The 113,914-nt window shown below is 63.0% G+C and carries 105 protein-coding genes, 1 tRNA gene, 1 other RNA gene, 1 pseudogene and 1 riboswitch (1 of these 109 cut by a window edge); of the genes and pseudogenes, 74 read left to right on the forward strand and 34 right to left on the reverse strand.

The genetic code is table 11. From position 1 onward, the window contains the following. Positions 1 to 221: 221 nt before the first annotated feature. Positions 222 to 2,003 carry an acyl-CoA dehydrogenase gene (locus tag PCO31110_RS22980; RefSeq protein ID WP_150691496.1) on the forward strand — a complete coding sequence of 594 codons (1,782 nt, stop codon included), beginning with the start codon at positions 222 to 224 and terminating at the stop codon, positions 2,001 to 2,003. A 504-nt stretch (positions 2,004 to 2,507) separates the two neighbouring features. Here PCO31110_RS22980 and ssrS read toward each other — a convergent pair. From ssrS to PCO31110_RS22995, 3 genes are all read right to left on the reverse strand, one after another. Continuing rightward, positions 2,508 to 2,689: non-coding RNA, 6S RNA (ssrS, locus tag PCO31110_RS22985), on the reverse strand. Positions 2,690 to 2,724: 35 nt separating this feature from the next. Next, positions 2,725 to 3,036: a cell division protein ZapA gene (locus PCO31110_RS22990; RefSeq protein ID WP_010805491.1), complete on the reverse strand. Its 312-nt coding sequence runs from the start codon at positions 3,034 to 3,036 to the stop codon at positions 2,725 to 2,727. Further along, the gene (locus tag PCO31110_RS22995; RefSeq protein WP_010805490.1) at positions 3,033 to 3,344 is read right to left on the reverse strand and encodes a hypothetical protein; all 312 of its coding nucleotides are present in this window, start codon (positions 3,342 to 3,344) and stop codon (positions 3,033 to 3,035) included. The genes PCO31110_RS22990 and PCO31110_RS22995 overlap by 4 nt, the downstream gene beginning before the upstream one ends. 89 nt (positions 3,345 to 3,433) lie before the next feature. After that, positions 3,434 to 3,685: riboswitch (cobalamin riboswitch) on the forward strand. 154 nt (positions 3,686 to 3,839) lie between these two features. Between PCO31110_RS22995 and PCO31110_RS23000 the strand changes: the two genes are divergently transcribed. The 7 genes from PCO31110_RS23000 to cobC all read left to right on the forward strand — a co-directional run bounded on the left by PCO31110_RS23000 (position 3,840) and on the right by cobC (position 11,002). Beyond that, positions 3,840 to 5,822, forward strand: a complete 1,983-nt coding sequence (locus PCO31110_RS23000) for a TonB-dependent receptor plug domain-containing protein (protein ID WP_150691497.1) — start codon at positions 3,840 to 3,842, stop codon at positions 5,820 to 5,822. 45 nt (positions 5,823 to 5,867) lie between these two features. Then, positions 5,868 to 6,863, forward strand: coding sequence for a FecCD family ABC transporter permease (locus PCO31110_RS23005; protein ID WP_150691498.1), 996 nt, complete (start codon positions 5,868 to 5,870; stop codon positions 6,861 to 6,863). Next, complete coding sequence (locus tag PCO31110_RS23010) at positions 6,860 to 7,684, forward strand: ABC transporter ATP-binding protein (RefSeq protein ID WP_150585200.1); 825 nt, start codon at positions 6,860 to 6,862, stop codon at positions 7,682 to 7,684. Before PCO31110_RS23005 ends, PCO31110_RS23010 begins: the two co-directional genes overlap by 4 nt. Before the next feature lie 79 nt (positions 7,685 to 7,763). After that, entirely contained in the window at positions 7,764 to 8,423 is a 660-nt protein-coding gene (gene cobO / locus PCO31110_RS23015) for a cob(I)yrinic acid a,c-diamide adenosyltransferase (RefSeq protein WP_150691499.1), read from the forward strand. 31 nt (positions 8,424 to 8,454) lie between these two features. Then, the gene (gene cobT, locus PCO31110_RS23020) at positions 8,455 to 9,537 is read left to right on the forward strand and encodes a nicotinate-nucleotide--dimethylbenzimidazole phosphoribosyltransferase (protein ID WP_010805485.1); all 1,083 of its coding nucleotides are present in this window, start codon (positions 8,455 to 8,457) and stop codon (positions 9,535 to 9,537) included. Next, positions 9,534 to 10,403, forward strand: a complete 870-nt coding sequence (locus tag PCO31110_RS23025; protein ID WP_010805484.1) for an adenosylcobinamide-GDP ribazoletransferase — start codon at positions 9,534 to 9,536, stop codon at positions 10,401 to 10,403. The genes cobT and PCO31110_RS23025 overlap by 4 nt, the downstream gene beginning before the upstream one ends. Further along, complete coding sequence (gene cobC / locus PCO31110_RS23030) at positions 10,394 to 11,002, forward strand: alpha-ribazole phosphatase family protein (RefSeq protein WP_150691500.1); 609 nt, start codon at positions 10,394 to 10,396, stop codon at positions 11,000 to 11,002. Before PCO31110_RS23025 ends, cobC begins: the two co-directional genes overlap by 10 nt. 75 nt (positions 11,003 to 11,077) lie before the next feature. On the opposite strand, the gene PCO31110_RS23035 is transcribed toward cobC, so the two are convergent. Beyond that, positions 11,078 to 12,013, reverse strand: coding sequence for a cobalamin-binding protein (locus PCO31110_RS23035; RefSeq protein WP_150691501.1), 936 nt, complete (start codon positions 12,011 to 12,013; stop codon positions 11,078 to 11,080). A 296-nt stretch (positions 12,014 to 12,309) separates the two neighbouring features. Between PCO31110_RS23035 and PCO31110_RS23040 the strand changes: the two genes are divergently transcribed. The 3 genes from PCO31110_RS23040 (at position 12,310) to PCO31110_RS25810 (ending at position 14,321) form a co-directional block, all read left to right on the forward strand. Continuing rightward, positions 12,310 to 13,509, forward strand: coding sequence for an MFS transporter (locus PCO31110_RS23040; RefSeq protein WP_036661928.1), 1,200 nt, complete (start codon positions 12,310 to 12,312; stop codon positions 13,507 to 13,509). Positions 13,510 to 13,536: 27 nt separating this feature from the next. Next, positions 13,537 to 14,046: a DUF2127 domain-containing protein gene (locus tag PCO31110_RS23045; protein WP_010805480.1), complete on the forward strand. Its 510-nt coding sequence runs from the start codon at positions 13,537 to 13,539 to the stop codon at positions 14,044 to 14,046. Between the two features lie 110 nt (positions 14,047 to 14,156). Then, a complete protein-coding gene (locus PCO31110_RS25810; protein WP_174979729.1) occupies positions 14,157 to 14,321 on the forward strand; it encodes a hypothetical protein in 165 nt (54 codons plus the stop codon). 207 nt (positions 14,322 to 14,528) lie between these two features. On the opposite strand, the gene PCO31110_RS23050 is transcribed toward PCO31110_RS25810, so the two are convergent. The 4 genes from PCO31110_RS23050 to cobU all read right to left on the reverse strand — a co-directional run bounded on the left by PCO31110_RS23050 (position 14,529) and on the right by cobU (position 17,569). Next, positions 14,529 to 14,726, reverse strand: coding sequence for a hypothetical protein (locus PCO31110_RS23050; protein ID WP_010805479.1), 198 nt, complete (start codon positions 14,724 to 14,726; stop codon positions 14,529 to 14,531). Between the two features lie 224 nt (positions 14,727 to 14,950). Next, a complete protein-coding gene (gene cobD, locus PCO31110_RS23055; protein WP_150691502.1) occupies positions 14,951 to 16,003 on the reverse strand; it encodes a threonine-phosphate decarboxylase CobD in 1,053 nt (350 codons plus the stop codon). Between the two features lie 27 nt (positions 16,004 to 16,030). Beyond that, complete coding sequence (gene cbiB, locus PCO31110_RS23060) at positions 16,031 to 17,011, reverse strand: adenosylcobinamide-phosphate synthase CbiB (protein ID WP_150691503.1); 981 nt, start codon at positions 17,009 to 17,011, stop codon at positions 16,031 to 16,033. A 6-nt stretch (positions 17,012 to 17,017) separates the two neighbouring features. Then, positions 17,018 to 17,569: a bifunctional adenosylcobinamide kinase/adenosylcobinamide-phosphate guanylyltransferase gene (gene cobU, locus PCO31110_RS23065; protein WP_150691504.1), complete on the reverse strand. Its 552-nt coding sequence runs from the start codon at positions 17,567 to 17,569 to the stop codon at positions 17,018 to 17,020. Between the two features lie 40 nt (positions 17,570 to 17,609). Here cobU and PCO31110_RS23070 point away from each other — a divergent pair, with 40 nt between their 5' ends. Both PCO31110_RS23070 and PCO31110_RS23075 read left to right on the forward strand, forming a co-directional pair. Beyond that, complete coding sequence (locus PCO31110_RS23070) at positions 17,610 to 19,118, forward strand: cobyric acid synthase (protein ID WP_246189955.1); 1,509 nt, start codon at positions 17,610 to 17,612, stop codon at positions 19,116 to 19,118. A 93-nt stretch (positions 19,119 to 19,211) separates the two neighbouring features. Beyond that, on the forward strand, positions 19,212 to 19,835 hold the full coding sequence (locus tag PCO31110_RS23075) for a nucleotide-binding protein (RefSeq protein ID WP_150691506.1): 624 nt from the start codon (positions 19,212 to 19,214) through the stop codon (positions 19,833 to 19,835). Between the two features lie 103 nt (positions 19,836 to 19,938). Here PCO31110_RS23075 and panD read toward each other — a convergent pair whose 3' ends face one another. The 4 genes from panD to PCO31110_RS23095 form a co-directional block, all read right to left on the reverse strand. Next, on the reverse strand, positions 19,939 to 20,361 hold the full coding sequence (gene panD, locus PCO31110_RS23080) for an aspartate 1-decarboxylase (RefSeq protein ID WP_010805473.1): 423 nt from the start codon (positions 20,359 to 20,361) through the stop codon (positions 19,939 to 19,941). Between the two features lie 127 nt (positions 20,362 to 20,488). Further along, a complete protein-coding gene (gene panC, locus PCO31110_RS23085; RefSeq protein ID WP_010805472.1) occupies positions 20,489 to 21,325 on the reverse strand; it encodes a pantoate--beta-alanine ligase in 837 nt (278 codons plus the stop codon). A gap of 171 nt (positions 21,326 to 21,496) precedes the next feature. Then, positions 21,497 to 22,393 (reverse strand): segregation and condensation protein A, encoded by an 897-nt coding sequence (locus PCO31110_RS23090; RefSeq protein WP_036662006.1) that lies wholly within the window; start codon positions 22,391 to 22,393, stop codon positions 21,497 to 21,499. A gap of 231 nt (positions 22,394 to 22,624) precedes the next feature. Then, the gene (locus tag PCO31110_RS23095) at positions 22,625 to 22,807 is read right to left on the reverse strand and encodes a DUF3460 family protein (RefSeq protein WP_010805470.1); all 183 of its coding nucleotides are present in this window, start codon (positions 22,805 to 22,807) and stop codon (positions 22,625 to 22,627) included. A 315-nt stretch (positions 22,808 to 23,122) separates the two neighbouring features. Between PCO31110_RS23095 and PCO31110_RS23100 the strand changes: the two genes are divergently transcribed. The 3 genes from PCO31110_RS23100 (at position 23,123) to bamE (ending at position 29,686) form a co-directional block, all read left to right on the forward strand. Continuing rightward, positions 23,123 to 24,880, forward strand: coding sequence for an autotransporter assembly complex protein TamA (locus PCO31110_RS23100; RefSeq protein WP_370855852.1), 1,758 nt, complete (start codon positions 23,123 to 23,125; stop codon positions 24,878 to 24,880). Further along, complete coding sequence (locus PCO31110_RS23105) at positions 24,880 to 29,016, forward strand: translocation/assembly module TamB domain-containing protein (RefSeq protein WP_150691507.1); 4,137 nt, start codon at positions 24,880 to 24,882, stop codon at positions 29,014 to 29,016. The genes PCO31110_RS23100 and PCO31110_RS23105 overlap by 1 nt, the downstream gene beginning before the upstream one ends. 133 nt (positions 29,017 to 29,149) lie before the next feature. Next, entirely contained in the window at positions 29,150 to 29,686 is a 537-nt protein-coding gene (bamE, locus tag PCO31110_RS23110; RefSeq protein ID WP_010805467.1) for an outer membrane protein assembly factor BamE domain-containing protein, read from the forward strand. A gap of 112 nt (positions 29,687 to 29,798) precedes the next feature. Here bamE and PCO31110_RS23115 read toward each other — a convergent pair whose 3' ends face one another. After that, positions 29,799 to 30,038 (reverse strand): DUF6356 family protein, encoded by a 240-nt coding sequence (locus tag PCO31110_RS23115; RefSeq protein ID WP_010805466.1) that lies wholly within the window; start codon positions 30,036 to 30,038, stop codon positions 29,799 to 29,801. Positions 30,039 to 30,155: 117 nt separating this feature from the next. Here PCO31110_RS23115 and PCO31110_RS23120 point away from each other — a divergent pair, with 117 nt between their 5' ends. Then, positions 30,156 to 30,617 carry an Lrp/AsnC family transcriptional regulator gene (locus tag PCO31110_RS23120; RefSeq protein WP_036662003.1) on the forward strand — a complete coding sequence of 154 codons (462 nt, stop codon included), beginning with the start codon at positions 30,156 to 30,158 and terminating at the stop codon, positions 30,615 to 30,617. Positions 30,618 to 30,861: 244 nt separating this feature from the next. Here PCO31110_RS23120 and metG read toward each other — a convergent pair whose 3' ends face one another. Next, entirely contained in the window at positions 30,862 to 32,970 is a 2,109-nt protein-coding gene (gene metG, locus PCO31110_RS23125) for a methionine--tRNA ligase (protein ID WP_150691508.1), read from the reverse strand. Positions 32,971 to 33,356: 386 nt separating this feature from the next. Continuing rightward, positions 33,357 to 34,001, reverse strand: a complete 645-nt coding sequence (locus PCO31110_RS23130) for a YiaD family glycine zipper/OmpA-like lipoprotein (protein ID WP_010805463.1) — start codon at positions 33,999 to 34,001, stop codon at positions 33,357 to 33,359. A gap of 274 nt (positions 34,002 to 34,275) precedes the next feature. On the opposite strand from PCO31110_RS23130, the gene apbC reads away from it, so the two are divergent. The 4 genes from apbC to gltS all read left to right on the forward strand — a co-directional run bounded on the left by apbC (position 34,276) and on the right by gltS (position 39,987). Beyond that, the gene (gene apbC / locus PCO31110_RS23135; protein ID WP_150691509.1) at positions 34,276 to 35,358 is read left to right on the forward strand and encodes an iron-sulfur cluster carrier protein ApbC; all 1,083 of its coding nucleotides are present in this window, start codon (positions 34,276 to 34,278) and stop codon (positions 35,356 to 35,358) included. A 122-nt stretch (positions 35,359 to 35,480) separates the two neighbouring features. Then, a complete protein-coding gene (gene dcd, locus PCO31110_RS23140) occupies positions 35,481 to 36,050 on the forward strand; it encodes a dCTP deaminase (RefSeq protein WP_010805461.1) in 570 nt (189 codons plus the stop codon). Between the two features lie 104 nt (positions 36,051 to 36,154). Continuing rightward, positions 36,155 to 38,440, forward strand: coding sequence for an arginine/lysine/ornithine decarboxylase (locus PCO31110_RS23145; protein WP_010805460.1), 2,286 nt, complete (start codon positions 36,155 to 36,157; stop codon positions 38,438 to 38,440). Between the two features lie 332 nt (positions 38,441 to 38,772). Next, a complete protein-coding gene (gene gltS / locus PCO31110_RS23150) occupies positions 38,773 to 39,987 on the forward strand; it encodes a sodium/glutamate symporter (protein WP_150691510.1) in 1,215 nt (404 codons plus the stop codon). Positions 39,988 to 40,109: 122 nt separating this feature from the next. Here the strand turns inward: gltS and argH are convergent, their stop codons facing one another. The 3 genes from argH to ppc form a co-directional block, all read right to left on the reverse strand. Continuing rightward, the gene (gene argH / locus PCO31110_RS23155) at positions 40,110 to 41,507 is read right to left on the reverse strand and encodes an argininosuccinate lyase (RefSeq protein WP_010805458.1); all 1,398 of its coding nucleotides are present in this window, start codon (positions 41,505 to 41,507) and stop codon (positions 40,110 to 40,112) included. Positions 41,508 to 41,638: 131 nt separating this feature from the next. Further along, the gene (gene aroQ, locus PCO31110_RS23160) at positions 41,639 to 42,448 is read right to left on the reverse strand and encodes a gamma subclass chorismate mutase AroQ (RefSeq protein ID WP_150691511.1); all 810 of its coding nucleotides are present in this window, start codon (positions 42,446 to 42,448) and stop codon (positions 41,639 to 41,641) included. 188 nt (positions 42,449 to 42,636) lie between these two features. Next, positions 42,637 to 45,591, reverse strand: coding sequence for a phosphoenolpyruvate carboxylase (ppc, locus tag PCO31110_RS23165; RefSeq protein ID WP_010805456.1), 2,955 nt, complete (start codon positions 45,589 to 45,591; stop codon positions 42,637 to 42,639). 79 nt (positions 45,592 to 45,670) lie between these two features. Here ppc and hemC point away from each other — a divergent pair, with 79 nt between their 5' ends. From hemC to PCO31110_RS23185, 4 genes are read left to right on the forward strand one after another with little or no spacing between them, the layout of a single operon-like run. Then, positions 45,671 to 46,639 (forward strand): hydroxymethylbilane synthase, encoded by a 969-nt coding sequence (gene hemC, locus PCO31110_RS23170; RefSeq protein ID WP_150691512.1) that lies wholly within the window; start codon positions 45,671 to 45,673, stop codon positions 46,637 to 46,639. Beyond that, positions 46,636 to 47,643, forward strand: a complete 1,008-nt coding sequence (locus tag PCO31110_RS23175) for a uroporphyrinogen-III synthase (protein WP_174979731.1) — start codon at positions 46,636 to 46,638, stop codon at positions 47,641 to 47,643. Before hemC ends, PCO31110_RS23175 begins: the two co-directional genes overlap by 4 nt. Continuing rightward, positions 47,630 to 48,784, forward strand: a complete 1,155-nt coding sequence (locus PCO31110_RS23180; protein ID WP_010805453.1) for a uroporphyrinogen-III C-methyltransferase — start codon at positions 47,630 to 47,632, stop codon at positions 48,782 to 48,784. Before PCO31110_RS23175 ends, PCO31110_RS23180 begins: the two co-directional genes overlap by 14 nt. Before the next feature lie 10 nt (positions 48,785 to 48,794). Next, on the forward strand, positions 48,795 to 49,967 hold the full coding sequence (locus PCO31110_RS23185) for a heme biosynthesis protein HemY (RefSeq protein WP_010805452.1): 1,173 nt from the start codon (positions 48,795 to 48,797) through the stop codon (positions 49,965 to 49,967). 125 nt (positions 49,968 to 50,092) lie between these two features. Here the strand turns inward: PCO31110_RS23185 and PCO31110_RS23190 are convergent, their stop codons facing one another. From PCO31110_RS23190 to PCO31110_RS23210, 5 genes are all read right to left on the reverse strand, one after another. Further along, the gene (locus PCO31110_RS23190) at positions 50,093 to 51,529 is read right to left on the reverse strand and encodes a cupin domain-containing protein (RefSeq protein ID WP_150691515.1); all 1,437 of its coding nucleotides are present in this window, start codon (positions 51,527 to 51,529) and stop codon (positions 50,093 to 50,095) included. Positions 51,530 to 51,650: 121 nt separating this feature from the next. Then, positions 51,651 to 53,162 (reverse strand): MDR family MFS transporter, encoded by a 1,512-nt coding sequence (locus PCO31110_RS23195; protein ID WP_150691516.1) that lies wholly within the window; start codon positions 53,160 to 53,162, stop codon positions 51,651 to 51,653. Between the two features lie 149 nt (positions 53,163 to 53,311). Next, positions 53,312 to 54,628: an MFS transporter gene (locus PCO31110_RS23200; protein ID WP_150691517.1), complete on the reverse strand. Its 1,317-nt coding sequence runs from the start codon at positions 54,626 to 54,628 to the stop codon at positions 53,312 to 53,314. 95 nt (positions 54,629 to 54,723) lie between these two features. Next, complete coding sequence (locus PCO31110_RS23205) at positions 54,724 to 55,482, reverse strand: SDR family oxidoreductase (RefSeq protein ID WP_010805448.1); 759 nt, start codon at positions 55,480 to 55,482, stop codon at positions 54,724 to 54,726. 113 nt (positions 55,483 to 55,595) lie between these two features. Beyond that, entirely contained in the window at positions 55,596 to 57,062 is a 1,467-nt protein-coding gene (locus PCO31110_RS23210) for an aldehyde dehydrogenase family protein (RefSeq protein WP_010805447.1), read from the reverse strand. A gap of 262 nt (positions 57,063 to 57,324) precedes the next feature. Between PCO31110_RS23210 and PCO31110_RS23215 the strand changes: the two genes are divergently transcribed. The 5 genes from PCO31110_RS23215 (at position 57,325) to PCO31110_RS23235 (ending at position 63,941) form a co-directional block, all read left to right on the forward strand. Then, positions 57,325 to 58,761 (forward strand): FAD-binding oxidoreductase, encoded by a 1,437-nt coding sequence (locus tag PCO31110_RS23215; RefSeq protein WP_150691518.1) that lies wholly within the window; start codon positions 57,325 to 57,327, stop codon positions 58,759 to 58,761. A gap of 111 nt (positions 58,762 to 58,872) precedes the next feature. After that, positions 58,873 to 60,000, forward strand: coding sequence for an ABC transporter substrate-binding protein (locus PCO31110_RS23220; protein WP_010805445.1), 1,128 nt, complete (start codon positions 58,873 to 58,875; stop codon positions 59,998 to 60,000). 45 nt (positions 60,001 to 60,045) lie between these two features. Then, positions 60,046 to 61,176, forward strand: a complete 1,131-nt coding sequence (locus tag PCO31110_RS23225; protein WP_010805444.1) for an ABC transporter ATP-binding protein — start codon at positions 60,046 to 60,048, stop codon at positions 61,174 to 61,176. Between the two features lie 99 nt (positions 61,177 to 61,275). Continuing rightward, on the forward strand, positions 61,276 to 62,982 hold the full coding sequence (locus PCO31110_RS23230) for an ABC transporter permease subunit (protein ID WP_144265741.1): 1,707 nt from the start codon (positions 61,276 to 61,278) through the stop codon (positions 62,980 to 62,982). 47 nt (positions 62,983 to 63,029) lie between these two features. Further along, the gene (locus PCO31110_RS23235) at positions 63,030 to 63,941 is read left to right on the forward strand and encodes a dihydrodipicolinate synthase family protein (protein WP_150691519.1); all 912 of its coding nucleotides are present in this window, start codon (positions 63,030 to 63,032) and stop codon (positions 63,939 to 63,941) included. A 43-nt stretch (positions 63,942 to 63,984) separates the two neighbouring features. On the opposite strand, the gene PCO31110_RS23240 is transcribed toward PCO31110_RS23235, so the two are convergent. Then, on the reverse strand, positions 63,985 to 64,860 hold the full coding sequence (locus PCO31110_RS23240) for an IclR family transcriptional regulator (protein ID WP_036661922.1): 876 nt from the start codon (positions 64,858 to 64,860) through the stop codon (positions 63,985 to 63,987). A gap of 152 nt (positions 64,861 to 65,012) precedes the next feature. On the opposite strand from PCO31110_RS23240, the gene PCO31110_RS23245 reads away from it, so the two are divergent. Together PCO31110_RS23245 and ppa are read left to right on the forward strand one after the other, a co-directional pair. Further along, a complete protein-coding gene (locus PCO31110_RS23245) occupies positions 65,013 to 66,197 on the forward strand; it encodes an alpha-hydroxy acid oxidase (protein WP_150691520.1) in 1,185 nt (394 codons plus the stop codon). A 103-nt stretch (positions 66,198 to 66,300) separates the two neighbouring features. Continuing rightward, positions 66,301 to 66,828: an inorganic diphosphatase gene (gene ppa / locus PCO31110_RS23250; RefSeq protein ID WP_010805439.1), complete on the forward strand. Its 528-nt coding sequence runs from the start codon at positions 66,301 to 66,303 to the stop codon at positions 66,826 to 66,828. Between the two features lie 179 nt (positions 66,829 to 67,007). Here ppa and pdxR read toward each other — a convergent pair whose 3' ends face one another. Beyond that, positions 67,008 to 68,498: a MocR-like pyridoxine biosynthesis transcription factor PdxR gene (gene pdxR, locus PCO31110_RS23255; protein WP_150691521.1), complete on the reverse strand. Its 1,491-nt coding sequence runs from the start codon at positions 68,496 to 68,498 to the stop codon at positions 67,008 to 67,010. Positions 68,499 to 68,605: 107 nt separating this feature from the next. Between pdxR and PCO31110_RS23260 the strand changes: the two genes are divergently transcribed. Next, on the forward strand, positions 68,606 to 69,829 hold the full coding sequence (locus PCO31110_RS23260) for a benzoate/H(+) symporter BenE family transporter (RefSeq protein ID WP_150691522.1): 1,224 nt from the start codon (positions 68,606 to 68,608) through the stop codon (positions 69,827 to 69,829). Beyond that, positions 69,829 to 70,644 carry a YggS family pyridoxal phosphate-dependent enzyme gene (locus PCO31110_RS23265; protein ID WP_150691523.1) on the forward strand — a complete coding sequence of 272 codons (816 nt, stop codon included), beginning with the start codon at positions 69,829 to 69,831 and terminating at the stop codon, positions 70,642 to 70,644. The genes PCO31110_RS23260 and PCO31110_RS23265 overlap by 1 nt, the downstream gene beginning before the upstream one ends. A 107-nt stretch (positions 70,645 to 70,751) precedes the next feature. Here the strand turns inward: PCO31110_RS23265 and PCO31110_RS23270 are convergent, their stop codons facing one another. Continuing rightward, positions 70,752 to 71,354: a TetR/AcrR family transcriptional regulator gene (locus PCO31110_RS23270; RefSeq protein WP_150691524.1), complete on the reverse strand. Its 603-nt coding sequence runs from the start codon at positions 71,352 to 71,354 to the stop codon at positions 70,752 to 70,754. Positions 71,355 to 71,373: 19 nt separating this feature from the next. Further along, positions 71,374 to 71,988: an NAD(P)H-dependent oxidoreductase gene (locus tag PCO31110_RS23275; RefSeq protein WP_150691525.1), complete on the reverse strand. Its 615-nt coding sequence runs from the start codon at positions 71,986 to 71,988 to the stop codon at positions 71,374 to 71,376. A gap of 176 nt (positions 71,989 to 72,164) precedes the next feature. Here PCO31110_RS23275 and PCO31110_RS23280 point away from each other — a divergent pair, with 176 nt between their 5' ends. From PCO31110_RS23280 to PCO31110_RS23290, 3 genes are all read left to right on the forward strand, one after another. Then, on the forward strand, positions 72,165 to 73,301 hold the full coding sequence (locus tag PCO31110_RS23280) for a GNAT family N-acetyltransferase (RefSeq protein WP_150691526.1): 1,137 nt from the start codon (positions 72,165 to 72,167) through the stop codon (positions 73,299 to 73,301). Positions 73,302 to 73,465: 164 nt separating this feature from the next. Further along, entirely contained in the window at positions 73,466 to 75,565 is a 2,100-nt protein-coding gene (locus tag PCO31110_RS23285) for an NAD(+) synthase (protein ID WP_150691527.1), read from the forward strand. Between the two features lie 112 nt (positions 75,566 to 75,677). Beyond that, positions 75,678 to 76,016 (forward strand): P-II family nitrogen regulator, encoded by a 339-nt coding sequence (locus PCO31110_RS23290; RefSeq protein ID WP_010805431.1) that lies wholly within the window; start codon positions 75,678 to 75,680, stop codon positions 76,014 to 76,016. 105 nt (positions 76,017 to 76,121) lie between these two features. Here the strand turns inward: PCO31110_RS23290 and PCO31110_RS23295 are convergent, their stop codons facing one another. The 3 genes from PCO31110_RS23295 to trxB form a co-directional block, all read right to left on the reverse strand. Continuing rightward, on the reverse strand, positions 76,122 to 76,742 hold the full coding sequence (locus tag PCO31110_RS23295; RefSeq protein ID WP_036661994.1) for a trimeric intracellular cation channel family protein: 621 nt from the start codon (positions 76,740 to 76,742) through the stop codon (positions 76,122 to 76,124). A gap of 111 nt (positions 76,743 to 76,853) precedes the next feature. Next, positions 76,854 to 77,531 (reverse strand): Smr/MutS family protein, encoded by a 678-nt coding sequence (locus PCO31110_RS23300; protein WP_010805429.1) that lies wholly within the window; start codon positions 77,529 to 77,531, stop codon positions 76,854 to 76,856. 98 nt (positions 77,532 to 77,629) lie between these two features. After that, entirely contained in the window at positions 77,630 to 78,586 is a 957-nt protein-coding gene (gene trxB, locus PCO31110_RS23305; RefSeq protein WP_150691528.1) for a thioredoxin-disulfide reductase, read from the reverse strand. 395 nt (positions 78,587 to 78,981) lie between these two features. Between trxB and PCO31110_RS23310 the strand changes: the two genes are divergently transcribed. The 5 genes from PCO31110_RS23310 (at position 78,982) to PCO31110_RS23330 (ending at position 85,151) form a co-directional block, all read left to right on the forward strand. Next, a complete protein-coding gene (locus PCO31110_RS23310; RefSeq protein WP_036661918.1) occupies positions 78,982 to 81,303 on the forward strand; it encodes a DNA translocase FtsK in 2,322 nt (773 codons plus the stop codon). A 5-nt stretch (positions 81,304 to 81,308) separates the two neighbouring features. Next, positions 81,309 to 81,959: an outer membrane lipoprotein chaperone LolA gene (gene lolA / locus PCO31110_RS23315; RefSeq protein ID WP_010805426.1), complete on the forward strand. Its 651-nt coding sequence runs from the start codon at positions 81,309 to 81,311 to the stop codon at positions 81,957 to 81,959. Positions 81,960 to 82,082: 123 nt separating this feature from the next. After that, entirely contained in the window at positions 82,083 to 83,489 is a 1,407-nt protein-coding gene (locus PCO31110_RS23320) for a replication-associated recombination protein A (protein WP_150691608.1), read from the forward strand. Between the two features lie 164 nt (positions 83,490 to 83,653). Beyond that, positions 83,654 to 84,958: a serine--tRNA ligase gene (gene serS / locus PCO31110_RS23325; RefSeq protein WP_150691529.1), complete on the forward strand. Its 1,305-nt coding sequence runs from the start codon at positions 83,654 to 83,656 to the stop codon at positions 84,956 to 84,958. 102 nt (positions 84,959 to 85,060) lie between these two features. Next, a tRNA-Ser gene (locus tag PCO31110_RS23330) sits at positions 85,061 to 85,151 on the forward strand. A gap of 116 nt (positions 85,152 to 85,267) precedes the next feature. Here PCO31110_RS23330 and PCO31110_RS23335 read toward each other — a convergent pair. Next, complete coding sequence (locus PCO31110_RS23335; protein WP_150691530.1) at positions 85,268 to 85,579, reverse strand: helix-turn-helix domain-containing protein; 312 nt, start codon at positions 85,577 to 85,579, stop codon at positions 85,268 to 85,270. Between the two features lie 116 nt (positions 85,580 to 85,695). On the opposite strand from PCO31110_RS23335, the gene PCO31110_RS23340 reads away from it, so the two are divergent. The 4 genes from PCO31110_RS23340 to PCO31110_RS23355 all read left to right on the forward strand — a co-directional run bounded on the left by PCO31110_RS23340 (position 85,696) and on the right by PCO31110_RS23355 (position 87,890). After that, a complete protein-coding gene (locus PCO31110_RS23340; protein WP_150691531.1) occupies positions 85,696 to 86,085 on the forward strand; it encodes a hypothetical protein in 390 nt (129 codons plus the stop codon). Next, the gene (locus PCO31110_RS23345; protein WP_150691532.1) at positions 86,082 to 86,648 is read left to right on the forward strand and encodes a lysozyme inhibitor LprI family protein; all 567 of its coding nucleotides are present in this window, start codon (positions 86,082 to 86,084) and stop codon (positions 86,646 to 86,648) included. Before PCO31110_RS23340 ends, PCO31110_RS23345 begins: the two co-directional genes overlap by 4 nt. 161 nt (positions 86,649 to 86,809) lie before the next feature. Then, the gene (locus PCO31110_RS23350) at positions 86,810 to 87,283 is read left to right on the forward strand and encodes a hypothetical protein (protein ID WP_150691533.1); all 474 of its coding nucleotides are present in this window, start codon (positions 86,810 to 86,812) and stop codon (positions 87,281 to 87,283) included. 43 nt (positions 87,284 to 87,326) lie between these two features. Then, a complete protein-coding gene (locus PCO31110_RS23355; RefSeq protein ID WP_150691534.1) occupies positions 87,327 to 87,890 on the forward strand; it encodes an HD domain-containing protein in 564 nt (187 codons plus the stop codon). Between the two features lie 115 nt (positions 87,891 to 88,005). Here PCO31110_RS23355 and PCO31110_RS23360 read toward each other — a convergent pair. After that, positions 88,006 to 88,222 (reverse strand): annotated as a pseudogene (locus PCO31110_RS23360) (transposase); the annotation flags it as partial. A 222-nt stretch (positions 88,223 to 88,444) separates the two neighbouring features. Between PCO31110_RS23360 and PCO31110_RS23365 the strand changes: the two are divergent. From PCO31110_RS23365 to PCO31110_RS23500, 28 genes are all read left to right on the forward strand, one after another. Then, complete coding sequence (locus PCO31110_RS23365) at positions 88,445 to 90,682, forward strand: YcaO-like family protein (protein ID WP_150691536.1); 2,238 nt, start codon at positions 88,445 to 88,447, stop codon at positions 90,680 to 90,682. A gap of 55 nt (positions 90,683 to 90,737) precedes the next feature. Next, the gene (locus tag PCO31110_RS23370) at positions 90,738 to 91,724 is read left to right on the forward strand and encodes a hypothetical protein (RefSeq protein WP_150691537.1); all 987 of its coding nucleotides are present in this window, start codon (positions 90,738 to 90,740) and stop codon (positions 91,722 to 91,724) included. A gap of 212 nt (positions 91,725 to 91,936) precedes the next feature. Beyond that, complete coding sequence (locus PCO31110_RS23375; RefSeq protein ID WP_150691538.1) at positions 91,937 to 92,203, forward strand: flagellar biosynthetic protein FliQ; 267 nt, start codon at positions 91,937 to 91,939, stop codon at positions 92,201 to 92,203. 12 nt (positions 92,204 to 92,215) lie between these two features. After that, positions 92,216 to 92,995, forward strand: coding sequence for a flagellar biosynthetic protein FliR (locus PCO31110_RS23380; protein WP_150691539.1), 780 nt, complete (start codon positions 92,216 to 92,218; stop codon positions 92,993 to 92,995). After that, positions 92,988 to 94,100, forward strand: coding sequence for an EscU/YscU/HrcU family type III secretion system export apparatus switch protein (locus PCO31110_RS23385; RefSeq protein ID WP_150691540.1), 1,113 nt, complete (start codon positions 92,988 to 92,990; stop codon positions 94,098 to 94,100). Before PCO31110_RS23380 ends, PCO31110_RS23385 begins: the two co-directional genes overlap by 8 nt. After that, positions 94,097 to 96,169: a flagellar biosynthesis protein FlhA gene (locus PCO31110_RS23390; protein ID WP_150691541.1), complete on the forward strand. Its 2,073-nt coding sequence runs from the start codon at positions 94,097 to 94,099 to the stop codon at positions 96,167 to 96,169. The genes PCO31110_RS23385 and PCO31110_RS23390 overlap by 4 nt, the downstream gene beginning before the upstream one ends. A gap of 16 nt (positions 96,170 to 96,185) precedes the next feature. Beyond that, entirely contained in the window at positions 96,186 to 96,917 is a 732-nt protein-coding gene (locus tag PCO31110_RS23395; protein ID WP_150691542.1) for a flagellar hook-basal body protein, read from the forward strand. A gap of 60 nt (positions 96,918 to 96,977) precedes the next feature. Beyond that, complete coding sequence (flgG, locus tag PCO31110_RS23400; RefSeq protein WP_150691543.1) at positions 96,978 to 97,772, forward strand: flagellar basal-body rod protein FlgG; 795 nt, start codon at positions 96,978 to 96,980, stop codon at positions 97,770 to 97,772. Between the two features lie 116 nt (positions 97,773 to 97,888). Beyond that, complete coding sequence (gene flgA, locus PCO31110_RS23405) at positions 97,889 to 98,779, forward strand: flagellar basal body P-ring formation chaperone FlgA (protein ID WP_174979734.1); 891 nt, start codon at positions 97,889 to 97,891, stop codon at positions 98,777 to 98,779. Continuing rightward, the gene (locus PCO31110_RS23410) at positions 98,776 to 99,357 is read left to right on the forward strand and encodes a flagellar basal body L-ring protein FlgH (RefSeq protein ID WP_150691545.1); all 582 of its coding nucleotides are present in this window, start codon (positions 98,776 to 98,778) and stop codon (positions 99,355 to 99,357) included. Before flgA ends, PCO31110_RS23410 begins: the two co-directional genes overlap by 4 nt. An 8-nt stretch (positions 99,358 to 99,365) precedes the next feature. Next, positions 99,366 to 100,529 carry a flagellar basal body P-ring protein FlgI gene (locus tag PCO31110_RS23415; RefSeq protein WP_246189956.1) on the forward strand — a complete coding sequence of 388 codons (1,164 nt, stop codon included), beginning with the start codon at positions 99,366 to 99,368 and terminating at the stop codon, positions 100,527 to 100,529. An 11-nt stretch (positions 100,530 to 100,540) separates the two neighbouring features. Next, positions 100,541 to 100,915 (forward strand): flagellar basal body rod protein FlgB, encoded by a 375-nt coding sequence (locus PCO31110_RS23420; protein ID WP_150691546.1) that lies wholly within the window; start codon positions 100,541 to 100,543, stop codon positions 100,913 to 100,915. Between the two features lie 30 nt (positions 100,916 to 100,945). After that, a complete protein-coding gene (gene flgC / locus PCO31110_RS23425; protein WP_150691547.1) occupies positions 100,946 to 101,374 on the forward strand; it encodes a flagellar basal body rod protein FlgC in 429 nt (142 codons plus the stop codon). Beyond that, positions 101,371 to 101,682: a flagellar hook-basal body complex protein FliE gene (gene fliE / locus PCO31110_RS23430; protein ID WP_150691548.1), complete on the forward strand. Its 312-nt coding sequence runs from the start codon at positions 101,371 to 101,373 to the stop codon at positions 101,680 to 101,682. Before flgC ends, fliE begins: the two co-directional genes overlap by 4 nt. 34 nt (positions 101,683 to 101,716) lie before the next feature. After that, complete coding sequence (gene fliF, locus PCO31110_RS23435; RefSeq protein ID WP_246189957.1) at positions 101,717 to 103,162, forward strand: flagellar basal-body MS-ring/collar protein FliF; 1,446 nt, start codon at positions 101,717 to 101,719, stop codon at positions 103,160 to 103,162. Further along, entirely contained in the window at positions 103,159 to 103,734 is a 576-nt protein-coding gene (locus tag PCO31110_RS23440) for a hypothetical protein (RefSeq protein ID WP_150691550.1), read from the forward strand. The genes fliF and PCO31110_RS23440 overlap by 4 nt, the downstream gene beginning before the upstream one ends. Next, the gene (locus PCO31110_RS23445) at positions 103,731 to 104,597 is read left to right on the forward strand and encodes a FliH/SctL family protein (protein WP_150691551.1); all 867 of its coding nucleotides are present in this window, start codon (positions 103,731 to 103,733) and stop codon (positions 104,595 to 104,597) included. Before PCO31110_RS23440 ends, PCO31110_RS23445 begins: the two co-directional genes overlap by 4 nt. Further along, the gene (locus PCO31110_RS23450) at positions 104,590 to 105,897 is read left to right on the forward strand and encodes a FliI/YscN family ATPase (protein WP_150691552.1); all 1,308 of its coding nucleotides are present in this window, start codon (positions 104,590 to 104,592) and stop codon (positions 105,895 to 105,897) included. The genes PCO31110_RS23445 and PCO31110_RS23450 overlap by 8 nt, the downstream gene beginning before the upstream one ends. Then, on the forward strand, positions 105,894 to 106,379 hold the full coding sequence (locus tag PCO31110_RS23455) for a hypothetical protein (protein ID WP_150691553.1): 486 nt from the start codon (positions 105,894 to 105,896) through the stop codon (positions 106,377 to 106,379). Before PCO31110_RS23450 ends, PCO31110_RS23455 begins: the two co-directional genes overlap by 4 nt. Before the next feature lie 10 nt (positions 106,380 to 106,389). Then, positions 106,390 to 107,160, forward strand: a complete 771-nt coding sequence (locus PCO31110_RS23460) for a hypothetical protein (protein ID WP_150691554.1) — start codon at positions 106,390 to 106,392, stop codon at positions 107,158 to 107,160. Positions 107,161 to 107,186: 26 nt separating this feature from the next. Further along, positions 107,187 to 107,588 (forward strand): flagellar hook capping FlgD N-terminal domain-containing protein, encoded by a 402-nt coding sequence (locus PCO31110_RS23465; protein WP_150691555.1) that lies wholly within the window; start codon positions 107,187 to 107,189, stop codon positions 107,586 to 107,588. Between the two features lie 13 nt (positions 107,589 to 107,601). Further along, complete coding sequence (locus PCO31110_RS23470) at positions 107,602 to 108,780, forward strand: flagellar hook protein FlgE (protein ID WP_150691556.1); 1,179 nt, start codon at positions 107,602 to 107,604, stop codon at positions 108,778 to 108,780. Then, on the forward strand, positions 108,777 to 109,622 hold the full coding sequence (locus PCO31110_RS23475) for a FliM/FliN family flagellar motor switch protein (RefSeq protein ID WP_150691557.1): 846 nt from the start codon (positions 108,777 to 108,779) through the stop codon (positions 109,620 to 109,622). Before PCO31110_RS23470 ends, PCO31110_RS23475 begins: the two co-directional genes overlap by 4 nt. Beyond that, positions 109,619 to 110,020 carry a FliM/FliN family flagellar motor switch protein gene (locus PCO31110_RS23480; RefSeq protein WP_150691558.1) on the forward strand — a complete coding sequence of 134 codons (402 nt, stop codon included), beginning with the start codon at positions 109,619 to 109,621 and terminating at the stop codon, positions 110,018 to 110,020. Before PCO31110_RS23475 ends, PCO31110_RS23480 begins: the two co-directional genes overlap by 4 nt. Positions 110,021 to 110,025: 5 nt before the next feature. After that, positions 110,026 to 110,496, forward strand: a complete 471-nt coding sequence (locus PCO31110_RS23485) for a flagellar biosynthetic protein FliO (protein ID WP_150691559.1) — start codon at positions 110,026 to 110,028, stop codon at positions 110,494 to 110,496. Then, a complete protein-coding gene (fliP, locus tag PCO31110_RS23490) occupies positions 110,493 to 111,419 on the forward strand; it encodes a flagellar type III secretion system pore protein FliP (protein ID WP_246189958.1) in 927 nt (308 codons plus the stop codon). Before PCO31110_RS23485 ends, fliP begins: the two co-directional genes overlap by 4 nt. A gap of 11 nt (positions 111,420 to 111,430) precedes the next feature. After that, positions 111,431 to 112,228, forward strand: a complete 798-nt coding sequence (locus PCO31110_RS23495; RefSeq protein ID WP_150691560.1) for a sigma-70 family RNA polymerase sigma factor — start codon at positions 111,431 to 111,433, stop codon at positions 112,226 to 112,228. Between the two features lie 27 nt (positions 112,229 to 112,255). Then, positions 112,256 to 113,410 (forward strand): tetratricopeptide repeat protein, encoded by a 1,155-nt coding sequence (locus tag PCO31110_RS23500; RefSeq protein WP_150691561.1) that lies wholly within the window; start codon positions 112,256 to 112,258, stop codon positions 113,408 to 113,410. Here the strand turns inward: PCO31110_RS23500 and PCO31110_RS23505 are convergent. Further along, positions 113,381 to 113,782 (reverse strand): hypothetical protein, encoded by a 402-nt coding sequence (locus tag PCO31110_RS23505; RefSeq protein WP_150691562.1) that lies wholly within the window; start codon positions 113,780 to 113,782, stop codon positions 113,381 to 113,383. The genes PCO31110_RS23500 and PCO31110_RS23505 overlap by 30 nt on opposite strands. 24 nt (positions 113,783 to 113,806) lie before the next feature. Further along, positions 113,807 to 113,914, reverse strand: partial view of a tetratricopeptide repeat protein gene (locus PCO31110_RS23510; RefSeq protein WP_150691563.1) — the 3' portion only. Its footprint extends 504 nt past the window's final position; 108 of the gene's 612 nt are visible here — the last part of the coding sequence; the start codon falls outside the window, past its right edge — the gene reads right to left on this strand; its stop codon occupies positions 113,807 to 113,809.

A 113,914-nucleotide genomic window follows, 5' to 3' on the forward strand; every position in this document is an offset into this window, starting at 1 on the left:
GATCTGTTCACGGTCGTGCCGGAGCTGACGGGCGCGCTGTAAGCGCGTCACGAGTCAGGTGAGGTTGCAGGGCGTGCGTGTGAACGCGTCCCGCAGCCGATCCGCATGAGGAAACTGGCCGGCGACGGTGGGGGGCTTCATGCGAATCGGTCAAACAGAATAATAAGAACCCAGGCATTCGCCACCATCAACAGGCAATCGGAATCCCTTGGAGGAATGACATGAGTTATCAGGCCCCGATCAAGGACATGCAGTTCGTGATGAACGAACTGGCGGACCTGACGAGCATTGCGGCGCTGCCGGGCTATGAGGATGCCTCGCCCGAACTTGCGCAGGCCGTGCTCGAGGAAGCCGCACGTTTCAATCAGGAAGTGCTGGCGCCGCTGAACGTCATTGGCGATCAGCAGCCGAGTACGTGGAAGGACGGTGTCGTCACCACGACGCCGGGTTTCAAGGAGGCATTCCGGAAGTTCTCTGAAGCCGGCTGGCAGGGGGTGCTGCATCCGCAAGCGTATGGCGGACAAGGGCTGCCAAAGCTCGTTGCCACGCCCTGCACGGAAATGCTCAACGCCGCGAATCTGTCGTTCGCGCTGTGCCCGCTGCTGACCGATGGCGCTGTCGAGGCACTGCTCACGGCAGGCACCGATGCGCAACGCGCGCTCTACGTTCCGAAGCTGCTCTCGGGCGAGTGGACCGGCACGATGAACCTGACCGAGCCGCAGGCCGGGTCCGATCTCGCACTGGTGCGCACGCGTGCAGAACGCGAAGCCGACGGCACCTATCGCCTCTTCGGTACGAAGATTTTCATCACGTTCGGTGAGCACGATATGGCCGGGAACATCGTGCACCTCGTGCTGGCGCGCACCCCCGATGCGCCGCCGGGCGTGAAGGGTATTTCGCTGTTCATCGTGCCGAAGTTCAACGTCGACGCCGAGGGCAATCTCGGGGCGCGTAACGACGTGCACTGTGTGTCTATCGAGCACAAGCTGGGTATCAAGGCGAGCCCGACGGCGGTATTGCAATTCGGCGACAACGGCGGGGCGACGGGGTATCTCGTCGGCGAGGAGAATCGCGGCCTCGAATACATGTTCATCATGATGAACGCTGCGCGCTTCGCTGTCGGCATGCAAGGCGTGGCCGTGGCCGATCGTGCCTATCAGCATGCCGTGGCTTACGCACGGGAGCGTTTGCAAAGCCGCCCGGTGGATGGCTCGTCGCGCGACGCCGTGTCCATCATCCATCATCCCGACGTCAAGCGCATGCTCATGACGATGCGTGCGCTGACCGAAGGCGCACGTGCGCTCGCCTACGTGGCCGCGGCGCAGGCCGATATCGGACATCACGCCGCCGACGCTGCCGAGCGCAAGCGCGCGCAAGCCGTCTACGAGTTCCTCGTGCCGATCGTGAAGGGCTGGAGCACCGAAATGTCGCTGGAGGTGACGAGCCTTGGCGTGCAGGTGCATGGCGGCATGGGCTTTATCGAAGAGACGGGCGCTGCGCAGTACTATCGCGACGCCCGCATTCTTCCCATCTACGAAGGTACGACCGCGATTCAGGCGAACGACCTCATCGGCCGCAAGACGTTGCGTGACGGCGGTGCCGTGGCGCACGCCCTGTGCGAGCAGATCATTGCTACGGAGAACGAACTGCGGGCGTTGGGTGGTGTGGGGCAGCCGGTGGCGGAACGTCTCGCGAAGGGACGCGAAGCGCTGTCGATCGTGGTCGACTATGTGGTCGCCAACACGCAGGACAATGCGAACGCCGTGTTTGCGGGAAGCGTGCCGTATCTGAAGCTTGCCGGTATCGTGTTGGGTGGGTGGCAGATGGGGCGCGCCTTGCTGGCGGCGCAGAAACTGCGCAATCAGGACCCGTCGTTTTACGACGCCAAGATCGGTACCGCCCGCTTCTTTGCGGATCACATCCTTACGCAGGCACCGGGTCTCGCACAGGCGATTACCGAGGGCGCAGACTCTGTGCTGTCGCTGAGCGAGGCGCAGTTCTGATCGTCTGTCCGCCGCGCATCAGCGCGGCGCGACGAAGCGGCCCGCAGGTCCAATGCCGTTCGGTTACGCGGTTTTCTTGAGAAGCCGAACGGTGTGTTGGAAAGGTCTGGCTTTGACGGCCCGGGGGGCAGCCCCCGGGCCGTTTTGTATCGTGGATTCGAGCAGACAAGGTGGCCGCTGCGCTACCTCATGGCCGGCATTCCGCTTGACGGTGTGTCTGTTCAATCTGCCTTACGCTGGATTTTCCCGGCTGAGGGGGCCGATCACGTTCAGTTTCCCGAACACCCCCTCACCCGAACTGGGATTCAGCAAGGGGTATGCCAAAGCGTACGCGACGGGTACGGTCAGGATGAGTTTCCCAATGAACAGAAGCATCGATCAATTCTCGTGGATAGACTGACGCCGAGATTCCGGGAGGGGCTTTGTGCTTACCCGGCACCGAGGGGGCGGGCTGCGAAGTGAGCAGGCGAAAAAAAACGGCACTGCTTGCGCAGTGCCGTGCATTGGGTCCCCGCCTCAGCCGCTAAGCCGGCATCCTGAACCGTGAGGCTCAAGGTGGTCGCGGTTAGTAGCGCTTTGGGTTCATCAGACAGAGTGACGCTCACGCCAGCACTACAAACTTCCGCAACCTGCAACAGATCATTGGTTCAAGGAATCTATGACTTTCGCGAACCAGGCAGGGAAAACTAACCTTTTGAATCGGACGGCAGCGAGTGAGTTTTCAACTCTGATACTGATCGATCACAGCGCTTAATCGTTCGTTCATGCGTTGCATTCTACTCTGAATTTCTTCGGCGGGGAATGCTTGTCCAGCGGCAATACTTTTTTCAAGCGCAAGCAATTCGGATGCCAGGCTCAACGCTGCCATGACGGCAATGCGATCGGTGCCGCGCACGCTGCTCTGCGCGCGAACCTTGCTCATTTCGGCATCGACGCGGGACACGGCAGACAGCAGGTCAGCCTCATGTTCCGGCGGGCACGCTAGCCGGTAGGACTGTTCGAGAATATTGACTTCGAGCTGCTTGATCGTCATGCGTTTTCTCCACCGGGAGTGCCGAGCAGATCCATCTGACCCTCAGCGGGGTTTTGCGTAGGGAGTTTTTCCAGAATAGCGTTCAAGCGAACCTGTGCCTCGTCGATCTTGGCCGCGAGCTGATCGCGCTGCAAACGCAGGGCGTCGCGCTCGGTGCGCAATTGCTCGATGGCGATGCGAGTTTCGTCGCATTCGGCGCGCGCGCGATCGAGTTCGGCGAGCAGCGCTTGATTGTGTTGATGAAAACGTTGGCTTATCACAACCAACTGTTCAATTTTGTCGGTGAGATTGTCGAGATCGGTGAGCATCGGGCTGCGTCCTCATAATTGCCCTACATTCTAACGGAATCGGCGGCCAATGCCCGACGATCGAGCATTGACGCTCGTTCGAATGGCCCCTACACTTGCGGCACTTCGGTGCTCGCGCAAGCCCCTCCGGCATGCGCAGTTAAACGGGAAACAGGGAGCCGCGTCCCCACACGGGCTGGCCAACCTGTGCTGCCCCCGCAACGGTAAGTCATTCTTTCGGCCCGAAAGGTTTCCGAAAACGCGCTTCGCCTTTATCGCCACTGTGAGCTATCCGCTCGCGGGAAGGCCGGTCAGGCGCGATGATGACCAGCCCGGATACCGGCCTGAGTGAGTGGGGAAAGCCATGCCGCCCGGCGACGCCGTGAGTGGCATGCCGTCGTTTTCATGTGTCGATGCTTCGCATCCGTGACGTGTCACCGGCGCTCCCCGTGCGCCGGCGGCCCGCGGGGGAACGGGTCTAGGCAATAAGAAAACTACGGAAGTCTCACGAGAATCATGCGCACCCACGTTCGCGCGATGGCGCTGCACGCGCCTGCCTTTGCACGCCTGTCCTCGGCATCAGCCACCTTTGTTCCTACGCCGCATCGTCTCGCTGTCGCCGCCACCCTGCTGGCCGCCAGCGTTGGCGCGCACGCACAGTCGGCTCAGCCGGCCGATACCGCACCCGCTGCCCCGGTTGTCCTTGCCGCGAAGACGGCGGACAACCCTACCGCCGCACAGCTCAAAACGACCGTCGTGACGGCCTCGCGCACCGAGCAGAAGCTGGCCGACACGCTGGCTGCAACCTCGGTGATTACGCGCGAAGACATCGAACAAAGCCAGGCACAGGACTTGCCGACACTGCTGCGCGGTCAGGCCGGCGTGGAAATCGTGCAGAACGGCGGCTTCGGCACGTCGGCCAGCATCTTCATGCGCGGTGCGGCGTCGAACGCCTCGCTCGTGCTCATCGACGGTGTGCCGGTCAACTCGGCCACGTCGGGTACGACCAACATCGCACAGATTCCGGTGTCGCAGATCGATCACATCGAAATCGTGCGCGGCAACGTCTCGGCGCTTTACGGCTCGCAAGCCGTGGGCGGCGTGATTCAGATCTTCACGCGCAAGGGTGACGGCGGCCCGCCGCGTGCCTATGCCGAGGTGGGTTACGGCACCAACAACACCACGCAGGCCAATGCCGGTATCGCCGGGTCGTTCGAAGACGGCAAGACTCGCTTCTCGCTGGACGTCTCGCGCTTTCACACCAACGGCATCTCCGCACAAGACCCGCGCTTTGCGCCGAAGGTCAACCCGAACCGCAATGGCGACGACAACACCAGCGTGAGCGCATCCCTCTCGCGTAAGTTCGGCGATACGTGGGAAGCCGGCGTGCGCCTGTTCCAGAGCGACGGCAGCAGCAGCTACGACAACGCCTTCGGCAAGCCGACCGATCTGAACGACACCGATGCCCGCGTGCGCCAGATTTCGGGCTACGTGAAAGGCAACATCACGGACAAGTGGAATACGCGCTTCACCGTCACGCAGGGCGACGATTACAGCTACAACTACCTGAATGGCAAGGGCAACGGCAACTTCCACACGTCGAGCAATCAGATCGACTGGGCCAACGAATACGCCTTTATGGCGGGGCAGAAGCTGATCGCCGGCTACACGCGTCTGGAACAGACGGTCGAGAGCAACACCAATTTCGGCCACAACAACCGCCATCTCGATTCGCCCTATCTGGGCTATGAAGGCACGTTCGGCAAGCATCAGGTGCAAGCCAACGTGCGCCGCGACATGTACTCGGACTTCGGCGGCGCTAACAGCTACTGGCTCGGCTACGGCTACAACCTGACGAATCAGTGGAAGTTCATGGCCAATGCGTCCGACGGCTTCCGCGCACCGACCTTCAACGAGCTGTTCTACCCGGGCTACGGCAATCCGAACCTGCAACCGGAACGCTCGATCTCCAAGGAACTGGCGGTTCAGTTCAACGGCGGCGAGCGTCTCGGCCTGATCAAGTTGACGGGCTTCCAGACCAACTACACGAACCTGATCCAGTCGCTGACGGTGTTCCCGTACACGGCCGCCAACGTGGCCAAGGCACGTGTCGAGGGGCTTGAGTTGACCTACACGGGACGTCCGCTCTTCGGCGTGGATGTGCGTGGGTCGTTCACGCGTCAGAACCCGACCGATCTGGATGCCGGCAAGCAACTCGCACGTCGTGCCAGGCAGTTCGGTTCGGTCGGCCTGTCGAAGACGTTCGACAAGTTCACCGTCGGCGGCGATGTGTTCTACAGCGGCGAGCGTTACGATACGGGTGGCCAGCATCTCGGTGCTTATACGCTCGTGAACCTGCAGGCCCGCTACGATATCGACAAATCCTGGTACGTCTCGGCGCATCTGGACAATGTCTTCAACAAGAACTACCAGACGGTCTATGGCTACAACACTCTCGGGCGAGCGATTTACGTCTCGCTCGGCTGGAAGCAGTTCTAACGACGTCCCGGCAGGGCGTAACGCGCATAACGTGCGTAATACCGCATGACGCTGCGTCGCGCACTTGCCATATGGGCGGGACTGGCCGGCGTTGCGCTGGCCGTTCTGCTCGCGTCGCTCATGCTGGGGAGCGTGCCGGTCTCGCTGAGCGAGATCGGCACGTTGCTGACGGGGCACGACGCCGGTCTCGCGGGCGACGTGGTCCGGCGTCTGCGTCTGCCGCGCGCACTTGCTGCATTCGCGTGCGGCGGCCTGCTTGCGGTTGCCGGCACTCTCATGCAGACGTTGCTTCGCAATCCGCTCGCCGACCCCTACGTGCTGGGCATTTCCGGCGGTGCAGGGGTTGCCGCGCTCGCCTCGCTGGCGCTTATGCTGCCTTTCTTCTGGGTGCAGACGAGCGCCTTCGCCGGTGCGCTCGCGGCCATCGCTATCGTGATGGCGCTCTCGCACCGCAGCTTCCTGCGTCCCGGCGATCAGGACAGCAGTACCAAACTGCTGCTCACTGGCGTGATGATGGCTGCAGGCTTCGGCGCACTCGCCACCCTCATTCTTACCCTCGCGCCCGATGCCAGTCTGCGCGGCATGCTGTTCTGGCTCACCGGCGATCTGAACGGCGTCGACCGCGCCGCATTGCCGTTGATCGCGCTTGCCGCGACGCTGCTCATCGTGTGCCCCGTCGCGCATCGCCTGAACGTACTGTTGCGCGGAGAAGCGGTGGCGCAAGCCGTTGGCGTGGCGGTTGGTCCGCTGCGTGCGCGTGTTTATCTGGCGGCGTCGCTTGCCACCGCGATTGCCGTGACCACCGCAGGCAGCATCGGCTTCATCGGTCTCGTCGTGCCACACATTCTGCGTCTGCGCTTCGGCAACGATCAGCGCATGCTGTTGCCCGCCGCCGCGCTCGCAGGCGGTGCGCTTCTGATGTTCGCGGATCTGGTGGCGCGCACGATCATTGCGCCGACGCAACTGCCGGTGGGTGTCATCACCGCGATGATCGGCGTGCCGGTCTTCCTGTGGCTCCTTTCCCGACGGGCCATCCGATGAGTACACCGCTGCTGCAAACCCATGCCCTGACCTTGCGCGCCGGTAAGCGTGTACTCGTCGACTGGCTCGACCTTGCCGTCGCTGCGGGCGAATGCTGGTGTCTGGCCGGGCCGAACGGCGCGGGCAAGACAACACTGCTCAACACCCTCGCCGGGTTGCGTCCGATTGACGACAAACCGCAGCGCGACGCGACGATTGCAGGCAGTGGCCGTGTCGACATTGCCGGCAAACCGTTGGCGCAGTGGCGCCCTGCGCCGCTTGCCAGGATGCGGGCGCTGATGCCGCAACAGACGCGCGACGCATTCGGCGCCACGGCCCTCGAAGTTGTACTGGCAGGACGTCATCCCTATCTTGCGCAAGGCCGCTGGGGCGCATGGGAGTCCGACGACGATATCGCCAGCGCCATGGCCGCACTCGCGCAGGTGGGGCTGGAAGACTTCGCGGCGCGCGACGTCACCACGCTCTCGGGCGGCGAGCGTCAGCGCGTGTCGCTCGCCGCCGTTCTGGCGCAGGCTACGCCTCTGCTGCTGCTCGACGAACCGGTCTCGCATCTCGATCTGCATCATCAGATCGACGCCCTCGAACAGCTCGCGCAGCATGCGCAACGCGCCGACGCTGCTGCCATCTTCTCGTGCCACGATCTGAATCTCGCGCGACGCTTCGCCACGCATGCGTTGCTGCTCGACGGTCGTGGCGGCTGGCGCGCCGGCCCGGTGCACGACGTGCTGTCGGCCGAGCATTGCAGCAACGCTTTCGGTTATCCACTGCGCCTCATTCGCGATGGCGGCGACGAGGCGCTTGTGCCGGTGCGCCGTGCATGACGCCGAAACTCACAGGCGTACACTCTCATCCGCGTGCGGCCGCCCTGTGCCGCACGCCCGTTTCTGACAGGTGCTGTTCATGACGCAAGAATCACCGCAACCCCAACCCGGCACCACAGCCTCAGCCGACAGCGACGGCGACGGCCGCAACGAGCGTCACCGCTCGCGCATGGTGCGCAAGAAGGCGGTCATCGACGACAAGATCGCGCAAGCGCAGCGCGACTGCGGCGTGATCGTCATCACGACCGGCAACGGCAAGGGCAAGTCGAGTTCCGGCTTCGGCATGGTAGTGCGCGCGATGGGCCACGGCATGAAGACGGGGGTCGTGCAATTCATCAAGGGCGCGATTCCGACCGGCGAGGAGAAATTCCTGCGGCGCTTTCCCGAGGCGTGCGAGTTTCACGTGATGGGCGAAGGCTACACGTGGGAGACGCAAGACCGCACGCGCGACATTGCCAAGGCGGAAGCGGCGTGGGAGCAGGCGCGCCGGATGTTGCGCGATCCGGCGTTCGGTCTCGTGCTGTTCGACGAACTCAACATCGCGCTCAAGCTGGGCTATCTCGACGTGAGCACCGTGATCGCCGATTTACAGGCGCGCCCCGAGATGCAGCACGTGGTGATCACCGGCCGCGGCGCCCCGCAGGCACTCGTGGACGCCGCCGACACCGTGACCGATATGACGCCCGTCAAGCACGCGTTTGCCCAGGGCATTCGTGCGCAGGCCGGCGTGGAAATGTAATCTTCGCTTCATCGTTTCAGGACGTTTCCGTATGACCGCTTTCAGCCCGTTGCTCACCGAACTGTTCGATATCCCGGCGCCATCCACCGCGATGGATACCGCACTTCAGCATGCCATCGACATCAAGACGAAGCCGCCCGGCAGCCTTGGCGCGCTCGAGCGCGTTGCCCATCAGATCGGCCGGATTCAGCGCAGCGCAACCCCCGATCTCGCGCGCCCGACCATGCTGGTGTTCGCGGGCGATCACGGCGTCGTGGCGGCCGGCGTGAGTCCCTATCCGCAGACCGTAACCGCCCAGATGGTGCTCAACTTCCTGCGGGGCGGCGCGGCCATTAACGTCTTCTGCCGCACGCACGGCATCGAGCTTGAAGTGGTGAACGCGGGCGTGGCCGCCGATTTCCCGTCGCACGCATCGCTCGTCGACATTCCCGTGGCGCGCGGCACGCAGAATTTCCTCGAAGCCCCCGCCATGACGCGCGACCAACTCGAAACGGCGCTGGCTGCCGGGGCGGCGCGTGTCGTCGCGCACGCCTCGCGGGGCGCGCGCATGATCGGCTTCGGCGAGATGGGGATCGGTAACACGTCGTCGGCCGCGTGTCTCATGCAGCGTCTGACCGGCTTGCCGCTCGCCGCGTGTGTCGGCCGTGGCACGGGGGTCGACGACGACGGGCTGGCGCGCAAGACGGCCATACTCGAACGTGCGCTCGCCGCGCATCCGGTGACCGGCGATCAACCCGATCCGCTGGAAACGCTCGCAACCTTCGGCGGCTTCGAGATCGCCATGATGACGGGCGCCTATCTCGCTGCCGCCAAGCTGGGGCTCGTGATCGTCGTGGACGGCTTCATCAGCACATCGGCACTGCTCGTGGCCGCACGGGTATCGCCGGCGGTGCTCGACTACTGCGTTTTCGCGCACGCCTCGGATGAAACCGGCCATCGTGCGATGCTCGAAACGCTTGGCGCAAAGCCGCTGCTGCAATTGGGGCTGCGTCTGGGCGAAGGCACGGGCGCCGCGCTCGCGATGCCGCTGATTCAGGCCGCTGCCGCGTTCTTGCGCGAGATGGCGACGTTCGAAGGCGCCGGCGTGAGCGAGCGCGAGGCGGCCGGACAATGACGGCGTCGTCCCCCGATCCCTCGCATGGCGCTGTCGAATCGCCGCGCGATCTGGTGACGCAGGATCACCCGGCGCAAGCTCGGGAGGCTGCGGCGTCGTTCGGGGGCATCAAGGGGCAGTTGCGGCTTTTCCTGAGCGCGCTCGGCTTCTTCACGCGTGTGCCGATTCCGCAGTGGGTCGGCTACTCCCCCGAACAGTTGAACGCGGCAACGCGCTATTTCCCGCTTGTCGGTGTGTGGGTCGGCGCGCTCGTCGCCTTGCTGACCATGGCGATGGGGCTGTTGTGGTCGCCGCATCTCGCCATCGCGTTGGGGATGGGGGTGAGCGTGCTGCTCACGGGGGCGTTTCACGAGGATGGCCTGGCCGATTCGGTGGATGCGTTCGGCGGCGCATTCACACGTGAGCGCGTGCTGGACATCATGCACGACTCGCGCATCGGCACCTATGGCTCGGTCGCCCTGTGGCTGGCGCTTGCCGTGAAGTGGCAGGCACTCGTCGATATTCAGGCGGCGGTGGGGTGGGGCGGTTTTGCCGTCGTGCTCATCGGCGCACATGCGGCGAGCCGAAGCATGGCGATCAGTCTGCTGCGCACGCTAGATTACGTTCGTTCCGAAGGGAAGGCCAAACCCGTCGCTCAGCGTTTGAGCATGGGGGGACTGTTGTTCGGCGTCGCATGCAGCGTGCCGTGGTGGCTATGGCCGGACTGGCGCGCGGGGGTGACGGGGGCCGTGGTGCTGATGGCGGTGCGTGCGGGCTTCATCCGCTATTTGCGCCGGCGTCTCGGCGGCTACACCGGCGATACGCTGGGTTTCGCCCAGCAAATCGGCGAACTTGCGCTGTACCTCACGGTGTGCGCATGGATCTGATCCTGATGCGGCATCCGCCGCCGGACATCGCGTCGGGTCTTTGTTATGGCCGTACCGATTTGCCCGTCGATGCGTTGCGCTTCGATGCGGCGGTCGCTGCGATGCATGCCCGGCTTGCGACGTTGCTCGATGGCCGTACACCGGCGGCGATCCACAGCAGCCCCCTGCAACGCGCGCGTCGCACTGCCGAGGTGTTGGCGACGTCTTTGGGGCTGCGAGTGAAGGAAGATGCGCGCCTCGCCGAGATGGATTTTGGCGCGTGGGAAATGCAGCCCTGGGACGCCATCGATAGAAACGATCTCGATGCCTGGGCACACAATGTGTCCGAATTTGCGCCGCCCGGCGGCGAGTCTGCCCGCGACATCGTGTCGCGCATGGACGCCTGGGTGAGGGGCTTGCGCGACGCGGCGAGCGCAATGCATGGCGTACATGTGGCCGTTGCTCACGCCGGGCCGATTCGTTTGCACACGGCAAGCGCACTGCGTCTGCCGATTACGGCATGTCTGTCGTGGTCGCTCGACTTCGGTGGCATTTGCCACCTTCGCTTCGCCGATGACGCCGATGACAGTCCCGCACGCTTGATTCGCTGGAACGCCTAGGCCCGCGTCAATCGCCGGTCGCTATCTCCGCACCTCCGCACCTCCGCATCTGCGCAGCGCGCTGTCAATCGCACATCACTGCGCGGCTGACGTGCGACGCGAGCGAGCGACGTCGAGGTCTTCGCACATGGTGCGTGCGCCGTCGAGTATGCGCGGGCCAGGCCGGTTGATGAGGTCGCCGTCGATGCCGAAGAGATTGTTATGCGCAACGGCGGGCAACTGCGGCCACTTGCGCCAACTGTCGAGTGTGGCGAGCGGCTTATCGGACTTCGTTGCGCCTGGCGTGGCGGTGAACATCGCTTCCGGCCGCTTGGCGAGTACCGCTTCAACGGATACGCGCGGCACGAGCGGTGCTTCATCGGCGAAGACGTTGACGCCGCCGCACAGCCGGATCACATCGCTGACCATATGCGTGCCGTTCAGGGTCATGAGTGGCTGCATCCACACCTGATAGAAGACAGACACCGGTGCGCGCGACGAATATTGCTTGCGCAGCGCTTCGTAGCGTGCCCGGAACGCCTCGGCCGAGGCTTGTGCTTTGGCCGGTGTCCCGGTCAGCGTACCCAGCGTTTCGATGGCTGCGGGCAGGTCGGTCAAATGTTTCGGCTCGGAGTAGAACACCGGCAGTTTCAACTGACGCAGCGCTTCGACCTGACGCTGCGAGTTGCCATGCATCCAGACCACGAGCAGGTCGGGTTTGAGCGAGAGAATGCGTTCGAGATCGAGCGCACTGTTGTCGCCGACGCGTGGCAGTTTGCGCGCCGCCTCGGGAAAATCGGAGTAGGCCACGACGCCCACGACCTTATCGCCCGCGCCTGCCGCAAACAGTAACTCGGTCGCGTGCGGTGAGAGGCTCACCACGCGCTGTGCCGGGGCCGGGAGCGTGACCATGGCGCCGGAGTCGTCCTTGACGGTGACGGCCGCTTGGGCGCTGAGCGCTGCGAAACAGGCGCTCGCCAGTGCAATCAGGTGACGGCGGGGGCGGCGCTTGGCGGGAGAATTGAGCGACATCGAAGCAGGTGGCTTAGGTGTGGGAGGGCATGGATGGGGATGGGCGGAGCGGCACTGCGGCCATCTGCCTTGTCAACCGACCCAACATTCTCGGCGCGTTGCCGTGCCGCGACAAGGGGTACACGATCGTGTCGGAGAGAAATTCGTGACCTTTCGCTGCAGGTGTCGAGAAATAGAATAGTTAGCGCTATTCTGACGTTTCGATGTGACTGTCCTGACATCAGGACAGGGTATGGCGCAATCGGACAATCGACAATGTGCCATGCGCGACCGATCGGCACCAGATGGGGGCAGCGATGACAACACCCACAAAAAGTACCTTGCGGCAAATACCGGCAGGCATATGGGTACTCGGTATTGTCAGCATGCTGATGGACATTTCCTCGGAGATGATCCATAGCCTGCTGCCGATGTTCATGATCTCGACCTTGGGCGCGAGTGCGCTGGCGGTCGGTCTGGTGGAAGGCATGGCGGAATCCACAGCGCTGATCGTCAAGATATTCTCGGGTGCCTTGAGCGACTATCTGGGAAAGCGCAAGGGCTTGGCGGTATTCGGCTACGCGATGAGCGCGCTGACCAAGCCGCTCTTTGCCGTGGCACCCACGGTCGGCATTGTGCTGACGGCTCGCTTGCTGGATCGGGTTGGCAAAGGCGTGCGCGACGCACCACGCGATGCCCTGGTTGCGGATATTGCGCCACGGCATTTGCGCGGCGCAGCGTTTGGCCTGCGCCAGTCCATCGACACCGTCGGGGCCTTCCTCGGGCCGTCGATGGCGGTCGGTTTGATGCTGCTGTGGGCCAACGACTTTCGAGCCGTATTCTGGGTGGCCGCGATTCCGGGCCTGATGGCGGTCGCGCTGCTGTTCTTCGGCCTGCGCGAGCCACAACGCCATTCAACGACAGCGCGCACCAATCCGATCCGGCGGGAGAACCTGGATCGCCTCGGAGGGCCATACTGGTGGGTGGTGGGTATCGGTGCGGTATTCACGCTGGCCCGCTTCAGCGAAGCGTTTCTTGTTCTGCGCGCGCAGCAGAGTGGTGTGCCGGTTGCTCTGGTGCCGCTCGTGATGGTGGCGATGAATCTGGTCTATGCCCTGTCGGCCTACCCGTTCGGCAAGCTCTCCGACCGCATGAGCCACAAGACGCTGTTGGCACTTGGTTTGATCGTCCTGATCGCGGCCGACCTGGTGTTGGCAATTAACGGTCACTGGGGCGTTGTGCTGGCCGGTGTCGCCCTTTGGGGTATTCACATGGGTATCACGCAGGGCTTGTTGGCGACGATGGTTGCCGATACCGCACCCGCCGACTTGCGCGGCACCGCGTATGGATTTTTCAATCTGGTCAGTGGTGTCGCGATGCTACTCGCCAGCGTGCTGGCCGGACTGTTGTGGGATCGCCTCGGCGCATCGTTTACCTTCTATGCAGGTGCGATTTTTTGCGTCGTTGCACTGGTGGGGTTGGCTTGGCAGCCAATCATGCGAATGGTGAGAGCTTAATGTGCTTTACGTCATGCATTGCAGAAAATGGCCAGCATAAAGAAACGGTTTGACGAGACGAACGTACACGCCGCCTTTGAGATCAGTCTTATGCTCAAAGGTGTGTTTGCACTGGCGGAAATCGCCGCAGGCGTGTTCGCCTACTTCGTTACCAGACAACTCCTGCTTGACCTGGCGCAGTCCGTCACCCGGCTGGAATTGACGGAAGACCCTCGCGACTTCGTTGCCAATTATCTGCTCCATGCTGCGCAAGGCCTGTCCGTGAGCAGCCAACACTTCACGGCCTTCTATTTGCTTAGCCACGGCGCCATCAAACTCTGGCTCATCATTGGTCTCTGGCGGAAGAAGCGTAGGTACTATCCGGCCGCCATCGCGGTTTTTGGTTTGTTCATTCTCTACCAAATGTATCGATACAGCTTTACGCACTCCCCGTTGTTGCTGTTCATCACAGCACTGGATGTCATCGTCATCGGACTGACGTGGTTTGAATACCGGCATCTGAGACGTCCTCCCGGATGTGCGCCCGCAGCGAACTGATGTCACGCGAGGGCTGTCGAAAAGAGCGTGACGTCATAACTTGGTATGCGTCAGGTCATCGACAGGAAATACGCCCGGCCAGTCAGTGGTGGGCTTCGAGGAGCGAAGGCGTGAAACGAAATATCGGACAGATGAGCGTGCTGGCGCTCGCCCTGGTGACGTTGCTTGGTGCTTGCGCCGCCCCCGGCGGCAGTGCGGGCGCCCCCGCCGGCAGCGGGACAGGCAAGGTACAAGCTTACGGTGTGATCGACGGCGGGGTGACGGTGGTGAAGTAATGCCGGAAGCGTCTCGCAACTCACCCGCCGAGCGAGACAAAAACGATCGCGCCCCCTGACGCCGAAACGTTCAGGGGGCGCGGTCGTTAATACCTTAGCGCGTTGTCAGGCCGTTACTGGAGCGTGACTGCAATACCGGGGTGGGCATGATGACACCGTACGATGGTACGAAGCCCGCGACAGTGTCTGGCCAACCGGTCTGCTGTGCTAGTTGGAGGCCGGAGCCGGGGCAGCAGCGCCTGCGTCCGAGGCCGGAGCGCTCATGGCGGCGCCAGCATCGCTGGCCGGTGCCGATGCCGACGTATCGGCGGCCGGCGCGGCCGTTTGATCTTCCTTCTTCGTACAACCCACCGTCACGACGGCGGCGGTCAGGAGCGTGGCAAGCAACAGCGGCAGTTTTTTCATTTGGTCGTCCTTTATATCTGGGGAAAGCCCTTGCGGAAGAACCTTCAGTCTAGCGGCGCCCTCTGGCGGTGACTGTATGCATTTGTTGCAGAAATGCTTCAATTTGTAACGAAAAGGGCGCCAAACACACGACTTTTAATATGACGTAAGCGTGAGCTGTATGCCCGATCGGAAGCATAACGGGGAAATTGGATGGCTGTGGGCTCCGGCAGTTCCCGGAAACTTCACTCGGAACGTAATTCGGCTAGCGCGGATTGCAGCCGTTGCCACGTAGATTCGGTGGATGGCAGGCCCAGACGCAGGCTGGGTAACGCGCGCGATTCCCCATCGGCCAGCGTCATGGGGCGCGTATCGAAGCGGCGCGTCCAAATGCCCTGAGCCGCCAGCCGTTCGTGCCATTGCGGCGCGAGCGCGTGCGGCGTCCACGCGAAAAGCGGTGTGCCGGCGGCCGGCCAGCCGTGCGAGCGCAACAATACGAGAAGCCGTTCGCCGTCGTGCAACAAACGTTCGCGGGTTGCCGCCTGCCACGCCGTGTCGCGCAGGGCGGTTCGGACAGCGAACCGCGCCGGTCCGCTGACGGTCCACGCCCCCAGACGCTCGGCAAGACGTGTTGCCAACGCTTGCGGGCACAACGCAAAGCCTGCGCGAATGCCCGCAAGCCCGAAGAATTTACCCACGGAGCGCAGCACCACAAGACTGTCCTCGCCGACATGGGGCGTCATCGATTCCCGCGGCGAAACGTCTGCAAATGCCTCGTCGACGATTAGCATCCCGCCACGTTCCGCCAGCAAGCCTTGCCATTGCGTCAGCGTCTCACGGGAGACGCATCGCGCCGTGGGATTGTCCGGATTCACCCAAACGAGATAGTCGACGTCAGGCAAGCCGGCTTCGGGACCGAGCCACGGCACCAGCGTATGGCCTGCATCGGCAAAGGCCGGGGCGTACTCGCTATAGGTGAGTGAGGCGACGGCAACGCGTCCCGGACGCAGCAGCGTGGGCAGCGAACGAATGACCGCCTGCGAACCGGCGCATGGCACGACGGTGTGTGCAGGCACGCCGTAGTATGCCGCGGCGACGTCGCGTAGATCGTCGAAGGCGTCGGGCAAGTCGCGCCAGACGCTCGCAGGGGGCATCGGCACGGGGTAGCCGTTCGGATTGATGCCGGTGGACAGGTCGAGCCAATCTTCGCGGGGACGTCGATAGCGCAGGATGGCTTCACCGAGGTTTCCGCCATGGCGGGGCACTGGCGGCGATGACGAGACGGCAGAGGATGACATTGGGGGAAGCGGGGCCTGCGATTGCGATCAGAGCACGTCAACAGGCATGGCATCGGCCTGCGACGCGGCGAAGAGCGCCAGTGCACCGCTGACGATCAGCCACATCCACATCGAACGCGAGATGAGCCGCCACGCGGCCTTGATGTGTTGTGCCGAGGGCTCCGTGCCGCAACCCAGCGCCGGACGCGTTTCCCACTCGCCGTGATAGCGCGCCGGCCCACCCAACTGAACGCCGAGACTGCCTGCCCCGGCGGCCATCACCGGCCCGGCATTCGGGCTGGACCACGTGCTGGCCTGTGTGCGCCAGCAGCCGATGGCGCGCGCCACATCGCCGAAGACGGCGTAGCTCGCCGCCGTGAGGCGTGCGGGAATCCAGTTGAGCACATCGTCGATGCGCGCGGCGGGGCGGCCAAAATACAGGAACTGGTCGGTGCGATAGCCCCACATCGCGTCGAGCGTGTTCGCCAGCCGGAACAGCACAACGCCCGGCGCGCCCGCGATGGCGAACCAGAAGAGCGCGCCGAAGATGGCATCGTTGCCGTTCTCCAGCGTCGACTCCACCGCCGCACGCGCGAGATCGGACGCGCTCGCGTCCTCGGTATCGCGCGAGACGATGCGAGCCGTCAGTGCGCGTGCCTGCGTCAGATCGCCATCGCGCAAGGCATCGGCGATGGGCATCACGTGCTCGCGCAGACTGCGCGCACCGAGCGCCGCGTACAACGCAAGCGCCTGCCAGAGAATGCCGCTCCAGCCGGGCAGGAACGTCAGGGCCCACGCGACGAGTACCGGCAACACCAGCATGATCGTCCATGCCCATGTGCCGCGCGTCATGGCGCTTATGGGCTTGTCTCGCGTTGCGGGATCGTTGAGCCACGCCTCGACGCCGTTCGCGATGTAGCCGAATCCGACCAGCGGATGCCATCGGCGCGGCTCGCCAAGCCAGGCGTCGAGCAACACGCCGATCAGCGCAGCGAGCCAGAGCGATTCGGGAGCGAGTCCGGTGAGCATCGGCGATTATCCTTTGACGGCCATCGGCAGGCCGGCGACGACAAAGCGCACGTGCGGCGCCAGCGCGGCGACCCGCTGATTCAGACGGCCGAGTTCATCGACATAACGGCGCGTCAGCGAGCCCATCGGGATCACGCCGAGACCGATTTCGTTGCTGACGATGACGATCTTGCCGTGCAGCGACACCAGCGTCTGCGCCAGCGAATCGACGACGTCATGCCATTGTGCATCGCTGGCGGGGCCGTCGGGATGATCGTCGGGGGGGCATAGCCAGCCGGCCAGCCACAGGGGCAGGCAATCGACCAGCACGCAATGGCCATCACGGGCGGCTTCGCGTAACGCGCCTGCGAGGTTCCGCCCGACTTCCACGGTTTGCCAGTGCGCAGGACGGCTGGTGCGATGATGGGCAATGCGAGCGCGCATCTCGGGCTCATCGCTCACCGCAGCGGTGGCGAGGTAGGTGACTGGCAGGCCGCTTTGTCCGGCAAGACGTTCGGCGAACGCACTTTTGCCGGAGCGCGCGCCACCCAGCACGAAAGTCAGGTCGAGAGCACTCATGGGCGATATTGTACGAGCGCCCGATGCGATAATTCGCGCCATGAGTGAAATCCCTGCCAATTTCGACGCGTACACGCGCCCTCGCCGCGGCACCCTGATGATTCAGGGAACGTCCTCGGATGCGGGCAAGAGTACGGTGGTCGCCGGGTTGTGCCGCCTGCTGTATCGCGAGGGGGTGCGCGTGGCGCCGTTCAAACCGCAGAACATGGCGCTCAACAGCGCCGTGACCACCGACGGCGGCGAGATCGGGCGCGCACAGGCCTTGCAGGCACAGGCCGCCGGTGTGGCGCCGCACACAGACTTCAACCCGGTGTTGCTCAAGCCGAGCAGCGACCGTGGTGCGCAGGTCATCATCGGCGGCAAGGTCATGGCCGATCTCGACGCGCGCGCCTATCACGAGTACAAACCGCGCGCGATGGCGGCCGTGCTGGCCGCTTACGACCGGTTGCGCACAGGCTACGACGCGGTGCTCGTCGAAGGCGCGGGCAGCCCGGCCGAAGTGAATCTGCGCTCGCGCGATATTGCGAACATGGGATTTGCCGAGGCGGTCGACGCCCCGGTGTTGCTCGTCGCCGATATCGACCGGGGAGGGGTGTTCGCACAATTGCTCGGCACGCTCGCGTGTCTGTCGGACAGCGAGCGCGCACGCATCAAGGGTTTCATCATCAATCGGTTTCGCGGCGATCCGTCGTTGCTCACCAGCGGTCTCGAGTGGCTCGAGGCGCGCACGGGGATTCCGGTGTTGGGCGTGCTGCCGTATCTTCACGGCCTGCATCTGGACGGCGAAGACATGCTGCCCGGCGAGCGCCATAAGGCGGCCAGTGGCGAGACGCGTCTGCGCGTTGCCGTGCCTGCGTTGCCTCGCATCAGCAATCACACCGATTTCGACGCCCTGCGGGCGCACCCGCAAGTCGATTTCCGCTATGTGGGCGCTGGCGAATCGTGGCCGGCGAGCGACCTCGTGATCCTTCCCGGCAGCAAGCATGTGCGTGCCGATCTGGCATGGCTACGTGCGCAGGGCTGGGAGCCGGCCATCACGCGGCATCTGCGCTATGGCGGCAAGGTGCTCGGTATCTGCGGTGGCTTGCAGATGCTCGGCACGGCGATTCACGATCCGCAGGGGCTGGAGGGCGACGCCGGGACGACCGGCGGCCTCGGTTGGCTGGCGATCGAGACCACGATGGAGGCGCAAAAACAGCTCCGTGTCGTGGCGGGACGTTTGAGCACAGGCGATGCACCCGTGAGCGGCTATGAGATTCACATGGGCGTGACACGCGGGGCGGCGCTCGAGCGCCCGGCCATCTGGCTGGACGACGAAGGCACCGAACGCGCCGATGGCGCCCGCTCGACCGACGATCAGGTCATGGGGACGTATTTGCATGGGTTGTTCGATACCCCGCAGGCTTTGCAGGGGTTGCTCACGTGGGCCGGTGCCCGCGATCTCGAGACGCTGGACTACAACGCATTGCGCGAAGCGTCGCTCGACAGGCTGGCGGATTCGTTCGCCGCACATCTGGACCTCCCACGCGTGTGGGCGTGCCTGCGCTAACGCCGAGGGGCAGGGCCGGCAGGGCAGCGCGAGCATGAAGCCGCCATCCAACCGTTGTAAGATGGGCGGAAAATCGACCTCGGGGAGTCTGCAATGCCGGTGATCGTGGTGGCGAATCCAAAGGGTGGCGTGGGCAAGAGCACGCTGGCAACGAATCTGGCCGGGTATCTGGCCGCGCAGGGCCACGCTGTGATGCTCGGCGACACCGACCGGCAGCAGTCGTCGCGAGCCTGGCTGGGCCTGCGCCCGCCGGCGCTGCGTTCGATAGGCACCTGGGAAGTCGATCACAACGATGTCGCCCGTCCGCCCAAGGGCACCACCCACGCGGTGCTCGATACCCCCGCCGGCCTGCACGGCAAACGCCTCGAATCGATCCTCAGACTTGCCGACCATGTGCTGGTGCCGTTGCAGCCGTCGATCTTCGATATTCTCGCCACGCGCGATTTTCTGCAGAAGCTCGGTGAGGAGAAGGCGGTGAGGCAGGGGGATGTGCGTATCGGCGTGGTCGGCATGCGGGTCGACGCCCGCACCCGTGCGGCGGATCAGCTCTCGCGGTACTGCGAAGAGGCGGGCCTGCCGGTGCTGGGGATGCTGCGCAACACGCAGAACTATGTGCAACTCGCCGCGCACGGCCTCACGCTGTGGGACGTGGCGCCGGGACGCGTCGAACGCGATCTGCCGCAGTGGGCGGGCATCACCGCGTTTGTGGCGAGGTGATCGCCAGCGCTCATAACCGGCGCTTACAACCGGCGCATCAATGACGAAGGGGCCCTCGGGCCCCTTCGTCGTTAGCGCCGAAGCGCTGTCGGTCTTTGATGCCTTATTTCGTTGCCTGAGCGGCTTCGAAGGCGCGGGTCTCTTCCCATGCTTGCAGCGGCACGTGATCGCGTTCGCCCTTCTGCACGTTCTTGTCGTCGACGAACACCAGCTTCGGCTTGAAGCCGGCCAGCACTTCCTTCTCTTCGACCTGCGCGTACGACACGATGATGACGATGTCGCCCAACTGTGCGCGGCGTGCCGCTGCGCCGTTGAGCGAGATCATGCCGCTGCCGCGCTCGCCGCGAATGGCATACGTGGTGAAGCGCTCACCGTTGTTGACGTTGAAGATGTCGATTTGCTCATTTTCGACAAGGCCCGAGGCTTCGAGCAGGTTTTCGTCGATCGCACACGAGCCTTCGTAATGCAATTCGCAATGCGTCACGGTGGCGCGGTGGATCTTCGACTTGAGCATGGTGCGGTACATGGCTTGCCTCTAGTGTTGCGGTGTCGCGCAAGCGGCGCGACGAAAGATGCGCGTGCCACCGGCACGCGCGGCTTGCGTCGGGAGCACGCGGCACCGGTCGTCCGGCCGTGCGCCGCGTGCCCGGCGCTCAGATTTCGAGATTGTCGATCAGACGCGTGGCCCCGAGCTTGGCTGCCGCGAGCACCACAAGGCTCTCGGCGGGGGCGGCGCCCGGTGCCGGCACGCGCAGGTTGGCGCGCTGGCGAATCGCCACATAATCCGGCTTCCAGCCACGCTCGGTCAGTGCCTGCATGGCCGCCGCTTCGAGCGCGGCGTAGTCCGTCTTGCCGCTGTTCGCGTCGTCGCGAATCTGACCCAGCAAACGATAGAGCTGGGGTGCCTCGGCGCGCTCGGCGTCCGACAGATAGCGGTTACGCGACGAGAGCGCGAGGCCGTCGTCGGCACGCACCGTCTCAGCGGCGATGATCTCGATGGGCAGCGCGAACTGACGGCACATGCTGCGCACAATCATCAGTTGCTGGTAATCCTTCTTGCCGAACACGGCCACGCGCGGCTGTACGCACGAGAACAGCTTGGTGACGACCGTGCAAACGCCCTTGAAGAAGCCCGGGCGGAACTCGCCCTCGAGAATGTCGCCCAGATCGTGCGGCGGCTCGACACGGTATTCCTGCGGCTCGGGGTACATCTCCTTCTCGTCGGGAGAGAACAGCACGTAGACGTTCTCGCGCGTGAGCTTCTCGATGTCATCGGCCATCGTGCGCGGGTACTTGTCGAAGTCTTCGTTCGGCCCGAATTGCAGGCGATTCACGAAGATGCTGGCGACGACCGGGTCGCCGTGCTGGCGCGCCAGTCGCATGAGCGACAGATGCCCTTCATGCAGGTTGCCCATGGTGGGCACGAAGGCGACGCGATTCTGGCCGCGCAGTTGATCGCGCAGTTCGTGAATCGAGGGGATGACTTTCATTGAGGTTCCGTGCGTGGCGTACGTTGATGACGTCCAGGAGTGGCGCACGCCTTATCTGGCAAGGGCGTGGCCGCCAAAATGTCCGGGGGGATTGTAGAGGAAATCTCAATGCGCGTGCGCAAAAAACGCACTGTTCAACGGACTCCCCGGCCGCGAGGATTCACCGGGCGCTCAGTTGGGGGAATAGGTCAGGCGGACATAGATCGGCGCAAATGGCTCGGCCTGAGTGATCTCCAGCAACGATTCGCGCGAGAGTTCGAGCATGGCGATGAAGTTGACCACGACGACGGGCACGCCGCGCGTGACATCGAAGAGTTCGGTGAACTCCATGAAGCGGGCGCCCTGCAAACGCCGCAGGATCTGACTCATGTGCTCGCGCACGGACAGCTCTTCGCGCGAGATCTTGTGATGCTGCACGAGCTTGGCGCGGCGCAGCACTTCGGCCCAAGCCGCGCGCAGATCTTCGGCATCGACATCGGGAAAGCGCGGCTGGAGGCTCTGCTCGATATATACCTGCGAGCGCAGGAAATCGCGGCCAAGCACCGGCAGGGTGTCGAGTTTCTGGGCGGCGAGCTTCATCTGCTCGTACTCCAGCAGGCGGCGCACGAGTTCCGCGCGCGGATCTTCGGCCTCTTCGCCCGTATCGGCCTTCTTGACCGGCAAGAGCATGCGCGACTTGATCTCGATGAGCATCGCCGCCATGAGCAGATACTCGGACGCGAGTTCGAGATTGGTCCGGCGGATCTGTTCGACGTAGAGCAGGTACTGCTTCGTGACCTGCGCCATCGGAATGTCGAGCACGTTGAAGTTCTGCTTGCGGATCAGATACAGCAACAAGTCGAGCGGGCCTTCGAAGGCTTCGAGGAAGATCTCGAGCGCGTCCGGCGGGATGTAGAGATCGTTCGGCAGTGCGAAGAGCGGCTCGCCATACAGGCGCGCACGCGCGACGCCGTCGACCGTGTCGGGCGTGGTGTCCTGCCCGTTCTGCGGTGCGGGCAATTCCGTCGTCGCAACCACAGCGGGATGAGGCTTGATCGCCTGCGCTTCCGATGCTTCCAACGGCGTCATCCCCGCGGGGGCGTCCGCTTCGCTCGATTCGTCTGCTTCGTCCGATTTGCCACCGCTGCCGGACTCTCCTGCTGCGGCAGACGTTTCGATCGACGCATCGCTGTGCCCGTCATCCGGCACCGCATCGACGTGCGCAGACACCGGCGCGATCTTGGGGATCGGCTCTGGCGTGTGCGACGGATCGTCGGGCGAACTCGGATTCAATGCGGAACTCGGCCGGAAGGCGGTAACTTATTCGCTTTGGTAGACGTACGCCTGCTGGGCCACACGCGACTGCTGGGCGCGGCGGCGCTCTTCCATGTCGATCGGCTGCTTGTCCCACAGCAGCGAGCGGCCTTGGCGTTGCTCGGCTTCCAGCGCGGGCTTCTCGGACTTCAGTTGCTTGATGAATTGGGTGATGTCGGATTCGTACATGGTCGAATGCTTGAAAAATAGGCAGAAGCGGCGTCATCGCGATGGCGCCAATCGACGCAGATTCTACCGCAAACGCGTCCCGGTTCCCCTTTTTGGCTGATTTGAGAGACACGGGTGAATACGCCGTGGGGATATGGTCAAATATGCCCCATCTACGCATCGCACGTTACGTCGTTGTGCGATGCTTGCCAACATTGTCCGATTGAGCCCCCTGAACCGCACGCGGGACAACCCGCGGCGGTATTTAAGATTTCAAGGAAGGTTTTGACCGTCTCGCAGATCAAACCCGGTTTCGACGTTTCTCGTCGCCTCGGTGTGCGCCCTTTGCGCACCCTGCCTGCCGCGCTTCTGACGCTTGCCACATTGACCTGTGGCCTATTGGTGCCCGGCGTGGCACAGGCCGATTATCGTGTTCGTGTCGACGCACCAAACGGCCTGGCCAAGCTCCTCAGGGACAATCTCGACCTCGTGCGTTATGCCGAGCGCGACGACATTGGAGAGGCGCAGTTCGAGCACCTGATTGCGACCGTCGGTGAGCAGATTCAGGAACTCACGTCGACGGAGGGCTATTTCTCCCCCGTCACGCACGTGGACGTGGCCACCATCAACGGCCGCCACGACGTTCACGTCACGGTCGACTCGGGACCGCGCACGTATATCAAGAACCTCGACCTGAAGTTCGAAGGCCCGGTGATCGAGCAGAACCCGCAGCGCGTCGAGCAATTGCGTCGCGCCTGGGAGCTGCCGGTGGACGCCCCGTTCCGTCAGGCCGACTGGGACAAGGCGAAGAACGACACGCTGTTTCAACTCGGACAGAAGCGGTATCACGCGGCGAAGATGTCGTTCTCGCGCGCAACGGTCGATGCCGACAGCGACACGGCGTCGCTTGCGGCCACCTACGAGAGTGGCCCGCCGTTCACGCTGGGCCCGCTCATCATCTCCGGCACCCGGCGCTATCCCGAGCAGATCATCCGCAACGTCAACCCGCTGTCCGAGGGCGAGCCGTTCGACGCCGATCGCTTGCAGGAACTGCAACGCCAGATTCAGGCGACGCCGTATTTCTCGAACGTCATCATTTCGGTGACGGAAGATCCCGAGAAGGCCGCGAACGCGCCGATCGAGGTGAACGTGCGCGAGTTCCCGGAACACCGTGTGCAGAGCGGGGTGGGTTATACGACGGATACGGGGGCGAGCGTCAATGGCCGGTATTCCTACTACAACCTGTTCGGCCGCGCGTGGACATTCGACTCTCAGGCGCGTCTGGAGCAATACCGGCAGGGCGGTTATGCCGAGATCGGCATGCCGCCCGACACCACCGGGTACACCAATAGCCTGCGCGGATCGTTCGAGCGCACCTATCTGAACGGCCTCGATCAGCGCTCGAGCCAGATCGGCGTGAAGCGCGCACGCTCGCGCGAGCGCTACGACTGGGCCTACACGCTCGACCTCTACCGCGCCGACGAACGTCCGGACGGCGGTCAGCGATTTCTCAACAAGGCGCTCGTACCTGCGTTTGCCTGGAACCGTCGTGACGTGGACGACCTGATCTTTCCCCGCAAGGGCAACATCATCAACACGCAGATCGGCCTGGCCGCGAAGCCGCTGCTGACCGATCAGAGTTTTGCGCGTCTCTATGGCCGTATCCGCCAGTACTTTCCCGTCGGACAACGCGATCTCGTGATCGCTCGTCTGGAGCTTGGCGCCGTGCTTACGAACGGCAACACCAACCGCATCCCGTCGCCGCTGCTGTTCTTCGCGGGCGGTACGTCGTCGATTCGTGGGTACACCTATCAGAGCATCGGCCGTCAGCAGAACGGCACCACATTCCCGACGAAGTACCTCGGTACGGCGAGCCTCGAATACCAGCGCTGGGTGACGCGCGACTGGGGCGGGGCGGTGTTCTGGGACGTCGGTACGGCGACCGATGACTATCGCCATCCCACGCCGCTATATCACGGCGTGGGTTTCGGCGTGCGTTGGCGCAGTCCCGTCGGCCCCGTGAATCTCGACCTTGGCTACGGCGTGCGCGACCGGCGCTTGCGTCCGGCTATTTCGCTGGGGGTGGCGTTCTGATGAGTACGATGCCCCTCGACAGGACGCCCGGCGACACGCCTGCGCCGCCGCCTCCCCCCGCGGCGCCTGTGTCACCCCCTCCACCCCCTCCACCTCCGCGCCGTTGGCGATGGGGCCGCGCACTGGCGGGCATCGTCCTGACGCTGCTGCTGATCGTCGTGCTGGCGATCGGCGCGCTGCTCTGGGCCGTCTCGAGCGAGCGGGGCAGCCGCTGGCTGTGGCAGACGGCCGTGTCGACGCTCGGCGGCAAACTCTCGGGCGAATGGCACAGCGGCAGCGTTGCCCATGGCTTCACCGTGCGCGACGTGCGCTATCTCGACGGCGCAACGCGCATTACCGTGAGCCGTCTCGAAAGCCGCTGGGAACTGCAATGGCGTCCGCTGCATTTCACCGTCGACAAGCTGCACGCGGGCGATGTAGAGATGGCGTTCGCGCCGTCGCCGCCATCGAACACGCCAACGACGATGCCATCGAGCCTGCGGCTGCCGCTCGGCCTGACGCTGAACGACGTTCGCGTCGCCAAGCTCACGCTGGATTCTCCCGCGCTGGTGCTTGACGACATTCGTGTCTCGGCGCGCAGCGACGGTACGCAACACACGATTCAGGTCGAGCACCTCGGCACCCCCTACGGCGAGGCGCAGGCGAATCTGCAATTGAACGGACGGCATCCGTTCGCGCTCGGCGGCAATGTCGGCTTGCAAGCCAAGGCGGGCGAGATTCCGGTGGCGTTGCAGGCCACGCTGTCCGGCTCGCTCGACGCGCTCGTCGTCGACCTGAGCGCGAGCGGCGAGAAGTTGAACGGGACGGCGCATATCGCCGCCTCGCCGTTCGGCCCGGTGCCGCTCTCGCGCGCACAGATTTCGCTCGATCACCTGAATCCGCGAGATTTCGCTGCCAGTGCACCGCAAGCGGATCTTGCGGTGCAGGCCGACTTGCGGCCCGAGCCCGGCGCCAGGGAGTTCCGTGTGCTGGGGCCGGTGTCCGTCACCAATGCCAAGCCGGGGGCCATCGATGCGGGGTGGCTACCCGTCGAGAGTTTGCGCACCCAGGTGCTGCTCGACGCAACGCGTCAGGCGTTGACAGACATCGAGTTGAAGCTTGCGGGGCGCGCGGTGCTCACCGGTAGCGGTGAGTTGCGCCGCGAGACGATTGCCGCGACGGCCGCTGCTGCGCCCGTGGCGTCGGGGGCAAGCGGCGCGAGCGTTGCCACTGGGGCGACACCGGGTGCCGAAGCCACCGTCGGCGGCTTTGCCCTCACGATGCGCGATCTCGACCTGCGTGCGTTGTACGGCAAGCTGCCGGCGACGAGACTCGCCGGGCCGCTCGATATCAAGCTCGACGCCGCGGGGCAACGCATCGTTCTCGACTGGCGCGACGCCGCCCGGCACGTGTTGGCCGATGTCGGTCTCGACGCCAAGGGCACCACGATCCACGCGCTCTCGCTCGATGCCGGTAACAGCAAGGTCGCTGCAACGGGGGTGCTCGAAAATGGCGACACCGGCGCGTATCGGGCGCAGATCCGGCTCACGCGTTTCGACCCGGCTGCGTGGTACGACCTCTACGGTCCGCAAAAGCGTGGCGCAAAGACTCCGGCGGCGAGCGTCACAGGACAATTCGACGCGCAGGGCACCCTGCGTCCGGCGTTCGGCCTCTCACTGAAGTTTGCGTTGCAGGACAGCGTCTACGCCGACTTGCCGATGAGTGGGTCGGGCACTGTCAGGCTCGCGGGCACGCGTCTGCTGCCGAGCGACGCCAACTTGCTCGTGGCCGGCAACAAGGTGGTGCTGCGCGGCAGCTTCGGCGCGCCCGGCGACAAGATGGCGGTGAATATCGATGCACCATCGCTCGACAAACTCGGTTTCGGGCTCGCCGGCCGGTTGCAACTCGACGGGCAGGTGTCGGGCACGATCGAGCGTCCGGCGGTGGTCGCTACCCTCGCGGCCGACAAGCTCGTTTTCGGTGCGCAGAAGCTCGAGCATCTCACCGGCAAGGTGGACGTGAGCGGCGGGTTGCCGGGCGCGGCGGGCGATCGTCTTAATTTGACGCTCGACGGCCAGGGGTTCACGAGCGCCATCGCGCGGCTCGACAAACTCTCGGTGGCGCTGGCAGGCACCCGTGGCGCGCATACGCTGCATCTAAAGACGGCGGGCAAGCTGCGCGAAGCGCCGCTGGACATGGATCTCGACGCCGCTGGTGCGGTGACCGGCGCGGGAGGCAAACCGGGCTGGCGAGGCACGATTCACACACTCGAAAACCGTGGTGTGCCCAAGCTCAAACTGGCCACGCCGTGGCAGGTCGAAGCGAGTGCCGATCGTGTGCATCTTGGCGCGGCCAAGCTGGTGACGGGGGCAGGGGCGCTGTCGCTTGCGAACTTCGACTATGGCGATGGGCAACTGAAGACAGCCGGTACCATCGACGCGCTCGATATCGCACAGGTGCTGCGCGTCGTGGCGTCGTTCACGGGGGAGCCGTCGCCGGTCGCGAGCGACCTCATCCTCGATGGCAAGTGGGATGTGCGCGCGGGGCAGCGCGCCGATGGGTTCGTCGAGATCGTGCGTCGCAGTGGCGATGTGACGTTACGTCGTGGCGGCGTGAACGAAAACGTGAAGGTGACCGTGACAGGCATTCCCGGCCTGAGTGCCGAGAAGGGCGGCATCGGCGCTCGTGTGCCGCTGGGCATCTCGGAACTGCGCACACGCATCGATCTGTCGGGACAGACGGCACATGCAACGCTCAAGGCCGTCTCGTCGCTGGTCGGAACGGTCGACGCCGACGTACAGACTGGCTTGCATGTGCAAGGCGGCATGCCGAATGTACCGGACGATGCACCGCTTACCGGACGCATCGCCATCGCCATTCCAGACCTCTCGAAGTTCGAGGCGCTGGCGGGTGCGCAATTCGCGTTCAAGGGACGTGCCAACCTGCAAGTGACGCTGGCGGGCACCGTGGCCAAGCCACGCCCCACGGGCGAGCTGACGGCCGACGATCTGTCGATGCAAATGTTCGATACCGGCGTGAGCGTCAAGAACGGCCACGTGCGCATTGTGCTGACGCCGACGGAAATCGTGCTGCGCGACGTGGTCGTGACGGGCGGCGGCGGGGGCACGGCGAAGGCGACGGGGAACATCCGTCTCGACACGCCCGAGCCGACGCTTGCGATCGCACTGACCGCCGACAAGCTGCAATTGTTCGCTGCCCCCGACCGGCAGCTTTCGCTGAGTGGAGAGGCAAAGGCGGCGGGCAGCGGCGAGGCAATGGCGGTGACCGGCAAGTTCACCATCGACCGGGCACGTTTCGCCTTGCCGCCGACGAGCGCGCCGAAGCTGGGCGACGATGTCGTCGTTGTCCGCGGCGGAGCGCAGACGCGCGCCAAGCCGCTCGACCCGAAGGAAGAGGCCGCCCGCATCAGCGCGAAACCGGCGAGCCGCTTCTCGCCGCACATCAACGTGGAGGTGGATCTGGGACGCGACTTCCGCTTCGTCGGTGCGGGTGCCGATCTGCTGTTGCGCGGCAGTATGCGCTTGCAGAGCGACCCGCTCTCGCCGATGCGCGCCACCGGTACGATCACGGTGGCCGAGGGCACATACGAAGCGTTCGACCGCAAGCTCGCCATCGAGCGCGGTCAGATCAACTTCGTCGGTCCGCTGGACAATCCCGACATCTACATTCAGGCCATGCGCCGCAATCAGGAGGTTGCCGCCGGGGTGCTGGTCACGGGCACGGTGCGCCAGCCGCGCGTGTCGCTTGTCTCGGAGCCCAACGTATCGGACGAGGAGAAGCTCTCGTGGCTGATGTTCGGCCACGGTCCGGACGGTGCGGGTCTGGGCCAGCGTCAGGCGATGGCCGGGGCGGCGACGGCACTGCTCGGGGCGACCGGCGGCAAGCGCATCATCAAGGATCTGGGGATCGACGAGTTCAGCATCGGCACCAGCGACTCGGGGCTGGCGGACGACGAGCAGGTGGTGAAGGTGGGCAAGGCGATCTCGGACAACTTCGCATTGGGATATGAGCAGAGTCTCACCAGCGCGGCGAGTATCGTGAAGATTACGTGGCAAGTCTCGCGCCGCTGGCAACTGGTGCTGCGCACCGGCTCGCTGTCCGGCTTCGATGTGCTGTTCAACCGTCGTTTTGACTGACGCACGCATGGCGCAGCGAGCAGGGAAGCGGGCAATTGTGAAGCGTGAAGAGGAGGTGTTACCGATGCTAACGTCGCGTAGTTCCGTTCATCCGGCGCAAGGGTTGCGCCGGGGTCTTCGTTGGGGAGTGGCCATGGGATTGTTCGCGAGTCTGCTGGGGCTGTTCGGCTGCGATCAGCAGCAGATCGACAACGCGCGGGAGAAAGCGCGCGACACGTTCAACGCCATCAAGCCGGACGACATGCTGCTGCGCAACCTGACGCCCGGCGTGACAACCGAAGCGCAGGTGCGTGAGCAGATGGGCAAGCCCGAAATCGTCTGGGAAAACGACGACGGCTCGCGGCGGCTGGAGTATCCGCGCGCGCCGGGCGGCTTGCGAACCTACATGGTCGACATCGCGCCGGATGGGAAACTGCGCGCCGTTATTCAGGCGCTCGCCGCCGAGAATTTCCAGCAGGTGCAGCCGGGGATGACGCAGGATGACGTGCGGCGGCTGTTGGGCAAGCCAACGACGGTGGCGGAATACCGCTTGAAGAAGGAAACGGTGTGGAGCTGGCGCTGGCTCGAAGATGGCGTCAATACGCCGGGGATGTTCAACGCCCACTTTGGGCCGGACGGCCGTGTGACGGTCACGTCGCGCTCACCGGACCCGGCGTCGGAGCGTCCCTGATCCGGCGGGAAAGGTGCTGCGACGGGGCGATGCGGCACGCTCGCCGGGCGGGTTACTGGGCGAGCGGGCTTATCCGCTCACCTGAGTTTGCGCAGAGGCCGGTCATCTTCGGTTATGTCGCCTGATCTGCCTGAGCGGCTTGCGGGGCGTGCCGGTGACGATGCGTCACCATGCGATCGTGCAGGCGAACGATGATTCTGCTGCCCGTCTTGGCAAACAGGAACGGCAGTAACGCGTGCACGAGACAGGCCAGAAAGGCGCCCAGCAACGGCAGTGCGAACGACAGTGCCGATCCCATATGTTGGAAGTAGTTCTCGCCGACAGAGGCCGGGTGCTGAGTGAAGATTTTCATGTTGCCCCCAATTTTCGGAATATTTGTGAAGTTTACTTGCCGATCAGGGGTAAAGGGTTTCAAATGTTCGGTCGAATCGGGTAGGATTTGGAAGAATTTTCCTCCCGGGTGGCTGTCGTGGACAAAACCGATCTCGCAATTCTCGAAAATCTGCAAGCCGATGCCTCGCGCTCGCTGGGCGAACTGGCCGAGGCTGTCCATTTGTCTCCCACGCCCTGCTGGCGGCGTGTGCAACGTCTGCGCGAGAACGGGGTCATCACCGGGCAGGTGACGCTGTGCGACCCTCAGCAGCTCGATCTGCGTGTGACGGCCTTCGTGTTCATCAAGGCAGCGACGCACAGCGAGGACTGGATGGTTCGCTTCGTCGCCGGCGCGCGGGAATTGCCTGAAATCGTCGAAATTCATCGCATGGCCGGCGAGATCGACTATCTGCTCAAGGTCTACCTGCCGGACATTGCCGCTTATGACCGTTTCTACAAAAAGCTCATCCGCGTGGCCGATCTGCAAGACATCAGCGCGAGCTTTTCGATGGAGACCGTGAAGTTCACCACCGCATTGCCGGTGGATCATTTGCGCTAGCCCCGCGCCGGGACATCGGCCTGACGATTTTTCGAAGGATTCGAGACGCGGCGCGGCAGCCACGCTATCGATGCATCCCTTCGGACAAATCTCATGGCTCAGAACATCTACGGTAACCCCGGGTTTTGCGCCGGCTACAGCCAGTTGCCCCGGTGGCGGACATGGCGTCCGGCACCGGGGTGTTTGGCTTGGGAAGCGTCGCTGTGAAGTGCGGCACGCCTTTCCGTGGGTGGGTGAGGCTGCCTTACTTGACGCGCATGCCCGGCTTCGCGCCGTCGTGCGGTTCGAGGATGTAAATCCCCGGTTCGGCTTTCTCGTCGGCGGCCGATGCGGCGAGCACCATGCCTTCGGACAGACCGAACTTCATCTTGCGCGGCGCGAGATTGGCGACCATCACCGTGAGCTTGCCCACCAGCACTTCCGGCTGCGGATACGCCGACTTGATCCCGGAGAAGACGTTGCGCGTTTGCGCTTCGCCGGCGTCGAGCGTGAGTTGCAAGAGCTTGTCCGACCCTTCGACCGCCTTGCAATCGACGATGCGTGCGATACGCAGATCGATTTTTGCGAAGTCGTCGATGGTGATGACACCGTCGTCGGTGCTCTTGTCCGGCTTGCCGGCGTTCTCCGTCGTCTTGGCGGCTTTGTCCTTGCCCTTGGCCGCGGCAGCGTCCGTGGCCGGCGCGGCCGCTTGCAGCGAGTCGCGGTTGGCCGCGAGCAGCGCTTCGACCTGCTTGCCTTCGACGCGCGTCATCAGATGCTTGTACGCAGCGATGGCGGTGTCGGCGGTAAGCGGGCGGCTCACGTCGTGCCACGTTTGCGGCGCGATGTTCAGGAAGTGCTCCACGGCCTCGGCCGTCACGGGCAGCACCGGCTTGAGGTACAGCGTGAGCAGGCGGAATGCCTCGAGGCACACCGAGCAAGCCTCGTGCAGCGCGGCGGCCTGCGCCGGGTCTTTCGCCAGATCCCACGGCTTGACCGTGTCGACATAGCCGTTCACGGCATCCGCCTGTTCCATCACCAGACGCAGCGCCTTGCCGAATTCGCGGGCTTCGTAATACGCGGCGATCTGCGGGGCGACAGCACGCAACTGTCCCAGCAGCGGCGCTTGCATGGCGTGCGGCGACACGCGGCCGTCGAAACGCTTGATGAGGAAGCCTGCCGCGCGGCTGGCGATATTCACGTACTTGCCGACCAGATCGCTGTTCACGCGGGCGATGAAGTCATCGAGGTTCAGGTCGATGTCTTCCATCGTGTTGCTCAACTTGGCGCCGATGTAATAACGCAGCCATTCCGGATTGAGGCCCGTGTCGATGAAGCTCTGTGCGGTGATGAACGTGCCGCGCGACTTCGACATCTTCTGGCCATCCACCGTCAGGAAACCGTGGGCGAACACGTTGGTCGGCGTGCGATGGCCCGAGAACTCGAGCATCGCGGGCCAGAACAGCGTGTGGAAATACAGAATGTCTTTGCCGATGAAGTGATACTGCTCGGTCGTCGAACCCGGCTTGACCCACTCTTCGAAGTTCAGGCCACGCTGTGCGCACAGGTTCTTGAAGCTGGCGTAGTAACCCACCGGCGCATCGAGCCACACGTAGAAATACTTGCCCGGGGCGCCCGGAATCTCGAAGCCGAAGTACGGGGCGTCGCGCGAGATGTCCCAGTCGGCCAGCGTGGACTCGCCATCTTCACCGAGCCACTCCTTCATCTTGTTGGCGGCTTCGGGTTGTGCGAGACCGGCAACCCACTTGCGCAGGAACTGCTCGCAGCGCTTGTCCGAGAGCTTGAAGAAGTAATGGGTCGACGTCTTGCGCACCGGCGTGGCGCCCGAGACCACCGAATACGGGTTGAGCAGGTCGGTCGGCGCGTAGGTCGAGCCGCAGACTTCGCACGAATCGCCGTACTGGTCCTTGGCGCCGCATTTCGGACATTCGCCCTTGATGAAGCGATCCGGCAGGAACATCTCCTTGACCGGGTCGTAGGCCTGTTCAATATCGCGCGCTTCGATCAGGCCCTGGTCCTTGAGGGCGAGATAGACGCTTTCCGACAGCTCACGGTTCTCTTCCGAATCCGTCGAATAGTAGTTGTCGAACGAGATGCCGAAGCTGTCGAAATCGCGCTTGTGTTCCTTCCAGACGCGCTCGATCAGTTGCTTGGGCGTGAGACCTTCCTTCTCGGCGCGCAGCATGACCGGCGTGCCGTGCGTGTCGTCCGCACCCACGTAATAGACCTCATTGCCCTGCATCCGCATGAACCGTACCCAGATATCTGTCTGGATGTATTCCACCAGGTGACCGATGTGAATCTGGCCATTGGCGTACGGCAGGGCGGAGGTGACAAGAATGCGGCGGGACATGAGGATCGATTGTCTGTTGAGGGGTCGGGGAAAGGACGATTCTAGCAGGCGGGGCGGGATGACGCCCAATCGGGCGTCCCGGGAGAGGGATCTGCGGGGCGCGCGTTGGCCGGTGCCGAGGGGCGAGTGCAGGATCGAACGGCCAAAAAAAAGCCGGAACCAGGTTCCGGCATAACTAGGCACACGTAACGTCAATAACAAAGAGGAGATGGAAGCGCCCAGGTGGGCACTTCCGAAGGGTCTGAGCGATGTGACGCGGGTTTAGTTCAATCGATGCGCCGATTTTTCGATGTTGCGATGCAGCATGCGGGCGCTGCGAGCGTGTCAAACATATGCCCGGCGGACCGGGCATGTGTTTGAACGGCAAACGTGAGGCGTGGGGGGAATCAGCCGCGCGGTGCGTGCAGCAGGATTTCTACGCGGCGGTTCTGCGCACGGCCCTCGGCCGTGGCATCCGAGGCGACCGGCTGGCTCGAGGCCACGCCCGTGCCGCTCATACGGTTCATCGCGACACCGCGGCTGTTCAGATACTGGATGACGTTGGCTGCCCGGTTCTGCGAGAGGGGAACGTTGATCCGGTCGCCGCCCGTGCTGTCGGTGTGGCCCACGACGTTGGCGGTAATGCCAGGGTTCTGATTGAGCGAGGCGGCAACGTCGTCGAGCACGGCGCGGAAGTTCGGCTTGATGTCGGCGCGGCCGGTGTCGAACGTCACGTCGCTCGGCACGGCGACCTTGAGCGTACCATCGGGTTGTTCGGAGATCGTGGTGCCGGTGCCGGCCGTATGGCCGCCCAGCTTATTCTTGATGGCGCCCCAGTTGTACCCTGTCGCGCCGCCGGCGGCCGCGCCCACGGCGGCACCGATCAGCGTGCCGGTGGTATTGCCACCGATGAGGTTGCCCAGACCTGCGCCGACTGCCGCGCCGACGCCGGTGCCGACGGCAGTATTGGTGCCCTGCTGGGTCTGGCACCCGGCCAGCATGGCGGCAGCAGCCAGAACCAGCGCCGAAGCGCGCAGAGTGTTTTTATTCATTTAAGGCTCCTTCTCGATTAGCTTGCAGTCATGAAACAACGCGTGAGCACTTCGCCGAAGCACGCGCGCCTCGCAGGGGTTTTGAGCCTATGGGCGCAGCGTCTTTTACAATAGCGCTGAGTGTCAACCGCAGGCAAGGACAGATTGCCGCGACGGCTGGTTCCCCAAAACACGCGCGCCTCGCATGCTAATCGAGAGCGCGCGCCACGGATGTTACAAGTTGTTAGCGCCCGCCGAGGGCTTTCCCGGCGGGCCTCGACAGAGCGAGAGACCCATGGAAGTCGCCCAAATCAATGAAGTGCTGCGTGGCATCGTCGACCCCGACACGAGGCTCGATCTGATCGCCGGGAAGTATGTGAAGCAGGTTGTGGTCGAGCATGGCCACGTCGGCATTCAGATCGAGTTCGGCTATCCCGCCAAGAGTCAGTTCGAAGCGATGCGCGCGCGCATCACCGAGGCTGTGGGCAAATTGCCCGGTGTCGAGCGTGTGGCCGTCGAAATCAGCCAGAAAATCGTGTCGCATGCGGTTCAACGCGGCGTGAAACTCCTGCCCAACGTGAAGAATATCGTGGCCGTGGCCTCGGGCAAGGGCGGCGTGGGCAAGAGCACCACGGCCGTGAATCTGGCGCTGGCACTTGCGGCCGAAGGCGCCAACGTCGGTATTCTCGATGCCGACATCTACGGCCCGTCGCTGCCCACGCTGCTGGGCATTCACGGCAAACCCGAATCGAAGGACGGCAAGACGCTCGAGCCGATGAGCGGCCACGGGCTGCAGGCAAGTTCCATCGGTTTTCTGATCGAGCCGGACAATCCGATGGTCTGGCGCGGCCCGATGGTCACGCAGGCACTCGAGCAACTGCTCAATCAGACGAACTGGCGCGACCTCGACTATCTGATCGTCGACATGCCGCCGGGCACCGGCGACATCCAGCTCACGCTGGCGCAGAAGGTGCCGGTCACCGGCGCGGTCATCGTCACCACGCCGCAAGACCTCGCGCTGCTCGACGCCCGCAAGGGCCTCAAGATGTTTGAGAAGGTCGGCGTGCCGATCCTGGGCCTCATCGAGAACATGAGCCTGCATATCTGCTCGAAATGCGGTCATGAAGAGCCGATCTTCGGCGCGGGCGGCGGCGAGCGCATGAGCCACGATTTCGACGTCGACCTGCTGGGCAAGCTGCCGCTGGAGATGAGCATCCGCGTGCACGCCGATGCCGGCATGCCGAGCGTGGTGAGCGACCCGGATGGCCCGGTGGCCGATCGTTACCGGGCCATTGCCCGTAAGGTGGCGGTGAAGATCGCGGCCAGGCAGAAGGACATGACGAGCAAGTTCCCGTCGATCGTTGTTCAGAACACGTAAAGGCGCTCGCAGGGCGTGTGCGAGCCCCGCGCCGTGCGGTGCGAGTGAAAAAATCACCGCACCGCAACAATCGCGTAAAATACGCCCACTTTTTCACGTACTACGCCCATTCAGGCCCACACATGAGCATCAAGTCCGACAAATGGATCCGGCGTATGGCCGAAGAGCACGGCATGATCGAGCCCTTCGAGCCGTCGCAGGTCCGGTATTCCCAGGACGGGCAAAAGATCGTCAGCTACGGCACGTCGAGTTACGGCTACGATATCCGCTGTGCGGCTGAATTCAAGATCTTCACGAACATCAATTCGACGATTGTCGATCCGAAGAACTTCGACGAGAAATCGTTTGTCGACTTCTCCGGCGATGTCTGCATCATTCCGCCGAACTCGTTTGCGCTCGCGCGCACGGTCGAGTACTTCCGCATTCCGCGCAACGTGCTGACCGTGTGTCTGGGCAAATCGACGTATGCTCGCTGCGGCATCATCGTGAACGTGACGCCGTTCGAACCCGAATGGGAGGGCTACGTGACGCTCGAATTCTCGAACACGACGCCGCTGCCGGCCAAGATCTACGCCAACGAGGGCGTGGCTCAGGTGCTGTTCTTCGAATCCGACGAAGTCTGCGAGACCTCGTACAAGGACCGCGGCGGCAAGTATCAGGGACAGCGTGGTGTCACGCTGCCGAAAACCTAGCCTGCTACGCTCGACTCGCCGCCGGTGAGCATCTCCCATATTGCACTGCCCAAGAGCCACGGCCATGTCGGACCGTGGCTCGTTCTTTTGTCGAAGGAACGCCAATGAAATTCCGTTTTCCGATCGTCATCATCGACGAGGACTTCCGCTCCGAAAATATCTCCGGATCCGGGATTCGTTCCTTGGCGGAGGCCATCGAAGCCGAGGGCATGGAAGTCAACGGTCTCACGAGCTACGGTGATCTGACCTCGTTTGCGCAACAGGCGAGCCGTGCTTCGAGCTTCATCCTGTCCATCGACGACGACGAGTTCGGCACGTTCTCGAGCGAAGCGGGCGGTGAGGGCGAGGGAGAACTGGCGCTGGCCATCATCAACCTGCGCGCCTTCGTGCAGGAAGTGCGCCGTCGCAACCCGGACATTCCGATTTTCCTGTACGGCGAGACGCGCACGTCGCGCCATATCCCGAACGACATTCTGCGCGAGCTGCACGGCTTCATTCACATGTTCGAGGACACGCCGGAGTTCGTGGCGCGTCACATCATTCGTGAAGCCAAGTCGTATCTCGACTCGCTGCCGCCGCCGTTCTTCCGCTCGCTCACGCATTACGCGGCCGACGGTTCGTACTCGTGGCATTGCCCTGGGCACTCGGGCGGTGTGGCGTTCCTGAAGAGCCCGGTCGGCCAGATGTTCCACCAGTTCTTCGGTGAAAACATGCTGCGCGCGGACGTGTGCAACGCAGTGGAAGAACTGGGCCAACTGCTCGATCACAACGGCCCGGTGGGCGCGTCGGAGCGCAACGCAGCGCGCATTTTCAACGCCGATCACCTCTTCTTCGTGACGAACGGCACGTCGACGTCGAACAAGATCGTGTGGCATGCCACCGTGGCGCCGGGCGATATCGTCGTGGTCGACCGTAACTGCCATAAGTCGATCCTGCACGCGATCACGATGACGGGCGCCGTGCCGGTGTTCCTCACGCCCACGCGCAATCATCTGGGTATCATCGGCCCGATTCCGAAGTCGGAGTTCGAGCCGGAAGTCATCCGCGCGAAGATCGAGGCGAACCCGTTTGCCCGCGAAGTGCTCGAACGTGACCCGAACGCCAAGCCGCGCATTCTGACGATCACCCAAAGTACCTATGACGGTGTGATCTACAACGTCGAGATGATCAAGGAAGTGCTGGGCAACAGCATCGACACGCTGCATTTCGATGAAGCCTGGCTGCCGCACGCGGCGTTCCACGATTTCTACCGCGACATGCACGCGATCGGCGAAGGCCGCCCGCGCTCGTCGGAAGCGACCATCTACGCCACGCACTCCACGCACAAGCTGCTCGCCGGTATCTCGCAGGCCTCGCAGATCGTGGTGCAGGAGTCCGAAACTCGCACGTTCGATACGTACCGCTTCAACGAGGCGTATCTGATGCACACGTCGACCTCGCCGCAGTACGCCATCATTGCGTCGTGCGACGTGGCGGCCGCGATGATGGAGCCGCCGGGCGGCACGGCGCTCGTGGAGGAGTCGATCGTCGAGGCGCTCGACTTCCGCCGCGCCATGCGCAAGGTGGACAGCGAGTATGGCGATTCGTGGTGGTTCTCGGTCTGGGGTCCGGAAAATCTGGGCGACGAAGGCACGATCCAGCGCGAAGACTGGGTGCTGCGCGCGAACGACCGCTGGCACGGCTTCGGCGATCTGGCCGATGGCTTCAACATGCTCGACCCGATCAAGGCGACGATCATCACGCCGGGACTGGATGTGGAGGGCGAATTCGGCGAGAGCGGCATTCCGGCGGCCATCGTCACCAAGTATCTGGCCGAGCACGGCATCATCGTCGAGAAGACGGGGCTGTATTCGTTCTTCATCATGTTCACCATCGGCATCACCAAGGGCCGCTGGAACTCGATGGTGACCGAGCTGCAACAGTTCAAGGACGACTACGATCACAACCGTCCGCTGTGGCGTGTGCTGCCCGAGTTCGTGGCGAAGTTCCCGCGCTACGAGCGCATCGGCCTGCGTGACCTGTGCGATCAGATTCACAGTGTGTACAAGGCGAACGACGTGGCGCGCGTGACGACCGAGATGTACCTCTCGGACATGCAGCCGGCGATGAAGCCGACCGACGCATTCTCGAAACTGGCGCACCGCCAGATCGACCGCGTGCCTATCGATGAACTGGAAGGCCGCGTGACGAGCGTGCTGCTCACGCCGTATCCGCCGGGTATTCCGCTGCTGATTCCGGGCGAACGTTTCAACGCGGCGATCATCGAGTACCTGCGCTTCGCGCGCGACTTCAACGAGCGCTTCCCGGGTTTCCACACCGATATTCACGGTCTGGTCGTCGAGGAAGTGGACGGACGCCCCGAATATTTCGTGGATTGCGTGCGTCAGTAAGTCGTCCTGCCTGATGTGAAAAGTGGCCCCGTGTGAAAACACGGGGCCTTTTTTATGCGCCGATTGCCCGGAGGGCCGCGCGCCATATACGCCTGTTTGCGGCGTCTGAATTTCATGACTTGCGTACGCTTGACTCGAGGAACACGGCGGCGTGTGCGTAACTCGACTGAAACGACGACGAACCGGCATGAAATGCCGGTATATTGGCGCAACGCGACCTCGATCGCTCGATTTGTGCATTGACTTCAATTTCTCGCATTTAAGCAGTTTCCCGGCAATTCGGACTGCTTCGATTGCTACACTCGACGCACTTTTTTCGAGCAGGAGGGTTCATGGAAACCGGACAACTGGTGTTCAGTAACTACGGCACGCTCGTATGTGCCACGTTGGTCTTGTTGCTGGGCCGCAAGCTGGTCGAGTGGATCGCACCGCTCCGTACGTACAGCATTCCCGAGCCGGTCGCTGCCGGCTTGCTGGTGGCGCTGGGCACGCTGGCGTTGCGTGAGATCGGGCACTTCGAGTTGAAGTTCGATACGTCGCTGCAAACGCCGCTGATGCTGGCTTTCTTTGCGACGATCGGTCTGTCGGCCAATCTGGCGAGCCTCAAGGCGGGGGGGCACCGTCTGGTGCTGTTCCTCGCCGTAGTGGCGGGCATGTTGATCATGCAGAACGCGATTGGTGTCGGTCTTGCCACGATGATGGGATTGGCGCCGGGCATCGGTATGCTGGGCGGGTCGATCACATTGGCTGGCGGGCATGGCACGGGCGCGGCGTGGGGACAGACGCTGACCTCGCGCTACGGCGTGCAATCGGCCCTTGAGATCGCGATGGCCTGCGCCACGTTCGGGCTGGTGCTGGGAGGCTTGCTGGGCGGGCCGGTAGCGCGTTATCTGGTGGGGCGCCTGGGCAATCAGGTGCCGGGTTTCGATGTCGCGAAGGATGCGGCGCCGGAAGGCTTCGAGCAACCGCATACGGTGCGCCTGATTACCGCGCAGGCGCTGATCGAGACGGTGGCGATGATTGCGATCTGTCTGTTGGGCGGCGAGGTCATTGCGCGCTGGCTCTCAGGGACGGCGTTCGAATTGCCGACATTCGTATGCGTGCTGTTTACCGGTGTCGTCGTGCGCAACCTGCTGTCGCTCGTGGGGTATGAAGTGTTCGAGCGCTCGCTGTCGGTGATGGGCAACGTGAGTCTGTCGCTGTTTCTGGCGATGGCGCTCATGACCCTGCGCCTGTGGGATCTCTCGACGCTGGCGTTACCGATGATCGTGATTCTCGTCGTGCAGGCGGTGGCGATGGCTTCGTATGCGATCTTCGTCACGTTTCGCGTGATGGGGCGCAACTACGATGCCGCGGTGCTGGCTGCGGGCCATTGCGGCTTCGGGCTGGGCGCGACGCCGACGGCCATCGCCAACATGCAGGCGGTGACCGAGCGCTTCGGTCCGTCGCACATCGCGTTCCTGATCGTGCCGATGGTGGGGGCGTTCTTCATCGACATCCTCAATGCGCTCATCATCAAGGGGTTCCTGTCGTTACCGCTGTTCTGATGGAAGGCGTGTGACATCGCCATGCCGATAAAAAATGCCACCCGATCGGGTGGCATTTTTTGTTGGTGCCGGCTGAGTCCGAATAGATCCGGGCCCGGTTCAAGGGGCCCGGCCGGACAACCTTACTTGGCGAGCTTCGCGCGCGCTGCCGCGATGGCGCGTTGCACCTGTGCCGGGGCCGTGCCGCCGATGTGGTTACGGCTGGCGACCGAGCCTTCGAGCGTGAGGTAGTCGAAGACGTCTTCACCGACCAGCGGCGAGAACTTCTGCAACTCGGCGAGCGACAGGTCGGCCAGATCGATGTCACGGTCCGAACAGATCTTCACGGCGTGAGCCACGATTTCGTGGGCGTCGCGGAACGGCAGACCCTTCTTGACGAGGTAGTCGGCCAGATCGGTGGCGGTCGAGAACCCTTGCAGCGCGGCGTTACGCATGTTGGCTTCGCGCACCTTGATGCCGGGCACCATGTCCGCGAAGATGCGCAGCGTGTCGATCACGGTGTCGACCGTGTCGAACAGCGGCTCCTTGTCTTCCTGATTGTCTTTGTTGTACGCGAGCGGCTGGCCCTTCATCAGCGTGAGCAGGCCGATGAGGTGGCCATTGACGCGGCCGGTCTTGCCACGCGCCAGCTCGGGCACGTCCGGGTTCTTCTTCTGCGGCATGATCGAGCTGCCGGTGCAGAAACGGTCGGCCAGATCGATGAAGCCCACGCGCGGGCTCATCCACAGCACCAGTTCTTCCGAGAAGCGCGACACATGCGTCATCACTAGCGCAGCGGCTGCCGTGAATTCGATGGCGAAGTCGCGATCCGACACGGCGTCGAGCGAGTTCGCGCAGACGTCTTCGAAGCCGAGCGTCGCGGCGACACGTTCGCGATCGATCGGATAGCTCGTGCCGGCCAGCGCGGCAGCGCCCAGCGGCAGGCGGTTCACACGACGGCGCACATCGAGCATGCGCTCGGCGTCTCGGCTGAACATTTCGAAGTAAGCCATCAGGTGATGGCCGAACGTCACCGGCTGTGCCACTTGCAGATGGGTAAAGCCCGGCAGGATCGTAGCGCTGTGCTGCTCCGCCAGATCCAGCAGCGCACGGCGCAGATCGCCGAGGTGATCGCCGATGCGGTCGATTTCGCTGCGCAGCCACAGGCGGATGTCGGTGGCGACCTGATCGTTACGCGAGCGGCCGGTGTGCAGGCGCTTGCCCGCGTCGCCGATGAGGGCGGTCAGGCGCGCTTCGATGTTCAGGTGAACGTCTTCGAGATCCAGTTGCCACTCGAACTCGCCGCGCTCGATCTCACCGCGGATCTGCGTCATGCCGCGCTGGATGTCGGCCAGATCCTGTGCGCTGATGATGCCTTGTGCCGAGAGCATGTCGGCATGGGCGAGCGAGCCTTCGATGTCGAACAGCGCGAGGCGCTTGTCGAAGAACACCGACGCCGTATAGCGCTTGACGAGTTCGGAAACGGGTTCGGAAAAACGGGCCGACCAGGCTTCGCCTTTCTTGTGGAGTTGGGAGGTCATTGTCGTAGCGTGGCTAATCGAGGCCCATCGGGGCAGATTGAAGCGAACCGCGGCAGAGCACGGCAAACCGTGATTATACAACCCCTGGCGGCGTCTCCCCGACACACCTCTCGCCGAGATCGGGCGCCCGGTCAGTTCGCCATCGACAGTGTCCAGATACGCGGCGGTGCCGACAGGCAAAGGCCCGAGGTCGCTTCGTCGAACGCCGCGCGTTGCAGCGCTTCGAGCTTCGCCGCCTTCGCAATGCGCTCGCGCGCCTGATGAATACGGGCCATGCGCGAGGGATCGTCGGGCAGCGCGCACAGGCGTCCGAGATCGTGCATGAGCGAGGTGCCAAGCCGGTCGAGCGCGGGGCGCAGACGCGTGGCCAGATCGACCGGTTCGCCCGGGGCGCGGCCTTCACGCGCCCAGCGGGCCAGCAGGGCGGTTTGCACCAGCTTGCCCGCCTCGATTTGCAGACGGAAGAAAGTTCGGGCCTGCGCGGACGTCAGGCCGAACTGGGCGGCCCGCTCTCCCACGCTGGCAAGCAACGCCTGTTCGCGTGGCGTGTCCTGAACCGGCTTGCCCGAGGTGTATTTGGTGCGCGCCACCGCTTCGCTGATGGCCAGACGCTCCAGAATGCCGTTCATCAGCGGGTCGAGCACCGGGTCGACGACGGCGCGTGGCTTGTCCGGCGTGCCGGGCGAGGCGGTCAGCGTTTGCGAAACCAGACGCACGGCCAGACCCCGCACGCCATGCGGTGCGGCGGCCGTGAGCGTATGCGCGGGAGAAACATCGGTGCCGGCATTGCGCGGCGGCATCGTGGATGCCGTGCCCGCCTGCGCGCCGATGGACGGCAGCGCAAGCGCCGTTGCGGCGATCAGCGTTGCCGCACGCCGTCCGACGCCGATGCGTGCCGTGCGCGGCGGGTACGTGGGTAGTGCGTTGGAATCGGAATGCATGATGGATGGGCCCCCCGGCAGCCATCGGGTCGAATCCGATGAAATATACCGTCCTATCGGTCGACTGTCGTTGGGGAGAATCCCAAGGATCTCGTAGGTCGTCAACTGGCCGGACGTCTCCGGTGCGCCGGCGTTCTGCGTCAGCCCCGCATTCTGCGGAGCTGACGCAGTGTCACGCTACGCGGGCATCAGCCCGTATTGCGCAGACCGGCCGCGATGCCGTTGATCGACAGATGGATGCCACGCCGTGCGCGCTCGTCCGATGCCCCCGCCCGATGCCGTTGCAACAACTCGACTTGCAAGTGGTTGAGCGGATCGAGGTAAGGGAAGCGGTTCTTGATCGAACGGGCGAGCAACGGGTTGTCTGCAAGGCGTTCCTCATGACCGGTGATGAGGGTGAGTGCCTGCGACGTGCTCTGCCACTCGCTCACGATGCGGTCGAAAACGCGCTTGCGCAGCTTCTCGTCCGCCACCAGTTCGGCATAACGCGATGCCACGCCCAGATCGGTCTTGGCGAGCACCATGTCCATGTTCGAGAGCAGGTTCGCGAAGAACGGCCAGCGCTTGACCATCTGACGCAGCGTATCGAGCCGCTTCTCGCGGCCCGCGTCGCCGGCCTTTGCGTCGCCGTCTAGATAAGCACTGACCGCGCTGCCAAAGCCATACCAACCGGTGATGAGCAGGCGGCACTGGCCCCACGAGAAGCCCCACGGAATGGCGCGAAGGTCTTCGATGCGGCGGTTTTTCGGGTCGGAGAACTTGCGCGATGCGGGGCGCGAACCGATGTTCAGCTCGGCGATTTCCGCAATCGGCGTCGCCGAGAAGAAATAGTCGGTGAAGCCCGGCGTCTCGTAGACAAGGTCGCGATAGGCTGCGAAGGCCGTGTCGGAGAGCGTCTGCATGACCTTCTCGTACGCGGCCAGATGCGGCGGCTGGTTGCGGCTCGGCAGCAGCGTGGCTTCGAGCGTGGCGGCCACGATCGTCTCGAGATTGCGCCGCCCGATCTCGGGGTTGGCGAACTTGCTTGCGATGATCTCGCCTTGTTCCGTGAGGCGAATCTGTCCCTTCACGGTACCGGGCGGTTGCGACAGGATGGCCTGATAGGTCGGGCCGCCGCCACGGCCTACCGTACCGCCCCGGCCGTGGAACAGGCGCAGGCGGATGCCTTTCTCGTCGAACAGGCGCACGAGTGCGAGTTCTGCCTTGTACAGTTCCCAGTTCGATGTGAGGAAGCCGCCGTCCTTGTTGCTGTCGGAATAGCCGAGCATGACTTCCTGCTCGCCGCCTTGCTGCGTCACCACACCGGACATGCCGGGGATGTCGAAGAACTCGCGCATGATGACAGGCGCATTGCGCAGGTCGGCGATCGTCTCGAATAGCGGAATGACCATCGCGCCGACTTTGGGCTCCACGGCCTTCGCGCTATCGCTGCCGAGCGCGCCCTGAAAGAGCCCCGTCTCCTTTTGCAGCAGCATGACTTCCACCAGATCGCTCACGGTTTCCGTATGCGAAATGATGTAGTTGCGTACCGCACGCGGGCCGAAACGGGCGCGGATGTCGCGTGCGGCGGCAAACACAGCCAGCTCGTCGCGGGTACGCTGCGAGTAGTCGAGATACGGCGAGAAGAGCGGACGCGGCTCGCGCAATTCGCGCAGAAGCAGGGCGAGCTTTTCGTCTTCGCCGAGCTTTGCGTAATTCGCTTCGACGCCCGCCTTGGCGAACAACTCGGCGATGACCGCTTCGTGAATATCCGAACTCTGACGCAGATCGATGCTCGCCAGGTGGAAGCCGAACACCTCTGCGGCGCGCACGAGCGGGCCGAGCCGCTGCGAGATCAGGGCGCCGCCATGATGCGCCATGAGCGACGCGACGACCGTGTTCAGGTCCGAGATGAATTCGCTGGCGTCGAGATACGGCCGGGCGTCGCCGACTGCACCGCGGTGCGGCACGTGGCCGACCCACTCGCGCGCTGTGGCGGCCAGACGCGCGTACACGCCGATGAGGGCGCGCCGATAGGGTTCGTCAGTGCGGTGCGGCGAGTCGTCGGGTGAGCGGCGGGCGAGTGTGAGCAAGGCGTCGCTTGCCCCGGCGAGCAGTTGCGAGACGGACAATTCCGCACCCAGCAAGTGCACCTCTTCGAGGTAGTGGGCAAAGATTTCGGTGGCCTGACGCGTGATCGCAAGTTGCAGCGTTTGTGCCGTGACGTTTGGATTGCCGTCGCGATCGCCGCCGATCCAACTGCCCATTTGCAGAAAGCGCCCGAGACCTTCTGCGCGCACGCTGGGTACGGCGTCGTGCAGCTCGGCGCTGACATCGTCGTACAACGCGGGAATTTCGGTGAGGAACGTGCTGCGGTAATACGACAGCGCGTTGTCGATTTCGTCGGCCACTGTCAGTCGCGAGCCGCGCAGCATACGGGTCTGCCACAGCGTGGTGACGTAGGCGCGCATCGATTCGGTGTTACGCGCCGACTCCCGTTCGGTAAGGGCGTCGTCGCGATGCGCCAGCAGGCGGGCGATTTCGCGCTCGGCATCGAGAATACTCTTGCGCTGCACTTCGGTCGGGTGGGCCGTGAGTACCGGCACGATGAGCGCGCTGGCGAAAAATGCCTGCAGCGTAGCGGGATCGGCACGGCCAGCGTCTTTCAGGCTTTGCAGGGCGGCGCTCAGGCTGCCCGGCTGTGCGCGGCTGCCCGCGAGGGCGTGTACGCGGCGGCGCCGGTTGTGGTGACGGTCTTCGGCAATATTGGCCAGATGCGAGAAATAGCTGAACGCGCGCACCACCTCAATGGCTTGCTCGTTGGTCAGGCCGCCCAGCAGTGTGTCGAGTGCGCGGGCGGCGCTGCGGTCACCTTCGCGGTGAAAGCGCACGGCGTTCTGGCGGATCGTCTCGACCAGATCGAAGGCGGCGCTGCCTTGCTGTTCGCGCAACACGTCGCCGAGCAGGCGGCCGAGGAAGCGTATGTCCTCGCGCAGCGGCGCGTCCTTGTCTTCGCGCGAGCGGCGAGTCTTGGACTTGGCCGGCACATCCGGCACCGTTTCGGAAATGGATGGGACCGCGGCTGCTGCTTTTGCGGGGGAAGTTTTGCCGACCGGCTTGGCGAGGCCCTCTTGCGGGGCTTTTACCTTTGCGCTGCTCTTCATGTCGCTCCTCTCGAGACCAGCCGTTGGGGCCGGTCAAGCGTGTTACCATTTTTTCTTTTGGTCTTCACGCGGTTGCTGAATGAACTTCGCTGCTCCTGAAACCCTGGTGATCGCTTCGCGCGAGAGCCGGCTCGCCATGTGGCAAGCCGAACACGTGCGTGACGCGCTGCACAAATTATATCCGCAGTGTCACGTGAGTATTCTCGGAATGACCACTCGGGGTGACCAGATTCTCGACCGATCGCTCGCGAAGGTCGGCGGCAAGGGGCTGTTCGTCAAGGAACTTGAGCTTGCGCTGGCCGACGGACGCGCCGATCTCGCCGTCCATTCGCTCAAGGACGTGCCGATGCAACTGCCCGACGGTTTCGCGCTGGCGGCGGTGCTCGAGCGCGAAGATCCGTGCGACGCCTTCGTGAGCAACGACTACGACAGCATAGATGCGCTGCCTGCCGGGGCGGTGGTCGGTACGTCGAGCCTGCGCCGTGAAGTGAGCCTGCGCACCCGGTATCCGCATCTGCAGGTCGCGCCATTGCGCGGCAATCTGGATACGCGTCTGGGCAAACTCGACCGGGGCGATTTCGCGGCCATCATTCTCGCGGCGGCCGGCCTTAAGCGACTGGGGCTTGGCGCGCGCATTCGTGCCACGATTCCGACAGAGGCCAGCTTGCCGGCGGCCGGGCAGGGCGCGCTGGGGATCGAAGTGCGTGCCGGACGTCCCGAAATCCTGCAATGGCTCGCACCGTTGCACGATGCCCGCACCACGCTGGCGGTCAGCGCGGAGCGCGCAGTCTCGCGGGCACTGGGTGGCTCGTGCCAGGTGCCGTTGGGGGCTTTTGCCGAATTCACCCCGCAAGGCGAATTGACGTTGCGCGCTTTCATTGCGTCGACCGATGGCGCCACGGTGCTTCGCTCGCAGGGGGCCGCCAGGGTCGCCCAGGGGGATGTGGCGGGGGCCGAAGCACTGGGGCAATGCGTGGCGCAGGCGTTGATCGACGCGGGCGGGCTGGCATTGGTGCCGCCGTCCGAGCCGAAGGACCCCCCCGTTTGAACCCGCGCGCGCCGGTTCTGCCACCCGCCGCCGGTATCTCGCCGGCGAGTGCCGCTGGCCGCGCTGCGGCCGGTTCGGCGACGCTGGCTGCGCCCTGCGCCATCCTGACGCGCCCCGATGGGCAGGCGGATTCGCTCGCCCAAGCGCTGCGCGCCGAAGGCATCGACACGCTCGGGTTCCCATTGTTGGACATTGCTGAGCAAGTCGACCCCAGCGCATTGATGGCACTCGATAGCGCGTTGGGCGCGCTATCGTCCTACGCGCTGGTGGTATTTGTCTCGCCCAACGCCGTCGCGCATGCGCTGGCGCGGCTGGTGCATCTTCAGTCTTGCGCTGGCGGTAATGCCGCCGGGGTAACCGATGCCGGTATCGACGCCAGCGAACGCTGGCCGGCGGCGTTGCCGGTCGCGGTGGTGGGGCCGGGCAGCGCACAGGCGTTGGCCGACGCGGGCATCGCGCCGCCGCGGCACAAGGTGATTGTTCCGCCTGGGGGACCGGCGGCGAGATTCGACTCGGAAGCCTTGCTTGAGCAACTCGAGCTGACGGCGCTTGCCGGACGCCGGGTGCTGCTCGTGCGGGGCGACGGAGGCCGCGAATTGCTGGCCGGCACGTTGCGCGCGAACGGCGCACAGGTCGACATCGTGAGCGCCTATACGCGTCGCGCACCCGCGCCGGACCCCGCCGCCTGGGCTGCGCTGGAAGCCCGGCTGGCCTCGCCCGCGCGTTGCGCCTGGGTGCTGACCAGCTCCGAGGCCGTGCGGCATCTGGCCACTTTGCTCGCTGCGCGCTACGGTACGCGCGATGGTCTTCATACGCCTGGCACCCCACAAGTGCTGGCACAAATCCTCGCCGCAGCGTGCTTTACGTCACATGCACGCATCGCAGATGCCGCGCGTGCTGCGGGGTTTGATAGGATTACGCAATGCGCGCCCGGCGACGAGAACCTGCTGGCGGCACTCAAAACATGGGCGGATCCCATTCAAGTCAAGCATGACGACAGATAATCGCGTTCCAGAGTCTTCCCAGAACCCGTCGGCGTCGACCGGCCCGGCGGCATCGAATTCCACTGCGACCGGCAGTGCCACTTACGGCACGGCGGGCGTCCCGCCTGCGTGGCAACCGCCTGAGCCGCCGCAAAAGCGCCGTGGCTCGGGGGCCGCGTTGCCGTGGCTGCTCTTCGTGCTCGTGTCGGCGGGGGCCGGCATCGGTGGCTGGTCGCTCAATCAGAAGCTCGACCGCGTGCAGCAAGAAATGGCGCGCCGCCAGCAGACGGGCGACGCGCAACTCATGCAGGCGCAGGTACGCACCGCACAGGCACTCGACAACCAACGCGATCTGCAAAACCGGCTCACGTCGCTCGAGAGTCGCGTTGCCGATTCGCGCAGCCAGCAGGCCGCGCTCGAACAGCTCTATCAGGACCTCGCACACAACCGCGACGAATGGGTGCTGGCGGAAACCGAGCAGATCGTCACGAGTGCCAATCAACAGTTGCAGCTCACCGGTAACGTGCGTGGCGCGCTGATTGCGCTGGAGGGCGCAGACGCCCGTCTGGCACGCACAGGCGCGCCGCAACTCGCAGGGGTGCGTGATGCGTTGAAGAAGGACATCGACCACCTGAAGGCCGTGCCTGCCGCCGATTTGCCGCAATTGACGGGCAAGCTCGATCAGGCCATCGCCATGATCGACACGCTGCCGTTGCAGGCCGAAGAGCAACGCGTCGAACCCAAGAAGGATGGGCGCGGTCCGAGCGGCGCCAGCGAGACGGGCTGGACCGCAACGTGGCACCGCCTGTCCGCCGAGATGCTGGGCAGCGTGAAGCAACTGGTGCAGGTGCGTCGTCTGGACGATCCGGACGTGATGCTGGTCGCGCCGGAGCAGGGCGCTTTCCTGCGCGCCAATCTCAAGTTGCGATTGCTCAATGCGCGTCTGGCGCTGCTGGCGCGCAACGCGTCGGCCGTGCATAGCGACGTGCAGGTCGCGCAAGCCGCGCTCGACAAGTACTTCGATGCGAAGTCACGCCGCATCGCTGCCGTGAAAACGTTGCTCGATCAGGTCGACTCGGGCTCGCGCACGATCGAACTGCCGACCCTTGACGCCAGCCTGACCGCCATCGGTCAGGTCAAGGACGTCAAGGACAAGCCGTAAGGAGCCGGGCATGCGAGGATTGATCTGGTTGACGCTCCTGTTCGCGGTGGCGGCCGGCTTTGCCGTGCTGGCCACGTTCAATCACGGGCAGGTGGTGATGCTGGTGCCGCCGTACCGTGTGGACGTGTCGCTGAACCTTTTCGTGCTGGCGCTGCTGGCTTTGTTCGTGGCGCTGTACGTCATCATTCGTATCTTGCGCAACATCTACAAGATGCCGGAGCGTGTGGCTGCTTACCGCAATCGCCAACGCAGCCGCCGCGCGAACATCGCGTTGCGCGATGCGGTGGCGAACCTCTTCGCGGGCCGCTATACACGTGCAGAGAAGGCGGCGCGAGAGGCCGCAGAGCAGGACGACAATCGCGGTGTAGCGGCGATCATCGGGGCGCGGGCGGCGCATCGCATGCGCGAATTTGCGCGTCGCGACGCATGGCTGGCCGAGGCGCAAGGGGCGAATCTGGAAGAGGCGCGCCTGTTGCAAACCGCAGAGTTGCGCGTCGATACCCGTGATGCGGAAGGCGCGCTCGAAGCGCTCACGGAGATGCGCGCGCAGGGCGCACGTCGCATGCAGGCACAGCTTGTCGCGTTACGGGCGCATCAGCATTTGAAGCATTGGCCCGAAGTGCTGAACTTGCTCAAGATGCTGGAGAAGCGCGAGGCGCTGCATCCGGCGCTGGCGGCCAAGCTCAAGCAGACGGCCAGCGAAGGCATTCTGCGCGATCACCGGCACGACGCCGACGCGCTGCTCAAGTGCTGGCATGAACTGCCGGCCGATACCCGCACGTCGGCGCGAATTGCCGACGTGGCTGCCGAATTGCTGATTTCGCTCGACCGTCCGCGCGAGGCGCGCGACATCGTGGAAGCGGCACTGGCCGAGCACTGGGACCCGCGTTTGCTGCGCCGGTATGCGGAATGTGCCGGTGGCGACGCACTGCCGCTCATCCAGAAGGCCGAGGCATGGCAGCAACGCCATCCGAACGATCCCGATCTGCTCTTCGCACTGGGCAGGCTGTGTCAGCATCAGCGTCTGTGGGGCAAGGCGCAGACGTTCCTCGAAGGGGCGCTGCGTCACACCGACGAGCGCTATTTGCAGCAACGTGTGCATTTGGCGCTCGCTCAACTCTTCGAAGGTCTTGGCCAGATGGATCAGGCCAACCGCCACTATCGGGCCTGCGCAACCGCGTAAGCCCCGCGAGACACCGATGGCATCCGCGCAACGCGGTGTCGTGCCATCGGTGTCAGTCACAGGCGCGCCCGAACGCGCTCCGGTGCTCACCCTCCCCCGTTTTTATCCGGTGTTGGCCCTGTGAGTCAGTCCAGCACGGCGGCTTTGTAGTTATCGAACGCTTCCACGAGCTTGGTACGGGCTTGGGCGGCGAGATCGTCGAAGTGGGCGTTCAGGCAGGTCGAATGCAGGTCGTGGAGCATCTCGACGCACTCGCCGCACGAGAACACCAGATGATCGAACTCGCCTTCCGTCGCGGCGATTTCGATGAGGTGTGCGAGCAGGGCGCGGGCATCTTGCGTTGGGATTTTCTCGGTTTCGTCGGCGATGACCGCTACGGTCGCGATCATGGGAACGCCGTACAGCCCCCGATCGGGATGCACCATCGCTCTGGCGATCGCCGTTTTGTCGACGGGGGCAACGGCGTTGAGGAGCGATTTCGTGAGTTCGCTCCACCCGTCTCGGGTACTCAGCTTGTTGGTCGCGGTGACGATCGCGCCGGCAGCCGTTCGCTGCTCGGGGACAGGCAACAGGCTGATGAATGTTGCCAGTGTCCCGAGCCGTTCGGCGTTGACCCCTGCCGTCGAGCGCAGGAGGCTGGCGAGCATGTCGCTCCATGCGCCTGAGCGGCGCTCTGCGGGCAGATCCGCAATCGCGTGAAGCCGATGAGCGATCAGGCGATCGATGCTCGTGTGCGTCGATGCGCCGGCGAGGAGCAGCGCTTCGTCGCGCGACCCGCTGTCGTGGGTGAGCAGCAGCGCTTTTGCGGCGTCTGCCGTGCGGGATTCGAAGCGCGTGATGAGCGATACCACGCGCTCGAACGCCACCGGCCAGGTATCGATGGCCTGTTCGACCTCCAGCCGCCTGACAAGCCCCTCGAGCAGGTAGCGGGCATCCAGGTACGGTCCCGTCTCCAATGCTGCGTCGACCGCGAGCGATTCCAGCGTGGCAAACCAGTCGGTTGTGAGCGTGTTGGTGTCGGACAAGGCGAGCAACGTCTTGCGCAGCACGGTATTCGAGATCGAGATGTCGGATCTGCGCCCGATCCCCGAGGTGGATGGCGACGGCTCCAACGCAGGGATCGCCGGCAAGGCCATGTGCCGCATGCGGCTTGCCTCCATGGCGGCAAGGCTCTCGTCGCTGAAGGCTGCGCCGAAAGGTCGCTTGGCCGTGAGCGGCAGCAAGGCATACGACCGCGTTGTCGGATCCGATCCCTCGGGGTTCTCGAAAGTGAGGAAGGTCGCGCCGGGATCTTGGAGGAGACCGGAAAACTCGTCACGCATCGCAGGCCACGACAAGCCGGTCGCGGTTGCCGTGTCGGCGCCGTCGTGCGTTGTTGATGCGTAGCTCGGCGGACTGAAGGCGAATTGAGTGGCCCGCCAGAAGTCGGCGAGAAGGGCGGCGCGCGACGACCCTGCGGTGGCAGTTCCCGGCACGGTGCTCGTCGCGGCGGTCGTGGCAGTGGTCGTGTCCGTTGTCGCGGTAAGCGGCGCGGTCGTACTGGGCGGGATAGACGGGAACAATACGGACTCCTGATGTGATGATGGGAGTCCATACTGTGCCGTAGTGCCGGGTGCAGCATTTTGCGGCGCGTGCCCGGGCTTTGCAGAACCGCGCAGGGAGCGCGCGGTCATCGTTGACCTGTTACTCGATGGCCGTCGCCTCGTTTCCCGAACTTTGACGCAGCGGCAATTCCGGCAGCCGGGCGAGTGCGACGATGGCGAGCGCCGCGATCAGCGCGCTACCGGCAAAAAACGCTCCGAAGGCGAGCCGCAGGCGATCCTCCATCCCGGCGGGTGCGCCGCCGGGGCGCAAGAAATCGGTAAGCTCGCGCGGCGCGCTGCCGTGGTCGCCCGAGACCAGCAGGCCCACGATGAGTGCGCCGAACATTGCCACGCCGATCATGCCGCCCAGCGCCCGGAAGAACGCATGCGCGGCGGTTGCGATGCCGATGTCGCGCGGTGGGACGGCATTTTGCGTGGCCACGGTCATGACGGGCATGGCCGAGCCGAAGCCAATCCCGACGAGCCCGAGGCACAGCCCGATCGCCGCGAGCGGCAGCGACTGCACCCCCATCGCCATCGCGGCGAGCCCGAGAAATGCCACTGGCAGACCGATCTGCGGCGGACGTTTGTAATGTCCCGTCGTGCGCATGTAATGCCCCGAGCCGAGCGCGCCGACCACGATACCCAGCAGCGGCAGGATCAGCATCAGGCCGGAGCTGCTGGCCGATTCGCCACGCTGCAACTGGAGATAGAGCGGCACGTAGATCCCGATGCTGATGTTGACCATCATCACCAGCACCGCCATCGTCGACGTCATTCGGAACACCGGGTTGGCGAGCAACGCGAGCGGCAGCAACGGTTCGCGCACGGCGCGTTGATGACGCAGGAAGACCGCACCGACGAGCACGGCCGCAGCGAACAGACCGCCGATTTCCTTCGAGAGCCAGGCATAGCGGTGGCCGCCCCACGTGAGCGCGAGCAGCAGACAAACGGTGGCGGCGATAAGCAGCAGCGATCCGAGATAATCGATGCTCGGCTTGCCTTCGCGGCGCGGCAGATGGCGCAGGGCGCGGTCGCTCAGGTAGATGGCGAGCACGCCGAGCGGGAGGTTGATCCAGAAGATGAGCGTCCAGTTCAGGTACTGGGCGAACACACCGCCGGTGACGGGGCCGGCCACACCGGAGACAGCGAACATGCCGGAGATATACCCCTGATACCGGCCGCGCTCACGCGGCGAGACGATATCCGCGATCACGGTGTTGGACAGCGCAATGAGGCCGCCGCCGCCCAAGCCCTGCACACCGCGCGCGAGTATCAGCACGAGCATGCTCGGCGCCAGTGCGCACAACACCGATCCCACAAGGAAGACCGCTACGCTCGCGGCGATGACGACGCGCCGTCCGAGCAGGTCGGAGAGTTTGCCGACGATGGGCGTAATGGCCGTGGACGAGAGCAGATACGCGGTGACGACCCATGAAACGGCGTCGAAGCTGCCGAGGTCGCGGGCGATGGTCGGCAGGGCCGGCGCGACGATGGTCTGGTCGAGCGAGCCGAGAAACATGGTGAGCAGCAGGCCGGAGAGGATCGACTTGACCTCTGATGGCGTGAGCGAGACGCCGGCCGGCGTCGTCTGAGAGTCGTTGGCGGGCATGCGGATCTTCGGGGGGCAAAAAATCAGGCCGTCCCGGCGGGGACGGCCTCACGCATGTTACTCCCAAGGGGGGTGACCGGGCCAGCAACCCTGTGGCGTCTTGGTCTTGCGTGCCCGGACGACGTTTCGTCAGTCGATCTGCGTAGCCGCTACTTGTTCACGAGCCGCGCGGGCACGCATAGCGTGAGCAGTCCGCCCAGAATCATGAATACCGTGAGCAGGAACATGCCGCTGTTGGTGCTCTGGGTGGCGTCTTTGAGAAACCCGATCAGGTACGGGCCCACGAAGCCGGCCAGATTGCCCAGCGAGTTGATCATCGCGATGCCTGCGGCGGCAGCGGTGCCGCCGAGAAACGCGGTGGGCAGACTCCAGAACAGCGGCAGCACGATCATGATGCCCATCGTGGCCAGCGTCAGCGCGAACATGGCGAGCTGGGTGTTGTGGCTCCAGACCGTCGACAGGAAGAGACCGATCGCGCCGACGAATGCCGGGATCGCGATGTGCCAGCGACGCTCGCTTCGCAGATCGGAGCGACGCCCGACCACGACCATCGCGATTACCGCGAAGAAGTACGGAATCGCCGTGAGCAGGCCGATCTGTAACGGATCGGTTACGCCGGTAGTCTTGACGATCGTCGGCAGCCAGAAGCCCACGCCGTACAGACCGATCACGAACGAGAAGTAGATGAGGCTCATCATCCACACGCGCGGGCTGGAGAACACCTGACGCAGCGGCAAATCCTCCTTGGTCTGCACGTCGCTGGCGATATTGCGCTCGAGCATCGACTTCTCGTCGTCGTCGAGCCATTTGGCATCGCGGATGCGGTTGTCGAGCACGAACAGCACGGCAATGCCGATCACGACCGAGGGAACCGCTTCGATCAGGAACATCCACTGCCAGCCAGCAAGGCCGGAGACACCGCTCATGTCTTTGAGAATCCAGCCGGAGAGGGGGCCGCCGATCAGCCCGGAGAGTGCCACGGCCGTCATGAACAACGCGGTCATGCGGCCGCGCCGCGCGGCCGGGTACCAATACGTGATGTACAGAATGATGCCGGGGAAGAAGCCTGCCTCGGCCACCCCGAGCAGGAATCGCATGACGTAGAACATCGTGGGTGTCGTGACGAACATGGTCGCGCCCGAGATGATGCCCCACGAAATCATGATCCGCGCGATCCACACGCGCGCGCCCACGCGGTGCAGGATCACGTTGCTCGGCACTTCGAAGATGAAATAGCCGATGAAGAAGATGCCCGCGCCGAGACCGAACACCGTTTCGGAGAAATTCAGGTCGCCGACCATCTGCAACTTGGCAAAGCCTACGTTCACGCGGTCGAGGTACGCGACCACGTAGCACAGCAGCAAAAACGGAATCAGCCGCCAGCCGACCTTGCGATAAGTGGCCGCTTCAAAGTCTGCCAACGGGGTGTTGGCCGTGGACGTCGGGGGCGTCGGAACGCTGTTCATACGGAATCTCCTCCGGTTTGACGTTGTGTTGTCTGTCGTTATGGTGTGAGTGCGACAACTACGGGGACTGCCGAGTGCAAAAAACAGTGGGTCGCTCAGATGCAACGTCCGCCGTCGACCTCCAGGCAGACGCCTGTGATGAAGGCAGCATCGTCGCTGGCGAGATAGAGGCAGGCGTTGGCAACGTCCTGCGGTGTGGAGAAACGGCCGAGCGGAATCCCGGCGAGGAATTTGGCGCGGTTCTCGGGGGTATTGGGCACGCCCATGAATTCGGCGGTCAGCCCGGTGTCGCCGATGACCGGATTGACGCAGTTCACGCGAATGTTGTTCGGGCCGAACTCGGCGGCCATGGCCTTGCTCGCCGTGATGACAGCACCTTTGCTGCCGTTGTACCAGACGAGTCCGGGGCGCGGGCGCACGCCTGCCGTCGACGCGATGTTGATCATCACGCCGCCGCCGCGTTGCAGAAAGTACGGGATGACTGCGCGTGCGCTCCAGAAGATGCCTTTGACGTTCACGGCATAGACGCGGTCGAACTCGGCCTCCGTGACTTCGAGCAGCGGCTTGTTCCGATGTGTGGTGCCCGCGTTGTTGACCACGATGTCGAGATGACCGAAGCGCGTGACGGCCTCGTCGAGCAGGGTGACGTGATCGTCTTCGAGCGATACGTCGCCGTACACGAACGCAGCGCGCCCGCCCGCTTCGGTGATTTCACCGGCCACACGCTCGCCGGCTTCACGATTCAGATCGCCCACGATGACCGCAGCGCCTTCACGCGCAAACGTCTTGGCGATGCCTTCGCCGAAGCCGGAGCCGGCGCCCGTCACGATGGCCACTTTCTCTTGCAAACGCATGTCTTGTCTCCTGAGTTGCCGTGTTGTGGCGAAGTGCGAGACCGATGACGGGCCGCGTTTCGCTGTAATCTCAGTCAGCCTGGGGGCTGCGGGTGTTGCGGCGTCTTCGTTGTTCAACCGTGCCTGATCGCGACCGTCTTGAGCGTGGTGAACCCATAAAGCGCTTCGAAGCCTTTTTCGCGCCCGTGACCGGAGTGGCGGATGCCGCCAAAGGGCAACTCCACCCCACCGCCGGCACCGTAGTTGTTGATGAAGACCTGCCCCGCGCGGATGGCGCGCGCCATGCGCATCTGACGTCCGCCGTCGCGCGTCCACACCCCGGCCGCGAGACCGTACAGCGTGCCGTTGGCCAGACGCACGGCGTCGGCCTCGTCGGTGAACGGCATCGCCGCGAGCACCGGACCGAACACTTCCTCGCGGGCGAGACGATGCGTGGCGGGCACGTCGCGCAGGAGCGTGGGCGCCTGATAGAACCCGGCCTGCGGCGCACTGCCGACGACTTCGCCCTGCGACATCACGGCAATGCCGTCGTGCTGCGCTTCGGAAAGGAAGTCCCACACGCGTTGCTGCTGACGGGCGTTGATCAGCGGGCCGAGATCGAGATCGTCGTGCGACGGTCCCACGCGCAGGCGCGCGAACGCCTCGGCGAGATGCGCGAGCACGGTCTCGTAGGCGTCGCGCTCGATCAGCACACGGCTGCCGGCCGAACACGTTTGTCCGGCGTTCTGCACGATCGCATTGACGACGACCGGCAGCACGGCCTCCATATCCGCATCGGCAAAGACGATCTGGGGCGACTTGCCGCCAAGTTCCAGCGTGACCGGCGTGTGGTTTTCGGCGGCCATCTGCGAGATCAGGGTGCCTGTCGCGGGCGAGCCGGTAAACGAGATGTGATCGATGCCCGGATGCCGCGCCAGCGCCGCACCGGCTTCCGCGCCGTATCCCGTGACGATATTGAGCGCCCCGGGAGGCAGCCCCGCTTCCAGCGACAACTCGGCAACGCGCAGCAGCGACAGGCAGGCGTCTTCGGCCGGTTTGACAACGCACGCGTTGCCGGTCGCCAGCGCGGCCGCCACGCTGCGTCCGAAGATTTGCAGCGGGTAGTTCCACGGAATGATGTGACCGGTCACGCCGTGCGGTTCGCGCAAGGTGAACACGGTGAAGCCCTGCTGATAGGGGATGGTCTCGCCATGCAACTTGTCGGCCGCGCCCGCATAGAACTCGAAGTAGCGCACGATCGCCGCCGCGTCGGCGCGCGCCTGCTTGAGTGGTTTGCCGGTGTCGCGCGCTTCGAGTTGCGCCAGTTCTTCGTGATGACGGGCGAGCGTATTGGCCAGCGCGTACAACAAGCGGCCGCGCTCGGCGGCGGCGGTGCGGCCCCAGTCGCCATCGAAGGCGGCGCGTGCGGCCTGCACGGCGCGGTCGATGTCTTCGGCATCGCCTCGGGCGATTTCGGCAAAGGGCTGTCCGTCGGACGGATCGATAACGGGAATGACGAGGGCTGCGGGCGTGGCAGAAATGCCGGGACGCTTCGCGCAAGCGACCCATTGATTGCCGATGAAGTGTGTAGCGTCGGGCATGTCGACTTCACCTCGTGAAGGGGGGTGGCAGTCATTATCACTTAACTCACGAGTGCGTTGACTGTCGTATCGGGTGCATCCGCATAAACACCTAAAATGATTGCATTGCAATTAAAGATATTTTATTGCAATTTTTTATCGCCTATCCTTGATCGAAATGAATCGCCAGACGTGCGTCTGGTGTGGCACTACCACTCGCTGTGCGCTGTCGCAGACATCGCGGCGAGGTAGTCGAACCGAAGCATTCAGGAGTCGGCAGGAAATGAACGATGCAGTGACGCGCGAGACGCTGATCCACCGGTTGCAAGATGTGCTTGGCGCGGATGCCGTACTCAGTGACGAGCCCGATACCGCCGGTTATACGGAAGACTGGCGCGGCCGCTACCGGGGCGAAGCCCTGTGTGTGGTGCTGCCGTCGTCGACCGCGCAGGTGAGCGAAGTGGTCAAGCTGTGTGCTGCGGCCGGTGTGCCGATCCTCCCGCAGGGCGGTAACACGAGCCTGTGCGGCGGCGCGGTGCCGCCGGCTCAGGGCCCGTCGCCCGTCATTCTGAATCTGGCGCGCATGCGTCACATTCGTCAGATCGATGCCGCGAACGGCTCGATGATCGTCGAAGCCGGGTGCATTCTGAAAACCGTGCAAGATGCGGCGGCCGACGTTGGCCGCCTGTATCCGATCAGTCTCGGCGCGGAGGGTTCGTGCCAGATTGGCGGCACGCTCTCGACCAACGCCGGGGGCACAAGCGTGCTGCGCTACGGCAACACGCGTGAAAACGTGCTGGGTCTCGAAGTCGTGCTGGCCGACGGCACGGTCTGGGAGGGGCTGCGCGCGCTGCGCAAGGACAATACCGGGATCGATCTCAAGCACCTGTTCGTCGGTGCGGAAGGCACGCTCGGCATCATCACCGCAGCGGCCATCAAGCTGCATCCGCTGCCCACCTGTCATTCACTGGCCTGGTTTGCACCGCGCGATCCGGCGGCCGCCCGGCAGGTGCTCGGCATGTTCCAGAACGCGTGCGGTTCGCGTCTGTCGGCGTTCGAAATCATGAATCGTTACCAGCTCGACTTGGTGTTCGCGAATGTGCCGAATCGCCGCAATCCGCTTGCGGGCGCGCACGACTGGCATGTGCTCGTCGAACTCGGCGACACGCGCGATGCAGAAGGGCTCGAGACCGTACTTACGGAAACGCTGGGCGAGGCCATCGAGCAAGGGCTGGTCGAGGACGCTGTCATCGCAGCGAACGACACCCAGCGCGCCGATCTCTGGGAAGTGCGTCACAGCGTGAGCGAAGCGAACAAGAAGGCGGCTGTCGGCCTCACGACGGATTGCGCCGTGCCGGTCTCGAGCGTGCCCGAGTTCATCGACGCCGCCACGCGTGCCGTGCACGCCGTGGTGCCGGGCCTCGACATCGCCATCGTCGGTCATATGGGTGACGGCAACGTGCACTTCATCCCGATGTTCTCTTTTGCTGCGTGGTCGGCGTTGCCCGACAGTGCATCGATGGGCGACACGATGCGGGCGTGCGTGAACGACGTTGCCGCGCGGCTGTCTGGCACGTTCAGCGCCGAGCATGGCGTGGGACAGACGGGGCTGCCGCTCATGCAGCGCTACAAGGCGCCGGCTGAACTCGCCCTCATGCGCACCGTGAAGGCGGCGCTCGATCCGAACCAGTTGTTCAATCCGGGACGCCTCGTTCCCTGAATCATTTTTCAGTGTTGCTGTTTGTTTTGCCATAACTGCGCGCGCGGCGGCTGTGCCGAAGTTGCCGTCCGTCGCCGCGCCCACCCCTCCCAGTCAAGACCGGAGACCATGATGAAACGCAAGACCTCCGCAAGCCCGCTCGACATCATCGACAACAACGCCGCGCCGCTCGCGCAACCGGGCCGTCGCACGGCCATGAAGACGGCGCTCGCCGGCGCGGCCGCCGTGGCGTTCCCGTTTGTGTGGACGCCCTCGCGCGCCGCGACCAAACGCATCGTCGTGCGCGACGACGGCGGCATCTACACCAAAGCCTACGACGCAGTGTTCTACAAGCCGTTTGCCAAGGCGACCGGTATCGAGGTCGTCGGCGTGCAGGCGAATGCGGAGCCGACCGCGCAGATCAAGAGCATGGTGGAGGCCGGCAGCTATACGTGGGACATGGCCAAGATCAGCCAGCCCGCGATCTTGCTGCTGACCTCGGGCGGCAAAGAGTATCTGGAGCGTCACGGTCTCGAGTCGGACCCGGTCATCGCGAAAATTCCTCAGCAGTACATGTCGCCGTTCGGTGTCGGTACCAACATCTACTCGACGGTACTCGCCTATCGGACCGACGCGTTCAAGGGCCGCAAGGCACCGGCGTCGTGGGCCGATCTGTGGAACGTGAAGGATTTCCCGGGCCGCCGTTCGATCCGCAAGTACCCGTTCGACACCATCGAAGAAGCGTTGCTGGCGGATGGCGTGGCGGCGGGTTCGGTGTATCCGTGCGATTTCGATCGTGCCTTCAAGAGCCTGGACAAGATCGCCAAACACGTGGACGTGTGGTGGACCACGGGCGCACAAGTCGAACAGATGCTCGGTTCGGGCGAAGTCGACATGGTCGCCACGTGGGCCTCGCGCGCGCAGTCGGCCCAAGCCAACGGCGTGCCTGTGCAGATCGTGTGGAACCAGAACATCTGGGGCTGCGACAACTGGTCGATCCTCAAGGGCACACCGAACGCGAGCGCGTGCCGCGAGTTCATCAAGTTCGCCAGCGATCCGAAGCGTCAGGCCGAACTGACGAAGTTCTTCCCGGCCGGCATGACGCAACCTGAAGCGTTCAACTATGTGAAGCCAGAAGTGGCCAAGCACTGCCCGACGTTCCCTGAGAACATGAAGAGCGGCGTGCAGATCAATGCCAAGTTCTGGCAGCAGAACCAGAGCGTAGCGCTCGAACGTTTCAACCGTTGGATCCTGACCTGATCCTCACCTGCCGTTTCGTTTCAAGCATTTTAGGGTGCTGATCTCATGACCGTTGCCAATCTCCAAGTCTCGGGCCTGTCCAAGCGTTACGGCGATTTTGTCGCGCTTGCACCGACCGACCTCGATGTCGCCCAGGGCGAATTTTTGACCTTGCTGGGCCCGAGCGGCTCGGGCAAGACCACGTTGCTCTCGCTCATCGCCGGACTGTCGCAGCCCGATGCGGGTGCTATCCGTATCAACGGGACCGATGTCACGTACGGCGCGCCGTACGAGCGCGACATCGGTATGGTGTTTCAGAACTACGCGCTGTTCCCGCACATGACCGTGGCGGAGAACATCGCATTCCCGTTGCAGATGCGCCGCACCGACGCGCAGACGGCTCGCAAGATGGTCATGAACGCGCTGGAGATGGTGCATCTGCCGCACGTGGCAGAGCGCTATCCGCGCGAACTCTCGGGCGGCCAGCAGCAGCGCATTGCGCTGGCGCGCTGCATGGTCTATCGGCCGTCGATCATTCTGATGGACGAACCGCTGGGCGCACTCGACAAGAAGCTGCGCGATCACATGCAGCTCGAGATCAAGCGCATTCACCGCGAGCTCGGCACCACCATCGTGTACGTGACGCACGATCAGGAAGAAGCGATGACGATGTCCGATCGCATTTGCCTGATGAACGCCGGGGAAATCGCGCAACTGGGCACGCCGGACGATCTGTATTTCCGTCCGAAGAGCGTGTTCGTTGCCGACTTCCTCGGTGAGTCCAACCTGCTCGACGCCACCGTGCTCGAGCGCGCGGGCGATCAGGTGCGTGTGGCGATGCCGGGCGTGGAAGGGGAGAATGGCGCCGGCGCCATGGTCTACGACCCGCAAGTCGAGCGAGGCCGTCCGGTCAAGCTGATGCTGCGTCCGCAGAATCTGCACATCCGGGACGCGCAGAGCCGCACCGACGGCATGGCAACGATCTCGGCGAAGCTCACCGACATCATGGTCACGGGCGGCATGACGAAGCTGTATCTGCAATCGGACGTCACCGGCGGCAAGACGGGCAAGGAAGGTGATTCGGGCAAATCGCTCGTGGCGGCGTTCCCGACGCATCGTCAGGGCAACCGTTTCGAGATCGGGCAGACGCTGGGTCTCGCGTGGCACGCCGACGATGCCGTTGCGATCGCGGGGTAAGCCATGAGTGCATCCGCCGTGGTTCGTCCTTCGTCGTCCCGTCCCGTTCAGCCGGCGCCGCGCCGGGCACGTTGGCGCGCACGCCTGCGCCCGATGCTCATGGCCGCGCCGATCGTCATCCTGCTGACGGTCATGCTGATCTATCCGGTCGGCCAGTTACTGCTGCTGAGCATTCGCGGCGAGAGTGGCTTCACGCTCGCCGAATATCAGCGGCTGTTCGCCTCGTCGGTGTATGTCGAGGTGTTGCTCATCACCCTCAAGGTCTCGCTCTACACAACCTTCTTCGCGGTACTCACCGGCTATCCGATCGCCTACCGGCTTTCGACACTCACCGGGGCGCGCAAGCAGCGGCTGCTCTTCTGGCTGCTGGTCTCGTTCTGGACGAGCTTTCTCGTGCGCACGTTCGCGTGGGTGGTGCTGCTCGGGCGCAACGGGGTCGTCAACCGCACGTTGCTCGATCTCGGCCTGATCGACGCGCCGCTCGCGCTGCTCTACAGCTTCCCCGCCGTGATACTGGGCATGGTGCATGCACTCATGCCGCTGGCGGTGCTCACGATGCTCTCCGTCATGGAGAACATCGACCGCCGTCTGCCGAGCGCGGCATCGACGCTGGGCGCGCGTCCCGGTACGGTGTTCTGGCGCGTGTATTTCCCGCTGTCGCTACCAGGTGTGGCGGCTGGCGCGCTGATGGTGTTCGTCACGTCGATCGGCTTCTTCATTACGCCGACACTGCTGGGCGGACGTCATGAAACGATGATTACGCAGCTCATCATCGATCAGGTGATGCAGGCGTTGAACTGGGGCTTTGCCGGCGCGATTTCGGTGCTGCTGCTCGCCGTGGTGCTCGTCGTGTTCCTCGTCTACGACCGCATGGTCGGCCTGTCGACGATGGCTGGCGGCGCGGGCGATGTCAAAGCGGGCAAGCGACGCGGCGGCTGGAGCCGGACGCTCGGCGAGAAGGTGCTTGGCGCGCTGGGGAGCGCCACCGATGTGCTGCTGCGCGCGATGCCGCGTCACAAGGGCGAGCAGGGCGACGGACTCGTGCTGCGCGCGATCGTCTTCCTGTTGGTGGTGTTCCTTGCCGCACCGGCACTGCTGATGATTCCGGTGTCGTTCGATTCGGCCTCGGCACTTGCCTGGCCGCCGAAGGGTTTCTCGCTGCAGTGGTATCAGCAGGTCTGGGATTCGCCGCTGTGGATGCAGGCTGTCACGCGCTCCATGCTGGTCGGCATTGGCGCGGGTCTGCTGTCGATGCTGATCGGCACGCCCGCCGCGTTCTTGCTGGTCCGTGGTGGCATGCGCGGCAAGTCGGCGATGCTCGCCTTCGTGCTGGCCCCCATCGTGGTGCCGCGCATGATCCTGGCCGTCGGCGTGTTCTATTTCTTCGCCAAGATCGGTCTGGTGGGCTCGAATGTGGGGCTGACCATCGCCCACACTGTGGTGGCCGTGCCGTACGTCGTCATCACGATGATGGCCGTGCTGCGCAACTACGACACGCGTCTCGATCTGGCGGCTTACAGCCTGGGAGCGCGCCCGTGGGCCACGCTGCGCCGCGTAACGTTCCCGATTCTCGGCGCCGGCCTGCTGTCGTCGTTCCTGTTCGCGTTCGCCACGTCGTTCGACGAACTCACGATTGCCCTGTTCACGTCGGGCGGTCTGTCGACGACGTTGCCCAAGCAGTTCTGGGACGAACTGACGATGCAGATATCGCCGGTGATCGCCGCGGTCTCCACGTGCCTGTTCCTTTTCATCGCCGCACTGATCTGGGTCGCCGAGCGTCTGCGCCGGCGCAGTCTCGCGACCTGACGCGGTATCCGATTCCTCCGAACTTACGATTCACGGACGTTTATTTCATGCTTCACTCTGCACAACTGAAGGGCATTCTGCCTGCGATTCCCACGCCGGTGAATGCCGACGACTCGATCCACACCGACGCCGCCCGCGCGCTGATGCGTTACCTGCTGGGGCAGGGTATCGACGGTGTGGTGCCGCTGGGCGGCACTGGCGAATACGGTGCGCTCTCGCGCGCCGAGCGCGTGCGCATGGCCGAACTCACGGCGCAAGAAGTCAAGGCGCATGGCCGCGACGTGCCGGTGATCGCGGGCGTGCTCGACCCCGGCTATCACGATGCCATCGAAGCCGGACGTGACTTCGCCGCCGCCGGCGCCGACGGCCTGCTCGTGCTCACGCCGTACTACACCAACCCGACGCAAGCCGGTATCCGCGATTACTTCCTGCGTTATGCCGACGAGTCGCCGGTGCCGATCCTGATCTACGAGATTCCGTACCGCACGCGCATTGCGATCACCCCGGAAGTGCTGCACGAGCTGTCGCGGCACGAGAACATCATCGGCATGAAGGCCTGCAACACCGACATGTGGCATTTCCTGCGCACGGTCGCCGGTGTCGACGAGTCGTTTGCGGTGCTGAGCGGCGAAGACACGCTGTTCCCGCTGCATGTGGCGGCAGGGGCGCGGGGCGGCATTGTGGTGACGGCGTCGCTGCTGCCCACCGCGTGGCAGCGCATCTTCGCGCTCGCGTCGGCAGGCAAGACGGCCGAGGCGCTCGAGCTGCACCGCTCGCTCATTCCGTTGATGAATCTGGCGTTCGCCGAGACGAATCCGGGCCCGATGAAGTCGGTGATGGATCTGATCGGGGTGAACGCGCCGGCAATGCTCGCACCGTTGTTGCCGCCCGCACCCGCGCTTTCGGCCGAGCTGCGTGAGGAACTCGCCAAGCAACTGGCGATTTTCGAACGGCGTTGAGTCGTGGTTGAGTCGTTGTGACCTGCCCGCCGCTTGCGATGACTTAGCGGCGGAAGGTCGACAGCCGCGATTTCGAGATCGACGTCGCGGCGACCTGAACGTGCGAAGCGAGTTCGGCTTCGACACGCTCACGCGTCCAACGCGAAGTCGGCACCGAGATGTTGATGGCAGCGACGGCGTGTCCGTCGTGGTCGGTGATGGGGGCGGCAACCGAAATATCCCCCATTACGGTCTCGCTATCGATGATGGCGTAACCGCGCCGCGCCGCCGTTTGAATACGTTCGAGCAGCTTTTTCTCGTCCGTCACCGTGTAAGGCGTCATCGGCTCGAGCGACGTGTTCGCCAGGATCTCGCGCACGCGCGTTTCGGGCAGGCGCGACAGGATGGCGATACCGGACGCGGTGAACATGGCCGGCAGACGCGCGCCGACGACGATGCCGATGTTCACGAGATGCTGACCCGGAAAGCGGGCGACGTACACGATCTCGTGGCCGTCGAGTTCCTGCAGGTTGGTCGTCTCGCCCACGCGGCGGAAGATATCGAGCAGATACGGTGCGGCCTTCTCGACAAGGTCGTTCGCGCGAATGTAGTTGTACGAGAACTGCAGAACCTTGGTCGTGAGGCCATAGGTGCGCGTCTCGGGCACGCGAAAGAGGTAGCCGAGGGCTTCCAACGTGTGCACGAGCCGCTGCGTCGCACTGCGATCGAGCCCTGCGGCCTTGGCGATGTCGCCGAGCGTCATGTAGCGCGCCGGGCCGTCGAACGCGTGCAGCACCTGAAACGTTTTTTCGGTCGACCCGACGAAGAGCGACGAGCGCGGCGCAGACCGCGCAGCATCCGTCGCACCGGTGGATCGGGCTGACGGGGTGGCAGGCGCGTCTTCTGTAGGGCGGGATGACCGTGCGGGTATGCGCGGCATGGAATGTTCCGGTATGTTCGGATTGTAACGATTGTGATTGTAATGCAATTGTTTGTGAGCAAGTAGCGATTTGTCCCCAAGACAAGTTGTGGGGAAAGGGTAAAACACCCCGTGGCGTGCCTCACGGGCGGACATCAGGACAGGGGGAGCCAATGCACGCGTTTTCCTGCGTGGAGGATTACCGCCGGGCAGCCCGGCGGCGTTTGACAAAGCTGGCGTTCGATTATCTGGAAGGCGGGGCGGAAGACGGCGACGCGCTGCGGCGCAATCGCGATGCGTTCGGGCAGTGGGGTTTTTCGCCGCGGGTGCTGACCGATACCTCGCAGATGTCGAGTGCGGCGACTTTCTGGGGACGCGAAGCCGCCGCCCCGATGGTGGTTGGGCCGACCGGGCTCAACGGTTTGTTCTGGCCCCGCGCGGACGAACTGCTCGCGCGTGCGGCTGCGGATGCGGGGCTGCCGTTCGTGCTGTCGACGGCGTCGACCTCGTTGCTGGAAGACGTGCGTGCTGCGGTGCCCGACGGCGAGCTGTGGCTCCAGCTTTATGTGCAGCAGGACCGGCGTATTGCCGAGAGCATGATGCGCCGTGCGCGTGAGGCCGGATTTCGCACATTGCTGCTGACGGTCGACACGCCGGTACATGGCAAGCGCGATCACGACACGCGCAACGGTTTCAAGCTGCCGTTGCGCTTCACCCCGCGACTGCTGGCGGACTGCATGCGGCATCCGCACTGGAGCTGGCAAATGCTGGCCCACGGTGCGCCGCAACTGCGCAACATCGCGAAGAGCATGGGCGAGCGGGCCGATCTGGCGCGCCATGCGGCGATGCTGAGCCGTCAGATGGATCTGTCGCTGCGTTGGGACGATCTGAGCTGGGTGCGGCGCCACTGGCCGGGCGAAGTGCTCGTCAAGGGGATTCAGACGGTGGAAGACGCGCGACTGGCGCAGGCGCATGGCGCCGACGGCATCGTCGTCTCGAATCACGGCGGGCGGCAGTTGGGCAGCACGCTTGCGCCGCTCGAATTGCTGCCGCCGATTGTCGAGGCGCTTGACGTTGGCGGCCCCAGGATGGCCGTCTTCGTCGACGGTGGTGTGCGGCGCGGGGCAGACGTAGCCAAGGCGGTCGCGCTGGGGGCCAGGGGCGTGTTGCTTGGCCGGGCGCCGCTGTACGGCGTGGCGGCGCGTGGCGGGGAGGGCGCTGCCGATGTGCTTGCGTTGCTGCTTGGTGAGTTGCGCACAACGATGCAACTGCTGGGCTGCACGCAAGTGGACGACCTCATCCCGCAGCGGCTTGCCCGTCTGCCGGCTATACAGGCGAATCAGGCAAACCCGCTATAATGTTCCGCGCCCGATTGCCGTCGGGCGGCGTGGCATCCGGCAGGTTGGCGGGCGTGCGCGCCGTGCGGCGGCAATGCCCTTTTTCATACACAGGAATGCCATCATGAGCTTCAACCACGTGCCTGCCGGCAAGGACATCCCCAACGATTTCAACGTCATCATCGAGATCCCGGCGCAGAGCGACCCGGTGAAGTACGAGGCCGACAAGGATCTGGGTCTGCTGGTCGTTGACCGCTTCATCGGCACGGGCATGCGCTACCCGGCCAACTACGGCTTTATTCCGCAAACGCTGGCTGGCGACGGCGATCCCGTCGACGCGCTGGTCGTCACGCCGTTCCCGCTGCTGGCCGGCTCGGTGGTTCGCTGCCGCGCACTGGGCATGCTCAACATGACCGACGAGTCGGGCGTGGACGCCAAGCTGGTGGTCGTGCCGGTCGACAAGATTTGCCCGATGACGGCGCATATGAAGTCGCTCGACGACGTGCCGGGTTACCTGAAGGACCAGATCAAGCACTTCTTCGAGAACTACAAGGCGCTCGAGAAGGGCAAGTGGGTCAAGATCGAAGGCTGGGAAGGCATCGAAGCCGCCCACAAGGAAATCACCGAAGGCGTGGCCAACGCCAAGAAGTAAGCGATTTTCGCCTGCGGCGTCGCGCGTCGACGTCAGAGAAACCCGGCCGAGCGCCGGGTTTTTTTGTCTCACGATGTCGTCAGTTCGGTGAACCGGCCGTTGAGCCGGCCCGCGTCGCGGGACAGGCGTGGCACGCGCCGGTTTGGGGACGGTCTGGCAACCGGGGCCTTGGCTTTCCTTCATCTGCGCAACGCCAAGGCAGAAAGGACACTGGCAAGTTTCTTGACAGCGATTTCCAACTCGCCGGGGGCGTGGGCAGCGAAGCCCATGAGGAAACCGGCCTTGGGCTTGCCTGAGGCATGCAGCGCAGTCAGGCCAAGCAGATCGATGCCGGCCCGGCGCGCCGCATCAACGGCTTCCCGCTCGGGAATGTCGCGAACGAAAACGCATGGCATCTGCATCCCTCCGGCCGGTACGCGTGGTTCCACGAAATCGGACAGATGCTCGCGCACCAGTCGTGCCAACACATCGCGTCGCTCCGCATAGACAGCCCGCATGGTGCGCACGTGCGCACCGAAATGACCGCCTTCGATCAAACGTGCCAACGTCAGTTGCGGAATTGGTGCGCTGTGTCCATCCAGCAGGGTGCGTGCCACCGTCATCGGCGCGACAAGCGGCGAGGGCAAAACCATGTAGCCGATGCGCAGTCCGGGGAACAGCGATTTGGTGAAGGTGCCAATATAGATCGTCCGCTCGTGCGGATCGAGCCCCTGCACACAGGCGGTGGGCTTGCCGGCGTAGTGGAACTCGCTGTCGTAGTCGTCCTCGATGATCCAGGCCCGTTGCTGGTGTGCCCACTCAATGACGGCCAGCCGCCTATCCAACGCCAGTGTTGCCCCGGTCGGGAATTGATGCGACGGCGTTAAAAACACGGCACTACCGGTCTGCGTCGCGTTGTGCAGACGATCGACCTGCATACCGTCGGCATCCAGCGGCACGGGCAAGCACTCCAGGCCGGCCGCATCAAATGCCTTGCGCGCTCCGTGGTACACGGGATCTTCGATGAAAATCCGCTCGCCGACGTCCAGCAGCATGGTGGCGCACAGGGTCAGGGCTTGCTGAGAACTGGTGAGCACCAGCACACGTTCCGGTGTGGCGCGGGCGCCGCGTTCGAGATTGACGTAGTCCGCGATGGCGCGCCGCAACGGTTCCATGCCCTGTGGCGGGCTGTGCAGCAGCGCCTGTGTTCCGTGTTCCTTCAACACTTGCCGTTCCAGTCGTTCCCAGGTCTGGAGCGGAAAGCTGCGTGTTTCCGGCACGCCGGGCGCGAATGGGCGCGGTGTCAGGAAGTCGCGTACGCCGCCGTCCCGGTACATGGCACTGCCGCGCTGGCTCAGGCGCAGTGTGTCCTGGCGAGCGACTGCATGACGAGCCGTGCCGCGCCCCGACAGACGTTGCGCTCGCGCCGACACGAAGCTGCCACGCCCAACATGCCGCTCGATGAATCCCTCCGCATGCAACTGGCTGTAGGCCGACTCGACCGTATCGCGGGACACCCCCAATGAACTGGCAAGGGCGCGCGACGCGGGCAGTGGCTTGCCCGTATCGAGCGCGCCGTCGAGGATCAACTGGCGAATGGCCCTTTGCACACGCGCGTACAGGGGCAGGGCGCCATGGGCCGGATCACCCATCCAGGCTTTGACGGACTCAAGTTGGGCGTGTTTGAACAATTGGCCTGTATCTCATCATGAAAATGGAGGGGAACATCCGGCCATTTTAAAACTATAAATACGGTTCAGAACGCATTCACCCCTCTTTCAGGAGTCGCCGTCAGGCCATGGCATCCGTCTCTTCACGTTCGTCGGTTCATTGGACCGATCTCGCTCATCCGGTCGTGGCCGGTCTGATCTCGGTCATCGTCAATTACGGCGGCACGTTCATCCTTGTCTTTCAGGCCGCCAAGGTGGCGGGCCTCAGCCCGGCGCTGACGGCTTCGTGGGTGTGGTCGATTTCCATTGGCGTAGGCGTGACAGGGCTCATCCTGAGCTGGATGTTCCGCGAGCCCATCATTACCGCCTGGTCCACACCGGCGGCGGCGTTTCTGGTCTCCGCGCTGGCAACCACGTCGTATGCCGAGGCCGTCGGCGCCTACCTGATATCGGCGCTCGCCTTTGTGATACTGGGACTGTCGGGCTGGTTCGAGCGCGTGATTCGCCTGATCCCGCCGGGCGTGGCGGCCGGATTACTCGCGGGCATCCTGCTGCAGTTCGGCATCAAGGCGTTCGGTGGCATGAGCATCGACCCGCTGCTCGCCGGGCTGCTGATCGCGGCCTATGTGGTCCTCAAGCGGTTCTCCGCCCGTTACGCCGTGGTGGGCATCCTCGTGCTGGGGCTGGCCTTCCTGTTGATTCAGGATCGCGTCGATCTGTCGGGACTGACTTTGACACTGGCCGAGCCGGTCTTCACCATGCCCGTTTTTTCCGTCAACGCCCTGCTGAGCGTGGCGCTGCCGTTGTTCCTGATTACGCTGACCGGCCAATACATGCCCGGCATGCTGGTGCTGCGCAATGACGGGTTCAAGACCAGCGCCAATCCCATCGTGACCCTCACCGGCCTGGGCTCGTTGCTAATGGCGCCATTCGGCTCGCACGCCTTTAACCTCGCCGCCATTACCGCCGCCATCTGCACTGGCCGGGAGGCGCACGAAGCGCCGTCCAAGCGCTGGATCGCCGGTGTCGCCGCAGGGGTGTTCTACATCCTGATCGGTGTATTCGGGGTGACGTTGGCCGCCGTGTTCATGGCCTTTCCCGCGACTTTCATCACCACACTGGCGGGGCTTGCCCTTTTGGGCACCATCGGCAGCAGTCTTGCCAGCGCGATGGCCGATGCCAAAACCCGTGAAGCCTCGCTGATCACCTTTCTGGCCGCTGCGGCCAACATCACGCTGCTGGGTGTCGGCGGCGCGTTCTGGGGGCTGGTCGTCGGGCTGGTGGCACATGCGGTACTCGACGGCCGGTTGCCGCAGAGGGCGCCGGAATCCGTCCGAAAGGAGGGGAACTGATGTCCACCGTTACCGACACACAAACCCGTCACGACAAGCACGGCCGCTATCCCGAGGCCACCACGATCGAGGACTTCCGGCGCAATCTGGCCTGCGTGCAGGCGCGTATCGCAGACGCTTGCTATCGCACCGGACGTGATCCTGCGGAAGTCCGGTTGTTGCCGGTCAGCAAGACCAAGCCCGAGGTGAGTCTGCGTTTGGCCCACGCCGCCGGGTGCCGCATGCTGGGCGAGAACAAGGTGCAGGAGGCCTATCGTAAATGGGAGACGTTGCAGGATCTGACCGATCTTCGCTGGTCGGTCATCGGCCACCTGCAAACCAACAAGGCGAAACTGGTGGCGCGCTTTGCGACGGAGTTTCAGGCACTGGACAGTCTGCGGCTGGCTGAGGCGCTGGATCGCCGCCTGCAAAGCGAAGGGCGTTCGCTGGATGTGTTCGTGCAGGTCAACACCTCCGGAGAGGCCAGCAAATACGGCCTGTCCCCCGAGGACGTACCGGCCTTCGTTCGGGCGCTGCCGGCATTCTCCGCGCTGCGCGTGCGCGGGCTGATGACGCTGGCGCTCTTCTCCAGTGAGGCTGAACGCGTGCGGCGGTGCTTCATCCTGCTGCGCGGTCTGCGCGCTCAACTGCGTCAGAGCGCCCCCGCCGGTATCGCGCTGGACGAACTATCGATGGGCATGTCGGGTGACTTCGAGATCGCCATCGAGGAAGGGGCCACGGTGGTGCGCGTCGGCCAGGCCATCTTCGGCGCGCGGCTATTGCCGGACAGCCATTACTGGCCCGGCGAATCCAGCACAGACGGATCACATTCGTGAACGCCGCTATTCCACGAACTTGCGAAGTGATTCGCCGGCGACGGGAACGCCCGCGTCCGGCATGACAGTGAACTGATCGTCCGTCCGCCCATGCTCGGTCGATGCGCCTACGGCTTGTGACGTTTGACCATTGCCAGAATCGTCTGCAACAGTTCCGCCCGGGCTTCGTCGGGCGTGATATCGCCTGCCACGGCGGCGTCCGAGAGCGAATCAGCGGCCCCCAGCATGCCCCACATGGCAGGCGCGGAGATCCCTTGCGGCCCGGCGAACGGGGCGAGAATGGCCGCACATTTTTCGATAAACGTTTGCTGGTATTGCCGCTTCACGGCGGCAAGCTCCGCCGAGCCGCCGAGTGCGGCCAGAACGCCCGGGATCTCGCGGCCTTGTGTCAACACGCACGTGACATAACTCGACACGATGACGCGTGCCTTGTCCTGCAAGGTCGGTTTCGCCGCCGCCACCGCACGGTCGAAGATCACCGTCTGGCGCTCGTCGTAGTCTTGATACAACGCTGCCAGAAGTCCATTGCGCGTGCCGAAGTGGTCGTACACGACCGGCTTCGTGACACCCGCTTCGTCGGCCAGACGTCCCAGGGTCAGGGCGTCGGTGCCCTCGTCACCGATGAGTGCCCACGCCACGTCGAGCAACTGTCGTGTGCGGGCTTCGCGTGGCATGCGGCGGCGTGGTGAGGAATCGGTGGCTGGGCTCATGGTCAACGGGCGTTTCGGTTCAGCAAGCGCGGGCGAAGACCTTCTGGCCGATGGCCCGCGCCGTCTCGAGATGCGCCTCAGGGTAGCCGGTGTCGGAGGTCAAGAGCAACTCGGACGTGACGACCTGCGCGCCGCAGTAGTCGAAAATCCCATGATCGATCTGGGTTTTCATCGCGCCGAAGTAGCCATGCCGGGCGATGGTGCGTTGGTCGGCACCGCCAACGGCCACGAGATGCACGCGCAGACGTTGCAGCTTTTTCATCACCTTGCCGCCTTCCACGTCTTCATAAGCCCAGCCCTGCGTGAATACGCGATCAACCCATCCTTTGAGCAAGGCAGGGAACGACCACCAATAGATCGGGTAGACAAGAACCAGCGCGTCGGCCCGGTCGATTCTGGCGTGCTCGGCGGCAACGTCGGCCGGTGCCGTTTGCGTCTTCCGGAACAGCGCAAGATCGGCCGCAGCGAATCTGGGGTCGAAACCTTCCGCCGCCAGATCGGCAATCTCTGCGGAGTGCAGGACGTGTTGATGTTGTTGCGGCACCGTTGAGGTAATCGCCTCGGCAACGCGCGAGGCGATAGCATGGGTCAGCGAATGTGGGTCGGGATGTGCGACGACGACGAGCGCGTGCATGACGGATCACTCCATGAAAAATAAGTTACCAATGGTAACCTACGTTTGGTAGGTTGCGCTATGTCACATCGCCTGCCTGACGCCGATGGGGAGTTCGGCGACAATGTCGGCCAGTGGCAGGGTTCTATGCTGGCGGGTGCTGTGCGGTAGCCGCCGGTTCGCAGACGAGGTGTGATGTGAGCAGCGACGTGGTCATCCGTGTGGTGCAATCGATTGAAGACGTGCCGGCAGACGCGTGGGACGCGCTCGCGGGTGCCAACCCATTTGTACAACACGCATTCCTGCATGCGATGCATACGAGCGGATGCGCGTCGAAGCGCACTGGCTGGCAGCCGGCGTATCTGCTCATGCATGCCGGCGACACGCTCGTGGGCGCCATGCCGCTCTATGTCAAATCGCATTCGCGTGGCGAGTACGTTTTCGATCACGCATGGGCCGACGCCTTTGCGCGCCACGGCCTGAACTATTACCCGAAGCTGTTGTGCGCCGTGCCGTTCTCGCCGGTGACGGGGCCGCGCCTGCTGGCGCGCACGCACGCCGACCGGGTCGCGCTCGCCCGAGGTGCGATTGCCTTCGCGAAGCAACTCGAGCTGTCGTCGATCCATGTGCTCTTCACGCACGACGACGATCTGGCGGCACTCACCGAAGCGGGCTACCTGCTGCGCGAAGGCGTGCAGTTCCATTGGGAGAATCCGGGCTTCGCCACGTTCGACGATTTCCTCGCGCAGATGAATCAGGAAAAGCGCAAGAAGCTCAGGCAGGATCGTCGGCGTGTGCGCGACGCCGGGGTGACATACCGATGGCTTCGCGGTGCCGACATTGACGAAGCAGCGCTCGACTTCTTCTATCAGTGCTACGACAACACCTACCGCGAGCACTGGAATGCGCCGTACCTGAGCCGAGCCTTCTTCGGGCAGGTGCACGCGTCAATGCCTGACGCGTTGGTGCTCGTCATGGCCGAGCGCGATGGAGCGCCGTTGGCGTGCGCGCTGAACGTGGTGAGTGGCGACACGATGTATGGCCGGTATTGGGGCACCACGGATTTCGTCTCCGGCATGCACTTCGAGACCTGCTACGCGCAGGGCATCGAGTATTGCATCGCGCATGGGCTGCGCAGCTTCGAGGGCGGGGCGCAGGGCGTGCACAAGATGTCGCGCGGTCTGTTGCCTACCCCGACGTGGTCCGCTCACTGGATTGCGGACCAGCGTTTTGCCGACGCCATTGCCGAGTTTCTCGATTCGGAGACCTCGGCGATGGATGAGCACATTGGCGAGCTGGAAGCGCATACCCCGTTCAAACGCCCGGCGTCCTGACGTTGCGGCAGATGTGCACCTTCACGCACGGCCCCGGCACGGCGGGGCCGTGCGTAATATACTGGCGAATCTAACGTCCGCCGCTCGCGCCGGGCGGGCACCAGCCAACGGCTGCTTCGCCTGCCGGCGTAACGGCACAAGGGCGATGCATGGTAGCCGCCGACATGACCAACCGATTTCTCAATCTCTACAATCACGAATTCGCGCGTGTAGCCGTCGGGGTGCCGCAATGCCGCGTGGCCGATCCCGTCTACAACGCCGCGCAGACTATCGCCCTCGCGAAGCAGGCCGATGCGGCGGGCGCGGTACTCGTTGCCTTCCCCGAACTGGGCATTCCCGCCTATAGCTGCGAAGACCTGTTCCAGCAGCGCGCCCTGCTCGACGCCTGCGACATGGCGCTGGCCGATGTTGTGGCCGCGAGCCGCGAACTGGGCGCAGCGCTGATCGTCGGCATGCCGGTGCGTGTGCAACAGCGTCTGTTCAATTGTGCCGTGGTCGTCGCCCGCGGACGCATTCAGGGTGTCGTTCCCAAGACGTACCTGCCGAACTACAGCGAGTTCTACGAAGCCCGTCAGTTCAACGCCGCCGATGACGCAGGCGTCGATACCGTGACGTTGCTCGGCGAGGACGTGCCGTTCGGCTCGCTCATCTTCGAAGCGGCCGATCAGCCGTTGCTGCGCTTTCATTGCGAGATTTGCGAAGACGTCTGGGTGCCCGTGCCGCCATCGTCGTTTGCGGCGCTGGCCGGGGCGACGGTGCTGGTCAACCTGTCGGCATCGAACGTGGTGGTCGGCAAGTCGGCCTATCGGCATCAACTGGTCGGGCAGCAGTCGGCGCGATGCCTCGCGGCATATCTGTACACGTCGGCGGGGCAAGGGGAGTCGACCACCGACCTCGCCTGGGATGGGCAGGCGCTCATCTATGAGAACGGCGACATGCTGGCCGAGTCGGCACGCTTCGCCAGCGAGTCGCATCTGATTTATGCGGACGTCGATCTCGAGCGGCTCACGCGCGAGCGCATGCATCAGACGACGTTCGGCGTCTCGGCGCGCCGCCATGCCGGCGAGGCCGCTCGGTTTCGCACGATCAAGGTCGATGTCGCCGTACCGCGCGATGCCGAGCTGCCGCTTGCGCGCGCCATCGAGCGCTTCCCGTATGTGCCGTCCGACCCGCGCCGGCGCGACGAGCGCTGCCACGAGGTCTACAACATTCAGGTGCAGGCGCTGATGCAGCGTCTGGCGTCGTCGAAGATTCAGAAGGTCGTGATCGGCGTGTCTGGCGGTCTCGATTCGACACATGCGTTGCTCGTGTGTGCGAAAGTCATGGACCGGCTCGGTCTGCCGCGCACCAATATCCTGGCGTACACGATGCCGGGCTTCGCCACGAGCGAGCGCACGCTGCGTCAGGCGCGTGAGTTGATGGAGGCGGTCGGATGTACGGCGCGCGAGATCGACATTCGCCCGAGTTGCATGCAGATGTTGAAGGACCTCGATCACCCGTTCGCAAAGGGCGAAGCAGTCTACGACGTCACATTCGAGAACGTGCAGGCGGGCGAGCGCACCAATCATCTGTTCCGTCTGGCGAATCATCTGGGCGCGATCGTGATCGGCACAGGTGACCTGAGCGAACTGGCGCTGGGCTGGTGCACCTACGGCGTGGGCGACCACATGTCTCACTACAACGTGAACGCCAGTGTGCCCAAGACACTCATCATGCACCTCGTGCGATGGGTGGCGGAGACGGGACAGTTGGGAGGCGCGGCGTCGTCGAAAGCCGTCAGAACGGGCAAAGAGGCCGGGGTGCGTCGCAACGTCCTCATCGATATTCTCGAGACGGAAATCAGCCCCGAGTTGGTGCCGGGCAAGGCCAACGGTGCGCCCGAGCAGCGGACCGAGCATTTCATCGGACCGTACGAGTTGCAGGACTTCAACCTCTATTACACGCTGCGCTTCGGCTATGCCCCGCGCAAGGTGGCATTCCTTTCGTGGAGCGCGTGGCACGATGCCTCGGCAGGACGCTGGCCCGACGAAGGGCAACTCGCCCGCAACGCTTACGATCTGGTCGCGATCAAACGCAACCTGCGGATTTTCCTGGACCGGTTCTTCCGCACGAGCCAGTTCAAGCGGTCGTGTATTCCGAATGCCCCGAAGGTCGGCACGGGCGGCTCGCTCTCACCGCGTGGCGACTGGCGTGCGCCAAGCGATTCGGAGTCGGTGGTGTGGCTCGCGGATCTGGACAAGGTGCCCGACGATCCGCGCGCCTGAGCGCATCGGGGCAAGGAGGGGGAGGCACGTTGTCATCGGCATGCCGTCCCCCGGCCCGGTACAATAGCCCGGCGAATTTTCAGAACAAACCAACCAAGATATCGAGGCGACAATGAAACGCGTAACTGCCATCATCAAACCCTTCAAGCTCGACGAAGTCCGCGAAGCGCTGGCCGAAGTCGGCGTGACCGGCCTGACCGTCACGGAAGTGAAGGGCTTCGGCCGTCAGAAGGGGCACACCGAGCTGTACCGCGGCGCGGAGTATGTTGTCGACTTCCTGCCGAAGATCAAGATCGAAGTCGTGGTGAGCGCGGCGCAGGCCGAGCAGGTCATCGACGCGGTGCTGGGTGCGGCGCGCACCGGCAAGATCGGCGACGGCAAAATTTTCGTGACCGACGTTGAGCGCGTGATCCGTATTCGCACGGGCGAAGAAGGCGAGCAGGCGGTCTGAGGCCGGTTCGGGCGTCGCTGCGAAGGTGGCGCGACGAACGGGAGGCAGGATCGAGGGGGGCGACGGCTGCGCAAGCGGCGTCGCCCTTCGGCGTTTACCGGGGCGTCAGGTTTTGAGCCGGACGTCGAACGCGACGGTGATCAGGCGTACGAAAATGACGGATAACGCGCTGATCGACAATGTATAGACGGGATCGAGGTCGGCGTAGGTGAGCGCGATGTAGATCCACCCCCCGATGAAGGCGCACACCGCATAGGGACGCGTGTCTCGCAACACCAACGGCACCTCATTGCAGAGGATGTCGCGCATCACGCCGCCGCCCACGCCGGTGATTACGCCCATCATCACGGACATGAACGCCGACATCTCGGTTTGCAACGCCAGCGATGTACCCGACGCGCTGAAGAACCCCAAACCGATCGCATCCGTAATGAGCAACACGCGCTCGGTGGCCACGCGAGAGACGAGCCGCAGCACGCCGGACGTCGATAGCGAGAGCACGAGAATGATGACCGTGTACCACTGGTGCTGCACCCAATAGAACGGGCGATGGTCGAGCAGCACATCACGCAGCGTGCCGCCGCCGAAGGCGGTTGCGAAGGCCAGCACGAACGCGCCGACCGGGTCGAGGTGTTGCTTGCGGGCTTCGGCGAAACCGGAGATGGCGCACGACAATACGGCGATGGCCTCCATGACCGCCAGTATCGTATGCAGTTGGGCGCTCATCTCGTGAATCATCGGCGAATCCTGTCAGTGAAACGTCGTGATCTGTGGCGAAATTGGCGATGTGAGGGCGCGCTCGTCGACGCGATGGCGCCCCTCTGATGCAGGTGTCGATTATCCGCGCGGCGCTCTCGTTTGCGCCGCCTGGAGCAATACTACCAGCGCGCCACCCCCGCCGTCGCGCCCTTGTGCCTGGGCCCATGCCAGCACTTCGTTCTTCTGTGCCAGCCAGCCCCGCACCTTGTCCTTGAGCACGGGTTCGCGATTCACCGAGCCAAGGCCCTTGCCATGAATCACCCGCACGCAGCGCAGGCCACGCTTCACGGCGTCGTGCAAGAAGGCGGAGAGCGCTTCGCGGGCTTCGTCGCGGCGCATGCCGTGCAGGTCGATCTGTGCCTGAACCACCCATTCGCCGCGTTGCAGCTTGAGCACGGCGTCGTGACTGATGCCGGGGCGGCGATAGGACAGGCGATCGTCGGTGTCGAGCAACGCCTCGGGGTCGAATTCGTCGGAGAGCGATTCGAAGAGTACGGCGGCTTCGTCTTCCTGCGTTTGACGTGCGACAGGCTCGGGGGGCTGGCGCGGATGCTCGACGCGATTGACCGCGCTCTTGCTGGATAGCGGGGCGATGTCGCCGATGCTGTCGCGGAATACGTTCGCATCGCGCTTGGCTTGCGCGGCGCGTTTGGCGGCGGCCGCGCGTTCGGCTTCGCGCGCAGCGGTTTCCTTGGCGAGCGAATCTCGCAGGCTGGCGAGATCGCCGAGGCTGAGTTTGGGGGGCTTCTTGCTCATGGTCGTGCGAACAAGGACGGTGGAGGGGCAGACGACAACGGCGCCCTGGCTGTATGAAAGCTCACACAGCGGGGGCGCCGCGGCAGGGGGCTCAGCGATTACTGATCGAGATTTTCGAGGTAACGCTGAGCATCGAGCGCGGCCATGCAGCCCGTGCCGGCGCTGGTAATGGCTTGACGGTAGACATGATCCTGCACGTCGCCCGCAGCGAACACGCCCGGCACGCTGGTGGCGGTGGCGTTGCCGTTCAGGCCGCTGTGCGTGACGATGTAGCCGTTCTTCATTTCGAGCTGACCGTCGAAGATATCGGTGTTCGGCTTGTGGCCGATGGCGATGAACACGCCATGCAACGCGATGTCTTCGTGCGCGCCGCTCTTCACATTCTTGATGCGCACGCCGGTCACGCCCGAGTTGTCGCCGGTCACTTCGTCGAGCACGCTGTCGTACTTGAGTTCGACCACGCCTTGCTTGGCCTTCTCCAACAGACGGTCGATCAGGATCGGCTCGGCGCGGAACTTGTCGCGACGGTGGATCACCGTGACCTTGCTGGCGATGTTGGCGAGGTACAGCGCTTCTTCGACGGCCGTGTTACCGCCGCCGACCACGCAGACTTCCTTGCCCTTGTAGAAGAAGCCATCGCAGGTGGCGCAGGCGGACACGCCGCGCCCGGAGAACGCTTCTTCGGTCGGCAGGCCGAGGTACTGGGCCGAGGCGCCGGTGGCAATGATCAGGGCGTCGGCCGTGTATTCGCCGGAGTCGCCGATCAGGCGCAGCGGGCGCTCGTTCAGACGCACCGTATGAATATGATCGAAGATGATCTCGGTATTGAAGTGCTCGGCGTGGGCTTGCATACGGGCCATCAACTCGGGGCCTTGCACGCCGGTGGGGTCGCCAGGCCAGTTCTCGACGTCCGTGGTGGTCATCAACTGACCGCCTTGGGCGATGCCCGTGATCAGCACGGGCTTGAGGTTGGCGCGCGCGGCATAGACGGCGGCGCTATAGCCGGCGGGGCCGGAACCGAGAATCAGGACTTTGGCATGCTTGGCAACGGACATGGACGGACTCACCGGAAAGGGGATGGGGGCTGGCGCCGGGGCCCGCACCGCGAGAACGCAGCAGGGGGCGCATGGCGCAAACCGACATTATAAGGGGCTGACGTCGTTTCGTTGATCGAGCCTCGCAATCGGCGCGATAGTCTGTGGGCCGTGCGGCCCTGCCGGGCAGGCCGCTGACAGCGACGCCGGGACGTCTCCTAAATCCGGAGGCGCACGCGCCGGATGCAAGGTGGGCATGCTGGCCGCGCAGCGTCGCCAAACGTGCCTGAGCGAGGCGGGGAGGCCCGGCGTTACTGCTTGTCACCTTTTCGTGCATTGAGCAATGTAATAGTTGTTTACAATGGAGCCTTGCTGCGCGGCAGGCCGCCCGCCTGCCCGCCCAACCGTATGGCTTGATGACGACGAAATCTTCCTACTCTGCAGGTGCCGGATCGTCGTTGCCCAACCGGGTGACGCACCTTTTCCATGAAATCCGCTGGATGGCGCAGGTTGCGCTGATGGTGTTCCTGTTGATGGCGTTGTTCTCCTACAGCCGTCTGGACCCCAGCTGGACACATGCGGCGCACGTGGAGCGCATCGCCAACTGGGCGGGGCGTGTCGGCGCGTGGGTTGCCGATATGTTGCTGCTCATGCTCGGCGTGTCCGCCTACTGGCTGGTGGTCTTCATCGGCCGGCGCGTGATTTCGGGTTACCGCCGGATCTCGGCCAGGCGTGAAGCGCCCCCGCTGCGCGAACGGCTCGCGAGCGGCGGATGGGTGGAGATCGTCTCGTCCCTGATGGTGCTGCTCTCGAGCGCCGGCATCGAATCCCTGCGTCTTTACCGCTTCAAAACCCAATTGCCGCGTGCTTCGGGCGGCGTGATTGGCGAGACCGTCGGCGGTTTCTTCCAGCATGCGCTCGGCTTTACGGGCGGCACGTTGGCGTTGTTGCTCATCTTTGCCTTCGGGCTGTCGCTGCTGTTCCATTTCTCGTGGCTGTCCGCCGCCGAAAAGCTTGGCACATTGATTCTGGATACCGGCACCGTGATCCGCCGCCGCCGTGAGGCGCGTCAGGACCGCCGGCTGGGCGAGGAGGCGGCCATCGCGCGCGAAGGTGCGGTAGTGCAGAACCGCGTGCGCACGGAGGTTCACGAGCCGGTGCAGATCGTGCCGCCGGTCAAGGTGGTGCCCAAGAGCGAGCGTGTGGAGAAGGAAAAGCAGGCGCCGCTCTTTGCCGATCTGCCGGATTCCATCCTTCCGCCGCTGGCGCTGCTCGATCCTGCACCGGCGGTAGTGGAGACGGTCTCGGGCGAAACGCTCGAGTTCACGTCGCGCCTCATCGAAAAGAAGCTCAAGGACTTCGGCGTCGAAGTGAATGTCGTGGCCGCCTATCCGGGGCCGGTCATTACCCGTTATGAAATCGAACCGGCGACGGGCGTGAAGGGTAGCCAGATCGTCAATCTGGCGAAGGATCTGGCGCGGTCGCTCTCGCTCGTGTCGATCCGTGTGGTCGAGACCATTCCCGGCAAGAATTTCATGGGGCTGGAGCTACCGAATCCGCGCCGTCAGACCGTGCGCCTGACGGAGATTCTGGGCTCTGAGATCTACAACGACTCGTCGTCGTTGCTGACGTTGGCGCTGGGTAAGGACATTGGCGGCAAGCCGGTCGTGGCCGATCTGGCGAAGATGCCCCACTTGCTGGTGGCCGGTACGACCGGCTCCGGTAAGTCGGTCGGGATCAACGCGATGATCCTGTCGTTGCTCTACAAGGCGACGGCCGAGCAGGTCCGGCTGATCCTGATCGATCCGAAGATGCTCGAAATGAGCATGTACGAAGGCATCCAGCATCTGCTGTGCCCGGTGGTGACGGACATGCGTCAGGCGGGCCATGCGCTGAACTGGGTGGTGGCCGAGATGGAGCGCCGCTACAAGCTGATGAGCAAGCTCGGTGTGCGTAATCTCGCCGGCTACAACAACAAGATCGACGACGCCGCGAAGCGCGAAGAGCACATCCCGAATCCGTTCTCGCTGACGCCCGAGGAACCGGAGCCGTTGCAGCGTCTGCCGTACATCGTGGTGGTGATCGACGAGTTGGCCGACCTGATGATGGTGGTCGGCAAGAAGGTTGAAGAGTTGATCGCCCGTATTGCGCAGAAGGCGCGCGCGGCGGGCATTCATCTGATTCTGGCGACGCAGCGCCCGTCGGTCGACGTCATCACCGGGCTTATCAAGGCGAACGTGCCGACGCGTGTGGCGTTCCAGGTGTCGTCGAAGATCGATTCGCGCACCATTCTCGACCAGCAAGGTGCTGAAACGCTGCTGGGCATGGGCGACATGCTTTATATGCCGCCGGGCACCGGGTTGCCGCTGCGTGTTCACGGGGCGTTCGTGGCCGATGACGAAGTGCATCGCGTGGTCGAGCGGCTCAGAGAGCAGGGCGAGGCGAATTATGTCGAAGGGATTCTGGACGGTGTGACTGAAGGTGAAGACGGTGGCGTCGACGGTGCGGCCGGTGGAACTGGCGAGGGCGGCGCAGAGTCCGATCCTCTGTACGATCAGGCGGTGGCTGTGGTGCTCAAGCAGCGCCGCGCGTCGATCTCGCTTGTGCAGCGGCATTTGCGCATCGGCTACAACCGGGCGGCGCGCCTGCTTGAGCAGATGGAACAGTCCGGCGTAGTGTCGGCGATGGCGAGCAACGGTAACCGGGAAATTCTGGTGCCGAATCGCGAAGGAGAATAAGGAACATGCTGGGATTCAAGCGCGGCTTGCCGCTTATCGCGGGTGCCGTCGGCGTGACGCTGGCGGCGCTGGCCGCACCTGCTTACGCAAGTGGCACGGCGCAGCTCAAGGCTTTCGCGGCGCAGGTGAAGTCGGCGCGCGGCGAGTTTGAGCAGAAGCAGGTCAAGGGGCAGCAGGACGGCGGGATGAAGGTGACGAACTCGGCATCGGGCACGTTCGAGTTTTCGCGTCCAGGCCGCTTTATCTGGCGCTACGTCAAGCCTTACGACCAGTTGCTGCAGGCGGATGGCGAGACGCTGTATATCTACGACAAGGACCTGAATCAGGTGACTGAGCGCAAGCTGGGCACCTCGCTGGGCGCGAGTCCGGCGGCGATCCTGTTCGGCAGCAACGATATCGAGAAGAATTTCACGCTCAAGGATGCCGGGGTGAAGAACGGTATCGACTGGGTGGAGTTGAAGCCGAAGTCGCAGGACACACAGTTCCAACGCGTGGGCATCGGCTTTCGCGATGGCAATCTGGCGGCGATGGAGTTGTACGACGCGTTCGGTAATGTCACCTTGCTGACGTTCGACAAGATCCAGAAGAATCCGCCCATGCCGGCGGACCATTTCAAGTTCACGATGCCCAAGGGGGCAGACCTGATCAAGGGTTGAGCGTGACTCGTCCCCGTTGCTGCGCATGTGCGTTGCGGACGAGCCGGCCGTCGGGCTGGCATAATGGGGACATCTGATTATCCGAATGCGGCCGGGGATTCCCCGGCCGCGCTGCTTGAGAACATGCCAGACGACGCCCCTCTGTCGGCTTCGGTGCCTTTAGCCGAGCGCCTGCGCCCCCATACCATCGATGACGTGATTGGCCAGCGCCACTTGCTGGGCAAGGGGAAACCTTTGCGCGTGGCGTTTGAGGCGGGACGTCCGCACTCGATGATCCTGTGGGGGCCGCCGGGGGTGGGCAAGACGACGCTGGCGCGCCTGATGGCGGATGCATTCAAGGCGTACTTCATCTCCCTGTCGGCGGTGCTCTCGGGCGTGAAGGATATTCGCGATGCCGTCGAGGCTGCGCAGATTCAGCGAGCGCAGGGCAAGCAGACGCTCGTGTTCGTCGACGAGGTGCATCGTTTCAACAAGGCACAGCAGGATGCATTTCTGCCGCACGTCGAGTCGGGGCTTTTCATTTTCGTGGGGGCGACGACGGAAAATCCGTCGTTCGAGGTGAACGGCGCATTGCTTTCGCGCGCGGCTGTCTACGTGCTCAAGAGCCTGAACGACGAAGAACTCGGCGAGATGATCACGCGCGCGTCGCGCGAGTTGGGCGATATTGCATTCACCGACGAGGCGCGACAGGGCCTCATCGACTCGGCCGATGGCGACGGGCGTAAGTTGCTCAATAACGTGGAGATCGTCGCGCAGGCGGCCATGTCGCAAGATCTCGACACGATTGACGGCGCGTTGCTTGCCAGTGTGCTTGCCGAGAACCTGCGTCGTTTCGACAAGGGGGGCGATGCGTTCTACGACCAGATCAGTGCGCTTCACAAGTCGGTACGCGGCAGTTCGCCGGACGGTGCGCTTTATTGGTTCTGTCGCATGCTCGACGGCGGTGCCGATCCGCGATATCTCGCGCGCCGGATTGTCCGGATGGCGTGGGAGGATATCGGCCTGGCCGACCCGCGTGCGGCGCGCATCGCACTTGATGCGGCGGAGACGTACGAGCGGCTGGGCACCCCGGAAGGCGAACTTGCACTGGCGCAGGCCATTCTGTATCTCGCGGCGGCGCCCAAGTCGAACGCGGGTTACAACGCTTACAATCAGGCGCGCGCGTTTGTTGGCAAGGACAAGTCTAGGGCGGTGCCGATTCATCTGCGCAATGCGCCGACCAAGCTGATGAAGGAACTCGGCTACGGGCACGCGTATCGCTATGCGCATGACGAGCCCGATGCTTACGCGGCGGGCGAGACGTATTTCCCCGACGATATGCGGGCCCAGAGCTGGTATCGTCCGGTGCCGCGCGGCCTGGAAGGCAAGATTGGGGAAAAGCTGAACTGGCTGAAGTCGCTCGATGCCGAGTGGCGGCGCGCGAATGCGAAGGGGCGTAAGTCCGATGCGCCGGTGAAGCCGTCCGGGGGCGGCGCGACGTCCTCCGGCGAGAATCCGCCGGCTGAGTCTTCCGACGACGAGACTGCCTGAGCGCGGACGTTGCCGACATCACAAACGCGTCAAATGGCGAAATCGCGGTGCGCGTTTGGTAAAATCCACGGTTTGATGCTGTATCCGGCGCCATGAGGGCGCGGGGCGGCCAGAACGAATTCCATGGTCCACGACAATGGGCCACTAACGATAGACATCCCACCATGCTCGACATTCAACTTCTTCGCAAGGATCTCGATGGCGTTGCGGCGCGACTCAAGGCGCGCGGCTACACGCTGGATGTAGCGACGTTTGCTGCACTCGAGGCGGAGCGCAAGCAGATCCAGACGCAAACCGAGGAGCTTCAGGCACGCCGCAATGCGCTCTCGAAGCAGGTCGGCATGAAGAAGGGCAAGGGGGAGGACGCCTCTGCCGAGATCGCCGAGGTTGGCGGCATTGCTGACTCGCTCAAGGCGTCGGAGGTGCGACTGGAGGAGGTGCAGGCGCGCCTGTCGGATCTGTTGCTGGGTGTGCCGAATTTGCCGCATGGGAGTGTGCCGGTCGGTTCGGACGAAACGCAGAACGTGGAAGTGCGCCGTTGGGGCACACCGCGTGAATTCGACTTCGCGGTGCGTGACCACGTTGATCTCGGTGCGGCGTTGGGGTTGGACTTCGATGCAGCCACGAAGCTCGCGGGGGCGCGTTTCTCGGTGATGAAGGGTGGCATTGCACGACTGCATCGTGCGTTGGCGCAGTTCATGATCGACACGCACACGTCGGAGCATGGCTATACGGAAATGTACGTGCCGTATATCGTGAATGCGGCGTCGATGCGGGGTACGGGCCAGCTTCCGAAGTTCGAGGACGATTTGTTCAAGGTGCCGCGCAAGGTGGGCGGTGAAGAGGGCGAGCGCATCGAGAACTTCTATCTGATCCCGACGGCCGAGGTGTCGCTCACGAACATCGTGCGTGACGAGTTGCTGGCGGCTGACGCGGTGCCGATGCACATGGTGGCGCATACGCCGTGCTTCCGTTCGGAGGCGGGCAGCTATGGCAAGGACACGCGCGGCATGATTCGTCAGCATCAGTTCGATAAGGTCGAGTTGGTGCATGTGGTACGTCCGGAGGAGTCGTACGCCACGCTGGAGATGTTGGTGGGGCATGCGGAAGCGATTCTGCAGAAGCTGAATCTGCCGTACCGCACGATTGTGCTGTGCACGGGGGACATGGGCTTCGGGAGTGCGAAGACGTATGACATGGAAGTGTGGATTCCGGCGCAGAACACGTATCGCGAGATTTCGTCGTGTTCGAACATGGAGAACTTCCAGGCGCGCCGGATGCAGGCACGTTTCCGTAATGCGCAGGGCAAGCCGGAACTGGTGCACACGCTCAACGGCTCGGGACTGGCCGTGGGGCGCACCCTTGTTGCGGTGCTGGAAAATTATCAGAACGCCGATGGTTCGGTGACGATTCCTGACATGCTGCGTCCGTACATGGGCGGCATCGAGTGCCTCAAACCTGCTGCGTAAAAAATCTGGAAAAAGGGGTTGGCAGCGGAAGAAATTCGGCTATAATCTCTTTCTCGCTGCTTGAGGCCACTCAGGCAGCGAACCAAAGCAGAAAGAACGCTTGGAGAGGTGGCAGAGTGGTCGAATGCGCCGGACTCGAAATCCGGTATACGGTTATACCGTATCGTGGGTTCGAATCCCACCCTCTCCGCCAAGCACACAATTAAGCCCTTGAATTTCAAGGGCTTTTTTGTTTTGTGTGTCAGCGACTTAAAAAATGACTATCAAGGCGCCGACCGCGTTATCCCACTGAATTCGTGTGCTCCGCGATCATTTGTCAGTGCGGATCATCTCCAGAGCTTGGGACAGGATGTGATCCTTGTCTTCGTCGCGTAGCCGATGATAGACGACCAGCAATTTCGCCTCCGAGTCGTCAGCCGAGAAAAAATAAGTGACCGGAAGATTCAAGTTGGCGGCAATGCGCTCGACCATCGAATAGTCAGGGGCGTGCTTGCCTCGCTCATATTGGTTCATGCGAGCGCTGGCAGACATTTCGTCAATGCCGGCGAGCACCCCGAGTTTCTCCTGCGATAGACCTGCGGCCTTCCTAGCTTCCTTCAAGCGTTTCGCGAATACGGACATGTTCTTCCCCGAAAGGAAAACATGCTGGGTGTTGACGATATTTGCTACACTAAGAATTCCTTAGTTTTGGGCGGCGTTCGAAATGTCGAGCTGTCCGATAGATACCGAGAGACTCGATGGAAAAACACAAGCTTGGTCCCTGTGCTTTGCTGGTTGGGGTGCTGTTGTCGACGATGGCATCCTCGAACGTCAACGCGCAATCCCTTCCCCCGGCCTGCCAGCAATACATCACGGCGATCAACGTTTGTGGGGCCGATCTCGTTAAGCTCATCGAGTTGCGCAGGCCTGCAGACCTCGAGAACACAAAGCGATATGTGGACACCCGCGAATTGGTGTCCGGTATGCGGGCGCATATCAAGAGCGACGGTTATGACAATGTAGCCCAGGCTTGTGCTACGACTGCCCGCGAAGAGTTACAAAAAGGAATCATCAATATCACCACTATGCTCACGTTCGGCGGTGGTATGACCCCGAGGTGCCAGCGAGCTGTAGGGGAGATCCGATGAACTGGGGAGTGACGTATTTGCAGGCCAAGCGAGTCGGCTGGGCAACTGTGGCCATCATCGGCGTCTTTTCGGCTATTCCGGCATTGGCCGAGATTGCAAAACCTTCTTTTGACTGCAGCAAAGCGTCGAGTTCGGTGGAGCTGTCCATTTGCGCGAGCCCTTCGCTTGCCGAATCGGACAACCAGCTTGCGCAGGCATTCACGGCAGCGACGAATCGGACAGCTGACAAGGCGGGCCTGCGAAAAGACCAGAACAAATGGCGCGCCACCGTTCGCGACAAGTGTCGCAGCGATGAGTGCATTGCCAACGCCTATCGCGAGAGAACACGCGCTCTTCGCGTAAGTGCAGAGAATGGTCGGGTTCTCACATTTTCTCGCACTGGGGACGCATCGATTCCCGCGAAGACATCGGTACTTTCGGGTACCGTTCTCTACGGAGCGCTTGTTTTTGATCACGACCCGGCAGGCGGTTTCATCGCGCTCCAGGTCGGTGGTCATCAGTACAAGCTTTCGATACGTCTGGGATGTGCCCGAACCTATTCAAGCACAAATTCAACGGCTTGAAGACAGCGCCCAGATGGTCTCCGTTGTCGGTGACCTCATCGTTTGGCCCGATGGTACGAAATCGTTTGATGATCGATCGCCGGTAGTCCTGCTCGTTCCGCAAAAATGACGACCTCTATACCCATGGCAGATCGACATCGAATGTGCACCGGAGGGACGAAATGAAGGTTTTGATGAAGAAACGTGAGGCTGTCGTTGGCGTGAAGGTCGGTGTGGCTTGGGCGTTCTGGTTCGCATTGGCGCTCCCGATCGTGGGGCTTATCGCCTTTGTGCGACGTCGCCTGTACATGCAGGCATTGCTAGTAGTCGGGTACATCGCTGCACAGACGTACCTTCGAGTAGGTAGCTCGATGTGGATGGGATTCGTTGACGTGATTCCTGCCGAATCGTCCTACGTCAGTAAAGACTCTTACATGGTATCGCTGTTGCTCTGGTGCGCTTACGGTTTATATCTCGGCCGCTATGCTCTTTGGGGACACAAGATAACTGCGCGGACACTTTCCCGTCGCGGATACGTTTGCCCTGTGCCTGAACATGCGGATCTGGCGAAAGCGGCTTGGTCTATCGGCGAGGGGAGGCATGCTGATACGGGCAACGAGCGATCGAAAATTCGCGGTTCGTCCGGTGCTCGATAAACGTGCGCCGGACCTCAATTGGATCGGGGGAACTAGGATGTGTATGAGTAATCTGGCGGATATGCTCAGTGCAATTCACTTTGCAGCTGATCGACACAAGAACCAGCGTCGAAAAGACGTAGAGGTGTCACCCTATATTAACCATCCGATCGCTGTCGCCCATTTGCTTTCGACGACGGGGAAGATCACCGAAGTTTCCGTACTGCAGGCGGCGATTCTTCACGACACCATCGAAGATACGCACACAACGTTCGAAGAGCTGAGACTCCTCTTCGGCCAAGAGGTCGCGACGCTGGTTGCGGAAGTATCAGACGACAAGTCGCAGCCAAAGCAGTTGCGAAAGGACCTGCAGGTGCAGCATGCGGCTCAGAAATCGCACAAGGCAGCGATGATTAAGATCGCTGATGTCACCTGCAATCTGCGGGACCTGATAAACGCGCCGCCGCCGCAATGGTCTTTGGAACGCAGGAAGGAATACTTCGGCTGGGCCGCACGAGTTGTGGCGGGTTTGCATTGCGACAATGCTTCGCTCTTGCGAGCTTTCGAAATCGTGCGCGAACTCGGGGCCGGATTGCATCCTGGGGAAGTGCTCGATCTGGAACGGTAGGTTCGTCGAGCCATTGGGGTAGCGACTTCGCATTCTACGGATGGCTTCGCCTAAGTGTGCATTCTCGACGTTAGATCGTCATCAACAGCCTCATATGCAAAAGGGCGGGTCGGGATTTCTTTGCTAGAACGTCCGGCAATACGGCTTTATCCAGGCTAAGCTCAGCACCCCGCTTCTTCGGTTCTCAGTTGCGCGAGCTCGCGTAATTGATCGGTCTGCAGGTCCGAATACGGCTGCTTCCATCGGTAAAGCGTTTGTTCGGAAATGCTCACATGGCGGATCAACTCCGCAACAGGCATCCCGAGTTCGGCTTGCTTCAAAATCGCCACTATCTACTCCACTGCGTACCGTTCGTCTTCATGACAAACTCCTTGCTGCGAAGGGGCGGTTTGCCAAAAAACTCGCATCACGGCTGGTCCGGATTTAGCCAAGCAGATCGTTTCATGTTTGAGCTTATTTTCTAGGCTGACGGCATAGATATAATCCCGTCCATAAATCCACCGGTCGTTGCGCCGGTATCCAGAACAATTGAAGCGCTCCGTCGAGACATTACTGTGACCTCCGAAAACTCTGCCGCTACCGTCGTTGAAGAGGCATTGGTCGATCCCGCGAGGGTATGCCCGGTTTTTGCTGCGCCAGCGTTGATCACGGGCAAGCGACTTGAGGTGCAGTGGCGTGGTGAAGTCATAACGGTTCGCGCGCCTCGCAAAATGCTGGAAAAGCTTTTCGTTTGGTGTCGGGGTGAGAGCAGTCTGGTTGACATCGGGAAATTCTCGATGCAGACCTGGGGCGATGATCGAATGACGCGCTTCGTATCGGACTTGCTCGGCGCAGGCGTCATGGTGGACGCCGCAATTCAGTTGCCCGCCATGGCCAGTGCGACAAATCATCCCCTTGGGCCGGCCGGATTGCCAGCACCCCGGCATGTTTGGGCCGCCGTGAAGGCGCTGAGTGGGCCGCCGGACGACGAAGCGGGCTCGGCCATTTCTCTTGCTGCGCCCGTGCGCTCTAGTCTTACGCCGATGCTGACGAAGCGCGTCTCGGCGCGTGGGTTTGGAAGCGCCCCCCTTACCGAGTCAGACCTCTCTAGTGTTCTCCAGACGGCCTACGGAATTGTCGAGTCCAACGCACCGCTCGGCGAGTTGACCCATCGCCGGCCAGTGCCATCGGCCGGGGGGCTGCATACGCTACGAATGAGTATCGTGCTCTTGCAAGATGCCGGTAAATTGACGCGGGGATGCTACACCGTGCAATTCAGGCCCTTGGCGGATGGCGGCCCTCACCTGGTGCGTGAAGCAGGGCGCGAATCGGATGTGTTCCGGGTGGCCATTGCGCCCGATGACTTGGTCAATGTGCGCGCAATCGTTGTCGCGTGGGCCGATTTGTCCCTAGTCGCGCTCAATTACCGCAATCGTGCGTATCCGTTCCTGATGTTTGAAGCCGGCGCCGTGTTTCAGAACGTGGCGCTGCATTGTGCGGACGTTGATCTGGCCTGGAGCCCATTCGGGAACTACGATCCTGAACGCATGGCTAGCCTGCTGGACCTGCCGTCGCGCGCGAGCGTTCTCTCGGTTGGGTTGCTGGGGACTGAACAGGACTCGCCTGATACCTCAGGCACGCCGACGCTCCCCTTGGCACTTTCATGGTCGGACGATCTGGACTCGCTCCCGTTCCACGTGGCCAAGGCAAGAATCGATGTGCCTACGGAAATCGATGAGTTCGCATGGGGGAGGGCCTACGACCCGGTCCTTGCGTTGGACAAGGCCATTGCGGAAGCCGTGGAGCGCCATGCGTATCGAGCGCCACGACGCTTGCATTGGGGGCGGCTGGCAGAGCTCCCCTCGGCGATCGATCCCGCCACGATCGTGTCGTTCTCTCCCGGTCAGTATCGCAGCAAGGATTTTCCATTCACACGGCTGCGACAGCAGGATCGAGCCCTTTGGACAGAAGCGAAGTCCTCGCGCGACGGGCGCGATGTACTCCTGCTCGCCGACTGCGTTTTCCATCGGCAAAGCCTGAAACAACTGGGTGCCCACGAGGCTTATTGTTGGGCGACCTCATCCGGCTGTGCCTCGCACATCAGCGAGTCGCTGGCGCAACGTGCCGCGCTTTGGGAAGTGATCGAACGCGACGCATTCATGCGGCATTGGGGGGAGCAAGCGCCCGGCAGCCTAATTGACGACGCGTGGATTCCCGACACACTGAACGCGCGAATCGACTGGCTGAAAGGCGAAGGTTGTGAGGTCACGCTGCTTGTCCTCGACAAGGGGGTCTTACCGGTTCTCATGGCGGTTATCCAGAGTCCGGCTCGACATTTCACTTGTTTCGGCGCGGGGGCGGGGGGCGATTTTGAAGATGCCCTGCATGGTGCACTGAGCGAAGCGGAAATCGCGGCGCACGCCCGTCTTGCGTCGCTGCGTGCCGAAGTGGTGCAGCCGTCAAAGGTGCATTACCCATGGGATCATTCGGATGTCTACGCGACCCGCCGGTATTACCGTCGCGCGGATCGACTATTTATCGACGCGCCGGCGATGACGCACGACGCCTTCGAAAATTGCCGGGCGGCGATGCGTAGGGACGTTCTGGATCAAGTCATCGATATGGGCTGGGAACCGTTTTTTGTCGATCTGACGCTGGCAGACGCGCCCCGCACGTATAGCGGGAATGCACTGTTTACGGCGCGTGCCGTCGTTCCGGGAATGATCCCCGTGACGTTTGGATACGGGCGAATGCCCCTGGGGACGATGTCGTCTTGCGTTCGCGAGGCGCGATTCCCTCACCCATTTGCGTGAGCGATCACCGGATAACAATCTGCCGGCAGGACTGGCGAAACGATCAGGAGTCTTGGTGTTCCATATCTTCAATTTGAACGCGCACATCACAGCCGTTCGGCGATGGGCGGTTGCGGCTGAAGGCGCGTTGTCGTTCGATGCGCTGACTTACCGTGCGACGGTGACGGTGGGTACGAGGTCGGTCGCGTTGATTCCGAAATTTTCGTTTCGGACCCCGTCGGACTCGCTGGCCTACACCAATGGGCTGACCGAAGAGGTGGCGAACGGCTTCGCGGGCTGGTTGCCGTATACAGTCAAGAGCTGGCCGATATCAACCGACAAAATTGTCTTCAAACGGTATTGCGAAGACCATCAATTGCGGGTGACGCCCGCTTGGCGGCCCCATGAGCCAGCGCAAGCGGCAGACTACATTGTCAAACGTCGCAACGGCTCATTTGGACAGAACATTCTCGGTCCGTTTCGAAATAGCCAATCTGGCTCCGCCCCGGAGTTGCTCGATTCGGATTATTGCGAAGCGTTTATCTTGGGACGGACTTGCAAGATCTGGTACTGGAATGCCAAGCCAGTTGCCATGGAAGCGCTGGAACTTCCTCATCTGATCGGAGACGGTCGCCGGACGCTGGGTGCACTGGCGAGCGAGCGTCGCGGGAGCTTCGACCGGTCGTATTCGCTCGAAACGAGTGGTGAAATGCTGGCCTGGCAGGGAAGGCAGGCCGACGATGTCGTGCCGCAGGGCGAGCGTGTGTACCTCGATTTCAAGTTCGCAACACCCTACGATGTCTGGCAATTGAAGGATCGGGATTGCTTGGCGAACCAGTCGAGTGCCTTGACGGCCCATTTGCACCATGTAGGCGAAGTGCTCTGGTGCGGGATTCCAGAATCGGTCAAAAACGGCTCAGTTTTCACTGTCGACGCCATTCTCGACGCTGACGATCAACTTTGGTTGCTGGAGATGAATAGCAATCCAATGGTCCATCAGAATTGCTATGCCCCCATGCTCGATTCGGCTTTCCATCGTTGGAAGAATAATCAGAGCGAATGAAGCAAACGCTTACAACATAACTTTTTTGTCCGTCAATACGTACGCGGACAACGTGTCGGAATACACAACATCAGGAATCCGGAGCTATCCATTCGTATGACATTGAAGTAACTAAATGCAATAATGTGTAACTACTTGTAAGCAAAACGAATATCTGATTCGCATGTGCGGGAGGCTCGGCGCAGCGGATTACGGGGGACGGGAGACGGGGGATGTATTCGGATTTTGCGTTGCGATTGATGGCCGAGTTGCTATGGACGGGGATTCAGGTTTGTTTCCCCATTTTGGCGCTCACCATGGCGGTTGGCTTGATGGTCAGCGTCTTCCAGGTCGTGACGCAGATTCAGGAAATGTCGCTCACATTTGTGCCGAAGCTCCTCACAGCAGGGCTAGGCCTGATTTTCTTCGGGCCGTGGATGCTCCAGAAGATCACCGCGTTTGCTACGAAACTTTGGCTCGGGATTCCGGGCATGTTTTGACGGCAAACAGGCATGTTGGCAATTCCCCATATCGATGCCGCTTGGCTTCTGACGTTACTACTCGTCGCGACCCGCATCGCCGCGCTGCTTCTGGTCACGCCAGTTTTGACGATGACCGGAATTCCGCCAGTGGTCAGATTTCTACTGGTTGTCGGGCTGGCGGTCGCGCTAGTTGGCGGGACGACACAGCCGGAGCGCCAGGTCCCAGTTGAATTGGGCGATGTGGTAGGTGGGGTGATTTCCGAGGCCGCGCTGGGGGCCACGCTGGCACTGGGCGTACTGGCATCCTTCGCTTGTTTTTCGGTGGCCGGTCGGCTCCTCGACGTACAGATCGGGTTTGGCATCGGGCAGGTATTCGATCCTGTGACCCTTCGTCAGGCACCCGTGATCACAGGCCTGTTCAATCAATTGGCAATCTTCCTGTTTTTTCTCGCAAACGGACATCACACGCTCGTGCGCGGTCTGGCCTACAGCTTCCGGATGGTCGCGCCCGGAGCTGCGTGGCGAAATCCGGATTCGGTCGCGCTGGTCATCAAGCAGGCCGGCAGCATGTGGACGTTGGGGTTCACGTTGGTGGCGCCCGTGGTGCTATGCCTTTTGCTCGTGGAGTTCTGCCTCGGCGCGCTCGCTCGCAATATGCCGCAGATGAACATGTTTGCGTTCGGCATCCCACTGAAAATCGTCGTCGGCGTGGTCGCCCTCGCTATCTGGCTGCCGCTCATGCATGGGCCGATGGACCGGGCATATGCATTGACATTCTCGTTCTGGGAGGCCGTGTTACCCAATGGCTGATCAGGATTTAGACCGCAACGAAAAGGCGACGCCGCACAAGCTGCGTAAAGCGCGCGAGAAGGGAAGCGTCGGCAAGAGCGCCGATGTGCCCGCTGCCGTCGTGTTCATTGTCGCAGTGGCGTATTGCCATGCGAACGCGTGGGACGCCATCAACCGGTTTCTCGCTATCGAGCAACGGCTGTTTGCATCAATGAGTCTGGCGAGCGCACGGGATCGTATTTATTCCATCGCCCTGTGGAAATCGGTGCTCGGCCAATTGAGCGACTTGTTTTTCCCGCTTCTGTTCGCTATTTGCATCGGGGGGGGGCTCGCGAATGTGGTGCAGACGGGCCCCGTATTCGCACCAAAGGCACTCGTGTTGGACATCAACCGTTTGAATCCGGTCAACGGTTTCAAGAAGCTGCTCTCGATGCGCTCGCTATTCGACACCGCCCGTGCGCTCCTGAAATTGACCGTGTTGGCGGTAGTTACTTATCTGGCGATGCAGCACATCGCACCGAATCTGGTCAGTCTTGCTGCGTTGCCGCCGCAAGGCATGGTGCGCCTGTTTCTCAACGATCTCACCTCGATTGGGCTGGCCTGTGGCGCAGCATTGGCCTGTCTGGCCGTACTCGACTTCGCGTATTCGCGTCGGGAGTTCAATAAGCAGATGCGGATGAGCCGGCGCGAAGTCAAAGACGAGTCAAAGCAGAGAGAGGGCGACGCATCGATTCGGGCGCGACTCAAAGCGATGCGTAAGGAAATGCTCGCGAAAATGACAAGTGTGGCTGACACAAAGAACGCCGACGTCATCATCACGAACCCCACGCACTTTGCTGTGGCGTTGCGCTACGAGCATGGCGTGATGTCCTCTCCCCAGGTGCTCTCCAAGGGGACGGGACAACTGGCATGGATGATTCGAACGATCGCCATGCGGCACGCCATTCCTATCGTGCAAAATCCACCGCTTGCCCGGGAGCTCTATTTCCGCGCATTGATCGGACACCACGTTCCGGCGCACACCTTCGCGCAGGTCGCCCGCATCATGGTCTGGGTACTGTCGATGCGTGACGCCCAGCGTCGCGCACGCGAGCGCGACGTCAATGCCGTTGGAGGTGCGACATGAACGCGCTTCGCCACGTGCTCGGCAAGCACACGGACATCGCACTCGTGGCATTGGTCCTTGGCGTGCTGCTGGTATTGTTCGCGCCCATTCCCAGCGCGCTCCTCGACTTCCTGATCATGGCGAATATCAGCTTCGCCTGTCTGATTCTGTTGCTGACGTTTTACATGGCCCGACCCGTCGAATTCTCGACGTTTCCGTCGTTGCTGCTGATCGCCACCCTTTTCCGGCTATCGCTCAATGTCGCGGCCACCCGCCTGATCCTGTCCGAAGGCGACGCCGGTAAAGTGATCGGCGCGATCGGCAGCCACGTGGTGGGCGGCAACTACGTGATCGGCATCATCGTGTTCCTGATTCTGATCGTTGTGCAGTACGTCGTCGTCACGAACGGCGCACAACGTGTGTCGGAAGTCGCGGCGCGTTTCACGTTGGATAGCATGCCTGGGCAACAGATGAGTATCGACGCCGATCTCAACATGGGATTCATCGATCAAGTCGAGGCCCAGCGCCGGCGCAAAAACCTCGAAAAGGAAGCCGCGTTTTACGGCGCGATGGACGGTGCGAGCAAATTCGTCAAAGGCGATGCCATCGCGGGCATCATCATCTTGCTCGTCGACAGCATCGGCGGGCTGGTCATCGGTGTCATTCAACACGGCATGCCGTGGGGCGAGGCGCTCCAGACCTACACGCTGCTGACCATCGGCGACGGGATTGTCACGCAGGTTCCTGCCCTTGTGATAGCCGTGGGCACCGGCATTATCGTGACACGATCCGCGTCAGATTCGAACCTTAGCGAAGAAGTTTTCCGCCAAATCACCTCGTTTCCAAAAACACTGCTAATCGCAGGTGCCGCGCTTGCGGGGCTCGTGGCGTTGCCGGGCGTTCCGCTCTTGCCAGCGATTCCGCTGTTCGTTGTGTTGTTCGGTGCGGCTTGGCTGACCTACCGATCACGGGCGAAGGCGACGGAGCGCGATAACGCGGCTACACCAAACGATGGGGTAGCCGACACGAACGAGAGTGAGGCTGACGACCCCTACCGGCAACTGGTTATCGAACCGATCGAAGTTTGCGTGGGGCAGCGCTGGGCGAGTGTGGTGGCCGAAGGCACGTTGCTATCTGATCGTCTGGTGATTTTTCGGAATCAGTTTGCGCAAGAACTCGGGATGGTGTTGCCCAAGGTCCGCTTCCGCACGCAGGAGCGCTTCGGTCCGCATCAGTACGAGATTCAGATCGATGGCGTAACAGTTGCCCGCGGCGAATCGAAGCTCGATCAGGTTTTGGCGATTCATCCCAGTGGCGACACCCGGCACCTCAAGGGAGAAGCAACCAAGGAGCCCACCTATGGTCTGCCGGCGATCTGGATCGACGAGTCGCAACGGGCGGCGGCTATCGCGGCCAAGTTCACCCTGGTGGATGCCCAGACAGTCTTGATGACGCATTTGACGGAAGTGATTCGACGGGAATCGGCCACGTTGCTCTCGCGTGCCGAAGTCGAGCGCATGTTGGCGAGAGTTCGTCAAAGCCAGCCGACGCTCGTCGAGGAGATTTTCCCGACAGTCCTTTCTGCAAGCGATATTCAACGCGTGTTGCAAAACCTGCTTCGCGAGAAAGTCAGTATTCGCAATCTGGTAGCGATCCTCGAGGCCGCACTCGAAGCGGGACGTATCAGCAAGGACATGGGCTTCCTGACCGAACGTGTGCGCCAGCGTCTCGGGCGGGCCATCTGCCAGGGCTTGGCCGGAGAGGCGAGCGGTCTGCACGTTCTGACCATCGATGCCGGGCTGGAAAGCCAGTTCCTCCACAGCGTGCGGGGTGCCGATGCGGGACAGCCGTTTGTCGTCGATCCAGGACTGGCCGAATTGTTCATCACCCGGCTGGCCTATCAGACCGAGCGAATGATGAAGAGCAATCTCCTTCCGGTATTGCTGTGTTCGCCGGAGCTACGCCGACATATCCGAGCACTTTCCGAGCGCGCGGTACCCCATCTGCGCGTGTTGTCGATGTCGGAGATTCCGCAATCGTTTGAGTTGAAGTCTTTCGGTGTCGTGGCTACTCAGCCCGCCGCTGCCTGAAGGAGTCTTTACGTCCATGACAGATATTCTCGCGGTCGCGCTTTACGCCATGCAGGACGATATGGCGCGACTCAATGGTGTAGCCAACAACCTCGCCAATCTCTCGACCCCCGGTTACAAGCGGCAGGTACCGGTCAGTGCCGGCTTTAGTGCGATGGTCTCGGGCATGTCTGGCGATGCGTCGCAGAACGTCGCGCAGGCGAATACCGGATCGGTGGCACAGCGGATCGATCCCAGGCCGGGAACGCTTAAGCGGACCGGTGCGCCGCTCGACCTTGCGATCGCGGGCGACGGCTTCTTCGAAATCGCGACACAAAGCGGTCCGGCGTACACGCGCAAAGGCAATTTCCATGTGGATACGCGAGGGCGCTTGGTCACTGAGCAAGGGGACCCCGTCATGGGTAAAGGAGGGGAGGTTGCGTTGACTGGGAGTCATCCAGTGATCGATAGCACTGGCAATGTGACAGAGGACGGCCGCGTTGTCGCGCAGTTGCGAGTGGTTCGATTCGAGCGCGCGCAGAACATGACGTCTTTGGGCTATGGCGCCTACATCAGTGGGGATTCCGGCACGACAGTCCAGGATGTCGACCTGCAAATTCGTCAGGGATATCTGGAGAACGCCAACGTCACGAACATGCAGGAAATGGTGCAACTCATGCAGACCATGCGGCACTTCGAGTCGATGCAGAAGGTTGCGCAGGGGTATGACGACATGCTTGGCAACGCCATTCGAAAACTGTCGGAGTAAGTCCGGCGGGCCGGCAACGATCTCGTCGGAACGAGACGCGTACAACAACAGGAAACGAAGATGATCGACGCACTCTACATTGGCGCAACGGGTATGCAAGCGCAGCAGCTCAACGTGGACACCATTGCGCAGAACCTGGCCAACGTCAACACGACTGGGTACAAACGCAATTCGGTGAGCTTCACGGATTTGATCGCCCGCGAAGTCACCTCGGTGGCGCGCGCGGCTGAGTCCGCCGTGGGCGGTCCGCTCGGAGCCTTGCCGCAGCTCGGCAGCGGTGTTGCGGTTGGCCATATGGCCAAAATCTTCGATGGCGGCGACATGAAGAAGACGGCGGCGCCGATGGACCTCGCCATCCAGGGCGAAGGTTTCCTTGGCGTGACGCTTGCGGATGGCAGTGAAGCGTATTCGCGCGGCGGCACGCTGCGCGTCAACACTGACGGTCTGTTGGCCACTGCCAGCGGCAATGCACTGCGTCCTGGTATCACCGTTCCCGATAACGCGCAGTCGCTCACGATCGCCGCTGACGGCACAGTGAATATCACCATCGCCGGGCAGGCGACGCCTGTTGAAGCGGGCCGTCTGGAATTCGTTCGATTTACGGACGCTGGATCGTTGACCGCGCTGGGTGAAAACACATATCGCGCGAATGAGGCGTCTGGTGCCGCAATCCAGGTGACCCCGGGACAGAATGGTGTCGGGACGTTGCAGCAAGGGTTTCTCGAAGGTTCGAACGTCAAACTCGTCGACGAAACCGTTGGATTGATGGTCGCCCAGCGCGCTTATGAGGCCAGCGTGAAAGTCGTTCAGGCCGCCGACGAGATGCTGGGCATGGTCAACAACCTGCGTCGTTGAGCAGGGCGATGAGCGTCGGCGTATGGCTGCGGCGAAGCTTGGCCTCGATCGCCTTGTGTTCCGTCTGTGTGGGACATACGCAGGCACTGAAAAGCGCCGATGCGGAAGTTCGCCTCATGGGGCAAGCCAGCGTCACGCGGCCGACCGTGAAATTAGCGGACGTCGCCGAAATTAGCTCGGACGACGTTGCCCTTCAAGAACGTCTGGCGTCGATCGATCTGGGACCGGCGCCACCGGTAGGCTCACCGGCACGCTTGACTCGCGAGGCACTTGAGCGCTGGGTCAACGCGCAGGTAGGGCGGGCGAGCCGTGTGCAATGGCGTGGCGCGATCGCCGTTCAGGTTGACACCCGAACGCAGGCGCTTGCGTGGGAGCGATTGGATGCGCTGGCACGGCGCAGCTTGCAAGATCGGCTGGCCGGTGAGGTGAGCGATTTGCGGCTCACGCCCGTCGATCGCGGTGTCGCGGTCGATTTGCCGCCGGGCACGATCGATCTGGTGGCGAGGGATTTGCCGCCGGGGATGATGAGCGCCGTCGCGACAGTGTGGATCGACATTCGGGTGGACGGTCAACCCGGCAAGACGGTACCCGTGAATTTTCGCGTCGAGGGCAAACGGCGCGTATGGGTGGCGCTTAGCGATCAATCGCCAGGTATCGCCGTGTTCCCCGCGGCCTTCGAAATGCGGGACATGCCTCTGGATGCCGTGCGTCGCACACCGATGTCGCTCGATGGCATGGCGCAAGCTTCGCTGGCCGCGACGAGGCTGCGGCGAGTCGTGCGCGCGGGGCAGGTGCTGAGCGCCGACGACGTCGAGTCTGTGCCGGACGTTATCCGGGGCGGGACCGCGATGCTCACGGTGACGTGGGGCGCGGTAGTAGTGGAGAGCCCGGTCGAGGTGCTGCAAGACGGCAGGCAGGGGGAGTTGATTCGGGTGCGCCCCAGAACATCGAGCGAAGCGGTGCTGGCGCGGGTGGTGGGACGAGGGATGCTGGAGATATCGCGATGAATGGAGTGAAGGGGTGGGCTGGCTGGGTGATTGGGTTCGCCCTCGTCTGCAACGCGGCCATGGCCGAGAGCCTGTACCGCGAAGAGACGTTCAGGCCGATCACAGCGGACAACAAGGCGTTTCGCGTCGATGACGTGCTGACCGTGCAGGTCTTCGAGAATGCAAGCGCGACGAGCAATTCGGATACGACGACCCGCCGTTCCAACGACATCGCGGCAGACGTGAATCTGACGCGCAATCCGTCCATTGCCGCTAGCTTGGGCGTGAAGGGCGACTTCGATGGAGGTGGCCGAACGCAGCGCGCCGGACGGTTGCTTGCGCAGATCACGGTCGCAGTCAAAGAGGTCATGCCGAACGGCGATCTTCGCGTCGCGGGTGAGCAGATGCTCACTATCAACGACGAGCAGCAAAAGATTCAATTGGAAGGTCGAGTGCGCCCGCAAGACGTGTCCGATGGCAACGTGGTGCTGTCCACCCGAATCAGCGATGCGCGCATCAACTATGTTGGCTACGGCGATCTCGCCGAGCGTGGGCGACGAGCCTGGTGGCGCAAGGCCTTGGATTTTCTCGGATTCTGATGCACGCAATGAACAATATTCGTCTCATTCGTACGGGTGCGATCCGTGGACTGCGATGCACGCTCATCGGCTTGTGCATGGTATTGGCGTTGCCTGCCGTGGCGGCGACCGACGACAACGATCGTGTCCGCATCAAGGATCTGGGACACCTCAAGGGATGGCGCGAGAACTCGCTTGTGGGTTACGGCATCGTGACCGGCTTGGCAGGTACCGGCGATTCACCTACCAACCGCACGACACGTCAGGCGCTGGCCAATGCGTTCTCGCAATTCAACCTGACGGTGGCGCCTGAACAGATTCAAAGCCGAAACGTCGCCGTGGTCATGGTCACCGCTTCGTTGCCGACGTTTGCTCGCGAGGGCGATACGCTGGACGTGACGGTGACGTCGGCTGGCGACGCGCGCAGTCTGGTTGGTGGAGCATTGCTGCTGACTCCACTCAAGGCGCCGAACGGCCGCGTGTACGCGCTCGCGCAAGGGTCGCTGACGGTGGGCGGATATCGCTATGACGCCAACGGCAACGTCGTCCAAAAGAATCACCCGACGGTCGGCGACGTACCGGGTGGCGCGACGGTGGAAGTCGGTGTGAGCGCGGACATGCTCAGTGCCCGCAAGACGCTGACCTTCGTCCTGACGGACCCGGATTACACAACCGCATCGCGTATCGCGGCTGCGATCAACGGCCAGGTGTTGCCCGGCGTTGCCAGCGCTCGCGACGCCGCAGGTATCGAGGTAGCCGTGCCGGAAGGGCGAGAAGCGCACTTGGTGGACTACATCGCCAGTCTTGAAAACGTGACGGTCGCTCCAGATCGTCGCGCGCGCGTTGTGATTAACGAGCGCACGGGCGTTGTTGTCTCCGGGGGCGATGTCCGCATCGCGAAAGTCGCCATTTCGCACGGCGATCTCAAGATTTCAATCGTGACAGAGAACGTCGCGTCCCAGCCGATGTTCGTGAGTCGTACCGGGCCCGGGGTTCGTACCGCAATCGTCACCAACTCGCGGGTCGACGTGGATGAGCAGAACGGGCCGGGCTTCGTCGCGGCACAGCACAACACAGTGGCAGATCTCGTTCAGAGTCTGGCGCGCATGAAGACCAACACGCGAGACATCATTTCGATCTTGCGCGCCTGCAAGGCGGCCGGTGCGTTACGTGCCGATCTCATCGTTCAGTAAGGAGACAACGAATGTCGTCTATTTTCGAAACTGCGACGGTCCAGGAGATCGCTTCCGCGTTGGACCGCGCGGTGCTGCGGCAGCAAGTCGGCGCCGCAAACATTGCGAATGCGAACGTTGGCGGCTATATCGCCAAGCAAGTGACGTTCGACGCGCACATGACCGCGATGGGCGTGAGCGCACAGCGTTCCTCGGCTCGTGGGGCTCTGCCTGCAGGGGTGACGGTGCGCGATCGTCTCGATAACGATGGGCTGCCTCAGCCAGTGCAACTCGATCAGGAAGTGGCCGAACTCTCACAGAATTCGCTTAATTTTCAGGCGCTTACGAAGGCATTGGGAAAGCAATTCGCGATGCTGGCGGTGGCTGTTGCCGACGGTAAGCGATAAGCCACCGAACGGGTGACTCAGGAGACCTTGATGGATTTCAGTCAGACCTTTGCCATTAGCGCGGCCGGCATGCAGATCGAGCGGCTGCGCGTCGACGTGGCTGCCATGAACCTCGCGTATGCCAACACGTTGCAAACGCAAGACGGTGGCTACCAGCCCATGAGAGTCGTCGCACAAGTGACCGGGCGGACGTCGCCGTCGTTCAGCGACACGGTGACGCGTTGGCTCGGCAACACCGAGCTTGCTGTGGCGTCTACCGGTGCCGCACCTCGTCGGGTGTACGAGCCGGGCAATCCGTTCGCCGATACGCGCGGCTACGTGCACTACCCCAACGTGGATTCGGCTACCGAAATGATCAACATGATGAGTGCGACACGCGCTTACGAGGCCAATATCGCTGCGATGAATATCGCCAAGACGATGGCGGTGAAGGCGTTGGAAATCGGAGGGGCCGCATGAGTATCGAGGCAACAAGCGCGGTAGAAGCTTTGCTGGCTAGCGGCGATGCGGCGAGCGGCGTTCAGGCGTTATCGGCATCGCCTGCGCGCATCGACTTCGGCGCCACGGTGACGCAGGGATTGGCGCAGGTCAATGAACAACTGCTCTCGGCAAACACGCAGATGCATGCGCTGGCGAGCGGCAACGTTGAGAATTTGCATCAGGTCATGATGCGTCTGGAAGAAGCAGGACTGACTTTCCAGCTGTTCATGCAGGTGCGTAACCGAGTGCTCGAGGCGTATCAGGAAGTGATGCGTATGCAGGTATGAGCCGGCATTTGACGACATTGTTTGGGGAACGGTTGTGAGTGGATTCTGGCAAGGGCTTGACCGGCGTGCCCGCACTGGCTTGATCGCCGGTGTGGCCGTGATTGTCGTCGCGTTGGGTATTGGAACGTGGTGGCTCGCGCGCGGCGAGTATCAGACGCTGTTCTCCAATCTGAGCAGCGAGGACATGGGCGTCATGGTGGCGGAACTTGATCGGATGAAGGTGCCGTACCGCATTGCCGACGACGGCCACGCGTTGCTGGTCGACAAGGACGCGGTGCTGAAAACGCGCATCAAACTAATGGCCAGGCCGCTGCCGTTGCATGGTGCCGTGGGATTCGAACTGTTCAACAATGCCGATTTCGGCATGACCGAGTTCGCGCAGAAAGTGAACTATCAGCGCGCTCTGCAAGGAGAGATTACGCGCACGATTCTGTCGTTAGATGAAATCGAGAGTGCGCGCGTGCATCTCGCGACGCCGGAAGAGGGATTGTTCAAGCGGACCGACGCGCGCGGTAAGGCATCGGTGACACTGACTATCAAACAAGGAAGAACGTTGAGTTCCGAGCAGGTAAGCGGCATTCAACGGCTCGTCGCGGCCGGCGTGACGGGCATCAACGTTCAAGATGTCACGATCGTGGATCAGCACGGCATCGCGCTCACCCGTGCGACGCGTGCCGCAGGGGGAGCGAGCGGCGGTAACGACACGCTCGACATGAAGCGTGATATGGAGACGTACCTGACACGCAAGGTCGACGCGGTGCTGCGCCAGGCGCTTGGCGAAGGCGAGGCACTCGCCAGCGTCGACGTGACCCTGGATATGCAGGATTCACAGATCACGACAGAGGATGTCACGACGCAGCCGGGCAAGCCCGGCGAGTCTGGTGCTGGTGTGCTGGTGCGCGAGCGTGAAGTCATTCAGGAAGGCAATACGCCGCTGGCCAGTCGCGTTGGCGACAACGGCACTGGGGCGAGCTCGCAACGGGAGTCGGAATATCAGGTGGGTAAGCGCGTCGAGCGCCGTACCCAGAGTGCCGGCACCTTGCGTAAGGTCGATGCAGTCGTTATTACACGCAAGCCGCTCGACGCGGCCGCCATGGCCGGTCTGCGAGACGCGGTGTCCGCCGCTGTCGGCGCTGTGCCCGGGCGGGGCGACACTGTCGTCGTGCAGTCGTTCGATGTTTCGACGAAGGCATCGAGCGGTGCATCGGCCGTCGCCGACGTGCCGGGCGCATCGACTTCGGAACGGGCACTCGCGGCACCTGCAACATCCGCACATGTGATTCAGTGGCTCGGCATCGTCTTGGGCGCAGTGGTGGCATTGGCCGTGCTGATCTGGGCATTCACTTCCTTCGGCCGTCGCCCGGTAGCGGCGCAACCGGAGCGCCTGACGGGGCCGCAGCGGGACGCGGCGATGCTCAAGCTTCGCCATTGGATGCGCGATACCACGCCCGTGGAGCAGGTGAAAGGAGAGCGCTCATGAGCGAGGCTTTGCGCCACGCGGCACTGACGCTTCACGCGATGCACCCCGATGACCGTCAATGGGCGCTGCACGCGCTCGACGGCCAACAGCGCGATTCCCTAATGCCGCTTCTCGACGAGTTGCGCGAGTTGGGCATTCCGCAAGATCCCACGTTGCTGAGCTCGCTTTCCGAGCCTGACACCGTTCGCCCAGTGCCCCCAGCCGGGCAAGACGGCATTGATCTCGATGCCATGCCGCCAGACGTCGTCATTGCAGTATTGCGTAGCGAGCCAGCTCGCTATGTTGAACTGCTGCTGGACTTGCACCCCTGGGCATGGCGTAACGCGTGGCCGGCGGCCAGGACTAGGGCCGTGAAACCGGTCGGGCAAGCGGATGAACCAGCGATTTCACTGCAGTTGGGCGAGAGCATGGTTCGCCATACCCGCAATGCGTGTGAAGCGTATATGGCGCGAAGCATGAATGGGCGAGCGCAGGCACGCGATAGCGAGCCAGCGCCCAAGTCGGTGTTTGCGGCGTGGACACGGCGATGGACGCAGCGTCGCAGCCGTAGCCGAGCAGGGAGCTCCTCATGATCGACAGCCGCTTGTCGTTCGATGCCGAAGCGGACGTGCTCAAGGACGTGTCGCTGCAAGCGACGCCGCGCATTCTCGCGCGCCGTCGTGCTGTGTCGCCCGTAGCCGGGCAACACTCTGCTTCGGCGCAGCATGGCCAAGCGGGTGTGGCTCAACCTGTTCAGGATTACGCCGACGTGCCTGTGGACGAGGGCGCGACCCGCGATGCCGCTCACCAGATGGCGCGCCGAGAAGCGGGCTATGAGGAAGGCGTTCGGCAAGGCTTCGAGCAGGGGTACGCGCGAGGGTTGACGGAGGGAATCGAGAAGGGATTCGAGCAGGGGGAAACGGAAGGCCGCGCATCCGGCGAGCGAGAGGGACGCGAGGCGGGTTATGCGTCGGGTTTGCAAGCCGCACGCAGCGATATCGACGCACAACTCGGCGAGTTGAGACAACGGGCCGAAGCGCTGCTGGAAAGTCTGCATGCCGAGCGCGCCGCAATGCGCGAGGCAGCGGAGAGCGACATCGTCGAATTGGTCTATACGGCGATTTGTCGCATTGCCGGCGAGGGTGCGGTCAATCGTGACGGCGCGCGCGCCATGATTCGCCATACGATCGCGCAAGCGTCGCCGTCACGTGTATTGCGGGTGCGCGTGCATCCGGACGATCTCGGGTGGCTGCGTGAGACGTCTATGGCAGGCGATCCGCAATGGTTGGGAGACGACAGCGTCATGCTGGGTGGCTGCGTTATCGAGACCGACGCCGGTACACTCGACGCGCGCCTCGAAGCGCAATTGGAAGCCGTTGCACGCGCCCTCGGTGATGTTCGGAAAGCCAGAGCGGCAGGGCCAGCACCCACTTCACAGGCGCGTCCTCATGCGTGACCACTACCTGGCCGGATTGTCTCGTGCGACGCTGATTTCCCGAACGGGGAAAGTGACGCGCGTTTCCGGCCTCGCAGTGGAAGCGACGGGCACGGGTGCCGGTATCGGTGACGTTTGCGAAGTGCTAGGTGAAGACGGTTCGCGTCGCCCCGCAGAGGTGGTGGGAGCGAACGGCGAACGGGTGACTCTCATGCCTTATGGGGCCATGTCCGGCATGAAAGTGGGCGACTGCGTGTTGCCCGGCGGTGCGCTGGCGCAGGTGGGTTTCGGTCCGTCCTTGTTGGGCCGGGTGGTTGACGCCTTCTGCCGGCCACTCGATGGCCGGGGCGAGATTGAAGGTTTGCTGCCTCGTGCACTGTCGGGCGGAGCTATCAATCCGATGGAGCGACCGCGAATCCACGCAGTGTTCGAGACGGGCGTGAGAGCCATTGACACACTGCTGACGCTTGGTCAGGGGCAGCGTGTCGGTATCTTCGCAGGGAGTGGTGTTGGAAAGAGCAGTCTGCTCGGCATGATGGCGCGCGGCGTGCGCAGCGACGTCAACGTGGTGGCGCTGATTGGCGAACGCGGACGCGAAGTACGAGAGTTCATTGAGAAGCATTTGGGCGAGGAGGGGCTGGCGCGGACGGTGGTGGTGGTCGCGACGTCGGATCAGCCCGCGCTCATGCGCATGCGCGCGGCCCGGGCGGCTATCGCGATCGCCGAAGGCTTTCGCGCCATGGGCAAGCAGGTGTTCTTGACGATGGATTCCGTGACACGCTACGCCATGGCGCGCCGCGAAGTCGGGCTGGCGGCGGGAGAACCGCCAACGGCACGTGGTTATACGCCGTCGGTGTTTACGGAAATCCCCGAGTTGTGCGAGCGGTGTGGCACGGCACCGGGTGGCGGGGCGATTACGGCAGTCTTCACCGTGCTTGTCGATGGCGATGACTTCAATGAGCCGGTGGCGGATTGCCTGCGCGCCACGCTCGACGGGCACGTCGTGCTGTCGCGAGAGTTGGCGCACAAGGGGCATTTCCCGGCGATCGACGTGTTGCGTAGTGCCAGTCGTGTGATGCCGGATGTGATCGACGAAGCGGACACTGCGCTTGCACGCAACTGTATCGAACAAATTGCACTGCTGGATCAGCACCGAACGATGATCGATATCGGCGCATATACCGCGGGCGCGAACCCCGCAATTGACGCCGCCATCGCGTTGGACGAGCCCTTGCGCAACTTCTTGCGGCAGGCGCAAGGCGGCGTGGCACGCACGCTCGCACTAAATGAACTGCGCCAGCGTATTGGTGGTACGTCGTGAGCGTCGATCGCCGGGGGTTTCGTTTTTCGCTCGAACCGCTGCGTCAGCGAGCAGCGTGGCAATTGAATGCCGCGAGAGATGCGCTTGGCAATGCAGTGACGGCGACGCAGCAAGCAAGGGCAGGAAGAGATGCGTTGCAAGCAAACTTGCAGAGCCAGGCGCAGCGGGTAGACGGTGCCGGTGTGACTGACGGCTCGCGGCTCGATGTGGGGCAGCGAATGACGGCGCTGGCGTATTTGTCGACACTTCACGTCAAGCTTGACGAAGCCATGGAGCGTGTCGAAGCTTGTGAGTTGTTAGAGATCGAATGCCGCGAAGCGTGCGCTAGCGCGCAGATGGATGTCGAGCGTCTGGACCGAGTACGGAAAGGACATTGGGATGCGTACGTTCGCGATCAAACTGCGTTGGTCGCACGAGAGGCGGACGCCGATTGGATTGCACGCACCGCGCACTTGAAAGAGTCGAGTGACGGGCCTCGCTAGGGAGAACATCGTGATTGATGCCGCATCAGGATTTCTGAGGTCGCTGAATGAGGACGACGCTAGGCGTCCTGGATTCACACCGGACGTCAATCCGGCGTGGCGAGGTGTCTGGCAAGCGGCGATGGAGCGCACGCAGACGCAGTCCTGGTTTCACGAGCCGCCGCAGGCAGGAGACGAATCGCTTATGCCGACGCGGAGCACACCAGCCGAAGCGTCTGAGTTGGAGAGGGCTTCCGGACGACAAGACCTTGCCGCCTCCATCGCTTCTGACGACACGCAGGCGCTAGCCGAATTGGCGATGCCGGTGTCGTCGACGGCGACATTCTTGTCGGCGCAGGGGACGCGGCTTGAATCGCAGGTTGCCCTGCGTGATACCGCGTATGCCGCAGGCGTCGCCGCAGAGCCACAGGTCGGCGTTGGGTATGTCGAAGGCGCGGACGAACCCGGGCCGAGCCAGATCGGCGAGGGCGATGTTTTGCCCCAGGCGAATGCGCAGGCCGTTTTGCGCGAATGGTTTTCGAGCCGGCCAGCATCGGTGCGGTGGCATGTGGCTTGGGCCGACGGTGGCGTGGCCGTATGGCTTGGCGTCGCGGCATCACATGCCGACGCCACAGGTCCGCTCGTGCGGGAATTACACGCTGCTCTGACGGATCGAGGTATTCCGGTGCGCAGCGTGACGGTCAATGGTGCGTTGGTGCAGGTGCCGCAGGGCGGTATGCAGGAAGAAAAATTCGCAAGTGACTCCGCTGCCATCGAGGCGCGAGTCACGGCGGTTCGATAACACTGGATATATTCGAGGAGCGCACTATGGCCGTAGGCTCGTCACCGTCGATCGATAGCTCGACGCTGCAATCGTCCTCGCTGGGTATGCAGGATTTCTTGAAGATTCTGCTCACGCAGTTGACCTATCAGGATCCGCTCAAACCCATGGACAATCAGCAGTTCATGGCGCAAATGGCGCAGTTCACAACGCTGGAGCAAACCCAGCAACTCAACGACAAAATCAGTCAGTTGATTTCGACGCAGGCGACACTACAGTCGGTCGGTCTGATCGGCAAGACAGTCGACGCAACCACGTCGAGTGGATCGATTACCGGCACGGTCACGGCGCTCACGCTCGATCAGAACACGCCGCAGTTGACGATCAAGACGACAACCGGTGCCTCGCTCACCGGTATTTCTCTCGCGCAACTTACCGCAGTTCGCTAACCGGAGGTAGACGATGCTCGATTCCATCTACGTTGGTATGTCGGGGCTGCTGGGCTATTCCAACGCCCTTCGCGTCATTTCGAATAACACGGCCAACATGAATACCCCGGGGTTCAAAGCCTCGGCGGCACAATTTACGGACTTGTTCTACGACAACTCCCAAGCCGGTCGGGGCAACGGCCCGAATTATGGCCAACTCGGCTACGGCATGACCAGCGCCGGCGTCACAGTCAACTACGCTGCGGGTGAAATACGCTCCACCGGGCGCTTGCTCGACGCGGGTATCGACGGGATTGGCTGGTTCGTGCTGCGTCAAACGGACGGCAGCTACACCTATACGCGCGCAGGTCAGTTCGATATCGACGCGGACGGCTGGTTGATTAATCGCACCGACAGAAGCCGAGTGATGACGTTGCAGAACGGCCAACTGAGTGACGTCAATATTTCCGGCATGCGCACGACGCCCGGCAAGGCGACGAGCGCCGTGACGTTCAACGGCAACTTGTCGAGTACGGCAACGTCGCAGAATGTCGGGAATATTTCCGTCTATGACCAGACTGGGACGTTGCACACCTTGAGCATGACGTTGACCAACTTAGGCGCGTCGACCTCGGGAACCTGGCTGATCAGCGTCACCGAGGGCGGGACAACGGTCGGGACGGGGCAGCTCGCGTTCGTCAACGGCACGCCAACGGTCGCGACATCGCGCTTCACGTTTGCTTACGCCCCACTCGGTGGCGATCTCACCTTCGATTTCACCAAAGACGTGACGTCGTATTCCGGCGGTAATTTCTCGACGATCACGGCGGGCGGTCAGGACGGTTACGGTCCCGGCAGCGAAACCCAAGCCAGCTTCGATGAGGTCGGGAATCTTGTGCTCGGCTACTCGAATGGGCAGTCGGTGAAAGTGGCACAGTTGGCACTGGCGAACTTTCGTTCGACGGACGACATCCTCGCCATCGGGGGAAATCAGTTCAAAAGTTCGAGCGCCTCTGGCGTGTCCTACGGGAAGGCGGGCGATAGCGTCTTTGGAAAGCTCAAGACCAGCTCGGTGGAAATTTCCAATGTCGACCTGTCGCAGGAGTTCAGCGATCTGGTCATCATGCAGCGCGGTTACCAGGCGTCGTCGCAGGTGATTACAACGGCGAACGACATGCTCCAGCAGTTGTTCACCATGAAGGGCGGACGATGAGCGCAACGTCTTCCAACGGTGTGCAGTGGCGCGCGCTGCACGCTTGGTCGAAGCATCATTGTTCGACGCTCGAATCGCACTGGCGAGACCAGCTTCGGTCTTTCATGGCGCAATGGTCTGCGGGAACCCTGCATGAGAGCGACGTCCGCGTGGCGGCAGTTTTGCCCGAAGCTCATGAGAAAGTCCACGCAGTTATCGGGTTGTACGCGACGCAGGACTCAACCTCCCAGGCTTGGCTGTGGGCGAGTTCGGCGTCAGGTACTCAGTCGGTGCCGCGAGCAATGGCTGCGGCATTGTTCGGTCATCCGGCGGGCGCGTTGGGCGAGGGTTCGCTGGGCGTTGCGTGTGACGCCCTCGCAGCGCTCGCGCGGTCGCTTGGGTTCGATCGATACGAGACTGAGAACGCGCTGCCCTTGGCGTCACTCGCCGAGCCTTGGGCGGGGGGGCTGTCGCTTTCGTTCTTGATCGGAGCATCTCGCTGGACCGTGGCCCTATCGGCGCGGTCAGTTGAACGGCTCGCCGAGCGTTTGGGAATGACGTTCTCGGCGTCTGACGCGTCCACGGTCAAACGTCATGACGCGGTACCGTTGAGCGAGGCATTGGGCAATGCGCGCGTGACGCTGCGTGCGAAGCTCGCGGGCCCGTCGCTAACGCTTGGCGCACTGGCGGATCTGAGAGAGGGCGATATCGTGGCACTTCCGCACGACCTGTCGATGCCGCTACAGATCGAGACATCAACAGGCGAACGCGTCTGCTTCGGCTATCTTGGCCGACGTGCCGACAGGCTCGCCATCGAGCTGACAAGGGACGATACGTCCCTGAATCTTCAGGAGCAAAAATGAACACCAGCGCACTGCGTGCATTTGACGGACACGAGGCTCATGACGATGTCGTGGGGGACACCCACGGGACCGGGGGGACCGGGCGCCGCACGGCAAGCGCACTTCAGTTCGAGGCGCTCGACGATCTCGGCACGCCCAAAGAAGGTGCATCGGTGACGGGCTTGCACCCGCTTCGCAATGTGAAGACTCGCGTCGATGTCATCGTCGGCAGCGTAGAGGTTTCCGTCGGCGAATTGCTCGACGCAAAAGAGTCTCATGTGCTGACCCTTGACCGGGCATTGACGCATCTCGTCGATCTGGTTGTCGAAGGGCAAGTCATTGCGCGTGGGCAATTGGTTGCGGTGGACGACAGGTTTGCTGTGCGCATTACCGAGTTGCCGGCATCATTAGCACTGTGAGTTTCATGACGCACTTCCAGAATTCGGTGAGACGCGTATTGTGGCTTCCTGTCGCCGGTGTCTATGCGCTGGCTGCTGCGTTGCCCGCGGGCGCTGGCGAAGTGGCGTCCTCGCCGTACGCATCGTTACCGCTAGTGCGCGACGACGGGGCTTCCACCATGTCCTCAGCGCGTATCGCAATCGGTATGTTGCTGCTTCTGGCACTCGTGGCCTGGCTGGTACGCCGCCGGTTCGCAGCCAAACCGACGTCACTTAGTGCGATGTTCGGGATGCGCATGCCGCGTGCGGTCGCTTCGGAGGCGGTACCCCGTGTGCAAAGCGTCACGCGTCTGAACGGTAACGTGAGCCTCCATGTTGTCGAATGGCAAGGTCACACGCTGTTGCTCTCGTGTGCGGGCGAGAACGTGACGGTATTAGAGCGTGTTCGCAAGGACGCGATGCCCGGTAATGACTCGACCGGGGCGCGCAACGAATGAAGCGGTATTTCCATTGGCTTGCGGTGGTCTTGGTGATGCTGGGCGCACTTGGTGCACTCGGCGGATTTGCTGCATCGGCGTACGCGCAGACCGAAGGTGCCCCCTCAGAGGCGGAGATCAACGCCGATCTCTCAGACATTGCGCGTGATGCGAGCATCATGCAAGCGTCGCCATTGAGCCAGGCGGCGCGCGAAGCCAAGGCTGCGGCATCGCCCAAGCCGCACGTGCCCCGCTTGAGCAAGCCATCGGCCGGTAAGGGCAACGCCAGTTCGCCCTCCGCGAGCAGCGATGGGGACCGCACGGCATTGGCGTTGCGAATTGCTATCGGCTTGACACTGGTCGCAGTGGTGCCGGGGCTGCTGGTGTGCATGACGGCATTCCTGAGAATCATCATCGTGTTGTCAATGTTGCGCCATGCGATCGGTATGCAGGAAACCCCGCCGAACACCGCGCTGATCGGCATCGCGATTTTTCTGACGATGTTCACGATGGCGCCGGTAATTCAGACGGTGAATACGACGTCGTTGCAGCCATTTCTGGCGGGCAAGACCACACCGGAGCAGGCTTACGAGCGCGGCATTGTGCCGCTTCGCGACTACATGGTGCGGCAGACACGAGAGCAGGACCTCGCGCTGATGGTCGAACTCTCTCGCGCGCCGCAACCGCGCGACATGACCGACATTAGCAACGTGCAGTTGATTCCGGCCTACATGCTTTCCGAATTGCGCGCGGCGTTCCAAATCGGGTTCATGGTGTTCCTGCCGTTCATTTTGATCGATTTGATCGTCTCGAGTTTATTGATGGCACTGGGCATGATGATGATGCCGCCCGCGACGATTGCGCTACCGCTCAAGATCTTGATGTTCATTCTCGTGGATGGATGGGGGTTGCTGCTACGCGCCTTGGTTGGGTCTTTCCACTGACGGAGCGATCGATGACCGAGCCGACACTGGATGACATCCCCGACGAATCGATCTGGCCGAACGGACCGGGTGGCGCTGCCGTTGACGATACTGACGTCGAAGCGGCGCTTTGGCATGCTGTGCGTACCCGGGCAGACGCCGGGGCGCGTGCGCAATTGATCGAGCGACATATGCCGCTCGCGCGCATCATTGCAGCCAAGCTCTATGCGGGCCGGTTCCACGACGACGTCGAGTTCGATGATTATCACCAGATGGCCACGATCGGTCTGATCGAAGCCGTCGACCGGTACGATCCTGAGCTGGGCGCGCGCTTTCGCACATTTGCCTCCATGCGCGTGCGCGGTGCTGTGCTCAACGGGCTGGATCGCATGTCAGAGCGTCAGCAGCAGATTTCCACCCGCCAGCGTTTACGTACAGAGCGCGCGGCATCGCTGGCGCCCGAGGAAATGCCCGATGGTTCGGCGCAATTGCTGCATACGCTGGCGGAAGCGGGTATCGGTCTGGCACTGGGTATGCTGCTCGAAGGAACGTCACTGTTCGCGGAAGAGAACTCTGTGTCGCCGACGCCGGCGCCATACGCCGCCGTCGAGTTGGATCAACTTCGAAAGCGCGTCAAGGCATTGGTGGACCTGTTGCCCGAGCGTGAACGTCGCATCATCCAGTCGCATTACCTGCAACAGATACCGTTCGAACAGATTGCGAGCGTGTTGGGCGTGACGCGAGGGCGCGTGGCACAACTCCATAAACAAGCACTCAACAGAATGCGCGAGGCAGCACGACATGTGCCACCGCGCGACGCTGCGTGGTAACGCACATAACTACGAAGGAGAATGGACGTGGCCGAACAATCCTCATCGGTAACCCCTGACGCACAGCGAACCGAGCGGCTCGAACGTCTGCTGGGATACCTGAAAGCCGACCCCGGTAATGAAGCTCTGCGCGCCGATGCGTTCGATGTGGCGCTGGAAACGGGGCATTGGCCGCTTGCGCAGGGGCTTCTGGACGAGATACCTGCGCAGCAACGCATGGCGGCTGTATGGACCTATCGCGCTGGCACGCTCGCACTGGCGCACCGGGACTGGGATGCGGCCGAAGCCGTATTTACGAGCCTTCGCGAAGCGTCGGGCGACAATGCTGCGCTTATCCACAATCTGGCATATATCGCCTTCCAGCGCGCGGATTACGCGCGCGTGGAGGCACTGCTTTCGCCGCTGCTCGATGCTGAAGACGCTGACGATGCCACACGTGCGCTGTGGTTGCGCGCGGCGCATCGGACGTTCCGCTTCACCGAAGCGCTCGAGCGCGTGCGCCGCTGGCAAACCCTCGGTGTGCTCGGGCCTCAGGCGGCGGGGGTAGCGTCGCTCATTGCAGTGGATGCGGCGTCATTTCCCGAAATTACGCCGTGGGCGCAATTCGCACTGCAACAGTTGCCGTCGCAGCCGGAGGCACTGGTGGCACTGGGCTCGATGGCGCTGGGTCAACAGCAGGGCGAGCAGGCCAAACAATGCTTTAGCGCGGCCATCGAAAAAAATCCCGAAGAGGGGCGAGCCTGGTCCGGGTTGGGTTTTGCGTTGCTGATGGTGCATCAAGTCGAGGCGTCCCGTGACGCATTTGCGCGAGCGGTCAGGTACATGCCGACCCACATCGGCACCTGGCACGGCAAGGGATGGGCGGCGCTCACGTCACAGATGATGGCCGACGCAAGGGCCGATTTCGACCACGCGCTGGAACTCGATCGGAACTTTGCAGAGTCACATGGCGCCGTGGCCGTGGTGGCATGCATGGAAGGGCGCGAAGCGGATGCTCAGGCGGCGATCGAGCGGGCGCTGCGCCTCGATCCCGCTTGCGTGGGGGCGAATTTCGCGCGGGCGTTGCTCAACGGCGAAATGAAGGATGTTGAAGCTCTGCGTAAGATGTCGAGCGCAGTCCTCGCACGTCAGTCCAGACTCTTACGTGGCGATTCAACCAGCGGTGCCATGTCCAAGGAGTAGCGCGCCAGCCTGAGCGACGAGCGGCCCCAGTTTGGAGTCCGCTTCCATTTGTTGATGGACATCTTCGATGAGTTGGTAAAAACCGGGGTCATTGGCGAGGTGTTCGCCAAGCTCGGCCAGAATCACGGACTCCAGGAAGATGTGAAACGCACGCCGTTCGGGGTTCGGGGTCTCGTTGTCGATTTCCTGGATGCGTCGTGCAACCACCGTGGCGAGATCTTCGGGGGCGTGCTTCGTGTCGCCCTTGCGGATGTCGTCGCTTTCGCGCCGGCCGGCCGGTGCCTTCTTGCGAAGCGTTCCAACCTGTGAGCGAATCAGTCCAGCAAGTTGTTGTGCAAGCTGGGCCGAGATGTTGTTTATGGGAGATGTCATTACGCGGAGGGAGGGCGGTTACGGTCAATGCAAAGGCTGGTCAGGACCGCGATAGGCGCCGAGCAGGAAATGCTCACCTTCGCTGGTCTGCGACTCGGCCGGTTCGCTCTGCGTGGCGGCGGCACTGTCGAG

This window comes from Pandoraea communis, from assembly GCF_902459745.1.
Classification (GTDB): Bacteria; Pseudomonadota; Gammaproteobacteria; order Burkholderiales; family Burkholderiaceae; genus Pandoraea; species Pandoraea communis.

Coding starts and splice junctions, on each gene's coding strand:
- cobO (WP_150691499.1), top strand. CDS start 7,764: ATGACGCAAGAATCACCGCAACCCCAACCCGGCACCACAGCCTCAGCC.
- PCO31110_RS23290 (WP_010805431.1), top strand. CDS start 75,678: ATGAAACGCGTAACTGCCATCATCAAACCCTTCAAGCTCGACGAAGTC.
- PCO31110_RS23485 (WP_150691559.1), top strand. CDS start 110,026: ATGACGCACTTCCAGAATTCGGTGAGACGCGTATTGTGGCTTCCTGTC.
- hemC (WP_150691512.1), top strand. CDS start 45,671: ATGAACTTCGCTGCTCCTGAAACCCTGGTGATCGCTTCGCGCGAGAGC.
- PCO31110_RS23300 (WP_010805429.1), bottom strand. CDS start 77,531: ATGAGCAAGAAGCCCCCCAAACTCAGCCTCGGCGATCTCGCCAGCCTG.
- panD (WP_010805473.1), bottom strand. CDS start 20,361: ATGTACCGCACCATGCTCAAGTCGAAGATCCACCGCGCCACCGTGACG.
- PCO31110_RS23385 (WP_150691540.1), top strand. CDS start 92,988: ATGGCTGATCAGGATTTAGACCGCAACGAAAAGGCGACGCCGCACAAG.
- argH (WP_010805458.1), bottom strand. CDS start 41,507: ATGACCTCCCAACTCCACAAGAAAGGCGAAGCCTGGTCGGCCCGTTTT.
- PCO31110_RS23345 (WP_150691532.1), top strand. CDS start 86,082: ATGAACTGGGGAGTGACGTATTTGCAGGCCAAGCGAGTCGGCTGGGCA.
- PCO31110_RS23225 (WP_010805444.1), top strand. CDS start 60,046: ATGACCGTTGCCAATCTCCAAGTCTCGGGCCTGTCCAAGCGTTACGGC.
- PCO31110_RS23240 (WP_036661922.1), bottom strand. CDS start 64,860: ATGCCGCGCATACCCGCACGGTCATCCCGCCCTACAGAAGACGCGCCT.
- PCO31110_RS23105 (WP_150691507.1), top strand. CDS start 24,880: ATGAGTACGATGCCCCTCGACAGGACGCCCGGCGACACGCCTGCGCCG.
- PCO31110_RS23095 (WP_010805470.1), bottom strand. CDS start 22,807: ATGTACGAATCCGACATCACCCAATTCATCAAGCAACTGAAGTCCGAG.
- PCO31110_RS23390 (WP_150691541.1), top strand. CDS start 94,097: ATGAACGCGCTTCGCCACGTGCTCGGCAAGCACACGGACATCGCACTC.
- lolA (WP_010805426.1), top strand. CDS start 81,309: ATGCTGGGATTCAAGCGCGGCTTGCCGCTTATCGCGGGTGCCGTCGGC.
- PCO31110_RS23245 (WP_150691520.1), top strand. CDS start 65,013: ATGCACGCGTTTTCCTGCGTGGAGGATTACCGCCGGGCAGCCCGGCGG.
- PCO31110_RS23285 (WP_150691527.1), top strand. CDS start 73,466: ATGACCAACCGATTTCTCAATCTCTACAATCACGAATTCGCGCGTGTA.
- PCO31110_RS23470 (WP_150691556.1), top strand. CDS start 107,602: ATGCTCGATTCCATCTACGTTGGTATGTCGGGGCTGCTGGGCTATTCC.
- PCO31110_RS23045 (WP_010805480.1), top strand. CDS start 13,537: ATGGCCAGCATAAAGAAACGGTTTGACGAGACGAACGTACACGCCGCC.
- cobT (WP_010805485.1), top strand. CDS start 8,455: ATGACCGCTTTCAGCCCGTTGCTCACCGAACTGTTCGATATCCCGGCG.
- PCO31110_RS23220 (WP_010805445.1), top strand. CDS start 58,873: ATGAAACGCAAGACCTCCGCAAGCCCGCTCGACATCATCGACAACAAC.
- PCO31110_RS23295 (WP_036661994.1), bottom strand. CDS start 76,742: ATGAGCGCCCAACTGCATACGATACTGGCGGTCATGGAGGCCATCGCC.
- PCO31110_RS23335 (WP_150691530.1), bottom strand. CDS start 85,579: ATGTCCGTATTCGCGAAACGCTTGAAGGAAGCTAGGAAGGCCGCAGGT.
- PCO31110_RS23070 (WP_246189955.1), top strand. CDS start 17,610: ATGAGTGAAATCCCTGCCAATTTCGACGCGTACACGCGCCCTCGCCGC.
- PCO31110_RS22995 (WP_010805490.1), bottom strand. CDS start 3,344: ATGCTCACCGATCTCGACAATCTCACCGACAAAATTGAACAGTTGGTT.
- flgC (WP_150691547.1), top strand. CDS start 100,946: ATGGATTTCAGTCAGACCTTTGCCATTAGCGCGGCCGGCATGCAGATC.
- PCO31110_RS22980 (WP_150691496.1), top strand. CDS start 222: ATGAGTTATCAGGCCCCGATCAAGGACATGCAGTTCGTGATGAACGAA.
- flgG (WP_150691543.1), top strand. CDS start 96,978: ATGATCGACGCACTCTACATTGGCGCAACGGGTATGCAAGCGCAGCAG.
- PCO31110_RS23375 (WP_150691538.1), top strand. CDS start 91,937: ATGTATTCGGATTTTGCGTTGCGATTGATGGCCGAGTTGCTATGGACG.
- PCO31110_RS23355 (WP_150691534.1), top strand. CDS start 87,327: ATGAGTAATCTGGCGGATATGCTCAGTGCAATTCACTTTGCAGCTGAT.
- PCO31110_RS23145 (WP_010805460.1), top strand. CDS start 36,155: ATGAAATTCCGTTTTCCGATCGTCATCATCGACGAGGACTTCCGCTCC.
- panC (WP_010805472.1), bottom strand. CDS start 21,325: ATGAAAGTCATCCCCTCGATTCACGAACTGCGCGATCAACTGCGCGGC.
- ppc (WP_010805456.1), bottom strand. CDS start 45,591: ATGAAGAGCAGCGCAAAGGTAAAAGCCCCGCAAGAGGGCCTCGCCAAG.
- PCO31110_RS23185 (WP_010805452.1), top strand. CDS start 48,795: ATGCGAGGATTGATCTGGTTGACGCTCCTGTTCGCGGTGGCGGCCGGC.
- PCO31110_RS23505 (WP_150691562.1), bottom strand. CDS start 113,782: ATGACATCTCCCATAAACAACATCTCGGCCCAGCTTGCACAACAACTT.
- bamE (WP_010805467.1), top strand. CDS start 29,150: ATGGGATTGTTCGCGAGTCTGCTGGGGCTGTTCGGCTGCGATCAGCAG.
- cobC (WP_150691500.1), top strand. CDS start 10,394: ATGGATCTGATCCTGATGCGGCATCCGCCGCCGGACATCGCGTCGGGT.
- PCO31110_RS23420 (WP_150691546.1), top strand. CDS start 100,541: ATGTCGTCTATTTTCGAAACTGCGACGGTCCAGGAGATCGCTTCCGCG.
- PCO31110_RS23275 (WP_150691525.1), bottom strand. CDS start 71,988: ATGCACGCGCTCGTCGTCGTCGCACATCCCGACCCACATTCGCTGACC.
- PCO31110_RS23210 (WP_010805447.1), bottom strand. CDS start 57,062: ATGCCCGACGCTACACACTTCATCGGCAATCAATGGGTCGCTTGCGCG.
- PCO31110_RS23090 (WP_036662006.1), bottom strand. CDS start 22,393: ATGACGCCGTTGGAAGCATCGGAAGCGCAGGCGATCAAGCCTCATCCC.
- PCO31110_RS23395 (WP_150691542.1), top strand. CDS start 96,186: ATGACAGATATTCTCGCGGTCGCGCTTTACGCCATGCAGGACGATATG.
- PCO31110_RS23130 (WP_010805463.1), bottom strand. CDS start 34,001: ATGAATAAAAACACTCTGCGCGCTTCGGCGCTGGTTCTGGCTGCTGCC.
- flgA (WP_174979734.1), top strand. CDS start 97,889: ATGGGGCAAGCCAGCGTCACGCGGCCGACCGTGAAATTAGCGGACGTC.
- PCO31110_RS23230 (WP_144265741.1), top strand. CDS start 61,276: ATGGCCGCGCCGATCGTCATCCTGCTGACGGTCATGCTGATCTATCCG.
- PCO31110_RS23270 (WP_150691524.1), bottom strand. CDS start 71,354: ATGAGCCCAGCCACCGATTCCTCACCACGCCGCCGCATGCCACGCGAA.
- PCO31110_RS23050 (WP_010805479.1), bottom strand. CDS start 14,726: ATGAAAAAACTGCCGCTGTTGCTTGCCACGCTCCTGACCGCCGCCGTC.
- PCO31110_RS23205 (WP_010805448.1), bottom strand. CDS start 55,482: ATGCGTTTGCAAGAGAAAGTGGCCATCGTGACGGGCGCCGGCTCCGGC.
- PCO31110_RS23000 (WP_150691497.1), top strand. CDS start 3,840: ATGCGCACCCACGTTCGCGCGATGGCGCTGCACGCGCCTGCCTTTGCA.
- PCO31110_RS23260 (WP_150691522.1), top strand. CDS start 68,606: ATGGCATCCGTCTCTTCACGTTCGTCGGTTCATTGGACCGATCTCGCT.
- PCO31110_RS23320 (WP_150691608.1), top strand. CDS start 82,083: ATGCCAGACGACGCCCCTCTGTCGGCTTCGGTGCCTTTAGCCGAGCGC.
- ppa (WP_010805439.1), top strand. CDS start 66,301: ATGAGCTTCAACCACGTGCCTGCCGGCAAGGACATCCCCAACGATTTC.
- PCO31110_RS23215 (WP_150691518.1), top strand. CDS start 57,325: ATGAACGATGCAGTGACGCGCGAGACGCTGATCCACCGGTTGCAAGAT.
- PCO31110_RS23200 (WP_150691517.1), bottom strand. CDS start 54,628: ATGAACAGCGTTCCGACGCCCCCGACGTCCACGGCCAACACCCCGTTG.
- metG (WP_150691508.1), bottom strand. CDS start 32,970: ATGTCCCGCCGCATTCTTGTCACCTCCGCCCTGCCGTACGCCAATGGC.
- PCO31110_RS23025 (WP_010805484.1), top strand. CDS start 9,534: ATGACGGCGTCGTCCCCCGATCCCTCGCATGGCGCTGTCGAATCGCCG.
- cbiB (WP_150691503.1), bottom strand. CDS start 17,011: ATGCTCACCGGACTCGCTCCCGAATCGCTCTGGCTCGCTGCGCTGATC.
- PCO31110_RS23495 (WP_150691560.1), top strand. CDS start 111,431: ATGACCGAGCCGACACTGGATGACATCCCCGACGAATCGATCTGGCCG.
- PCO31110_RS23440 (WP_150691550.1), top strand. CDS start 103,159: ATGAGCGAGGCTTTGCGCCACGCGGCACTGACGCTTCACGCGATGCAC.
- PCO31110_RS23445 (WP_150691551.1), top strand. CDS start 103,731: ATGATCGACAGCCGCTTGTCGTTCGATGCCGAAGCGGACGTGCTCAAG.
- PCO31110_RS23115 (WP_010805466.1), bottom strand. CDS start 30,038: ATGAAAATCTTCACTCAGCACCCGGCCTCTGTCGGCGAGAACTACTTC.
- dcd (WP_010805461.1), top strand. CDS start 35,481: ATGAGCATCAAGTCCGACAAATGGATCCGGCGTATGGCCGAAGAGCAC.
- cobD (WP_150691502.1), bottom strand. CDS start 16,003: ATGTCATCCTCTGCCGTCTCGTCATCGCCGCCAGTGCCCCGCCATGGC.
- fliE (WP_150691548.1), top strand. CDS start 101,371: ATGAGTATCGAGGCAACAAGCGCGGTAGAAGCTTTGCTGGCTAGCGGC.
- PCO31110_RS23450 (WP_150691552.1), top strand. CDS start 104,590: ATGCGTGACCACTACCTGGCCGGATTGTCTCGTGCGACGCTGATTTCC.
- PCO31110_RS22990 (WP_010805491.1), bottom strand. CDS start 3,036: ATGACGATCAAGCAGCTCGAAGTCAATATTCTCGAACAGTCCTACCGG.
- PCO31110_RS23040 (WP_036661928.1), top strand. CDS start 12,310: ATGACAACACCCACAAAAAGTACCTTGCGGCAAATACCGGCAGGCATA.
- PCO31110_RS23010 (WP_150585200.1), top strand. CDS start 6,860: ATGAGTACACCGCTGCTGCAAACCCATGCCCTGACCTTGCGCGCCGGT.
- PCO31110_RS23195 (WP_150691516.1), bottom strand. CDS start 53,162: ATGCCCGCCAACGACTCTCAGACGACGCCGGCCGGCGTCTCGCTCACG.
- PCO31110_RS23350 (WP_150691533.1), top strand. CDS start 86,810: ATGAAGGTTTTGATGAAGAAACGTGAGGCTGTCGTTGGCGTGAAGGTC.
- PCO31110_RS23475 (WP_150691557.1), top strand. CDS start 108,777: ATGAGCGCAACGTCTTCCAACGGTGTGCAGTGGCGCGCGCTGCACGCT.
- apbC (WP_150691509.1), top strand. CDS start 34,276: ATGGAAGTCGCCCAAATCAATGAAGTGCTGCGTGGCATCGTCGACCCC.
- PCO31110_RS23235 (WP_150691519.1), top strand. CDS start 63,030: ATGCTTCACTCTGCACAACTGAAGGGCATTCTGCCTGCGATTCCCACG.
- PCO31110_RS23310 (WP_036661918.1), top strand. CDS start 78,982: ATGACGACGAAATCTTCCTACTCTGCAGGTGCCGGATCGTCGTTGCCC.
- cobU (WP_150691504.1), bottom strand. CDS start 17,569: ATGAGTGCTCTCGACCTGACTTTCGTGCTGGGTGGCGCGCGCTCCGGC.
- PCO31110_RS23380 (WP_150691539.1), top strand. CDS start 92,216: ATGTTGGCAATTCCCCATATCGATGCCGCTTGGCTTCTGACGTTACTA.
- PCO31110_RS23415 (WP_246189956.1), top strand. CDS start 99,366: ATGAACAATATTCGTCTCATTCGTACGGGTGCGATCCGTGGACTGCGA.
- PCO31110_RS23075 (WP_150691506.1), top strand. CDS start 19,212: ATGCCGGTGATCGTGGTGGCGAATCCAAAGGGTGGCGTGGGCAAGAGC.
- aroQ (WP_150691511.1), bottom strand. CDS start 42,448: ATGCATTCCGATTCCAACGCACTACCCACGTACCCGCCGCGCACGGCA.
- PCO31110_RS23480 (WP_150691558.1), top strand. CDS start 109,619: ATGAACACCAGCGCACTGCGTGCATTTGACGGACACGAGGCTCATGAC.
- gltS (WP_150691510.1), top strand. CDS start 38,773: ATGGAAACCGGACAACTGGTGTTCAGTAACTACGGCACGCTCGTATGT.
- serS (WP_150691529.1), top strand. CDS start 83,654: ATGCTCGACATTCAACTTCTTCGCAAGGATCTCGATGGCGTTGCGGCG.
- PCO31110_RS23265 (WP_150691523.1), top strand. CDS start 69,829: ATGTCCACCGTTACCGACACACAAACCCGTCACGACAAGCACGGCCGC.
- PCO31110_RS23180 (WP_010805453.1), top strand. CDS start 47,630: ATGACGACAGATAATCGCGTTCCAGAGTCTTCCCAGAACCCGTCGGCG.
- PCO31110_RS23410 (WP_150691545.1), top strand. CDS start 98,776: ATGAATGGAGTGAAGGGGTGGGCTGGCTGGGTGATTGGGTTCGCCCTC.
- PCO31110_RS23005 (WP_150691498.1), top strand. CDS start 5,868: ATGACGCTGCGTCGCGCACTTGCCATATGGGCGGGACTGGCCGGCGTT.
- fliP (WP_246189958.1), top strand. CDS start 110,493: ATGAAGCGGTATTTCCATTGGCTTGCGGTGGTCTTGGTGATGCTGGGC.
- PCO31110_RS23465 (WP_150691555.1), top strand. CDS start 107,187: ATGGCCGTAGGCTCGTCACCGTCGATCGATAGCTCGACGCTGCAATCG.
- trxB (WP_150691528.1), bottom strand. CDS start 78,586: ATGTCCGTTGCCAAGCATGCCAAAGTCCTGATTCTCGGTTCCGGCCCC.
- PCO31110_RS23035 (WP_150691501.1), bottom strand. CDS start 12,013: ATGTCGCTCAATTCTCCCGCCAAGCGCCGCCCCCGCCGTCACCTGATT.
- PCO31110_RS23340 (WP_150691531.1), top strand. CDS start 85,696: ATGGAAAAACACAAGCTTGGTCCCTGTGCTTTGCTGGTTGGGGTGCTG.